Source organism: Geodermatophilus sp. URMC 64 (genome assembly GCF_053502555.1).
Genome location: NZ_CP199955.1, coordinates 3,657,063 through 3,768,044 on the forward strand (window position 1 = coordinate 3,657,063; position 110,982 = coordinate 3,768,044).

Below are 110,982 nucleotides of genomic sequence, written 5' to 3' on the forward strand. Positions count from 1 at the left end.
CGCGCCGCGGCGGCCGTGCTGCGAGGGCTCGGCGCCGAGGTGGTCGGCGCGGCGATGGTCCCGTTCGGCCCCACCGACCCCGGCCCGCTGCTGGACCTGGTGACGCGCACCCGGGCGGACGCCGTCCTGCTCAGCCTGGTCGGGCGGGACCTGGTCGCGTTCAACCGCGAGTTCGCCCGGGCCGGCCTGGACCGCCGCGTGGTGCGGCTCTCCGGCGCGCTCGAGGAGAACGGCCTGTACGCGCTCGGGGGCGACCGCACCGGCGAGCTGTTCGCCTGCATGCCGTCGTTCGCCATGCCCCTGGCCAGTGAGGCCGACGCCACCGCCGACGAGGGGCAGCTGGCGCTGCAGGAGCGGCTGGCCGGCCGGTCCGGCCCGAGCGCGCCGGTCGTCTGCGCGTACGCCCGGGGGCTGTACGAGGGGGTCCGCGAGGCGGTGGCGCTGGCCGCCGGCCGCCGGCGGGTGCGGGCCGTCGCCGCCGTCCCCCGGCTGGCGCACGCCGACGGCCTGCGCTTCCGCGAGGTCACGCTGCCGCGCAGCGCCTGATCAACTCCTTCCACGTGGAAGCAGTCCGGCCTACTCTCTCCCCGCCCGGCCTACCGCCGGGGATGTCCGAGGAGGGATCGCCGTGCCCGAACCACCCACCACCCGTGCGCTCGCGGACGCCGGCGAGGAAGGCGCCGGCGTCGAGGCCTTCGGCTACAAGCAGGAGCTCAAGCGGTCGCTGACCTTCACCGACCTGCTCGTCTACGGCCTGATCTTCATGGTGCCGATCGCGCCGTTCGGCATCTTCGGCAGCGTCTTCCAGGCCTCGGGCGGCATGATCGCGCTGGCCTACGCGATCGGCGGCGTGGCAATGATGTTCACGGCCGTGTCGTACTCGCAGATGGCGCGCGCCTTCCCGATGGCCGGCTCGGTCTACACCTACGCCGGCCGCGGGATCGCCCAGCCGGTCGGCTTCGTCGCCGGTTGGATGATCCTGCTCGACTACGTGCTGGTGCCGGCGCTGCTCTACCTGATCGCGTCGGTGGCGATGAACTCGATCGTGCCCTCGATCCCGGTCTGGGTCTGGCTGGTCGGCTTCATCGTCCTCAACACGGTGGTCAACTACCTGGGCATCGAGATGACCGCCCGGGTCAACAAGATCATGCTGGTGGCGGAGCTGATCGTGCTGGCGATCTTCATCGTCATCGGCATCGTCGCGCTGGCGAGCGGGGAGGGCCGCGGCTTCGACTTCTCGCCGGTCTACGACGGCGACACGTTCACGCTCAGCCTGGTCTTCGGCGCGGTCTCCATCGCGGTGCTGAGCTTCCTCGGCTTCGACGGGATCTCGACGCTGGCCGAGGAGAACCGGGAGTCGGCCCGCATGATCGGCCGGTCCATGATCGCCGCGCTCATCCTGGCGGCCGCGCTGTTCATCGTGCAGACCTGGGTCGCGGCGCTGCTCGTGCCCGATCCGGCGGGCCTGATCGCCAACGGTGACGCCGAGGGCACCGCCTTCTACGACGCCGCCGACGTGGCCGGCGGCGCGTGGCTGGCCACGCTGACCGCGGTGGCGACGGCGATCGCATGGGGCTTCGCCAACTCCCTGGTCGCCCAGGCCGCGACCTCGCGGCTGCTGTTCGCCATGGCCCGGGACCGGCAGCTGCCGCACCTGCTGGCCAAGGTGCACCCGACGCGGCGGGTGCCGGTGAACGCCACGCTCGTCGTCGCCGCCATCTCGCTGGCCCTCGGCCTGTACATGAACTCGAGGGACGACGGGATCTCCCTGCTGGTCAGCCTCGTCAACTTCGGCGCGATGACCGCCTTCCTCCTCCTGCACGTCGCCGTCGTCGTCCACTACGTGGTCAGGCACAAGAGCCGGGACTGGTGGAAGCACCTCGCCGTCCCGGTGATCGGGTTCGGCATCCTGCTGTTCGTCGTCATCAATGCCGACGTGGCCGCGCAGACGCTCGGCTTCGTCTGGCTCGGCATCGGCGTGGTGCTGGTCGGCGTCCTGGTGGCCATGGGCCGCCGGCCCGAGCTGCGCACGGAGGAGAGCCTGTGATGGTCGCCCACCGGTAGGAGCGCTGACCTCGGGCCCTTGACCGCGGCGGTCCGTCGCTGGAGGGTCGGGCATCTCCCCCGCCGGGGAAGGAGGTGCCCGCATGCACCGACGGACCACCGGCCGCCGCCTCGCCGCCCTGCTCGCGCTGGCGGCGGCGGTCTGGACCCTCACCGTGCTGGTCACCGCCGCGTTCGACGACTTCCCGCGCGGGCTGGTGTTCCTGGGGTTCGGGCTGCTCGCCCTCGCGGGAGCCTGGGAGGGGGTGCTGCGCCGCGGCTGGGCCCGGCTGGCCTCGCTGTCCCTCGCCGCCGCCTCGCTGGCGGCCGCGCTGTACGTCCTGATCGACGACGGGTTCGTGCGGTTCCTGCTGTTCCTCACGCTCGGTGCGCTCGTCTGGCACGTCGGCGCCCGGATCGCGTTCGACCCGCACGTCGACCTGCCGCCGGCCGAGCGCCCCCGGCGGCCGGTCCTGTTCGTCAACCCGCGCTCCGGCGACGGCAAGGCGGCCCGGTTCCGGCTGGCCGACGAGGCGCGGGCGCGAGGCATCCAGCCGGTCGAGCTGCGGCCCGGCGAGGACCTGGAACGGCTGGTCCGCGACGCCGTCGCCGACGGCGCCGACGGCCTCGCGATGGCCGGCGGCGACGGCTCCCAGGCGGTGGTCGCGGCGGTCGCCGCCGAGACCGGCCTGCCCTACGCCTGCATCCCGTCGGGCACGCGCAATCACTTCGCGCTGGATCTCGGCGTCGACCGGGAGGACGTCGTCGGCGCCCTCGACGCCTTCGTCGACGGCGGCGAACGGGTGGTGGACCTGGCCGAGGTCAACGGCCGGGTGTTCGTGAACAACGTGTCGCTGGGCGTCTACGCCGAGGCGGTGCAGAACGCCGGATACCGCGCGGCGAAGATCCGCACGCTGCTCGCCACGGTGCCCACGGTGGTCGGCGTCGGGCAGGGCGGCCCCGAGCTGCGCTGGACCACGCCGGGCGGCCGGGTCAAGCGGGGGCCCGCCGTCGTGCTGGTGAGCAACGGGCAGTACCGCCTCGGCGGCGCGGCCGGCGCCGGGACCCGGCCGGCCGTCGACGAGGGGCTGCTCGGCATCACCGTGGTCGACCCCCGCAGCTCGGTCTCCCCGGGCCCGGGCGGCCAGCTGCCGTGGCGGCAGTTCTCCGCGGCCGAGTTCCGGGTCGAGTCCGACGGGCCGGTGCCGGCCGGGATCGACGGCGAGGCCGCGCTGCTCGAGCCGCCCGTCGTCTTCCGCTGCCGGCCGGGGGTGCTGCGGGTGCGGATCGCCGTCCGGCACCCCGGCGCGTCGCCCTCGGCGATCGAGCCGGTCGGCGCGTTCCGGGCGATGGGCGCGCTCGCCGCCATCGCCCGCGGGCGGGATCCGCGGTCCCGCCGGGCCGCCGACCGCCCGCGGGTCCCCGCGGGGTGAGTCAGGCCCGGCGGACCCGCACCGGGATGCTCTCCCAGGCGCGCAGCGTGTTGTTGTGGTGCCGCACCGTCGGGCCGGCGAGCTCGATGGTCTCCACCCGCCGGGCCAGCGCGGTGAGCAGCGCCTCGGCCTCCAACCGGGCCACGTGCTGGCCGACGCACTGGTGGATGCCCATGCCGAACCCGACGTGCCCGGACGGGTCGCGGGAGAGGTCGAAGCGGTCCGGGTCGGCCCACCGCCGCGGATCGCGGTTGGCCGCGGCGAGGAACATCAGGATCTTGCGCCCGTCCGGCACGACGACGTCGCCGAGGCGCACGTCGCGCGTCGCCGTCCGGAAGAACGTCTGCACCGGCGACTCCCAGCGCACCGCCTCGTCGAACGCCACCCGCGCCAGGCCGGGGTCCTCCCGCAGCCGTCGCCACTGGCCGGGGTTGGTCGCGAAGGCGTAGAGGACGGCGGACAGGCCGTGCACCGTCGTGTCGACCCCGGCCGTGAGCAGCGAGCGCACCACCAGCGGCGCCTGCTCGGGGGTGATGTCGCCGCGGTCGGACGCCGCCCAGATCGCCGCGCCGAAGCCGTCGTCGGTGAGCACGTCGCGGGCGCACTGGGCGTTGACCCACGCCGACAGCTCGGCCACCCGGGGTGCGCCCTTCGCGACCAGGTCGTTGGACGGGCCGAAGGCGTTGAACGCGTGGTCGCCGTAGGGCAGCAGGTTCTCCCGGCCCTCCTGCGGCAGGCCGACCGCGTCGGGGAACACCCGGAGCGGGAACGCCTCGGCCAGCGCCGGGACGGCGTCGAACTCCCCGGCGACGAGCACGTCGTCGACCAGCGCCTCGGCGTCGGCGAACCAGGCCTCCCGCAGCGCGCGCAGCGCCCGCGGCCCGAGCACCTTCTTGAGCACCCGGCGCGGGGCGTCGTGCCGGGGCGGGTCGGCCTCGAGCAGCAGGCTGGGCGGGCGCCACGGCTTCTCGTAGCGGAAGTTCGACAGCCCGACCCCGGCCGCGGAGGACAGCTCCTGCCAGTCCACGAGCGCGGCGCGCACCTGCTCGTAGCGGGCGCAGGCGTACACGTCGTACTCGGTCAGGTAGACGACCGGCCCCGCGTCGCGGAGCGCGGCGTGCATCGGCAGCGGGTCCTCGAGCACCTCGTGGCCGAACGGGTCGACGTCGCTGACCGGCATGTCGACCGGCCGTTCCTGGATGACGGTCACGGCAGTTCCCTTCCGGGCTTCCGGTACGGAAAGCCCGACGTCAGAGGTCGAGGACGAGGCGGTCGGAGCGGGCGCGGGAGACGCAGATGTACATGCAGTCGTTGGCCGCGCGCTCGTCGTCGTCGAGCAGGGTGTCGCGGTGGTCGGGCAGCCCGGCGAGGACGTCGGTCTCGCAGGTGCCGCAGATCCCCTGGCGGCAGGAGGAGAGCACCTCCACACCGGCGCGGGCGACCGCCTCGAGCACGGTCTCGTCGGGGGTCACGGTCACCGAGGTGCCGGTGCGGGCCAGCTCCACCTCGAACGGGGCGGTCCGCGCGGGGGCCGCGGCCTCCTCGGCCACGAACCGCTCGGTGCGCAGCGTGTGCGGCGGCCAGCCGGCGCAGGCGGCCTCCATCGCGGCCAGCAGCGGGGCGGGTCCGCAGCAGTAGAGCCGCACGCCGTCCCGCGGCTCGCCGAGGAAGCCGGCCAGGTCCAGCAGCCCGTACTCGTCCTGCGGGCGGACCAGCACCCGGTCGCCGTACTCCGCCAGCTGGTCGAGGAAGGCCATCGAGCCGCGCCGGCGGCCGCCGTAGAGCAGCTGCCAGTCGGCGCCGAGCAGGTCGGCCTGCCGCACCATCGGCAGCAGCGGCGTGATGCCGATGCCGCCGGCCACGAACAGGTAGCGCTCCGACGGCACCAGGTGGAAGTTGTTGCGCGGCCCGCCGACGCCGACCAGGTCGCCGGGCTGCAGCACCTCGTGCACGTACGTGGAGCCGCCCCGGCTCTCGGGCTCCAGCAGCACACCCACCCGGTACGAGTAGGCGTCCCACCGGTCGCCGCACAGGGAGTACTGCCGGGTCAGCCCGTTGGGCAGGACGACGTCGATGTGCGAGCCCGGCGTCCAGTCGGGCAGCCGCGTGCCGTCCGGGTGGGCCAGGGTCAACGTCAGGACGCCGTCGGCAACGACCTGCTTGCCGGTGACGGCGAGCGTCACGGTCGTGGCGGTCGGTCCCTGCGCCGGTGCGGTGGTCGCGGCGGTCATGGCTGAAGACGATGCGACGCGCGTCACTCCCGCGGGAACGGCTCTCTCATCCAATGAGAGACCACGGTGGCGGCGGCGAGCTCAGCGCCCGCTGGATGCCGCGCGCGCCGGCCAGCAGCACCGGGATGCGGGTGTGGCCCTGCCCGTCGTTGGGGACGATCGCCGACAGCGCGGCGACGACGTCCCCCCGCGGGTCCCGGACCGGCACGGCGATGCCGGTGGCCTCCTCGTGCACGTGCCCGTTGAGCTGCACGAACCCCTGCCGGCGGACGTCGGCCAGCAGCGAGCGCAGCCGGTCCGGCGACGTGATCGTCGCGCCGGTGTACCGCGGCAGCGGGGCGGCGAGGATGCGCTCCTGCAGCGCCCGGTCGGCGTGCGCGAGCAGCACCACGCCGGACGACGAGACGTGCAGGGGCAGTCGGCCGGCGATCCGGGTGTAGTTGATGACGGCGTTCGGCGCGGAGAGCCGCTCGAGGAAGAGCACCTGCTCGCCGTCGAGGACACCGAGCTGCACGTGGTGCCCGACGATCGCGTGCAGGTCCTCGAGGTACGGCATCGCCGCCTCGCGCAGGCTCAGCGCCGGGGAGGCGCGGAAGGCCAGCTCCCACAGCCGGACGCCGATCCGCACCCGGCCGTCGGGCTCACGGGCCAGCAGACCGTGCCCGGTCAGCTCGGCGACCAGCCGGGACGCCGTCGCGACGTGCAGCGAGGCCCGGCGGGCGATCTCGGTGACCGGCAGCGCCGGCTCCTCCGGCGTGAAGACCTCGAGGATGCGCACGGCTCGGGTGAGCACCGACTCCCCGCCGCTGCCCTGGGCCACGCCGCGGAGTGTGGCACGGCGAGACTGAACCGTTCGCGGGCGTGCGGCCGTGACCCGGATGGGTGACTGCATGCCTGGACGGCACCGGTCAGGGCAGTCCCGAGAGGACAGTGCGCACCACCGGAGCTCGAGAGAGAGGCGAACATGATCATCCTGGGACTGATCCTGCTCCTGCTTGGTTTCTTCCTGAAGATCTCCATCCTGTGGACGATCGGCATCATCGTGATCGTCGTCGGTCTGGTCCTGCTGCTGCTGGGCACCACCGGCCGCGCCGTCGGCGGCAGACGCCACTGGTTCTGACGCACGTCTGACGAGGCCCCCGGCTCGACGAGCCGGGGGCCTCGTCACGTGTGGACCCGGTGCGCCAGGCTGGCCGCGACCGAACGGAGCGGCGCATGGCGGAGCGGCAGATCCCGGGTCGGCGGACGGCGCTGCTGGTGCTCCAGGCGATCGGGCTGATCGCCGTCTACTACCTGGTCCCCATCGGGGAGGGGTCGACCGGCCGGACGTGGGCGCGGGCGGGGGGCGCGGCCCTGCTCCTCGCCGTGGTGCTCTGGTACGTGGTGCGGACGGTCGCGCGCGAGGTGCGCGCGGAGAGCGCGGCGGTGCACGTCGACCGCCTCGCGCTGGCGGTGATCGCCGGCGTCGTCTGCTTCGCCCTGGTCGACTACGTCGTCGCCCGGCTCGACGCCGACCAGTTCGCCGGACTGGCGACGAAGACCGACGCGCTGTACTTCGCGCTCACGACGCTGACCACCGTCGGGTACGGCGACGTGCACCCGGTCGGCCAGCTGGCCCGCCAGATCGTGATCGCCCAGCTGCTGTTCAACCTCGTCGTCGTGGCCGCCGCCGCGCGGACGCTGACCCGCGAGCTCGCCCGGCGACGTGCCCGCCCGGGGGACGACGTCGCCGGGAACTGGCCGTGAGGCTCAGTCCCGCCGGTCGCTCGGGACGCGCAGCGGGCGCAGGGCGGTGGCGAGCACCGTCGCGAGCGCCAGCAGCGCGGCGACGACGGCGAGCGCGCGCAGCACGGTCACCTGCTCGCCGAGGAACCCGATCAGCGGCGGCCCGCCGAGGAACGCGCAGTAGCCCAGCGAGGCGACGACGGAGACCCGGGCGGCGGCCCGCGCGGGGTCGTCGGCCGCGGCGCTCATGCCGACCGGGAAGCCGAGCGAGGTGCCCAGGCCCCACAGCACGGCGCCGGCCAGGGCCAGCGGGATGCCGGGCGCGAACACGAACAGCAGCAGGCCCACAGCGCTGAGCCCGGCGCACAGGCGCACGACCGGCACCCGCCCGTAGCGGTCGAGCAGCGGCGGGCCGAACCAGCGCGCGGCGGTCATCGCCGCGAGGAACACCGCGAAGCCCAGCGCGCCGACGGCCGGGGAGGCGTCGTAGCCGTCGATGAGCGCGACGCTGACCCAGTCGTTCGCCGTCCCCTCGGCGAAGGCGAAGGCCAGGACGAAGATCCCGACGGCCAGGGTGCGGGGTTCGGTCCAGGCGTGCAGCGCCGATCGTGCGCCGCCGGAACCCGGCTCCCCGGGATCCTCCGCCGCCCGTCCGTCGGGCAGGAAGCGCTGCACCGCCACCGGGACGACGACGCCGACCACCACCGCGACGACCGTCAGGTGCACCGCCACCGGCACCTCGGCAGCGACCACGGCCGCGCCGACGAGCGCCCCGACGACGGTGCCCAGGCTCCAGCCGGCGTGGAAGCGGGACATGATCGAGCGGCCCAGCCCCTGCTCGACCAGCGCACCCTGCACGTTCATCGCGACGTCCCAGGCGCCGTTGGCGAAGCCCAGCACGAACAGGCCCACGACCAGCGGGGCGATCCCGGCCAGGTGGCCCAGCGCCGCGACCGCCAGGGAGGCGCCGAACAGCACGGCCATGGCGGCGACGGTCCGGCGCGAGCCGAACCGGGTCACGACCGGCCCGGCCAGCGGCAGCGCCACCACCGAGCCCGCGGCGATGGCCAGCAGCACCAGCCCGAGCTCGGACGGGCCGAGGTCCAGGCGGTCGCGCACCTGGGGGATCCGGGCGGCCCAGTTCGCGAACGCGAACCCCGAGCCGATGAAGGCCGCGTAGGTGGCGCGGGTCGCCGACCGCACCCGGACGGCGTCCGACAGCACCTCGCTCAGCTTTCCCGTCCTCTCCTCGTGCGCTGCCGCGGACCCTACGCGGCAGCGGCGGCGGGTCGACGCCCCGCCCGGACAGGGCGTCGACCGTTCGCTCAGGCGCCGCCGGTGTCGTCCGGGGCGCCCCCGTGACCACCCGGACCGCCGGAGTCGGTGCCGGTCACGGCGAAGTCCTCGCCGACGAGGACGATCAGGTGCTCGCCGTCGGCGGTGACGATGTGCGACTCGTACACGCCGCCGGAGTCGGTCTCGGTGCGCTCGATCGTCGCGCCGGGGTACTCGGCGAGCACCGCCTCCTCCACCTGCGTCCTGGTGTCCCCGGTCAGCAACTGCTCGTCGCTGCGCTGCGGTTGCGACGGGTCGACGGCCGACTGGCTCGTCGAGCCCTGGGTCGTCGTGGTGCCCTCGTCCGCGCTCGCGCTCAGCGTGCCGGCCAGGATCCCGCCCGCGACGACGCCGCCGGCCACGAGACCGGCCGCACCGCCCCAGCGACGCCACTTCTTCGTGTTCCCCATGTCCGCCCTTCCACTCGGTGGGGCCCGGCCTTCCCGGGCCCCGCGAGCGACGGTCCGGCCCGTTCCTGTGCCTCCGCCCTGCCGGCGCTGACGGGTCCGTGTGCAGACGCGGCCGCAGCGGTTGACGTGCCGCGCTCCCCGCAGCAGCGTGTCCCGTGGGAGGACCTCCGCGGTTCCCCCGACCCGTGCGCCCGAGGAGGAGACCCCGTGGACGTCCCTGCCGGCATCGAGATCACCGCGCCCGTCCTCGACCGCTTCGACGAGGTGCTCACCCCGACGGCGCTGGAGCTGATCGGGTTGCTGAACCGCGAGCTGGGCGAGCGACGGCACGAGCTGCTGCGCGCGCGGGCCGACCGCATGGCGGAGCTGGCGGCCGGCGGCACGCTCGACTTCCGCGCCGACACGGCACACGTCCGCGACGACGACTCCTGGCGGGTGGCCGACCCCGCCCCCGGCCTGGTGGACCGGCGGGTGGAGATGACCGGCCCCACCGACCGGAAGATGACCATCAACGCGCTCAACAGCGGCGCCAAGGTGTGGCTGGCCGACCACGAGGACGCCAACACGCCGCTGTGGGAGAACGTCGTCGGCGGGCAGCTCAACCTGCTCGACGCGATCAACCGGACGATCGACTTCACCAGCGCCGAGGGCAAGCAGTACACGCTCAAGCCGGACGAGGAGCTGGCGACCATCGTCGTCCGCCCCCGCGGCTGGCACCTGCCGGAGAAGCACATCCTGGTGGACGGGAAGCAGACCTCCGGCAGCCTCGTCGACTTCGCGCTGTACCTGGCCACGGCGGGACGGCGGCAGCTGGAGAAGGGCCTGGGCCCGTACTTCTACCTGCCGAAGATGGAGTCGCACCTCGAGGCGCGGCTGTGGAACGACGCGTTCAACCTGGCGCAGGACTTCCTCGGCATCCCGCGCGGCACGATCCGGGCCACGGTGCTCATCGAGACCTACCCGGCCGCCTTCGAGATGGAGGAGATCCTCTACGAGCTGCGCGAGCACTCCGCCGGGCTCAACGCCGGCCGCTGGGACTACATGTTCAGCGTCATCAAGTGCTTCCGGACCCGCGGCAAGGAGTTCCTCCTCCCCGACCGCAACTCGGTGACCATGACCGTGCCGTTCATGCGCGCCTACACCGAGCTGCTCGTGCGCACCTGCCACAAGCGCGGCGCGCACGCCATCGGCGGCATGGCCGCCTTCATCCCGTCCAAGGACCCGGAGGTCAACGAGCAGGCCAACGCGCGCGTCAGGGCCGACAAGGAGCGGGAGGCCGGCGACGGCTTCGACGGCAGCTGGGTCGCCCACCCCGGCATGGTCGAGCTGTGCAAGGAGGTGTTCACCGCCGTCCTCGGCGACCGGCCCAACCAGATCGACAAGAAGCGCGAGGACGTGCACGTCACCGCCGAGCAGCTGCTCGACGTCGCCTCCACCCCGGGGCAGGTCACCGAGGCCGGGTTGCGCAACAACGTCAGCGTCGGCATCCAGTACCTGCACACCTGGCTCAAGGGGTCCGGCGCCGTCGGGATCAACAACCTGATGGAGGACGCCGCCACCGCGGAGATCTCCCGCTCGCAGGTCTGGCAGTGGCTGCACAACGACGTCACGCTCGACACCGGCGAGCAGGTGACCCGCGAGCTGGTCGACCGGATCGTCGCCGAGGAGCTGGCGAAGCTGCCCGGTGACCCGGAGGACTACGCGGCCGCCCGGGACACGTTCCTCGAGGTCGCCGTCGCCGACCACTACGAGGACTTCCTCACCCTGCCCGCCTACGAGCGGATGCCCTGAGAGGCGAACGGCCATGGTGTCGCTCAAGCTGAAGAAGCCGGCGAGGACGACCGACGCGGACGGGCCGGCACCCGACACCCCGCTGGGCCGGGTCGCGGAGCGGCTGCGCGCGGCACTGCCGGACGCCGCGGAGCAGCTGATCACCGACCGGCAGCGGCTGCGCACCTACGAGTGCGACGGGCTGGCCCACTACAAGGTGGTGCCCGGCGTCGTCGTGCTCGCCCGCTCGGTCGACGACGTCGTCGCCGCCACGCGGGCCTGCGCCGCCGAGGGCGTGCCGTTCGTCGCCCGCGGCTCGGGCACCGGCCTGTCCGGCGGGGCGCTGCCGCACGCGGACGGCGTCCTCGTCGTCCTCGCGCAGATGCGCGCGGTGCTGGAGATCGACGTCGAGGCCCAGCGCGCCGTCGTCCAGCCGGGCGTGGTGAACCTGCAGCTCACCCGGCTGACCACCCCCGATGGCTACTACTTCGCGCCGGACCCGAGCAGCCAGCAGGTCTGCTCGATCGGCGGCAACGTGGCGGAGAACTCCGGCGGCGCGCACTGCCTGAAGTACGGGTTCACCACCAACCACGTCACCGGGCTGGAGCTGGTCACCGCCGACGGCGACGTCGTCGAGCTCGGCGGCAAGGCCCCCGACCCGCCGGGCTACGACCTGCTGGGCGCGCTGGTCGGCTCGGAGGGCACGCTCGCCGTGGCCACCAAGGTGACCGTGCGGCTGACCCGGCTGCCCCAGGAGGTGAAGACGCTGCTGGCGGCGTTCCGGTCCACCGACGAGGCGGGCGCGGCCACCAGCGCGATCATCGGCGCCGGCATCGTGCCCGCCGCGATCGAGATGATGGACGCCCTCGCCATCGAGGCCGCCGAGGAGGCCGTGCACTGCGGCTACCCCCGCGACGCCGGCGCCGTCCTCGTCGTCGAGCTCGACGGCCCGGCCGCCGACGTCGAGCACGAGTTCGACGCGGTGCTGCGCCTGTGCCGCGAGAACGGCGCGACCGACGTCCGGGTCGCGGCCGACGACGCCGAGCGGGCGCTGATCTGGAAGGGCCGCAAGTCGGCGTTCGCCGCGGTGGGGCGGATCAGCCCCGACTACATCGTCCAGGACGGCGTGATCCCGCGGACGGCGCTGCCGCGGGTGCTGCGCGCGATCGGCGAGGTCGCCGCCGACAAGGGCGTCCGGGTGGCCAACGTCTTCCACGCCGGTGACGGCAACCTGCACCCGCTGGTGCTCTTCGACGACGCCGTCGAGGGCGAGGCCGAGCGGGCCGAGGAGGTCAGCGGCGCGATCCTCGACCTCTGCATCACCTCGGGCGGGTCGATCACCGGCGAGCACGGCGTCGGCTCGGACAAGGCGAAGTACATGCCGAAGATGTTCAGCGAGGCCGACCTCGACACGATGCAGCTGCTGCGCTGCGCGTTCGACCCGGCGGGCCTGGCCAACCCGGGCAAGGTCTTCCCCACCCCGCGGCTGTGCGGCGAGCGGCCGGGGCGGCGCACCGGTCCGCACCCGCTGCAGGAGGCGGGCCTGGCGGAGGTCTTCTGATGACCGCCGCCACGGTCGACCTGTCCCTCCTGCAGCGGGCGCTGGCCGGGGACGGCGAGCTGCGCGAGGCCGGCCCCGACGACCTGGTCGACGGCGTGGCGCCCGTCGCCGTCGCCCGGCCGACGTCGGTCGACGCGGTGAGCGCGCTGCTGCGCGAGGCGTCCCGGGCGGGACTGGTGACCGTGGCCCGCGGCGGCGGCACCGCGCTGGACTGGGGCGCGCCGCCGGAGCGGGTCGACGTCGTCCTCGACACCACGGGCCTGGACCGCGTCGTCGAGCACGGGGCCGGCGACCTGGTCGTGGTGGCCCAGGCGGGGCTGCCGCTCGCCCGGCTCGCCGAGGAGCTCGCCGGCGCGGGGCAGGAGCTGGTGGCCGACGTGCCGCGGGAGCGGCTCGAGGGCGGGTCGACGGTCGGCGGCGCGCTGGCCACGGCCCCGTCCGGTCCGCGGCGGCTCTCCCGCGGCGCGCTGCGCGACCTCGTGCTGGGCACCACCGTCGTCCGGGCCGAGGGCGTGGTCGCGAGCTCCGGCGGCAAGGTCGTGAAGAACGTGGCCGGCTACGACCTCGGCAAGCTGATGACCGGGTCCTACGGGACCCTTGCCGTCGTCGTGCAGGCGGCCTTCCGGCTGCACCCGCTCCCGGCAGCGCGCGCCTTCGTGGTCGGGCGGACCGGGCTGCGGGAGGCCGCGGAGGCCGCGCGCGCGGTCGTCCGCTCGCAGCTCGCCCCGGCGGCGGTGGAGCTCGACCGGCCGGCCGGGTCGGACACGGCGAGCGTCGCAATCCTGCTGGAGGGCGTGCCCGCCGCGGTGCTGGCCCGCGAGGAGGCGGCGGCCGCCCTGCTCGGCGGCGCCCCGGCGGAGGAGCCGGCCTGGTGGGGCCGGCTGCCGGCCGGTCCGGACGACGTCCTGCTCAAGGTCACCGCGACGCTGCCCGGCGTCGCCGCCGTCCTCGAGGCCGCCCGCGCCGCCGAGCAGGCGCACGGCGTGCCGATCGCCGTCCGCGGCTCGGCCGGCGGGGTGCTGTGGGCCGCCGTGTCGGGGTCCCCGGAGGCGGTGGCCGCCGTGGTGGCCGACCTGCGCCGCGCCGCGCCCTCGCCCGCCGACGGCACGGTCACCGTGCTGCGCGCCCCGCGCGAGGTCCGGGCGGCCGTCGACGTGTGGGGCCCCGTGCCGGGCCTGGAGCTCATGCGCCGGGTCAAGGACCAGTTCGACCCGGGACGGCTGCTGGCCCCCGGCCGGTTCGTGGGAGGGATCTGATGACGGTCGAGGCCACCCGCGGCGCCTCCGGCGAGCGGGGACCGACCCCCGGGCGCAGCGCGCTGCCCGACCTGCTCGCCGAGAGCGCCTTCGACGCCGACCACCCGCCGTCGCGGGAGCTGGTCAACGACTGCGTGCACTGCGGCTTCTGCCTGCCGTCGTGCCCCACGTACACGCTGTGGGGCGACGAGATGGACTCTCCCCGCGGCCGGATCTACCTGATGAAGGAGGGCCTGGACGGCGAGCCGATGACGCAGTCGATCGTGCAGCACATCGACCAGTGCCTCGGCTGCATGGCCTGCGTCAGCGCCTGCCCCTCGGGCGTGCAGTACGACAAGCTCGTCGAGGCCACCCGCGCCCAGGTCGAGCGGCGCGGACGGCAGTTCCGCAGCGTGTGGCAGCGGCTGCTGCGCACGCTGATCTTCGCGCTGTTCCCGCACCCCGGCCGGCTGCGGCTGCTGCGCCTGCCGCTCGCCCTCTACCAGCGGTCCGGGCTCTCCCGGCTGGTCCGGCGCACCGGCGTGCTGGACCGCCTCTCCCCCACGCTGGCCACCATGGAGGCGGTCGCGCCGCCGATCGGCCGCCGCGAGCCGATCCCCGAGCGGACGCCGGCCACCGGCCCCACGCGGATGGTCGTCGGCATGCTCACCGGCTGCGTGCAGCGCGAGTTCTTCCCCGGGGTGAACGCGGCGACCGTGCGGGTCCTCGCCGCGGAGGGCTGCGAGGTCGTCGTCCCCCCGGCGCAGGGCTGCTGCGGCGCGCTGTCGGTGCACAACGGGCGGGCCGAGGAGGGCCGCCGGTTCGCCCGCGCCCTGGTCGACGCGTTCACCGACGCCGGCGTGGAGCGGATCGTCGTCAACGCCGCCGGCTGCGGCTCGACGATGAAGGAGTACGCCGAGCTGCTGGAGGACGACCCGCACTACGCCGAGCGGGCGCGGGAGTTCGCCGGCAAGGTCCGCGACGTCACCGAGCTGCTGGTCGAGCTCGGCCCGGTCGCCGAGCGGCACCCGCTGCCGGTCACCATCGCCTACCACGACGCCTGCCACCTCGCGCACGCCCAGCGGGTGCGGTCGCAGCCGCGGGAGCTGCTGCGCGCCGTCCCGGGGCTGCAGCTGCGGGAGATCGCCGAGGGCGACCTGTGCTGCGGCTCCGCGGGCGTGTGGAACCTGCTGCACCCCGAGCCGGCCCGCGCGCTCGGCGACCGCAAGGCCGCCAACGTGGCGGCCACCGGCGCGCCGCTGCTGGTCACGGCCAACCCCGGCTGCCTGATGCAGGTCACCGACGCCCTGCGCCGCGCCGGCACCGGCATCGCGACCGCGCACACCGTCGAGGTGCTCGACGCCTCGATCCGGGGCGCCGGCCCCGACACGCTGCTGTCCTGAACCGCGCGCCGTCACCCCCTTTTCACGACGCGCGGTCCGTGGTCGACTGCGCATCGTCGCCGATGACGGCGACGCCGGGAGCGGCCTGGGGGCAGCGATGTCACTGGAGCAGGAGCAAGACGACGGCAACCGCGACGGGGTCGCGACGACCCGCACGCCGTCGTGACCACCACCGCGCCCCGGGGCACGAAGCCCGACCGCTCCCCCAGCCGCCGATGGCCGATCGTCGCCGCCGCGTCGGTCGTCGCCTTCGTCGGGCTGCTCGGACGACGACGGCGCACCGGCCAGGAGCTGCCGCAGGCGCCGCTGCGCGTCCCCCGGCGGGGCGCTGCCCGGCGGCCCATCTGGTCGGCGGCCACGGCCCGGGCGAGCATCGCGGCCCGCACGCTGCGCACCGACCGCTGGTGGGTGCAGCCGGCGATCACCGTCGCCGTCCTGCTGGCCTTCGTGGTCTACGCGACGTTCCGGGCGTTCCAGAACGCGTACTACTTCTCCGAGCCCTACATCTCGCCGTTCTACTCGCCGTGCCTGTCCAGCCGGTGCGAGGGCGACACCTTCCCGGAGCTGTTCACCGGGCCGACGTGGATCTCGCCGGCGATCTACATCCTGATCTTCCCGCTGGGCATCCGGCTGACCTGCTACTACTACCGCAAGGCGTACTACCGGTCGTTCTGGCTCTCGCCGCCGGCGTGCGCCGTGGCCGAGCCGCACAAGAAGTACACCGGTGAGACGCGCTTCCCGCTGATCTTCCAGAACGTGCACCGGTACTTCCTGTACGCGGCCCTGATCATCAACGTGATCCTGTTCTACGACGCCGTCCTCGCCTTCCGCGACGAGACCGGCGAGTGGGGGCACATGGGTCTGGGCACGCTGGTCCTGCTCGCGAATGCGGTGCTGCTGGCCCTGTACTCGCTGTCCTGCCACTCCTGCCGGCACATCGTCGGCGGCCGGCTCAACTCCTTCTCCCGGCACCCGATGCGCTACCGGTTCTGGACGTTCGTGTCGAAGCTCAACGCCCGGCACATGCAGTACGCCTGGATCTCGATGTTCGGCGTCGCGCTCGCCGACCTGTACGTCTTCCTACTGGCCGCCGACGTGATCTCGGACGTGAGGTTCTTCTGATGGAGCTCGAGGAGCACGCCTACGACGTCGTCGTCGTCGGTGCCGGCGGCGCGGGCCTGCGGGCGGCGATCGCCGCGCACGAGGCCGGCGCCCGCACGGCGGTGGTCTGCAAGTCCCTGCTCGGCAAGGCGCACACGGTCATGGCCGAGGGCGGCATCGCCGCGGCGATGGGCAACCTCTACCCCGAGGACAACTGGCGGGTCCATTTCCGCGACACCATGCGCGGCGGGAAGATGCTCAACCACTGGCGCATGGCGCAGCTGCACGCGCAGGAGGCGCCGGACCGGGTCCGCGAGCTGGAGGACTGGGGCGCGCTGTTCGACCGCACCGGCGACGGCCTGATCAGCCAGCGCGACTTCGGTGGGCACCGCTACGCCCGGCTGGCGCACGTCGGCGACCGCACCGGCCTGGAGCTGATCCGCACGCTGCAGCAGCGCACGGTCGCGCTCGGCATCGACGTGTTCATGGAGTGCACGGTCACCCGGCTGCTCACCGACGGGGACGGCATCGCCGGGGCGTTCGGCTACTGGCGGGAGTCGGGGCGGTTCGTCGCGTGGCAGGCGCCGTCGGTGGTGCTGGCCACCGGCGGGATCGGCAAGGCCTACAAGGTCACCTCGAACTCGTGGGAGTACACCGGCGACGGGCACTCCCTGGCGCTGCAGGCCGGGGCGTCGCTGGTGAACATGGAGTTCGTCCAGTTCCACCCGACCGGCATGGTCTGGCCGCCGTCGGTGCGCGGGATCCTCGTGACCGAGAGCGTCCGCGGGGACGGCGGGGTGCTGAAGAACTCGGCCGGCAACCGGTTCATGTTCGACTACATCCCCGACTTCTTCCGCAAGGAGACCGCGGAGACCGAGGAGGAGGCCGACCGCTGGTACACGGACAAGAAGAACAACCGGCGGCCGCCCGAGCTGCTGCCGCGTGACGAGGTCGCCCGGGCGATCAACAGCGAGGTCAAGGCCGGCCGCGGCTCGCCGCACGGCGGCGTCTTCCTCGACATCGCCTCGCGCCGGGACGCCGAGTACATCCGCAAGCGGCTGCCGTCGATGTACCACCAGTTCAAGGAGCTGGCCGACGTCGACATCACCCGTGAGGCGATGGAGGTCGGGCCGACCTGCCACTACGTGATGGGCGGGGTCGAGGTGGACCCCGACACCGAGGCCGCGCGGGTGCCCGGGCTCTACGCGGCGGGCGAGGTGGCCGGCGGCATGCACGGGTCCAACCGGCTCGGCGGCAACTCGCTGTCGGACCTGCTGGTGTTCGGCAAGCGGGCCGGCGTCGCCGCGGCCGGGCACGCCCGCGCGCGGGCCGGCCGGACCGCCGTCTCCGACGACGCGCTCGCCGACGCCGCCCGCGCCGCGCTGGCGCCGTTCGAGCGGGAGGGCGGCGAGAACCCCTACGCCGTCCAGCACGACCTGCAGCAGACGATGCACGACCTGGTCGGCATCATCCGCACCGAGACGGAGATGAAGAGCGCGCTGGACCGCATCGCCGAGCTCAAGCAGCGGGTGGCCAACCTCTCCGTCGAGGGCCACCGGCAGTACAACCCCGGCTGGCACCTGGCGCTGGACCTGCCGCACATGCTCGCCGTCAGCGAGTGCATCGCCCGCGCCGCGCTGGAGCGGCAGGAGAGCCGCGGCGGGCACACCCGCGACGACTTCCCCGCCGCCGACGCGGAGTGGGCGAGGACCAACCTGATCTGCACCCGCGGTCCCCACGGCGCGGTCGAGGTGCGGCGACAACCGCTGCCGCAGATGCCGTCCGACCTCGCCGAGATCTTCGAGGAGCAGGCATGAGTTACGACGCCCGGTTCCGGGTGTGGCGGGGGGACGCCGCCGGCGGCGACCTGCAGGACTTCACCGTGCAGGTCAACGAGGGCGAGGTGGTCCTCGACATCATCCACCGGCTGCAGGCCACGCAGGCCGGCGATCTCGCCGTCCGCTGGAACTGCAAGGCCGGCAAGTGCGGCTCCTGCAGCGCCGAGATCAACGGCCGGCCGCGGCTGATGTGCCTGACCCGGATGAGCACGTTCGCCGAGGACGAGGTCGTGACGGTGACGCCGCTGCGGACGTTCCCGATCATCCGCGACCTGGTCACCGACGTCTCCTACAACTACGCCAAGGCCGCGCAGATCCCGGCGTTCAGCCCCCAGCCGCGCGACGCCGACGGCAACCACCGGATGGCGCAGGTCGACGTCGAGCGCTCGCAGGAGTTCCGCAAGTGCATCGAGTGCTTCCTCTGCCAGGACACCTGCCACGTCATCCGCGACCACGAGGACAACAAGAAGGTCTTCTCCGGGCCGCGGTTCCTCATCCGGCTGGCCGAGCTCGACATGCACCCGCTGGACACGACCGACCGCCGGCAGGCGGCGCAGGAGGACTTCGGCCTCGGCTACTGCAACATCACCAAGTGCTGCACCGAGGTCTGCCCCGAGGGCATCCACCTCACCGACAACGGGATCATCCCGCTCAAGGAGCGCGTGGTGGACCGCAAGTTCGACCCGCTGACCTGGCTGGGCTCCAAGATCGGTCGTCGTCCCCGCGACTGAGGTCGTGCCCATGCTGCGGGCGGCGGGGATCAGGCGCCCTCGGAGCGGCGGTCGGTCGCGAGGCGGAGCAGATCGGCGGCGTCAGCGGCGGCCGCCCGGGCGCCCGCCGCGAAGAAGGACTGCTGGAGCACCTCGTCGAGGCGGTGCCGGGACATCATGTCGTTGCCGATGGCCTCCTGCTCCGCCGCGCCGGGGGTGAAGACCAGCGTCCGCACGCCTGCCTCCTCGAGGGCGCGTACCTCCCGCCGGAGCAGTCGCGCGGAGTGCCGCCGGGTGACCGCGTAGAGGTCCGGGCGCAGTCCCGCCGGGCCGCTCATGGGCGAGACGATGATCGCGAGGTCCAGCCCGCTACCGCGGAGCACCGCCGCGTTCGTCGGGGAGTGGATGCCGCCGTCGACGTAGCTGTGCCCGGCGATCGAGACCGGCGCGAAGTAGCCGGGCACCGCGCACGACGCCGCGACGGCGAGGTGCAGCGGCGCCGGCGGCGCGCCCGGACGGCCGAAGACGACCCGGCGGGAGTCGCGCCGCCGCACCGCGGTGATCCACAGCTGATCGGGCCACGCGGCGGTCTCCAGCTCACGCAGCGCGGCCAGCTGCTCGACGATGTCGTGGCGCCCCGGGGCCAGCAGCGCCAGCCCGGCAGCCAGCGGGCGGAACCGCCACGGGCGGGTCACCGCGCGGTGGATCATGTGCCATCCCGGCAGCCGCGCCGGCCGGCGCAGCAGCTCCAGCGGGCGGAACGGGGCCAGCTCGGGGAGGTCCGCGGCGGCCACCTGGTGCAGGACGGCGTCCTCGCTGGACAACGGCGCCTTCACCGTCCAGGCGGCGAGGTCCTCCGGTGAGACGCCGAGCCGCAGCAGGGTGCCGGTGATCGAGCCGGCCGAGGTGCCGACGATCAGGTCGGCGCTGCGGGCGTCGAAGCCGAAGTCGTGCTGCAGGACCGCCAGGACCCCCGAGTGGTACGCCTGACCGACCACGCCGCCGCCACCGAGGACGAGGCCGACGCGCGCCCCGCGGCCCACGGCGTTCACCCGCCCCGCTGCCCGGCGGCCCGCCGCTCGGCGCCGGTCTCCCCCGCGTGGCCGACGTCCTGCCCGGCGGCACGGCCGACGAACTCCTCGGACTCGCCGGCGCCGGTGGTGCTCGCGGCGTCCGGCTGGTCGCTCCGGCCGCCACCGGTCGCGCGCGACAGCGCCTGAGCGTCGTCGCGGTCGACGTCGTCCTCACCCGGTCGCGGATCAGGCTCCATGCCGGGGCAGTACCCGGGTCCGCGACCGCTCGCACGCCGCTACGGTGGCGCGATGCCGCCCACCGAGCTCAGCGTGCCCTCCGCCGACGGGATCTCGATCACGGCCTACCGCTGGGACCCGCGGGGAGCGCCGCGCGGGATCGTGCAGCTCACCCACGGCATGGGGGAGCACCTGCTGCGCTACGAGCCGCTGGCCGAGGAGCTGACCGGAGCCGGGTTCGTGGTCGTCGGCCAGGACCACCGCGGCCACGGCGCCACCGCCCGGGACGGCGCCTGGGGCGTGCTGGGCGAGGGCGGCTGGGACGAGCTGGTGCGCGACATCGGCCGGCTGAGCGACCAGGTCCGCGGTGAGCTGCCGGGCCTGCCCCTGGTCCTGCTCGGCCACAGCATGGGCTCCTTCGCCGCCCAGCAGCACGTCCTCGACCACAGCGACGAGTACGCCGGGCTGGTGCTCACCGGGACGGCGCTGCTCGACCTGCTCGAGCCCGCACTCGACCTCGACCGGCCGCTGGACCTGTCGGCGTTCAACGCGCCGTTCGAGCACCGCACCGGCTACGAGTGGCTCTCCCGCGACGCGGCGCAGGTCGACGCGTACGTCGCCGACCCGCGGTGCGGCTTCGGCCTGGCCGACGTCGACGGCAAGCAGATGTTCGCCTCCGCGCGGCAGCTGGCCGACCCCGCGCGGCTGGCCGGGGTGCGCAAGGACCTGCCGGTCTACATCGCCGTGGGCGACCAGGACCCGGTGAACGGGCAGCTGGCCCTCGTCCGGCCGCTGGTGCAGCGGCTCGAGGAGGCCGGCCTCACCGACGTCTCGCTGGTCGTCTACCCCGGCGCCCGGCACGAGGTGTTCAACGAGACCAACCGCGACGAGGTCGTCGCCGACCTGCTCCGCTGGCTCGACCGGGTCGTTCCCCGGGGCTAGTGCCGTGGCTGCGAACCTTCGCCCTGGTGCCGCGGATCAGTCCCGCGGCTGTCGCGGGTCTCGGCGGGCAAACGATGTGCGGACACGGCGCATCCTGCAACGAGAAGGCGCCGGAACCGCGCACTGCTACCGGTCACCGAGCCGGCGTGGACGGAGTGCCGCTGCTTTTCGGATGTGCCGCGAGGTCGGCTCGCCGTCGCTCCCGTAGGCGGAGTGGGCCGGATACCCACCAAGAGGCGGATCGCGGTGGTCCACTGAACCCGGGATACCGCCGTAAGGCGACACTCGGCGGTATCGCGGCCGGCCCGTCCCCCCGCCAGGGCAGAGGTTGCCTTCCACGGGGCTAGCTCGCGGCGCTCTCCTCGGTGGTCGTCAGCACCCGCGCGAGCAGGTCCCGCAGCGTCTCCTGCTCGCCGACGGCCAGCCCGCGCAACTGGTGCTGCACACCGGCCGCGGCGCGCTCGTCCGCCCGCCGCCGCAGCCGGACGCCCTGCGCCGTTGCGGCGACCAGCTTCGCCCGGCGGTCCGTGGGCGACGGCCGCCGCTCGACCAGCCCCGCCGCGGCCAGCTCGTCGACCAGCGCGACGACCTGGCTGGGGTCGAGGCCGAGCACCTCGGCGAGGCGGCGCTGCGAGATGCCCTCGGCGGTGTCGTCGGCCAGCACGAGCACCGAGTACTGCCGGACCCGCAGGCCGAGATCGGCCAGGGCGGCGTTCGTGGCCCGGACGACGAGCCCGCTCGCCCGCGTCAGCAGGAAGCCGACGTCGTCGCTCAGCGCCGTCATGTAGGTGAACTCCTCAATCGTTGACAATCTCCACGATATCGGCCTAGCGTCCGGCACGGCAACGATGCCGGTGAACGGCATCCCCGTCGTCCTCCCGAGGAGTGCTCGTGGACCTGACCGGCAAGGTCGCCATCGTCACCGGCAGCGGGCGGGGCCTCGGCCTCGCCTACGCCACCGAACTCGCCCGCGGGGGCGCCGCCGTCGTCATCAACGACGTCGACGAGACCGTCGCCGAGGCGGCGGTGAAGTCGATCGCCGACGCCGGCGGCACCGCCGTCGCCGAGGTGGTGCCCGTCGGCACCAGCGAGGCCGCGCAGGCCCTCGTCGACCGCGCGGTCACCGAGTTCGGCCGGCTCGACGTCCTGGTCAACAACGCCGGCATCCTGCGCGACACGACGCTGTGGAAGATGACCGACGAGCAGTTCGACGCGGTGATCACCACGCACCTGCGCGGCACGTTCACCTGCACCCGCGCCGCCGCGATCCGCATGCGCGAGCAGGGCGAGGGGGGCCGGATCATCTGCGTCGGCTCCCCCACCGGCCAGGTCGGCAACTTCGGGCAGACCAACTACGCGGCGGCCAAGGCCGGGATCGTCGGCATGGTCCGCACCTGGGCGATGGAGCTGGCGCGCGCCGGCATCACGGTCAACGCGATCGTGCCGGTCGCGGCCACCGCGATGACCGAGACGGTGCCCTTCCTCAAGCCCTACATCGACGCGCTCGAGGCCGGCGAGCCGCTGCCGCCGTTCGCCCGCCAGCAGCTGGGCTTCGGCTCGCCCGAGGACGCCGCCGGGCTGGTCGCCTTCCTCGCCTCGGACTCCGCCGCGGAGATCACCGGCCAGGCGGTCGGCATCGGCGGCGACCGGCTGGCGCTGTGGAGCCACCCGAGCGAGATCGTCGTCGAGTTCGCCGACGGCACCGGCTGGTCCGCCGACGCGATCGCCGGGGTCTGGGCCGACAAGTTCGCCCCCGCGCAGCAGACGGTGGGCCAGCAGCTGCCGGAGCCCCCGAAGTGACGATCGACCTGGACGCGGTCGTCGCCATCGACGTGCACGTGCACGTCGAGCAGGACCTGCACGGGCACCTGTCGATGGACGACGAGCTGCTCGACGCGGCGTCGAAGTACTTCAAGGGCGACCCGTACCACCCCACGGTGCCGCAGATCGCCGCCGACTACCGCGAGAAGAACATGGCCGCGGTGATCTTCACCGTCGACAGCGAGCTGGCCACCGGTCATCCCACGCTGTCGAACGAGGAGATCGCGCAGGCCGCCGCCGAGCACCCCGACGTGCTCATCCCGTTCGGCTCGATCGACCCGGCCCGCGGGGCCTCCGGGATCCGCGCGGCACGCCGGCTGGTGGAGGACCACGGCGTCCGCGGGTTCAAGTTCCACCCGTCGATCCAGGCCTTCGAGCCCAACGACCGCCGGGTGTACCCGCTGTACGAGGAGCTGCAGTCGCTCGGCGTCCCGGCGCTGTTCCACACCGGCCAGACCGGCATCGGCTCGGGCCTGCCGGGCGGGCGCGGGATCAAGCTGCGCTACTCCGACCCGATGCTGCTCGACGACGTCGCCGCCGACTTCCCCGGCCTGACGATCATCATGGCTCACCCCTCGGTGCCCTGGCAGGACTCGGCGATCGCGGTGGCCCAGCACAAGGCGAACGTCTACATCGACCTGTCCGGCTGGTCGCCGAAGTACTTCCCGCCGCAGCTGGTCCGCGCCGCCAACACCCTGCTCAAGAACAAGGTGCTGTTCGGCTCGGACTACCCGCTGCTGCGCCCCGAGCGGTGGCTCAAGGACTTCGCCGCCCTCGAGATCCGCGACGAGGTCAAGCCGCTGATCATGAAGGAGAACGCGATCCGCGCCCTGGGGCTGCGCCGTGCGTAACGCCGGCCTCGGCTCCTGGCCGGAGCGCCGGCTGCGCATCTCCCCCGGGCGCGACGCGATCTGGTTCGAGGGGACGACGACGTCGCACGCGCAGTTCGCCGAGCGGGTGCGCCGCACCGCTGGCGCCCTGGCCGGCCTCGGTGTCGGCCGGGGCGACCGCGTGGCCTGGGTCAGCGGCAACCACCCGTCGGGGCTGGAGACGCTCTATGCCTGCGGCCAGCTCGGCGCGATCTGGGTGCCGGTCAACGCCCGGCTGACCGCGCCCGAGGCCCGCTTCGTGCTCGAGCACTCCGGCGCCTCGGTGGTCGTGCACGGCCGCGAGCACGGGTGGCTGGCCGACGGGCTGCGCGACGTCGTCCCCACCTGGATCGCCGCGGAACCGCCGGTCGAGGGCGGGACGGCGTCCCTCCCCTACGAGGAGCTGCTCGCGGCGGCCGCCCCCGAGCTCCGCGACGAGCCCGTCACGCTCGACGACCCGTGCCTGGTCATGTACACGTCCGGCACGACCGGCAAGCCCAAGGGCGCGGTGCTCACCCACGGCAACATGACGTGGAACGCGGTCAACCAGTTCATGGGCATGGACTTCAGCCAGGACGAGCGCACCCTGGCGCTGGCGCCGCTGTTCCACATCGGCGGGCTCAACGGCACGGTCAACCCGGCGCTGCTGCGCGGCGGCTGCGCGGTGCTCGTCCGCCGGTTCGACCCGGCCGAGACGCTCGCGGTCATCGAGGAGCAGCGGGTCAACTCGTTCTTCGCCGTCCCGACGATGCTCGACGCGATGTCCCGGCTGCCGGAGTTCCGAACCCGCGACCTCTCCGCGCTGCGCACGATCGGCGCCGCCGGCGCCCCGCTGCCCCTGCCGACGCTGCGCACCTGGCTGGACCGCGGGGTGACCATGCAGCAGTGCTACGGCATGACCGAGGCGGCGCCCGGGTGCACCGTCCTGGACTCGGCCGACGCCGAGCGCAAGGTGGGCTCGGCCGGCAAGCCGGTGTTCTTCACCGACCTGCGCGTGGTGCGCCCCGACGGCACGGACGTCGACGCCGACGAGGTCGGCGAGGTGATCGTCTCCGGTCCCAACATCATGGCCGGTTACTGGGACGAGCCGGAGCGCACCGCCGAGGTGCTGGTCGACGGCTGGTACCACACCGGCGACGCGGGCTCGTTCGACGACGAGGGCTTCCTCTACATCCGCGACCGGTACAAGGACATGATCATCTCCGGCGGGGAGAACATCTACCCGGCCGAGATCGAGTCCGCGCTGCTCGAGCTGCCCGGCGTGGTCGAGGCCGCGGTCATCGGTGTTCCCGACGAGAAGTGGGGCGAGGTCGGCCTGGCGGTCGTCGTCGTCACCCCGGAGACCGAGCGGGACCCCGATGCGATCCGCGCCGCGCTGCGCGAGCGGCTCGCCGGCTTCAAGGTGCCCCGGCTGGTCGAGTTCGCCGACGAGCTGCCCAAGACCGCCACCGGCAAGATCCGCAAGCCGAGCCTGCGGGAGCGCTACGCGGTGACGCCGCCCGGCCTCACCCGTGCCTGAGCCGCCCGAGCTCGTCCATGCGCTCCACCTCGAGGTCGAGGTGGGCGCGCCGCTCGAGGTGGGGACGACGCCGGCCGGGCTCCGGCGCGTCGTGCCGATGACCGGGGGCACGGTCTCGGGCCTCGTCACCGGCCGGGTGCTCCCCGGCGGCGCGGACTTCCAGCTCATCCGCACCGAGACGGAGACCGAGGTGGAGGCGCGCTACCTGCTGGAGAGCGACGAGGGCGCGCTGGTCACCGTGCACAACGTCGGTCTGCGGACCGGCTCGGCCGAGGACATCGCCCGGCTGCGCCGCGACGAGCCGGTCGACCCGGCGCGGATCTACTTCCGCAGCACCCCCCGCTTCGAGACGGCGTCGCCGCGGCTGGCCCGGCTGACGACCCGGGTGTTCGTCGGCGCCGGCACCCGGCAGCCGCGCGCGGTGACCTTCGACTTCTTCGAGGTCAGATAGCCGGCCCGATCGGTCGCTTCACCCACGCCGCGGACTCAGGTCGTCGAGATCCATTGCTTGACGGTCTTGGCGACGTAGACGACCGACAGCGCGAAGAAGAGAACTCCGATCGCCGCCTTCGCCTGATCCTCGGAGAAGGCCGTGCGTTGCGCCACGAACGGTCCGGCGACGTCGGCCACCTTCGCCCGCCAACCCTGCAGTCCAGCCCTGCCCAGTTCCACAGCGGTCACGGCTCCGCCGTACCCGTGAGGCGCCCCGTGAAGCAGGCCGGCGCGGGCTCCGTGCGTGGCGCCGGGGCGCGACCCGTGTCTCTGAACCGCCCACCCAGTGCGACTCGGTTGCCCCCCTCCGAGATGCGCGGATGGGCTGTCCCAAAGGCCGCCTTCTCGAGGCAGGTGCCTGCGCATTCCCGATGCAGGCGCCCGGCGGGGCGGGTCAGCACACCGGCACGGCGCTGGCCGGTGGGGCGACGGCCGGCGGCCGCCCTACCCGGCTCGGACCGCACCGGCCTCCCAGGCCCGCCGCCGCTCGGCCGACGGATCGAACCGCACCCGGGTCACCGCGTCGAACAGGGCGGTCGCCCGCTCGTCGGCGTCGTAGGGGGGCCAGTCGGCGAGCACCCCGGTCGCCGGGTTGCCGTCGGTGACCATCGCGAGCACCGACGCCTGCAGCGCCTCCGTCACCGCGAGGTCCGCCGCGGTCATGGGGCCGCCGGGCCGCAGCAGCAGCGGCCGCTCCAGGAACCGCGGCGGGTGCGCCCACAGGCAGGCGTTGTCCGCGCCGTGCGACGGGCCGAGGACGTCGAACGGCGGCAGCGACGGCGTGTGGTCGAAGCGGGACAGCCACGCGCGGCCGCCGGCAGTGGCCTGGGCCTCGGCCAGCTCCACGACCGGCCGCACCCACATCTCGTCGGTGAGCAGCGCCGGCAGGGGGTCCTCCCCCGGCCGGGCGGTCGCCGTGTAGACCTCGAGCAGCCGGTGGAACCGGCCGTCCCCGACGCGGCCCCGGGCCACGGCGGTGGCCGCCGCCGCGCCGCCGCGCACGAACCCGGCCATCTCGTCGCGGCACGAGCCGAACCACAGCGCGGTGTCCCGCAGCGCGCCGGAGGCGACGACGTCGGCCGGCTGGGCGGGCAGCACGCTCCCGTCGAGCACCGGGGCGAAGATCGCGCCGCCGACCTTGCCCGACGAACGGGACACCCGGCGGGCGGCGTCCATCACCGCGACCGCCGGGACGTCGCGCAGTGCCGCGCGGGGAACGCTCAGCTCCGCCAGCACCCGGCCGGCGACGTCGACCGCCTCCGCCGGCTCCACCGGCGGCCCGCCGACGGACAGCGCTACCGCGGCGCGCGCCCGGCGCCCGGCCGCGGTGGCCAGCAGCGCGCAGACCAGGCTCGCGCCGGCCGACTGCCCCGCCAGCGTCAGCCGGCCGGGGTCCCCGCCGAAGGCGCCGATCTCGCGGACCACCCAGTCCAGCGCGGCGACCAGGTCGGTCATCGCCGGCGACGGCTCCGGGTCCCCGGCGGTGCCCAGCTGCAGGAAGCCGAACGGGCCCAGCCGGTAGGAGACCGCGACGACGACCGCCGGGCCCCGGGCGGCGAGGTGCGAGCCGTCGTAGTCGGCCGCGGCGCCGGTGAGGAAGGCCCCGCCGTGCACCCAGAACAGCACCGGCAGCGGGCCGTCGGCGTCGGCGTCGGCGTCGGCCGGGGCGTACACGTCCAGGGTCAGGCAGCGCTCGGTCCCGGTGAGGGTGCCGTCGGGCAGGTCCTGGACGCCGACCGGCCCCGGTCGCGTGGCGTCGAGGTCCGCCGTCCACGGGGCGACCGGGCGCGCGGGGCCGAACCGCTCGGCGGTGGCGTACGGGACGCCGCGCCAGCTGCGGACGCCGTCGGCGACCCGGCCGGCGACGGGACCCGTGGACAGAAGGACCCGGGACATGCGACCTCCTCGGAACAGGCGCGGGCCCCGGCCGGACGGCCGGGGCCCGCGACGGGACGGATCAGGCGGTGGCGAGCTCACGGTCGCTCCGGACGCGGGCGTCCTTGCGGCCCAGCTCCTCCAGCGGCACGTGCGCGGTCTCCCGCGTCGTCAGGGCGCACAGCCCGGCGATCGCGGCGGCGCCGCCGGTGAGCAGCGCGACCGGCACCCACCCGCCGGAGCCCTCGCCGACGATGGCCGTGGCGATCGCCGGGGAGAAGCCGCCGAGGGCGAAGCCGATCTGGGTGCCGATCGCCGTGCCCGAGTAGCGGACGCGGGTGTCGAACATCTCGCCGTACAGCGCGGGCCAGATGCCGTTGGCCGCCGAGTAGATGACGCCGGAGAGCAGGATGCCGAACAGGAAGACCAGCGCGACGTTGCCCTGCTGCAGCGCCCACAGGAACGGGAAGGCGGCGGCGGCCGAGCCGAGGGCGCCGAAGGCGAACACGGGACGACGGCCGATCTTGTCCGACAGCCTCGCCCACAGCGGGAGGGCCACCAGCGCGACCGCGTTGGACAGGATGACCATCCAGAGCAGCGTCGTCCGCTCCATGCCGATCGCATCGCTCGTGCCCTGCGCCAGCGACCAGGTGCCGACGATCGTGCTCACCACGGAGACCAGGGCGCACAGCACGACCCGGAGCACCGAGGCCCAGTGGTCGCGGAAGAGGACGGCGACCGGCAGCTTCGGGACGGCGTGCTCCTGCTTCTCACGCTCGAACTCGGGCGTCTCCGGCAGCGACCGGCGCACCCAGTAGCCGACGGCGACGACGAGGGCGGAGAGGAAGAACGGGATCCGCCAGCCCCAGCTGAGCAGCTGGTCCTCCGGCAGCAGCGCGACGAGGAGGAAGACGAGGTTGGCCAGGATGAGGCCGGCCTGCGTGCCCTCGAGGGTGAAGCTGGTGAAGAAGCCGCGCCGGCCCTCCGGGGCGTGTTCCAGGGTCATCGAGTTGGCGCCGCTCTGCTCACCGGCGGCCGAGAGCCCCTGCAGGATGCGCAGGGCGACGAGCAGCACCGGGGCGAGCACGCCGACGGCGGCGTACGAGGGCAGCGCGCCGATGAGGAAGGTCGAGACGCCCATCATCAGCAGGGTCAGCACCAGCATCTTCTTGCGGCCGACCCGGTCGCCGAAGTGGCCGATGATGACCGCACCGATCGGCCGGGCCACGTAGGCCACCCCGAACGTGGCGAGCGAGAGCAGCACGCCCGTGGAGGGGTCGGACTCGGGGAAGAACACGTCGGGGAACACCAGCCCGGCGGCGGCCCCGTAGATGAAGAAGTCGTAGTACTCGAGGGCGCTGCCGACGAAGCTGGCCAGTGCGGCCTTGCGCGGCATCCGCTCGGCGGTGGGCCCACCGGGCGCGGTGGTCGAGCTCATGTCGGTCTCCTGGGAGGCGCGGCGGCAGCGATCTCGTCCTGCCGGAGGGGGCGGTCCGGGACGGACCCGGGTGCGGTCAGCGGTGCGTCGATGCAGTCCTGCGGAAAGCGGCCGGGATCACCGGCCCCCGTGGCCGCCCGCGCCCCGGTCGAGGCTCGGACGGCGTCCCCAGCGGCTTATGTACCAACTGGTTACGTACCAGATGGTGAGGTGACCGCGGTCACCTTGTCAAGTCCGGTGCAGACGGCCAGGTCAGCCCCGTAGGGATCCCTCGGCGACCGGGACCGGGGCTACGGTGCCCTGCATGCGGTTCGGCCCGCCGGTCTCCTTCGCGCGCACGCCGAGGGGGGCGAACCTCGCCTACCAGGTGCTCGGGGAGGGCGAGCTGGACCTGGTGTTCCTGTTCGGCTATCCGACCCACCTCGCCCTGATGTGGGAGCACCCGGCCTTCGCCGAGTTCCTGGAGCGGCTGGGCTCGTTCGCCCGGCTGATCCTCTTCGACCGGGTCGGCAACGGGCTGTCGGACCGCGGGCCGACGGGGCACGCCTTCGAGGACTGGATGGACGACATCTCCACGGTGCTGGCTGCCGTGGGCTCCCGGCGGGCCGCCTTCTTCGGCTGCCACCTGGGTGGCCGGCTCGCCCTCCTGTTCGCCGCCACGCATCCCGAGCGGACGGCGGCGGTCGTGACGTTCGCGGCGCACCCGGCCAGCCTGCGCACCGAGGACTACCCGTGGGGCAGCACGCCCGAGCAGCGCGCGGGCCTCCTCGCGCGGCTCCGCGACGGGGCGATGGACTTCGGCGAGCTCCTCACGTACTTCTCCCGGGAGGACGCCGCCGATGCGGCCACCCGCCGCTGGTTCGCGACGTTCTGGCTCTCGGCGTCGAGCGCGGTGGAGAGCATCGACGAGGTCACCGCGCTGGGCCCGGTCGACATCCGGGGCCTGCTCGGCGCCGTCCACGCGCCGACCCTCGTGCTGCACCGGACCGAGGACCGGATGGCCGCGATCGGGGCCAGCCGGTACCTGGCCGAACATCTTCCACGCGCGACGCTGCGCGAACTGCCGGGCGAGGAGCACCTGCCCTTCCTCGGCGACCAGGACACCGTCCTGGCTCTCACGGAGGAGTTCCTCACCGGCCGGCTGCCGGCCGCGGACGCCGACCGGGTGGTGCTGACGGTGATGTTCACCGACATCGTCGACTCCACGGCCCGTGCGGCCGAGCTGGGCGACCGGCGGTGGCGCCGGCTGCTCGAGCAGCACGACGAGGTGGTCCGCACGAACCTCGTCCGGTTCCGGGGGCGGGAGGTGGAGACGACCGGCGACGGCTTCCTGGCCACCTTCAACGGCCCCGCGCGGGCGATCCGCGCCGCGGTCGCCGCGCGCCGTCAGCTCGCCGAGCTGGGGGTGCGCCTCCGGGTCGGGCTGCACACCGGGGAGTGCGAGCTGGTCGACGGGCACGTGCGCGGCATCGCGGTGCACATCGCCGCCCGGGTCCTGGCCCTCGCCGGCCCGGACCAGGTGCTGTGCACGCGCACCGTCAAGGACCTGGTCGCCGGCGCGGGCTTCGCGTTCGCCGACCGCGGCACGCACCGGCTCAAGGGCGTCCCGGACGAGTGGCCGGTCTACGCCGCGGAGCTGACCGCCTGACCTACCGGGCGGTCAGGTAGTCGACCACGAGGTCGCCGAGCAGCCGCCGCTGGTGCTCCCGCCGCGCGGGGTCGAGCATGTCGCGGCCGAAGATCGCGCCGAAGGTGTGCCGGTTCGCCGTCCGGAAGACGCAGTACGCGCTGATCACCTGGTGCACGTCGAGCGCGTCGACGTCCTCGCGGAACAGGCCGGCGTCCCAGCCCCGCTCGAGGATCGCGCGGAGGACGTCGAGGGCGGGATTCGCCAGTCCGGAGAGCACCGCCGAGTGCGCGAGATGCTCGGCGTGGTGGATGTTCTCGATGCTGACCAGCCGGATGAACTCCGGGTGCGCCTCGTGGTGGTCGAAGGTCAGCCCGCACAGCTCGCGGACGGCGTCCACCGGGTCGAGGTGCTCGACGTCGAGCTGCTGCTCGAGCCCGCGGATGCGGCTGTACGCCTGCTCCAGGACCGCGATGTAGAGCTGCTCCTTGCCGCCGAAGTAGTAGTAGATCATCCGCTTGGTGGTGCTCGTCTTGGCGGCGATCTCGTTGATGCGGGCGCCGGCGTAGCCGCGGTCGGCGAACTCCGCCGTCGCCACGGCCAGGATGTCGGCCCGGGTCCGCTCCGCGTCGCGGATCCGCTCCGGGGGGACGCCGAGCTCGGCGGCGTCGGCGCCGGACGGCAGTGCGCTCACGGTTCCTCCACGGATCGACGGTCCCGGACCGGAGCCTACGGCGGACGACGGCGATCCGAATCACACCGAGGGCTGGCGGTCGGCGCGCGGATGTGGTCCCCTCAGTACTAACTCACCAGTTGGTACACAGGCCGGAGGCGCTCGTGACCCCCAGCTCCCGCGGTTTCCTGGTCGGCCTCGTCGGCACCGGCATCGGGCCGTCCCTGACCCCGCCCCTGCACGAGCGCGAGGCCGACGAGCTCGGCATCCGCTACCTGTACCGGCGCTTCGACCTCGACCGGCTCCGCCTCCCGGCCGAGGCGATCGGCGACCTGCTCGCCGCGGCCCGGCTGGCCGGCTACGACGGCCTGAACGTCACGCACCCCTGCAAGCAGCTGGTCCTCCCCCACCTCGACGAGCTCTCCCCCGACGCCGCGGCGCTGGGCGCGGTGAACACCGTGGTGTTCCGCGACGGCCGGGCGATCGGGCACAACACCGACTGGTCCGGCTTCGCCCGGTCCTTCGACCGCGGCCTGCCCGACGCCGCGCTCGACCGCGTCGTCCTCCTCGGCGCCGGGGGCGCCGGGGCGGCCGTCGCGCACGCCCTGCTGACCCTCGGCGTCCGCCGGCTGACCGTGCTCGACGTCGACGCCAAGCGGGCGCGCGGCCTGGCCGCGTCGCTGCGGGAGCGCTTCGGCGCGGCCCGGGTGGACGGCGACGACCTCGCCGCCCTCCCCGGCGCGGTGCGGGCGGCCGACGGCCTCGTGCACGCGACCCCCACCGGCATGGCCGCGCACCCCGGCCTGCCGCTGCCGGCCGAGCTGCTGCGGCCCGAGCTGTGGGTGGCCGACATCGTCTACCGGCCGCTGGAGACCGAGCTGGTGCGCACCGCCCGCGCCCGCGGCGGCCGGGTCCTCGACGGTGGCGGCATGGCGGTCTTCCAGGCGGTCGACGCGTTCAAGCTCTTCACCGGCGTGGAGCCGGATGCCGACCGGATGCTGGCCCACTTCACCGAGCTGGTCGGGGACGGCGCCCGTGTCGGTTGAGCAGCACCGGTCGATCGCGACGGTCTGCCTGTCCGGCACGCTGGAGGACAAGCTGACCGCGGCCGCGGGCGCCGGCTTCCGCGGCATCGAGCTCTTCGAGCCCGACCTGATCTCCTCGCCCTGGAGCCCGAAGGAGCTCGCCGGCCGCTGCGCCGACCTCGGCCTGTCCATCGACCTCTACCAGCCGTTCCGCGACCTGGACTCCACCGACGACGCGCGGTTCGCCCGCAACCTGCGCCGCTCCGACCGCAAGTTCGACGTCATGGAGCAGCTCGGCGTGGACACCGTGCTGGTCTGCTCGTCGGTGGCGCCGGACGCGGTGGCCGACCCCGACCGGCTCGCCGAGCAGCTGGCCACCGCCGCCGCCCGCGCCGGCGAGCGCGGCCTGCGGATCGCCTACGAGGCCCTCGCGTGGGGCAGGCACGTCTCCACCTGGGACGCCTCGTGGGACGCCGTCCGCCGTGCCGACCACCCCGCGCTCGGGCTCTGCCTGGACAGCTTCCACGTCCTCTCCCGCGGCGGGGACCCGGCCGGCTTCGCCGCCGTCCCCGCGGAGAACCTGTTCTTCCTGCAGCTGGCCGACGCCCCGCAGCTGTCCATGGACGTGCTCTCGTGGAGCCGGCACCACCGGCTCTTCCCCGGGCAGGGCGCCTTCGACCTCACCGGGTTCGTCGACGCCGTCCTCGCGGCCGGATACACCGGCCCGCTGTCGCTCGAGGTGTTCAACGACGTCTTCCGGCAGTCCGACCCGGCGCGGACGGCGGTGGACGCGATGCGCTCGCTGCTCTGGCTCGAGGAGTCCCTCGGGCGCACCGCTCCCCCGGCCGGGCCGGCGCTGACCGGCTGGTCGTTCGTCGAGGTCGGCGTCGACGGGATCTCCGGCCCCCGGCTGGCCGACGTCCTCGGCCGGCTGGGCTTCACGCACACCGGCCAGCACCGCTCCAAGCCGGTGCAGCTGTGGGAGCAGGGCGGTGCGCGGGTGCTGCTCAACGCCGCCGTCGTCCGGCCGGGGGCCGCGGGCGTGGCCGCCGTGGCCGCGCTCGGGCTGGAGAGCGAGGACCCGGGGCGCTCGGCGGCCCGGGCCGAGTTCGTCAAGGCACCGGTGCTGCCCCGCAGCCGCGGCCGCGCCGAGGCCGAGCTCTCGGCGGTCGCCGCGCCCGACGGCACGCAGCTGTTCTTCACCCGCACCGTCCCCGACGGCTGGCCGCACGACTTCCTCGACACCGGCGAGGAGGCCGGCCCCGGCGTGGGCGTCACCGGGGTCGACCACATCGGCCTGACCCAGCCGTTCGACTCCTTCGACGAAGCGGGGCTGTTCTACCGGGCGGTGCTGGGACTGGAGCCGCAGGCGCTGGCCGAGGTGGCCGCCCCGTTCGGGCTGGTCCGCATCCGCGCCGTCACCGACCCGGGGCGTGCGGTGCGCCTGGCGCTGTCGGCCGCGGCGCTGCGCCGCGGGGGCTGGGCGCCCGGCGTCCCGGAGCCCCAGTACGTCGCGTTCGCGACCGACGACCTCGTCGCGACGGCGACGGCGCTGCGCGCGGCCGGCGCCCCGCTGCTGGCGCTGCCGGCCAACTACGCCGACGACCTCGACGCCCGCTTCGACCTCGACGAGGCCCTGCTGGCCGCGATCCGTGAGCACGGGCTGATGTACGAGGAGGACGAGCGCGGCGGCTACCTGCACCTGTCGACCGAGGTGCTCGGCGACCGGCTGTTCGTCGAGTTCGTCCAGCGGCTCGACGGCTACGACGGCTACGGCACCGCCGACGCGCCGGTGCGCATGGCCGCCCACCGCCGCGCCCGCACCCGCCTTCCGGTCCCGCAGGGGTAGCCGCCCCCTGGTGCCCGCCGGTCCCGAGGTCCAGGCTCCGTGGTCATGGCGAGCCCCCCGAGGACGCCGACGCGAGTGCCGGCGGCCACGCCCGAGGCCATCGTCGGACGCCGGCGGGAGCTCGCGGCCTGGGGCGACTGGATCCGCGCCGCCCACCGGGGGGCCGGTCGGCTCGTGCTCTGCGCCGGTGAGCCGGGCATCGGCAAGTCGCGGCTGGCCCAGGAGTTCGCGGGCGTGGCCCTCGCCGCCGGGTGCTCGGTGGCCTGGGGACGCTGCCCGCAGGCGGAGGGAGCACCCCCGTTCTGGCCGTGGCGGGAGGTGCTGCGCTCCCTGGGCGCCGACGCCGACCGCCTCCTCTCGACGGAGGTGGCCTCCCCCGCGGACCGGTTCCGCGTCTTCGACGACGTGAGCCGGGCAGTGCGCGCGGCGGCGGACAGCGGTCCTCTCGTCGTCGTCCTCGAGGACATCCACTGGGCCGACGAGTCGTCCCTGCTCACGCTCCGGCACCTGGCGTCCGGACTCGGCGACCGTCCGCTGCTCGTCGTCGCCACCTTCCGCGACGTCGGCCCCGCGGGCGTCCTGCCGGGCGTCCTCCCCGACCTCTACCGGTCGCCGGCGGTCGAGCGGATCGAGCTGGCCGGATTCGACCTCGCCGAGGTGGGTGAGCAGCTGTCTCGAGCGGGGCTCGGCGGGGACGACGCCCGGACCGTGCTGGGCCTCACGGGCGGCAACCCGCTGTTCGTCCGGGAGGTGGCCCGGGCGATGGCCGACGGGACGTGGCAGCAGGACCGGCCGCCCCGCGGTGTGGTGGACGTGGTCCGGGCCCGTCTCGACCGCGTCTCCGCCGAGTGCCGCCGGTTCGTCCAGGCGGCCGCGATCGTGGGGCGGGAGTTCTCGCCGGCCCTGGTGGCGCGGGTCCTCGGCGACGACGTATCGGCGTGCCTGCCCCTCATCGACGAGGCCGTCGGCCACGGGCTGGTCGATCCGGTGGGCTCCGGCGGCGGTCACCGCTTCGTCCACGCGCTCACCCGGGAGGCGGTCGAGAACTCCCTCGCGACCGCCGCCCGCATCGCCCTGCACCGCGCCGTCGCGGAGGCGATCGAGACCGAGTACGCCGGCAACCTCCGCGACCACCTCGGCGCGATCGCCGCGCACTGGACCGCACTGGTTCCGTACGGCGGGGCCGGCGCCGCGCGGGACTGGACCCTCCGAGCCGCGGGCGAGGCGGCTCGGCGCCTGGCGTTCGCGGACGCGATCCGCCTGTACCGAGCGGCCCTCGCCATGCCGGCGACCCCCCTCCCCGACGTCGACCGTTGCCGGGTGCTGACCGCACTGGCCCGGGCCGCCCACCTGGCCGGAGATCTCGCCGGGTGCGCGGACGCGGCGACCGACGCGGCCGAGGCCGCGCGTGCGGCACACAGCCCCGAATTGCTCGCCGAGGCCGCGCTGGTCGTGCAGGCCGCGGCCGACGCCGGCCTCAACACCGTCGCCGGGCAGTTGTGCGAGCAGGCACTGGCCGCCCTCGGGGACACCGGTTCCCGCGCACTGCGGGCACGGCTGCTCGCCCAGCGCAGTCACCTCGCGCTCTACGACGGCGACCAGCACCGGGTACGGGCGTCGAGCGCGGCCGCCCTCGCCCTCGCCCGGGCGTCGGGCGACGACGCGGCGCTCATGGACGCGCTGCACGCCCGCAAGGAGGCCCTCCCGGGTCCGCCGGGCCGGGCCGAGCGCGAGCGGGTCGCCTCCGAGATGCTCCTGCTGGCCCACCGCAGGAACGACCTGCGCGCCGCCATGTGGGGCCGGCTGTGGCGGATCGACGCCCTGGTCGAAGCCGGGCGGCTCGCCGCCGCCCTCGACGAGCTCGCCGTCCTGCGGATGACCGTCGAGCGAGCCGGCGGGCCGATCGACCACTGGCATCTGGAGCGGACGACGGCCTTTCTCGCCCAGGCCACCGGGCGGTATGCCGAGGCGACCGCCGCCGGCCGGCGCGCGTACGACCGGATGCGGGTCATCGAGCCCCGCCCGGCGCGCGGGGCGTACATCGTGCTCCAGTACATCCTCGCCGAGCACTTCGGGATGACCGACGAGACAGCCGGTCTCGCGCGGCGGGGGTTCGATCCGCTGCCGCTGTTCCGGACGCTCGGCCCCGTCCACCGGTCGCTCCTGCTGCTGGCGACCGGCCTGGCGGAGGAGGCGGCGGCCTCGTACCTGGAGGCCGGTCCCGTCGCGGAGTGGCGTCCCCCGCCCTTCCACGTCCTGTACACGTACGCCTCCGGCGTCCTCGCCGCCGCCGGCCTGGGCCGCCCCGACGACGTCGCCGCCCTGCTGGACCGGCTCGAGCCGTTCCGCGGCGAGCACGTGGTCGCCGAGAACGTCGCCTATCGGGGCCCCGTCGAGCTGGTGCTGGGCCGCGGTGCCCTGGCGCTCGGCCGGCTCGACCGGGCGATCGACGACCTGGCGACCGCGGCCGAGTCGGCGCAACGGGCCGGTGCCCCCGGCTTCGCCGCGGAGGCCCGTTACTGGCTGGCCACGGCCCTGGTCGCGCGGGACCACCCCGGCGACGCGGCGCGCGCGTCGTCCGCCGCCGGCCACGCCGACCGCCTCGTCCGGGGTCTGGGCATGACGGCGTACCGGGACCGGGCCGCGGCGCTGGTCGCCCACCTCGGCGCCGGCTCGAGCGGGCGGCTGAGCGCCCGCGAGCGGGAGGTGGCCGGGCTGGTCGCCGAAGGCCTCACCAACCGGCAGATCGGCGCGCGGCTGGTGATCTCCGAACGCACCGCCCAGAACCACGTGCAGCACATCCTCACCAAGCTGGGCTTCACGACGCGCAGCCAGATCGCGGCCTGGGTCGCCGGCGTGCGCGGATGAGCAGAGGAATGAGTCATCCGGCGGATCCCGCGCCCCGGCCCGGTTCCTAGCGTTCCTCCCGTGGCCGCTCCGGCCACCCGGATGAGGAGGAAGTCATGCAGTGCATCACCGTCGGTACCCCGCCGCAGTCGCTGGAGCAGGTGGACGCCGTCCTCGCCGCGCTGGGCAGCCCGCCCGAGGGCATGGAGGCACGCTTCGTCGGCCGCTCGGACGACGGCGAGCTCCGGATCGTGACCCTGTGGGAGTCGAAGGAGCACGCCGAGAGGTTCTTCGCCGACCAGCTCGCGCCGGTGCTGGCGCGGACCCTCGGCCCGGAACCGGCAGGGACCTCGCGGGTCATCGAGCTCGACGTCGTCCGCCGCTACGAACGCCAGCCGGTCGGCTAAGGGGTGTGTGGCCCCCTGCAGGGTCCCGCCGCGAGCGTGCGAGCGGTGGGGGGCAGGGGGTCCTTCCCGTAGCGGGCGACGAAGTTCTTCAGCAGCCGGCCGGGCTCGGTGACCACGCCGAGGGAGAGCCGGGCGATGAGCGACTCGAGCTCGTCGGGCGGGAAGTAGCCGTAGTGCTGGTAGACCCGGGCCCGCGCGCAGATGCCCGGTGCGTCCAGCTCGGGGTGGAACTGGGTGGCGTAGACGTTCTGCTTCACCCGGAACATCTGCACGGGGCAGGCCGCCGACGTCGCGAGCAGCACCGCCGACGGCGGCAGCACCCGGCAGGCCTCCTTGTGGCCGACGAAGGCGTCGAACGTCTCGGGCACCCCGGCCAGCAGCGGGTCCGCCGTCCCCTCGGGGGTCAGCTGGATCGGCACGCAGGCCAGCGCCTCGCCGTAGGTCCGGTCGACCACCCCGCCCTGGTGCGTGCCGAGCGTCCCGACGCCGTAGCAGGCGCCGAAGAACGGGAAGTCGCGCGCGACGACCTCGTCGAGGAGACGGGCAAGCTCCTCCTCGACCCGGCGCTGCACCGGTGACTTGGTCTCGTGCGGATCGCTGGAGTTGAACGGGCTGCCGCCCAGCATGATCCCGGCGTAGTCGTCGAGGTCCAGGTCGGGCAGCGGCCCCGCCTCCAGCCGGACGCGGTGCAGCTGCTCGGGTGGCAGACCCGAGAACCTCACGAAAGCGGCGTACTCGCCGTCGGCGGCAGCGTCCTCGGCGCGCGACGCCAGCAACAGGAACGGCCGCACGCGCCGGATCCTATGTCGGCACCGCCCCGACCAGGCATCACTCGATCGTGACGACCAGCTTCCCGGCGGCCCGGCCGTCGAGCATCCGGCGGATCGCCGCCGCGGTCTCGCCGAGCGGATAGGTCCGGTCGATCAGCGGCGTGACCGCGCCGGCCTCGATCAGCTCGCGGAGCGCGGTCAGGTCCGCGGCGTTCTCCTTGTTGACGAAGAAGCCGAGCCGCTGGCCGATGAACGGCGACAGCAGCACCGCGCGCAGCTGACGGTCCAGGCCGTCCAGCCACCGGCCGCCGGTCTCCCCGCCGACGATGACCAGCCGTCCCTTGGGGGTGAGGGCGCGCCGGAGCTGCCGCAGCGGGCGGTTGCCGCCGATGTCGAGGACGACGTCGTACCGGCGCCGGCCGTCGACGACGTCCCCCGCGGTGTAGTCGAGGACGTCGTCGGCCCCGAGGGCGCGCACCTGGTCGAGCTTCCCCGTGCTGGCCACGCCGGTCACGTGCGCACCCAGCGCCTTGGCGATCTGGACGGCGAAGCTGCCGACCCCGCCCGAGGCCCCGATGACCAGGACCTTCTCCCCCGCCTGCACGCGGCCGTGGTCGCGCACCGCCTGCAGCGCCGTGCTGCCGGAGACGGGGACGGCCGCCGCCTGCTCGAAGGAGAGGTTCGCCGGCTTCGCCGCCAGCCGGTCGGACCCCACGGCCACGTACTCGGCGAAGGTGCCGTTGCCGGCCGCGACGCCGTACACCTCGTCGCCCGGCCGGAAACCGGTGACGCCACGGCCGACGGCCTCGACGGTGCCGGCGAGGTTGCGGCCGGGGTTGGCGAACCTCGGCCGACGCAGGCCGAACACCAGCCGGATCGGATAGGCCAGGCCGGCCATCAGGTGCCAGGTGCCGCGGTCGACGCTGGCCGCACGCACCCGCACGAGCACCTCACCGTCCCCGATCGAGGGCCGCGGCGCCGTCCCGAGCCGCAGCACCGTCTCGGGCTCGGACCCGTACCGGTCCTGGAGAACGGCCGTCATCGTCGTGCTGCGCTGCTCGAACCCGGTGTGGGCCATCACGGTCTCCTGCCTCGGGGTGACTTACGGCGTAAGTCTCTCCCTTACGACGTAAGGTTGTCAATGTGCCGAGGAACGCGAAGGGGATCACCAGGGATCAGGTGCTGCGCGCAGCCGTCGCGCTCGCCGACGAGTCCGGCCTCGACTCGCTGAGCATGCGGAAGCTGGGCCAGGCGCTCGGGGTGGAGGCGATGTCGCTGTACCACCACGTGGGCGGCAAGGAGGACCTGCTCGACGGCATGATCGACGTCGTCTTCGCCGAGATAGAGCTACCCGCCGACGCGCCCTGGAAGGTGGCGCTGCGGCAGCGGGCGATCTCGGCCCGCGCGGCGCTGTCCCGCCACCGCTGGGCGATCGGCCTGATGGAGTCCCGCACCCATCCCGGTGCGGCCACACTGCGCGCGCACGACGCCGTCCTCGGCTGCCTCCGGAAGGCCGGCTTCTCGCTGGAGCTGGCAGCGCACGCGTTCTCGGCGATCGACAGCTACGTCTACGGGTTCGCTCTCCAGGAGCGCGGCCTGCCGTTCGACACCCCGGAGGAGACGGCGGAGCTGGCCCGGACGATGCTCGCGCAGTTCCCGGTCGCGGAGTTCCCGCACCTGTACGAGTTCACGACCTTCCACGTGATGCAGCCGGGTTACGACTACGCGGAGGAGTTCGAGTTCGGCCTCGACCTGATCCTCGACGGCCTGGAGCGGCGAGCCGGCTGAGCCGGTCGCTGGGGCCAGCCGGCGAGGCTCAGCCGGCGAGCTCCTCGTCGTGCTCGTCGTCGTGCCCGTGCAGGTGCTCGCTCTCCTCGTGCTCCCACGGCTTGTAGAAGGTGTCGCCGCCGTCGGGTGGGGCCTGCGACGACAGCCACACCGCGTCGACGGCGGCCAGCGCGCCCAGCTCGTTGGCCACCGTCCAGATCTCCCGGACCCGCCCTCCGGCGAGGGTCAGCACCTCGATGGTGCGCAGCTCCACGACGCGGCCGGTGGCGGGCACCGGCCCGATCGCCGTGGTCAGCGGGCCGATCTGGCGGCCCTGGATCCGGTAGACGACGGTGACCTTCGAGCCCCCGTCGACCACCGACAGCACCCGGATGTTCGGCCACTCGATCGCCGCCTGGAGGGCCCGCGCCCGGGCCACGAGCTCCGTCGTCCCCACGGGTTCGCCGTTGACCGACACCGGGTCGTTGTAGAGCTCGCGGAACGCGGCCTCGGCGGCGTCGTCCGGAAGGGGTTCGAACCGCAGGCGTAGCAGCCGGTCGACGTCGAAGGGCATCGCCCCATCGTGGCCTGGGCCCCGGGCCGGCACCAGGCCATGCCGTGCCGTTCCCCACCCGAGGACCTAGGGTCGGAACGGACAGTGATGCACCTCACAGCCCGGGAGGGCGGCATGACCACCACCGAGCGGCCATCGCGGAAGACCGAACCGGCCGACCGGCCGGGCGCGCCCGAGCAGCCCGTCCCGAGCACCGAGACCGAGGCGCTGGCGTCGGTCGAGGGTGGGGAACCGGTAGGCCTCCCCTCCCCCCGCGGTATCGCCCGGACGCTCCTCTCGGTCCTGGCCCAGCCGCGGCCGCTCGCCCGCGAGGCGGCGCGGCTCGGGAAGGACACCGTGCGCATCCTGCGCGGCACCGACGAGATCGCACCGGCGCCGAAGGACCGCCGGTTCGCCGACCCGGCGTGGACGGCCAACCCCGTGTACCGGCGGCTCGCGCAGGAATACCTGGCGGTCAGCGGGTCGCTGACCCGCCTGGTCGACGCGCACGAGGCCGGCGGCGCCGACTGGCGCGAGGTGGAGACGGCCCGGTTCGTCGTCAACGCGCTCACCAGCGCGCTGGCCCCCACCAACACGCTGCCCGGCAACCCGGCCGCGCTCAAGCGCGCCTTCGACACCGCCGGCCGCAGCGTGGTCCGCGGGGCGCGCCACGCGCTCTCCGACCTGCGGCACAACGGCGGGCTGCCCGCCCAGACCGACCGCACCGCCTTCACCGTCGGCGAGGACCTCGGCGTCACCCCGGGCGCCGTCGTCCACCGCAGCGAGGTGCTGGAGCTGATCCAGTACACGCCGTCGACGCCGACCGTGCGGACCCGCCCGCTGGTCATCGTGCCGCCGCCGATCGGCCGCTACTACTTCCTGGACCTGCGGCCCGGGCGCAGCTTCGTCGAGTACGCCGTGAGCCAGGGCCTGCAGGTCTTCATGATCAGCTGGCGCAACCCGTCCAAGGAGCAGGCCGACTGGGACCTGGACACCTATGCCGGCGGCGTCCTCGACGCCATCGACGTCGCCCGGGAGATCACCGGCTCCCCCGACGTCAACACCCTGGGCTTCTGCGCCGGGGGCATCGTCATGACGACGGTGCTCAACCACCTCGCGGCGACCGGCGACGACCGGGTGAGCAACGCCGGCTACGCGGTGACGCTGCTGGACTTCCACAGCCGGGCGCCGATCGGCGCGTTCTCCGGCCCGCGGATGCTCGACATCGCCCGGCGCAACTCGCGCAAGAAGGGCATCATCTCCGCGCGTGAGATGGGCGCCGTCTTCACCTGGATGCGCCCGGACGACCTGGTCTTCAACTACCTGGTCAACCAGTGGCTGATGGGCGAGGACCCGCCGGTGTTCGACATCCTCGCCTGGAACGCCGACGGGACGAACCTGCCCGCCCGGCTGCACGAGCAGTTCCTGGACATCTTCGGCGGCAACTCGCTGGTCAAGGCCGGGGCGCTCAAGGTGCTCGGCACGCCGGTGCACCTGAGCCGGATCACCGTGCCCACGTTCGTCACCGGCGCGATCACCGACCACCTCACCCCGTGGGACGGCTGCTACCGGACGACGCAGCTGCTGTCGGGGCCGAGCACCTTCGTGCTCAGCAACGCCGGGCACATCCAGAGCCTGGTCAACCCGCCCGGCAACCCGAAGGCCAGCTACTGGACCGGGGGCAAGCCCGGAGCCGACCCGCACGCCTGGCAGGCCACCGCCGAGCGCCGGTCCGGCAGCTGGTGGGAGGCGTGGTCGGAGTGGATGCTCGAGCGCTCGGGCGACGAGGTGCCGGCGCCGACGACGGCCGGGTCCGCCGAGCACCCCGCCCGCGAGCCCGCGCCCGGCTCCTACGTGCTGGACCGCGTGCCGAGCTGATCAGACGATGTTCACCTCGTCGAGGACGCGCGCGGCGTAGTGCTCGTCGCCGTCGACGCGGACGGAGTTCCGCCAGGGCGTCCGCGTCGTCCCCCAGAGGACGAAGTCGGTCGCGGTGGAGGTGGCGGTCGCGACCGGCTCCTGGAGACCGGACACGATGCCGAGCAGGGGCTCGCCGGGCACGAGGGTCCACTCCCCGCCGCCCGGCCCGGTCAGCCGCAGGCCGAGTGGCCGGTCGAGCACCTTCGACACCGACGGGCACATCTGCGGCAGTCCGGCCAGCATCCAGCCGATGCCCGGCCCGAGGACGTCGTCCGTGGCCTCCGGGCGGGGCCGCTCGACCGGCCCGGTGGGCGCGAGCAGGTCGACGGTGAGGTGGCACCACAGGTCGAAGGCGAAGGCGTCGGCCAGGGCGTGCATCGGGTAGGTGCCCAGGTCGGTGAGGGTGAGCGGGGCCGAGGCCAGCGGCTCGTCCTGCACCGCGGCCAGCGCCGCCATCGCCGGGTCGAGGAAGTCCCGGAACTCGGCGGCGACCTGCTCGCTGGACCACCCGCGCCGCTGCTCGACCAGCAGGTCCTGGAGCTGCTCGGCGGTGTCCACCGGGGGCGCCGGGGCCGACGGGTCGGGCGGCTCGGCCAGCACGCGGAAGTTCGACCCGGTGTGGGCCACCAGGTCCTGCACCGACCAGCCGGCGCACCGGCTGGGCCGCGCCCAGTCGTCAGGGGTGAGGCTCGCGACGACTTCCGCGTAGCGCTCCGCCAGGCCGCGTGCGGCCCGCAGTCCTTCCGCCGTCATGGCGCCCTCCGTCGTCGTCCTGACTTACTTGGTTCCGCGACCATAAAGTGGGCGCTCGGACGGGGCAAGGGGCCGATCAGGGCTTTCTTGACGACGTCTCCGCTAACTGTGACTATGGCGGCTGTCACATCCGTCGGCCGCCGACCGTTGACACCGCGGCCCGCCTCTCGACGACAGGAAGTCCCGGCATGACCGACGCCTCCGCAGGTTCCCTCGACGAATCGACACGAGAGGCGCTGGTCGCGCTGGTGGTCCAGGGGATGCACCGCGGCGCCCTCTCCCCTGCCCAGCAGGGGCTGGTCGACGCCGGGCTGGCGATGGCCAAGGGTCCGCTGATCATGCCGACGCCCGAGGGCACCGCCGCGGCCCAGCAGCTGCTCCGCCTGCCCCCGGGCGGCGACGAGGAGAAGGCGCTGCGGCCGCTGTTCGAGAAGTTCCTGCCGGTCAACCACGAGCTGCGCGAGGTGTGCTCGGCCTGGCAGTTGCGCCCGGACGGCTCGCCGAACGACCACGCCGACGCCAGCTACGACGCCAGCGTGCGCGACCGGCTGGACGACGTCGACGACGCGATCGGCCGGATCCTGCGGCGCATGGCGGAGGCCCAGCCGCGGCTCGGGCACTACCGCGCCGACCTCACCGCGGCCCTGGAGAAGCTCGACGACGGCGACCCGTCGGCGCTGACCTCGCCGCTGTCGCACTCGTACCACACGGTCTGGATGCACCTGCACCAGGAGCTCCTGCTGCTGCTCGGCATCAGCCGCGCCGAGGACGAGCGGCTGGAGGCGGAGCTGGTCCGCGGCCAGACGGTCTGATGGCCTACCCGCCCGGGCCGCCGGCCCCCACCGCACGACTCGTCCCGTTCGGGCAGGGCCGGGTGCGCGGCCTGGGCCCGGAGGAGCTCGGGGTCCACGGCGACCAGATGGACCGCCTGGTCGCGCTCGGCCTGCCCACGGTCTCGGGCCTCACCGCGCCGGTCAGCCGGGCGCGGGAGCTCACCGACGTCGCCGCCGCCCGCGAGGCCGTCGACCTCGTGGAGGAGATGACCGGCCGGCGGGTCGGCTCGGCCGACCGTCCGCTGCTGCTGCGCCTGGTCCCCAGCGCGCCCGTGCCGGCCGCCGGGCTGCCGCCGGACCTGCCGGCGCTCGGCGTGACCCCGGCCAACGCCGCAGGGATCGTGGAGGTCATCGGCCGCGACGCGCACCTGCACGAGGTCTGGACGACGACGCTGCGGCTGATCGCCGTGGAGGCGCTCGACGTCGACCCGGACGACCTCGACGACGTGCTGGCCGGCGTCACCAGCCCCGATCAGCTCCCCCCGGTGATGGAGCTGATCGCGCAGAAGGGCAGCGCGCCGTTCCCCGACGACCCCGCCGAGCAACTGGCGCTGGCCGCGCGGGCCCTGCTGCGTCGCTGGGACTCCCCCCGCGGCCGCCGCGCCCGGCGGGCGCAGAAGCTGCCCGACGACCTCGGCCTGGCGCTGCACGTACAGGCGCTGTACATCGGCCCGTGGGAACGGTCGGGTCACGGCACCGCGAGCAGCCGCGACCCCGAGACCGGCGCGCTCGAGCCGCACGGCACGTTCCACCGGGGCGTGGGTCGCAGCTCGCCGCAGCCGGCGGGCACCGGCGAGCCGCTGTCGGCGCTCCCCGAGGGCACCGACCTGCTCCGGCACACGCTGGCCACGCTCGAGCACCACTTCCGCTCCGTCGCCCAGGTCACCTTCGAGCTGCGGGACGGCAAGCTCGCCCTGCTGTCGGCCACGCGGGTGGAGCACGCGAGCCCGCGGGCCGGCCTGCGGCTGGTCGTCGACCTCGCCAACGCGGGGACGATCGAGCGCTCGGCGGCGGTGCGGGCGGTGCGCGCGCAGACCGTGCAGGAGCTGCTGCACCCCCAGCTGCGGCTCACCGGCGCGGAGACACAGCTCGCCGAGGGGCTCGCGGCGTCGCCGGGGGCGGCCTCCGGCCTGGTCGCGCTGACCGCGCAGCGGGCGCTGGAGCTCACGGCGGGCGGCGTCCCCACCGTGCTGGTCTCCACCGAGACGACGCCCGGCGACGTGCCGGCGCTGGTGGCCTCCCAGGCGGTCGTGACGACGGGCGGAGGGCTGGCCTCGCACGCCGCCGTCGTGGCTCGGGGCGCGGGCAAGCCGGCGGTCTGCGGGGTCAGCGCGCTGAAGATCGACCGGGACGAGGGCACGGTCACCGCCGGCGGGCACACCATCCGCGAGGGCGACGAGGTCACCGTCGACGGCCGTTCCGGGCGGATCTACCTCGGCCGGGTCGACATCCGCGCGGCCGAGCCGCCGGCCGAGCTGGACTGCCTGCTGGCCTGGGCCGACCTGGAGCGGCAGCTCGGCGTGCGGACCAACGCCGACACTGCCCGCGAGACCGAGATCGCGATGCGGCTGGGGGCCGAGGGCATCGGGCTGTGCCGCACCGAGCACCAGTTCCTCGGCGAGCGGCTGCCGGTGGTGCGCAGCTTCCTGCTCGCCGAGGACGACCAGGCCCATCGCGCGGCGCTGCAGGCGCTGACCGACGCGCAGCGCGAGGACTTCGAGGCCCTCCTGCGCGCGGTCGGCGACCGGCCGGTGACCGTGCGCCTGCTCGACGCGCCGCTGCACGAGTTCCTGCCGCACGACGCCACGTACGCCGACCCCGAGCACGCCCGGCGGGCGACCGAGCTGCGCGAGGTCAACCCCATGCTGGGTCTGCGCGGGGTGCGGCTGGCGCTGCTCAACGAGGAGCTCTACCCGGCTCAGGCCGAGGCGCTGTTCTCCGCGTGGGTGACCGTCTCCGGGGAGGGCATCACCCCGCAGCTCGAGGTGATGATCCCGCTGGTGTCGATCCCCCAGGAGCTGGAGATCGCGATCGGCCAGGTGCACCGGGCGGCCGACCGGGTCGAGCGGGTGACCGGCGTGCGGGTCCCGTACCTGGTCGGCAGCATGGTCGAGACTCCTCGGGCCGCGCTGATGGCCGACAAGCTGGCCGAGCACGCGGACTTCCTGTCCTTCGGCACCAACGACCTCACCCAGATGACCTTCGGCTTCTCCCGGGACGACGTGGAGAGCCGGCTGCTCACCCACTACATCGGCGAGGGTCTGCTGTCGGCGAGCCCGTTCGCGGAGTTCGACCCGGACGGCGTCGGCGCCCTGGTCGGCATCGCCGCCGAGAAGGCCCGGTCGGTGAAACCCGGCATCAAGCTCGGCATCTGCGGCGAGCACGGCGGGGACGCGGCCTCGATCCTGCGGATCGCGCCGCTCGGGCTCGACTACGTCTCCTGCTCGCCGCAGCGGGTGCCGATCGCCCGGCTGGCCGCCGCGCACGCCGCCGACAAGGACGCCGGGGCATGACGCTCCTGGACGCCGAGCGCGCCGCGGAGCTGCAGGACCTGCGCGCCGCCGTCCGCGAGGTGTGCCAGGACGCCGGCGGTCCCGAGGCCGTGCGCCGGCTCGACCCGGCGGGCCCCGGCTTCGACGCGGAGCTGTGGGACGTCCTCGCGACCCAGATCGGCCTCGGCGGGCTGGGGCTGCCCGAACGGGCCGACGGCCTGGGCGGGCTGGCCGAGGTGGCCGCGGTGTGCGAGGAGCTCGGCCGGGCGCTGCTGCCCGTGCCGTTCCTGACCTCGACCGTGCTCGCCGGCCAACTGCTCGCCGCGGCGGGGCCGGCTGCCGATGCGGCGCTGGCCCGGGTCGCGGCCGGCGAGGTCGCCGCGGCCGGCGTCACGGGGCCGGACGGCGTGTGGGACCCGGCGGCGGTGGAGCTGCGGGCCGACGGGGACACCGTGGACGGCGTCCTCTCGGTCGTGCCCGGCGCCGCGGGGGCGGCACTGTTCGTCGTCGCCGCGCAGACGGACGCGGGCCCCGACCTGTTCGCCGTGGACGCCGGGCCGGCCGTGACCGCGGTCGGCCTCGACAGCCTCGACCTGTCCCGGCCGGCGGCGTCCGTCACGTTCACCGACGCCCCGGCCACCCGGCTGACCAGCGGGGGCTCGGCCGGCGCCGTCGTCCCCCCGGCGCTGGACGTCGCGGCCATCGCGCTGGCCGCCGAGCAGTTGGGCGGCGCGGAGGCGTGCCTCGAGCTGACCGTGGGCTACGTCAAGGAGCGGCGGCAGTTCGGCCGGGCGATCGGCAGCTTCCAGGCGGTGAAGCACGCCTGCGCCGACCTGCTGGTGCAGGTGGAGACCTCCCGCTCCGCGGTCGTCCGGGCGGTCGAGGCCGAGGGCTCCCCCGACGCGCTGGCCGAGGCGGCCTCGGTGGCCCAGGCGTGGTGCTCCGAGGCCTATCGCACGGTCACCGCGGAGACGGTGCAACTGCACGGCGGGATCGGCTTCACCTGGGAGCACGACGCGCACCTGTACTTCCGCCGCGCCCGCGCCGACGCGCTGCTCCTCGGCGGCGCCGCCCACCACCGCGAGCGCCTGGCCCGCCTGCTCGACTGGTAGTCAGGGCTTTCGGTACAGAAAGCCTGGCTCTCGGCGCCGACGGTCCGCTCAGCGGCGGCCGAGCTGGGACCAGGGCACGTCCTTGTCCACCCGCGGCTCCGCGGGCAACCCGAGGACCCGCTCGGCGATGATGTTGCGCTGGATCTGGTCGGTGCCGCCCGCCAGCCGGTAGCCGGGCGCGCCCAGGACGTGCTCGGTCCACCCGAACGTCCCCGGCTGGCCGGTGTCGGCAGTGATCCGCGAGCCGAGCAGGTCGGCGGCGGTCTCCCCGGTGCGCACGAGCAGGTCCGAGGCCAGCAGCTTGCCGATCGAGGCGCCCGGTCCCGGTGAGACGCCGGCCGCCGCGGCCCGGGCCACCCGCTCGGCGGTCGCCGCCCGCAGCACGGTGCGCACGTACAGGTCGGCCAGCGCCTGGCGGACCACGGGATCGCCCGCGCGGCCCACCGACCGCGCCACCCCGAGCACGTCGGCGAAGGTGCCGCCCTTGCGCCGCGTACCCGAGCCGGACGCCGTCCGCTCGAACGAGAGGGTCGCGGTCGCGACCCGCCAGCCCTCGCCGACCCCGCCGATCCGCAGGTCGTCGGGCACGCGGACGCCGGAGAGGAACACCTCGTTGAACGAGGCGCCCCCGCTCATCTGGCGGATCGGCCGGATCTCCACGCCGGGGGTGTCCATCGGCAGCAGGAACGCGGTGATGCCCTTGTGCTTGGGCACGTCGGGGTCGGTGCGCGCGAGCAGCAGGCCGTAGTCGGCCTGCCGCGCCCCCGACGTCCACACCTTCTGCCCGTCGACCACCCAGCTGTCGCCGTCCCTCACCGCCCGGCAGCCCAGCGCGGCCAGGTCGGAGCCGGCGCCCGGCTCGCTGAACAGCTGGCAGGCGAGCAGGTCGGTGCGCAGGAACGGCTGGGCGTAGGCGGCCCGCTGCTCCGGCGTGCCGAACATCGCGACCGCCGGCCCGACCAGCCCGGTGGTCACGCTGATCAGCTCCGTGGACGGCGGCACCGCGAACGCCGCCTCCTCCTGCGCCATCACCATCGCGAAGGACGCCGGCAGCCCGGCCCCGCCCTGCTCGACGGGCAGCGTGAGCGCGCCGTAGCCGGCGTCGTACCGGGCCCGGCGGTAGCCGCGCACCGCGTCGAGCAGCCGCTCCTCCTCCTCGTCGGAGAGGTTGCGGAAGACCGCGAGGTCCGGCGGACCGTCGTCCTCGGCCTCGGCGCTCTTCGGCGGGACGGTCGCGGTCAGCCAGGCGCGCACCCCGGCGCGCCAGGTCTCCAGGTCCGGGGTGCTCATGCCGCCCCCTCGTCGACGGTGAGGACGGCGCAGGCCGAGATGCCCGGCGCGCCGTAGACGTGGGTGAACCCGACCCGCGGCCCCCCGGGCACCTGGTAGCCCGCCGCCCGGCCCTGCAGCTGGCGCACCACCTCGTGCACCTGGCGCAGCCCCGAGGCGCCGACCGGCTCGCCGTTGGCCAGGCAGCCGCCGTCGGTGTTGACCGGCAGCCGCCCGTCGAAATCGGTGTCGCCGTCGGCCAGGAGCTGCTCCTGCTCGCCGGGCGCGCACAGGCCGGTCTCGGCGAGGTGGATCATCTCCGACCCGCTGTCGGTGTCCTGCAGCTGCGCCACCTGGACGTCGGACGGCGAGACCCCGGCCTCGGCGAACGCGGCCGCGGCGGCGTCGATGCTGGGGCTGTGCCAGGGCTCGGGCGCCAGCCAGGGCGAGAAGACCTCGAACGAGCCGAACCGGCGGGTGCGCTGGGTGACCGCGGCCAGTCGCACCGGGCGGTCGCAGAGGTCGGCGGCCCGGTCACCGCGTGCCAGGACGAGGGCCGCGGCACCCTCGTTCGGCTGGCAGAACATGAACTGGGTGAGCGGCTCGTTGACCGGTGCGGCGGTGAGCACCTCGTCCTCGGTGAGCGGCTTGCGCCGCCAGGCCATCGGGTGCGCGGCGCCGTTGCGGAAGGCGCGCGCGGAAATCCGGGCGAGCGTGCGGTCGGAGAGGCCGTGCTCGTGCTGGTACCGCCGGGTCTTCATCGCGAAGTACTGGGTGGTGACCATCATCCCGGTCTGCGCGTACCAGACGCCCAGGCCGTAGGCCGCGGGATCGGCGCCGAACGCGCCGCGCTCGTGCTTGTCGAACCCGACGACGGCGACCAGGTTCGCCCGCCGGGACTGCAGCGCGCTCACCGCGGTCGCCATCGCCACCCCGCCGGTGGCGCAGCCGTTGCGCACCGTGGTGAACGGCAGGCCGGTGAGGCCCAGCCGGGCGACCAGCGAGTCCGGCTTGCCCGACACGTTGCTGCCGCCGACGGCGAAGTCGATGTCGGTCCACGCGACACCGGCGTCGGCGAGCGCCGCGCGGAGGGCGTGCTCGGCCATGTCCAGGCCGCTGACCCCCTCGTGCCGGCCGAACGGGTGCATGCCACCGCCGACCACGTAGACGTCGTCCGGTCTCATGCGTCCTCCTCGGGCGCGAAGGCGTAGGTGACCACGGGCGCGCCGTCGGTCTCCCAGGCGGGTTCGAGCACCAGCCGCACGGGCAGGCCGATCCGCAGCCCCTGGGGGTCGGCCAGCAGGTGGGACTCGACGAGCACCTCGCCCAGGTCGACGTAGCCGACCGGGAACGGCCGGAAGCCGGCGGCCGGCGGCACGTACGGCGCCTTGGGCGCGAAGCCCTGCACCGTCCACGTCCACACCGTGCCGCGGTCGGGCAGGGCGTACGGCGCCATCGCCGGGTTCGGGCACTTCGGGCAGGACCCGGACGCCGGGAAGGTGACGGTGCCGCACGCGTCGCACCGGCTGCCCGCGAGCCGGGGCGGGTCCAGCGAGGCGAACAGGGTCGCGTCGACCGGAGCGGGATCGGGCACGCGGGACCTCCAGTCCCCGCCGGCGGTCAGCCGGCGAGCAGCAGGTGCGGACGGGCCAGCAGGCCGCTGACCGTGCGCAGGAACTCGGCCGCGGGGGCGCCGTCGACCGCGCGGTGGTCGAAGGACAGGCTGAGGGTGAGCACCGAGGTGCGGTGCGGCACGTCGCCCTCCCACCGGACGCCGTCCCGGACCCGGCCGACGCCGAGGATGCCGGTGTTGCCCGGGTTGACCACGGGCGTGAAGAAGTCGACGCCGTAGGAGCCCAGCGAGGTGACGACGAACGTCGCCCCCTCCAGCTGGGCCAGCGTGAGCCGGCCCGCGCGGGCGGTCTCGGCGAGCTCGCGGGTCTGCTCGGCGATGTCGACCAGCCCGCGCTTGTCGGCGTCCCGGACGACGGGCACGAGCAGCCCGTCCGGCACGGCCACCGCGACGCCGACGTGGATCTCCTCGAGCAGGTGGATCGCGTCGTCGCGCACGGTCGCGTTGAGGATCGGGTGCTCGATCAGCGCGTGCGCCGCCGCCCGGACGACGAAGTCGTTGATGGTCGGCACCCGCAGACCGGTGCCCGCCCACTCCCGCTTGAGGTTCTCCCGCAGCGCCAGCAGCGCGCCGACCTCGGCCTCGTAGCCGTGGGTCAGCTGCGCCATCTCCTGCAGGCTCGCGTGCATGTTGCGGGCGATCGCGCCGCGCATGCCGGTCAGCGGGATCACCTGCCCGGCGCGTGGTCCGGCCGGCGCCGGCACCGCCGCGGGGGCCGGCACCGCCGCCTCGGTGGCCGCGGCGGTCACGTCGGCGCGGCGGATCCGGCCGCCCAGGCCCGTGCCCCGGACCTGGCTGAGGTCGACGCCGGAGGCCGCGGCGTGCCGGCGCACCAGCGGGGAGACGACGGTGCCCGCCGGCTGCGCCTCGGCGGCGGGGGCGGGCGCGGCCGCCGGCTGGGCGGCGCCGCGGGCCAGGGCCTCCTCGACGTCCTCGGAGACGATCCGCCCACCGGGTCCGGTGCCGCGCAGGGTCTCCAGATCGACGCCGTGCTCGGCCGCGACCCGACGGGCGTTGGGCGAGGCGAGCAGCCGGCCCTCCCGGTGCACGGGCCCGGAGCGCTCCGGCGCGGTCAGCTGCAGCTCGCCGACGTCGTCGGCGGCCGGCGACTGCAGGGCGGCGACCGCCGCGTCCGGGGCGTGGTCGGGGGCCTGCTCGTCCCCCTCCAGCAGCCAGGCGATGAGCGCGCCCGGGGGCAGGGTGGCCCCCTCGTCGGCCACCGGCTGGAACCGCCCGCTGCCCTCGGCCTCGACCTCGGCGTCGACCTTGTCGGTCGAGATCCGCAGCAGCACGTCGCCGTGGCTGACGACGTCCCCGGCCTTGGCGACCCACTCGACGATGGTGCCTTCCTCCATCGTCAGCCCCAGCTTGGGCAGCAGGACCTCCTGGGCCACGGCTCAGCCCCGTGCCAGCAGCCGGCGGCAGCCGTCGGCGATGTTCGTGCGATCGGGGACGTAGGTGTTCTCCAGCACCGGGCTGAAGGGCACCGGGGAGAACGGGGCGCCGACGCGCAGCACCGGGGCGTCGAGGTAGTCGAACGCCGCCTCCTGGATCTGCGCGGAGATCTCCGCACCCAGCCCGCCGAAGGTGACCGCCTCGTGCACCACGAGGATCCGGTTGGTCTTCCGCGCCGAGGCGACGATGGTGGCGGTGTCCAGCGGCTGCACCGTGCGCGGGTCGATGACCTCGGCGGAGACGCCCTCGGCGGTCAGCTGGTCGGCGGCGGCGACCGCCTCCACCGCCATGCGGCCCAGCGCGACGATCGTGACGTCGGTGCCCTCGCGCAGCGTGGCGGCCTCGCCGAACGGGATCCCGTAGATCTCCTCGGGCACCTCGCACTTGGCGCCGAGCAGCTTCTTGTTCAGCATCATGATCACCGGGTTGTCGTCCCGGACTGCGGTGACCATCAGGCCCTTCGCGTCGTAGGCCGACGACGGCATGGCCACCTTCAGCCCCGGGGTGTGCGCCAGCCAGGCCTCCAGGCTCTGGCTGTGCTGGGCCCCGGCGGACAGCCCCGCGCCGGCGGCGACGGTGACCACCATCGGCACGCGGACGTCGCCGCCGAACATGAACTTCATCTTCGCCGCCTGGTTGACCACCTGGTCCAGGCAGACGGCGAGGAAGTCCATGAACATGATGTCGACGACCGGCCGCAGCCCCCGCGAGGCCGCGCCCACGCCCAGACCGACGATCGCCATCTCCGAGATCGGGGTGTCGATCATCCGCCGGTCGCCGAATTCCTCCAGCAGCCCGTCGTACATGCGGAACACCCCGCCGTACCCGGCGACGTCCTCGCCGACGACGAAGACGTCCTCGTCCTCGCGCATGACCTGGTGCAGGGCCTCGTTGTAGGCCTTGACGTAGGTCAGCTCGCGCACGGGCATGCGGGTCTCCTCCTGCGGGGGTGCGGGCCGGGTCCCGGGTTCAGTCGCTGTAGACATTGCGGGTCACGGTCGACGGGTCGGGCTCGGGGCTGTTCTGGGCGAAGGCGATGGCGTCCGCGGCGTCGGCCCGGGTCTCGTCCCAGATCTTCTGGAAGGCCGCGGCGTCGGCGACGCCGTCGGCCGCGGCGCGGGCCTCGAGCAGCTCGATGGCGTCGCGCTTCTTCCAGGCCTCGACCTCCTCCTCGGTCCGGTACGGCCGCCGCAGCCCCTTGACGCCCTGGTGGTCGTAGTAGCGGTAGGTCTTGGCCTCGACCAGGCTCGGACCCTCGCCGGCGCGGGCCCGGTCGACCGCCCGCTGGACGGCCTGCCGGACGGAGACGACGTCCATGCCGTCGCAGATCTCCTTGGGCATCCCGTAGGCGTCGGCGCGGTCGGCGACGTCGGTGAGCAGCATGTGCCGCTCCTGCGCGGTGAACTCGGCGTAGCCGTTGTTCTCGCACATGAAGACGACCGGCAGCTTGAGCACCGCGGCCATGTTGGCCGACTCGTGGAAGGCGCCGATGTTGCTGGCGCCGTCCCCGAAGAAGGTCATCGCGATGCCGCCGTCGTTCTTGTACCGGCTGGCGAACGCGGCCCCGACGGCGATCGGCAGCCCCGCGCCCACGATCCCGTTGGCGCCGAGCATGCCGATGGACAGGTCGTTGATGTGCATGCTGCCGCCGCGGCCGTGGCAGTAGCCGTCCACCCGGCCGAACAGCTCGGCGAACATGGGCCGGAACTGCGCCCCCTTGGCGACCGCGTGCCCGTGGCCGCGGTGGGTGGAGGTGATCTGGTCGATGTCGGTGAGGGTCGCCATGGCTCCGGCGGCGACCGCCTCCTGGCCGACGTAGAGGTGCAGGAAGCCGGGCAGCAGGCCGCCCTCCATCAGCCGGCCGGCCTCGGTCTCGAAGACGCGGATCCGCACCATGCGCCGGTGCATGTCGAGCACCTCGTCCGCGCCGAAGCCCTCGATCGTCGGGGAGCCCCCCGTCAAGGTCGCCGTTCCCCCGGCCTCCGTCATGTGCCCGCCTCGGTCATCCGGTCCGGCGCGCGCCGCGCGCGGAGCTGGTCGAGGACGCCCCGGTGTGCGCCAGGTCACGCCCGTTACTGGTGAGAAGCTACAGTAAGCCGGGAGGCGGGAACAGACCACCGCGGAGGAGCAGCGATGGCCGGGCGCACGACCCGCGTTCTCGTGGTGACCGGGGGCCACCGCGTCGACCTCGATGCGCTGCTGGGCATGGTCGCCACGCTGGCCGACGAGCGCGGGTGGCTGTGGACGCACGCCGTCCAGCCCTCCGCGCAGCGGTGGCTGGCTCCCGAGCACGCCGGCGCGTGGGACGTCCTGCTGCTGCACGACCTGCCGGGGCTGCACCTGCGCCGCGGCGAGCCGCCCCGGCCGGTCGGCCCCTCCGAGGAGGTGGCCGCCGCGCTCACCGGCCTGCTCGAGCGCGGCGTCGGCGTCGTCGCCACCCACCACGCCCTGGCCGGCTGGCCGGCCTGGGACGGCTGGGCCGACGCCCTCGGCGGGCGGTTCCTCTACGCGCCGGGCCCGCTGCACGGGCGGCCGTGGCCGTCCTCCGGCACCCGGATCACCGGGTACACCGCGCGCGTGGCGGCGCCCGACCACCCGGTGTGCGAAGGCCTCGCCGACTTCTCCCTCACCGACGAGCTCTACTGCTGCCCCGTCTTCGAGGACCGCGTCGTCCCGCTGCTGCGGCACGACGCCGACGTCTCCCCCACCCGGTTCATAAGGACGTACGAGCACGTGCTGGTCGGCGAGGAGGCCGCGCCCGACTGCACCGGGCACCCGCCGGCCAGCGACCTCGTCGCCTGGGCCACGCGCGCGGCGGCCAGCCCGGTGGTCTACGTCCAGCCCGGTGACAGCGGGACGACGTTCGGCCTGCCCGGGTACCGGCGGCTGATCGGCAACGCCGTCGACTGGGTCGCGTCCGACGAGGCGCGCGCCTGGGCCCGCGCCGAGCGCTGATCAGGCGCGGGCGTCGGCCTTCGGTGGGTCGCCGAGGTTGGGCAGCGCGGTGATGTCGAAGTCGGGCCGGACGTCGAGGACCGGCGAGGGCGGCGGCAGCACGGTGGGGTGGCCGAGCCAGAGCCCGACGTTGTCGCCGGAGCGGCCCTCGGGTCCCTCGGCCAGCAGCTCGAGCATCACCTCGGCGACCCGGTCGGGGTCCATCCACCACGCGAGCAGCTCCGCCGGCGGCTCGGTGCCGGGCTCGTAGCCGTAGCCGAAGAACCCGCGGTTCATCGCCGAGTCGGTCGCCCCGATGCAGAGGTTGTTCACCCGGATCCCGTGCGGCCGCAGCATCTTCGCCCAGGACTGGGTCAGCCCGTTGAGCGCCCACTTCGACGCGTCGTAGAGGTCGAGGTAGACCCAGCCGGTCGTGCGCCGCTCGTGCCGCCAGGGGCAGGTGGGGGCGTCGGCGTGGTCGACCGGGTCGGGCCATCCGCAGGTGTGCACGTGGTCGGTGGAGACGTTCACGATCTCGCCGCCGCCCCGTTCCACCATGAGCGGGGCGACCGCACGGCCGAAGAGGAACGCCCCCTTGAGGTTCGTCCCGACGACGGTGTCGAAGTCGGCCAGCGACTTGTCCCAGTCGTCGGTCGGGGTGGTGACGGCGACGACGCCGGCGTTGTTGACCAGGACGTCGACCCCGCCGGTGCGCGCCGCCGCCTGCCGCACCACCCGCTGCACGTCGTCCGGCCGGGACACGTCGGCGACGACGCCGGTAACCCGCCCGCCGCCGGCACTCAGCTGCTCCGCCGTCCGCTCCACGTCGGGCCGGACGTCGCAGATGGTGACGACGGCGCCGGCCCGGGCGAGGGCGGCGGCGAGGGACCGGCCCACGCCGACCGCGCCGCCGGTGACGATCGCCGTCCTGTCGTCGAGCGAGAACACGTGCCCTCCCGATGTGTCGACCCGGTCAGCGGCCGGTCAGCCGCTCCACCACGGGGGCGAAGGCGTCGATCGCCCGGTCGCCGACCGTGACGTACGAGAAGCCGTAGACCTCCCGGCGGCGCTCCAGCTCCTCGCAGATGTCGTCCACCGAGCCGACCAGTGCGTGCGGGAACGTCCGGAGCTCCTCGCCCGCCATGCCGGTCTGCGCGCTGAGCTGCTCCTCGGTCGTCGCGCCGCCCTCGACGGCGAGGAAGTAGGCCGCGAACTCCAGCTCCAGGTCCCCGAAGCGCTCCCCCGCGCCCTCCCGGACCCAGCCCAGCTTGCGCACCGTCTCCTCGTGCCCGGAGCTCGCGACGCTGTCGGCCCCGATGACCCCGGAGCGGTTGTTGAAGTTGATGCTGACGACGTCGGCCTCGGCGCCGGCCAGCCGCAGGATCCGCGGGGCGCCGCCGCCGACGGTGATCGGCGGCGCGGCGTCGAGCAGCGGCAGCGGCGACATGTCGGAGACCCGCACGTGCTCGCCCCGGATGTTCGCCGGGCGGCCGGCGAAGAACTCCTTGAGCAGTGCGATGAACTCGGCGAGGTGCCGGATCCGCTCCCCCGCCGACGGGAACGGCAGCCCCATCGCGTCGTACTCGGCCTGCAGCCAGCCGGCCCCCAGCCCGACCTCGGTGCGGCCGTCGGAGAGCTCGGCGAGCGTGGCGATCTCCTTGGCCAGGACGTAGGCCGCGTGGTAGCCGACGCAGAACATCCGGCAGCCGATGCGCAGCGTGCTGGTCACCTCCGCCGCGACCGCCATCGCCGGGATCGGCGCCAGCGTCACCGGCCGGTGCCCGGTGGAGTCCGAGACCGGCCCCGGCCCGAGGTAGTGGTCGGAGGTGTGCAGCGCCGAGTAGCCGAGCGCCTCCACCCGGCGGGCCAGTTCCCGCCACGCCTTCCCGGACTCGGGCCGGTAGGCCTGGACGGCGAACCGGAAGGGGTGCTGCGGTGTGGTCATGGCGGCGGCTCCGCTCGCCGGCACCGGGGCGCCGACAGGGTTTCTTGACGCTGACTCCAGTTGGCGGGAACCATAACGCACCGGTGGAGGGAGCGGCCGTGCAGCGACTGGCAGGCATCGGGGCCCGGGCCCTCGAGGACCCGGACGGCGTCGCGCTCGTCGACGACACGAGCACGCGGACGTGGCGCGAGGTGGCCCGCGAGGTCGACGCGGTCGGCGGCGAGCTGCTCGCGGTGGCGCCCCGGCCCGAGGACCGCGTGGCGGTGGTGGGCGAGAACGTCGCGCCCACCCTGATGGCCCACGCGGCCGGGATCCTGGCCGGCGTCGGGACGGTCGCGGTGTCCCGCCAGCTCACCGCCGCGGAGATGGCCGACCAGTTCCGCGACGCCGGCGTCGTCGCCGTCGTGACCGGGCCGGCCGGCCTGGCCGCCGCCGTCGGCGCGGCCCGCGAGGCCGGGGTCGCCACGGTGGTCGTGCACGGCACGGACGACGTCCCCGAGGGCGCCACCGCCTGGCGCGCCTGGACCGACGGCGGCCGCACGCTGCCCGAGTCCACCGACCGCCCGGCCAGCCCGCCGCTGGTCTACACCTCCGGCACGACCGGCAAGGCCCGCGGCACCCCGGTGCGCTGGGCGCCGACCACGGTCGCCTCGGGCGCCGAGTACGCCGCGGTGCTCGCCGGCCGCTCCGGCTTCCCCGAGGGCCCGCACCTCGTCGTCGGCCCGCTGCAGCACAACGGCCCGCTGACCTCGGTGCGCCACCTGCTCTCCGGCCGGCCGGTGGTGGTCCTCGGCCGGTTCGACGCCGAGCGGGTGCTGCAGCTGATCGAGCGGCACGGCGTGACCTCGTCGGTCATGGTGCCCACCCACTTCTCCCGGCTGCTCGCCCTTGACCCCGAGGTGCGCGGCCGCTACGACGTCTCGAGCCTGAGCTCGGTGGCGCACACCGGGTCGGCCTGCCCGCCGGACGTGAAGCGGGCGATGATCGACTGGTTCGGCCCGGTGCTGGTGGAGAGCTACGGCGGCAGCGAGATCGGCACCGTCTGCCGGATCACCAGCGAGGAGTGGCTGGCCCACCCCGGCTCGGTCGGGCGGGTCGTCGAGCCGTTCGAGGTCGTCGTCCTCGACGAGGACGGCAAGGAGCAGGGGCCGGGCGAGGTCGGCGTCCTCGGCTTCCGGACGCCGCCGGGCCGGGAGGTCAGTTACCACGCCGACCCCGAGAAGACCCGGTCGGCCTACCTCGCGCCGGGGGTCGCCACGCTCGGCGACGTCGGCTACGTGACCGAGGACGGCTTCGTGTACATCACCGACCGGGTGGCCGACATGGTCGTCTCCGGCGGGGTGAACCTCTACCCGGCCGAGAGCGAGAAGGTGCTGCTGCAGCACCCGCAGGTGGCCGACGTCGCGGTGATCGGGGTGCCCGACCGTGACCTCGGTGAGGCGCTGCGCGCGCTCGTCGTCCCCGGGGATCCGGCCCCGACCCCGGACGAGCTGGCCGCCTGGTGCCGGGAGCGGCTGGCCTCCTACAAGTGCCCGAAGGGCTACGAGCTGGTCGAGTCCCTGCCGCGCAACGTCATGGGCAAGCTCGACAAGCGTGCGCTGCGCAAGCCGTACTGGGCGGGCGACCGCACGATCGCCGGCTGACCGCGCGCCATCCCCGCACCGAGAGGCACCATGACCGACCTGCTGCTCATCCGCCACGGCCTGCCCGTCTCCGGGGTCGTCCAGCCCCCGCTCTCGCCCGAGGGGATCGAGCAGGCCCGTCGGCTCGGCACCTGGCTCAAGGGTGAGGACGTCGACGTGCTGGTCACCAGCCCCATGCGCCGGGCCCGGGAGACCGCCGACCTGATCGCCGGCGAGATGGGCCGGCAGGTGGACGCCGTCGTCGACGACCTGCGCGAGTGGGACACCGACCTGCCGCCGACCGCCTACACCGCGATCGAGGAGATGGGGCCGACCAACCCCCGCGCCGTCGCCATCGCCGAGGGCCGCTACGACGACTTCGTGCCCGAGCTGGACCGGGAGGCGTTCCGGCGTCGGGTCGCCGGCGCCCTCGGCGAACTGCTCGACCGGTGGCCGGACACCCGGATCGCCGCCGTCTGCCACGGCGGCACGATCAACGCGATGGTCGGCGGGGTGCTCCAGATCCCGGCGCTGTTCTGGGTCAACCCCGGCTACACGTCGGTGACCCGGCTGCGCCGGATGCCCGGCGAACGCGTGGTCGTGGTGTCGGTCAACGAGACGGCGCACCTCGTCGCGACCCGGGATTGACCCAACCGCTCCCAACTGTCATGGTGAAGTTATCTATATGACTTCGTCCCGGGAGCTGCCATGACCTCCGTCGTCCCCGACTACGTCCCCGGCCTCGAGCTCGACCTCGCCGACCGCGAGGACGCGCTGTCCCTCGTCGACCGGGTGCGCGCGCTGGTCGACGGGAAGACGACCGACCAGGCCGGCAGCACGTGGGTGGAGCCGGTCGCCAACTACCTCGACCCGGCGCTGTTCGAGGCCGAGAAGGCGCTGCTGTTCCGCCGGGTGCCGCTGCCCCTCGCCCTGTCCTGCGAGCTGGTCGGGCCCAACAGCTGGAAAGCGATCGACGTCGCCGGGACGCCGGTGGTCATCACCCGGGACGCCCAGGGCGCGGTGCACGCGATGCTCAACGTGTGCCGGCACCGCGGCGCGGAGGTCTGCCCCGCCGGGCTCGGCCGCAGCCGGACGCTGACCTGCTCGTACCACGCGTGGTCCTACCGGATGGACGGCGAGCTTGCCGGCGTCTACGGGGCCTCGACCTTCGGCGACTTCGACAAGGGCGCCCGCGGGCTGGTCCGCCTGCCGGTCGAGGAGCGGCTCGGCCTGATCTTCGTGTGCCTCACCCCGGGCGCCGAGATGGACCTGGACACGTGGCTCGGCGACGTCGCGCCCGTGCTCGCCTCGCTGCGCCTGGAGGAGACCCACCACTTCTCCACCCGGATGATGCCCGGCCCGAACTGGAAGGTGGCCGTCGAGGGCTACCTGGAGGGCTACCACTTCGCCTCGCTGCACACGAACACCGTGTTCAAGACCAACCTGGGCAACACCGCGGCCTGGGACTCCTTCGGCTGGCACCAGCGCAACGCCTTCGCGCTGCGGCCGATCGCCGAGCTGGGGGACACCCCGCGCGAGGAGTGGGACCCGGCCACCCTCATCGGCCCGATCGTCTGGCTGTTCCCGGGCTTCGCGATCGCCGGCGGCCTGCGCGACCGGATCGCCGTCGCGTTCCCGCTGCCCGGGGCGACGCCGACCGAGTCGATGACCGAGCAGCGCATCCTCACCCGCACGCCGCCGTCGGACGACCGGGACCGCGAGGAGGCCGAGTTCGCCCGCGACTGGTTCTACGACGTCACCTACGGCGAGGACTACCTCACCGGCTACGGCGTGCAGCGCGGGATGCCGGCCATGGCGGAGCAGACCATGATCTTCGGCCGGAACGAGCCGGGCGTGCAGCACCTGCACCGCGCGATCAACGCGGTGATGGCGCAGCACCACCAGCCGCCGCACCCCCTCCCCCGCACCGCCCAGGAGTGAGCCGCCAGGGGGCCGAAATGGCCACTTCGGCCCCCCTGGCGGTCAGGTACGGGCGGGTTCCTCGGCGGACGACGGGACCTCGCCGTAGAGGCCCCAGGCCAGGCACCGCTCCAGCACGGTCTCGAACTCCGGGAGCACCCAGCTGCCGCGGTCGGTGCGGCCGAGGTCGTCGACCCCGAGGTCCTGGACGTCGAACCGGCCGCGGGCGTGCCCGAGCGTGAAGTAGCAGACCGTCCCGGCCCCGGACCGCTTGAGGTACAGGACGGGCCGCGGCTCGTCGTCGGTGGTCTCGCCCTCCTCGAAGCCGCGGCACGGCCCGGTCCACCTGGTGTGCAGCAGCACCTCCAGCGGCGGGTGCAGCTCGCTGATGTAGAGCTCGTCGGTGACCTCGAACGGCTGGATCCCGCGCACCAGCGGATGGTCGGCGCTGGTCAGCTCCACCCGGTAGGGCGCGATCGGCGGGTGGCCGAGGAACTGGCTGCCGAGCACCTCGGCCACCGGACCGAGCGCGCGGGGCGTGCGGAAGATGCGCTCACCGTCCAGCGGCGGGGCGTCGATGGCGGAGTTGGTGCCGTGCAGCGCCAGCCAGCGGCCGCCGGCCTCGACCCAGTCCACGAGCCGGCGCTGCTGGTCCGGGTCGGGCCGCCGGTCGCAGGTGTAGGTGATCAGCAGGTCGGCGCCGGCCAGCGCGTCCCCGGCCGACGCGCTGCCCGTCGCGTAGTCCTCGAACACGCGGGTGCGCGCCCGCTCGTGCCGCCCGAGCAGCTCGAGCAGGCGCAGCCGCGCGTAGTCGAAGTCGTGCCAGCGGCCCCCGCACACGAGGACCACGTCCAGCCGCCCCGCGGGCCCGGCCATGGCCGGCTAGAACTGCACGCGGGTGACGATGCCGCCGTCCACCACGAGGTTGACCCCGTTGGTGAAGCCGGAACGTGGGCTGGCCAGGAACGCGACCGCGGCGGCGACGTCCTCGGCCCGGCCGTAGCGGCCGACCGGGATCTTGGCCAGCACCTCGTCGTAGACCTCGCGCCGGCCCTCGCGGATCTTCTCCCAGTCGCCGCCGGGGAACTCGATCGGACCGGGCGAGACGGTGTTCACCCGGATGCCCTTCGGCGCCAGCGCCCGCGCCTGCGCGGCCGCGTGGTGGATGACCGCGGCCTTGATCGCCGAGTAGGCGTTGGGCGAGGCCGGGCGCACGGTGTCGAAGGCGTTGGTGGTGCCGATCGAGATGATCGCCCCGCCGCCCTGCCGCTCCAGGTGCGGGACGGCGGCCTCGATCAGCCGCACCAGCGGGATCAGGTCGCCGTCGAGGCTCTTCTGCCACTGGTCGGGCGCCTTCGACGCCCCGGCCGAGACGTTGGAGACGACGATGTCGAGCCCGCCGAGCTCCTGCGCGGAACGGTCGACGAAGGCGGTCAGCGCGTCGGGGTCGGTGACGTCGACCGGCTCGGCGTGCACCGTCGCGCCGCGCTCGCGCAGTCCGGCGGCGACCTTGTCCAGCGTCTCCGGTGTCCGGGCGCACAGCGCGACGGCGCAGCCCTCCTCGGCGAGGGTCTCCGCGATGGCCCGGCCGATGCCGCGGCTGCCGCCGGTCACCAGCGCCCGCTTGCCGGTCAGCTGAAGGTCCATGTCGTCCTCTCTCGGTTGGGTTCAGGCGTCCACGGACGGGTCGAGGCGGACGAGCATCTTCCCGACGTTCTCGCCGCGGAGCATGCCGAGGAACGCCTCGACGGCGTGGGCGAGGTCGTCGACGACGGTCTGCTTGGCCACCAGCTCGCCGCTGCGCAGCCAGCCGGCCACCCGGTCCTGGAACTCCGGGCGCAGGTCCTCGTGGTCGCGGACGATGAAGCCGCGCAGCGTGATGCGCTTGAGCACCGCCTGGATCAGGTGGTCGATGCTCGGCCGCGGCTCGTCGGTGTCGAACTGCGAGATCATCCCGCAGAGCGCGACCCGGCCGCCCAGCCGCATCGAGTCCAGCGCCGCGACGAGGTGGTCGCCGCCGACGTTGTCGAAGTAGAGGTCGATCCCCTCGGGCGCCACCCGGGCCAGGCCGTCGCGCACCCGCTCGGCGCGGTAGTCGATCGCGCCGTCGAGGCCGAGCTCGTCGAGCAGGAGCGCGGCCTTGCGCGCTCCCCCGGCACTGCCGACGACGGCGGACGCCCCGAGCAGCCGGGCGAACTGGACGGCCGCGGAGCCCACGGCGCCGGCCGCGGCGGAGACGAAGACGGCGTCGCCCTGGCGGAACTCAGCGGCGCGGACCAGGCCGGCGTACGCGGTGAAGCCGGTCTGCCCCAGGACGCCGAGCCAGTGCGGCAGCGGCGCCAGCTCCGGATCGACGACCGTGGCGGTGGCCGCGTCGACGACGGCGACGTCACGCCAGCCGAGCCGGTGCCGCACCCACGCGCCGACCGGCACGCCGTCGGCCCGGCTCTCGACCACCCGGCCGAGCGCGGACCCGTCGAGCGGCTCGCCCACCCGGAAGTTGGTCGTGTAGTGCTTCTCGGTCTCCTCGAGCCGGCCGCGCATCGAGGGGTCGACGCTCATGTAGGCGTTGCGCACCAGCAGCTGGCCGCTCGACAGCTCGGGAACCGGCCGCTCCTCGAGGCCGAAGTCCTCTGCCCGAGGCGCTCCCGTCGGGCGCCTGGCCAGCGTGACCACCCGGGTCGGGGACGCGTGCGCCGTCGTCACCAGCCGGACTCCGCGCTGCTCGACATGGACCCTCCCCGGCGCGCCGACGCGCCCGGTGACCGGCGCCCGAAGCGCCTGAGGTTTGTTGACTCAGCGCAGAGTAACTGCTCCGCGCGCCCGCGCCTACCCCTGATCCGGAACTGGTCCGTTGGCTGCGCGAAGGGGCTGTTTCGTGAGAATGTGGCGTGCTTCACTGTAGTCCACCCCAAGAAAGTGCAACCGCGCCGCGGGCGCTGGAGGAGGAGACATGGCTCTGCTGCAGGACAAGGTCGCCGTCATCACGGGCGGGACGGCGGGGCTGGGCCTCGGCATCGGCGAGGCGTTCCTGCGCGAGGGCGGCAAGGTGGTGCTCAACGGCCGCCGGGCGGACAAGGGCGAGAAGATCGTCGCCGAGCTCGGCGCCGGTGACCGGGCCGTCTTCCGCCAGGGCGACGTCCTGAAGAAGGAGGACATCGAGTCGGTCGTCGACTTCGCCGTCGACCACTTCGGCCGGATCGACATCATGGTCAACAACGCCGGTGGCACCGCCGCCACCGCCCCCGTCGTGGACGTCACCGACGAGGACTGGGACCTGAACATGAAGTGGAACCTGTACTCCACCTTCTACGGGACGCGCCGGGCCCTGAAGTACATGATCCCGCAGCAGTGGGGCCGGATCATCAACATGTCGTCGGTCGAGGGGAAGCACGGCAAGCCGGTCCTCTCCGGTTACGTCACGGCCAAGCACGCCATCAACGGGCTCACCAAGGTCGCCGCCAAGGAGGTCGGCACCATGGGCATCACGGTGAACTCGCTGTGCCCCGGGCTGGTGATCACGGAGATCGTCCGGGAGAACGGGCCCCGGACGGCGGAGAGCATGGGCCTGACGTTCGAGGGCATGGTCGACCTGTTCGCGCAGGAGTCGGCGATCAAGCGACCGAACACCGTCGAGGAGGTCGCCGCGATGGCCGTCCTGCTCGCCTCCGACGCGGGCGCCGGCATCACCGGCGCGATGCTCTCCGTCGACGGCGGAACGGCCGCCTACTGATGACGGTCGAGGAGCTGCTCGCCGTCGAGTCCATCAAGAACCTGCGCGTCCTGGGCTCGCGGTACCTCGACTCGGGCCGGCTCGACGACCTCGTCGCCCTGTACACCGAGGACGCCGTCTGCGAGTTCGGCCCCTACGGCACCTGGCGTGGCCGCGACACGTTCCGCGACAACTTCGCCGCGGCCGAGGCGCCGTTCTACGCCAGCGGGTACTTCTCCAACCTGCACGTGGTCACGAACCACGCCGTCGAGCTCACCGGCCCGGACACCGCGACGGGCCTGGTCTACCTGCTCGACTTCGTCACCGGCGACCAGATGCGCGAGGGCGGCAACCCGCTCTACTGGCTCGGCGTGTACGAGGAGGAGTACCGGCGCTCCGGCGACGACTGGCGCATCTCACGGCAGAGTCTGCAGTTCGTCTGGCCGCAGCGGATGGTGGACGACGGCTTCCTGGGGCGGCAGACCACGTCCGCCCCGGTCGCCGGGTAGGCGGGGTCCTTCCTCAGTCGAGCGCCATGATCCGCAGCGAGACCTCCTCGAGGGCGGCCCGCAGGGCCCGCGGCGAACGCCGGCTCAGCGGGCCGCCGTCGAGGCGCATGGGATGGATCGCGATGAGCAGGCTGATCAGGGTGCGCACGGAGAGCCGGGTGGCGGCATGTGCCGCCTCCGCGCTGCGCAGCCGCCGTCGTCCGGCCTCCTGCCGCGCGTAGACGAACGCCCGCTCGATGTGCTGCTCCTCGAACTGCACGCGCAGCAACTGCGCCTGCCGGGTGGCCCCGGGCAGGTGGCTGTAGAGGATGCGGGCGTGGTCGGGGCGGGTCTCGATCCAGTCCCACACGGCCGTGATGATCAGCGGCAGCGCGCCGCCCTGGTCGCCGTCGGGCCGGGCGTTCTCCACGACCTCGTCCAGTTCGCCGATGACCGACTGGAGCGCGACGTCGAACAGCTCGTCCTTGCCGGCGAAGTGGTAGTAGACCGCGGTGGGGACGACGCCGGCCTCCTCGGCGACGTCCTGCACGCTGGTCTCGGCGAACCCCGTGCGGGCGAAGACCTTGATGGCGGCGTCGATGATCTCCTGCCGCCGGGACGGCCGGTGGGCGGGCAGCTTCGCCGGCAGCCCCCCGGTCATCTCCACTGCCTCCGCACGATTGAGCACCAGATCCCCCGTCCTGACCCCGTGAACGCTCGGGGACCATCTAGTGTCGCACTGTGATCGCTCGTGACAAGCGTCCGGCGCATCGGCCATCCCGTCGGGCGACGGTGGTGCACTCCGCGATGGAGCTGTTCGCCTCGCAGCGGTCGGACGCCATCACGGTCGCCGAGATCGCCGAGGCGGCCGGGATGACCTCCGCGGCCGTCTACTACCACTTCGCCTCGAAGGACGACATCCTCCTCGAGGGCCTGCGGTCGCTGGGCGAGGCGCTGGTGACCGAGGCACGCCGGGCGCAGCAGGACATCGCCGCGCGCGGGGCCTCGATCGGCGAGCTCCCGGTGCGCCTGATCCAGTGGATGGACGAGCGGCGCGCCGAGTCCACCGTCTGGTTCGTCAAGTCCGCGGGGGTCAGCCTGGCGGTCGAGCAGCTGCGCCGCGAGGTCCGCGGTGACCTGATCACCGTGTTCACCCGCGCCGCCAAGACGGCCCGGGACAGGATCTCGACGGCGGAGGCGGCGGTGGTGGCCACCGCGCTGCTCTCGCTGCTGGAGACCTCGGCGACCTCGTGGCTCACCGAGGACGAGTCGCTGACCGGGCTCGGGCATAGGAAGTTCCTCGAGGAGACCTCACGGCTGGCTGAGCGGATCGCCGGCGTGTGACCGCAGTTACTACTCTGCCACTACAGTAAGAAGATGAGCAGTACTTCTGTCGCGGGTCGTCGGCGGCTTGCCGTCGTCTCGGGCGGTGGAACCGGCATCGGCCGGGCGTGCGCGGCCGCTCTCGCCGACGACGGGATCGACGTGGTCCTGCTCGGCCGCCGGCCGGACGTGCTCGACGACACCGCGGCCGAGCTCGACGGCCGGGGCGGCGCCACGGTGCGGGCCCTCCCCTGCGACGTCAGTGCGCCGGCCGGGGTGCGGGCGGCCGTCGACGAGCTGCGCGGCCTCGCCGACGTGGTCGACGTCGTGGTGAACAACGCCGGAGCCGCCGCGACCCGCCTGCCGGCGGACGCGCCGCTCGAGGACGTCGCCGAGGCCTGGTCGCAGGCGTGGCAGGGCAACGTCCTGTCCGCCGTGCTGCTCACGACCGCGCTGGAACCCCTCCTCGCCCGTCCGGGCGGCCGGGTCGTGCTGGTGGGCTCCCGCGTCGCCGTCACCGGTGGCGCGACCCCGGCGTACGTGGCGGCGAAGTCCGCGCTCAACGGCTGGGTGCTCAGCCTCGCCGCCCGCCTCGGGCCGGACGGGGTCACCGCGAACGTCGTCGCACCCGGCTACACGTGGACCGATCTCGTGGCCGGCCGCATCAGCCCCGAGCGGCACGCCGCCCTGCTGACCGAGATCGCGGCGGGTCGCCCGGCGCAGCCGGAGGAGATCGCGGCGGTCGTCCGCTTCCTCGCCGGGCCGGCCGCCTCGTACGTCAACGGGCAGGTGCTCGGCGTCGACGGCGGGCCGCGGCCCCCGACCTGAGCCGGTCACCGCGTGGCCACCGCGTCCGCCGCGCGGGCCAGCATCTCTTCGTCCCCCTCCTGCCAGGTGACGGTCAGCGTCACCGCGCCGATCAGCCAGCCGCCGTCCGCGGGGACGAGCCGGTGCACGTAGTGCCCGCCGAGGGTGTAGCGCGCCCCGTCGAGGAAGTGGTCGGCGCGCATCGACGTCCGCACGCGGACGGCGTCGCCGTCCGGCTGCAGCCATGCGTTGACCAGCACGTGCTGGGTCGCGTCCAGGCCGGGGAACAGCCGGCGGGCGCGGTCGACCCAGTCGTCGGCGGGCATCCGGCCCCGCGACCCCGGCCGGTAGGAGGTGTAGTCGACGTCGATCTCGTCGGTGAACACCGAGCGGTAGAGCGGCCAGTCGCGGCCGTCGATGCCGTGCGCGAACCGGGCCAGGACGTCGAGGACGGCGGCGCGGTCCTCGGCCGACGGCCCGAGGGTCACCGCGCCGCCGCGAGCAGGGGCTCCAGGCGCTTCGGCAGCGCGGCCCACGCCTCGGGCGAGTCGACCGCACCGTCGAAGTTGGCGTCCACGATCACCTGCGCGATCCCGGCCTCCCGGGCCCGGCCCACGTCGGCGGCGAGCTCGTCGACCGACAGCGGCCGCAGCCCCCGGACCGGCACCGGCGGCACGGTGTAGACCCGCGAGTAGATCTCCAGCGGCGGGCGGTCGGCGGGCCGGCGCTCCCGCAGCTGCGCCGCCGTGGCCAGGATGTCCTCCAGCGCGCCGGAGGCGGGGTTCCAGATGTCGAACCGCTCGGCGGTGCGCCGCAGGCCGGCCTCCGAGCGCATGCCCGAGAGCAGCCGCGGGCGCGGGCGCTGCAGCGGCTTCGGGCGCACGTCGGAGGTCGGGATGTCGAAGAACTCCCCGGAGAAGCGCACGGGGTCGGGGCCCCAGCACGCCTCCAGGGCGTCGAGCATCTCGTCGAGCCGCCGGCCGCGGGTGCGGGGGTCGACGTCGGCCTGCCGGTGCTCGTCGTCGGACCAGCCCACGCTGAAGCCGACGACCAGGCGCCCGCCCGAGAGCAGGTCCAGGGTGGCCAGCCGCTGGGCCAGCTGCACCGGACGGTGGTAGCCGGCGACCAGGACGCTGGTGCCGATCTCCGCCCGGGTGGACCACGCGGCCGCCATGGACAGGGTCTCCAGCGCCGACAGCGTGGTGCGGTAGGCCTCCGGGACGGCGAGGCCCGGCCGGGCGGCGTACCCCGAGACCGGTTCGTGCGGGAAGAACATGTGCTCCTGCACCCACAGGCCGCCGTACCCCAGCTCCTCCGCGCTCTCCACGAACGAGCGCAGCGCGTCCCGGGTGACGTGCCCCCCGAGCTGGGGCAGGCACAGGCCGACGGTGGTCACGGCACCTCCGCCGGGACGGCGTCGATCCGCACCGTGCCCGCGGTGCCGTCCACGGTGAGCAGCATGCCGTCGGTAAGCAGCGACGTCGCCCCGGTGACCGACAGGACGCACGGCAGGCCGACCTCGCGGGAGACGACGACGGCGTGGCTGTTGAGCGCACCCATGTCGACGACCACCGCGCCGGCCACCAGGAACAGCGGCGTCCACGCGGCGTCGGTCAGCGGCGCCACCATGACCTCGCCGGGCTCGAGCGCCGCGGCCGCGGCCAGGTCGCGCACCACCCGGGCGCGGCCGGTGTAGGTGCCGGCGCTGCCGCCCACCCCGGTGAGCACGGTGCCCTCCTCCGCCGTGGCCTCCGGCGGGCGCGAGCGCCGCTTCCACTCCGACAGCGGCGGCAGCTCGTCGGCGATGATGAACGGCGGCTCGAGGTCGAACAGGGACTCGTACCCTGCCAGCCGCTCGCGGATCACCTCCGTGAAGGAGTCCGGGTCGGCCACGTAGGCGTCCAGCTCGTCGGCCAGCAGCATCGTGACGTCCTCGGGCTCGGACAGCCGCCCGGCGGCGACCCCGCGCCGGCCGAGCTCACGCACGGCCAGCCGCACCTCGTTGATGACGACGGCGCTGTTGGCCTTGGTCTGCTCCCGGAGCGGGATGGTGTCCTTGGCCGACCGCAGCGCCACCTCGAGCGTGCCGCGCGCCCCCTCGTCACCGGCGAGCAGGGTGCGCAGCTCGTCGGAGACGGCCTGCCGCCGCGCGGACAGCCGGGCGGCGCGGGCCTGCGGCGAGCCGTCGTCGGGCGAGGCGCGCAGCGAGTCGACGTGGGCCAGCGCCTGGATCGGGTCGGCGTCCCACGACCGGGCGCGGATGTCCCACTCGTTGGGCCCGCGCATGCCGTACTCGGCGAGGAACTCCGCGAACGCGGTCTGGAAGCCGGCCAGGTCGCCGTCCGCCCCCTCCACCAGGGCACGTGCGACGGCCTGCGGCCCCTCGTCGAACAGCGCCGACAGCTGCGCCGAGCCGCGGACCAGCCGGGACAGCTCCCACAGACCCACGCTGGGCGAGGCCGACTCGACGTCCCCGAGCCCGGAGATGAGCTCGAGCAGCAGGTCGGGCCGGCCGACCTTCGCGCACAGCTGCGCGAGCATCGCCTGCCCGACCGTCGACGCCAGCGACGAGTAGTCGTGCCGGGCGAAGGCGTTGTCGAGCTCGCCGAGGAACGAGCGGGCGTAGGCGACGAGCTCGGCCTCGGACATCGCGGCGAGGTCGGGCCGGTCCCGGCGCAGCTCGCGCACCCGCCGGCTGTCCTCGTCGATCTCCGGGAACTCGGTGCGGCCGAGGATCTCGCCGATCGTCCGCGCGGACTTGGCGCTGCACGCCTCGTTCACGTCGTCCGGGTGCGGCCGGTACGGCGGGGCGTCCGGGTGCGAGCCGAGCAGGGCGGCGTCGAACTGCTCCACCGTCTGCCCCATGCGCAGGCCCATGAGCCGCATGTGCGACAGGTTCAGGTAGAAGTAGCCGCCGAAGAGCCCGGCGACCGGCGGCGGGTCCTCGGGCAGCTCGCCCTCGGCGTAGACGCCGAAGTCGACGAAGCCCCGCAACCAGCCCTTGAGCAGGCCCTGCTCGAACACCAGCGTCCAGCCCAGCGGGCTGCACGGGTCGGGCAGCACCTCACCGGCGTTGGCCCGGGTGTAGTACGGCAGGCGCTCCCAGCGGTGCGAGTCGGTGATCCAGCGGTCCATTCCCTTGTCCACCAGCCCCCGGCTCACCAGGGTGAGGTTCCGCCGTCGACGTTGATCGTCGTCCCGGTGACCCCGCCGCCGGCCTCGCTGCACAGCCAGACGGCGCAGGCCGCGACCTCCTCCACGGTGTTGAGCCGCTTGATCATCGACTCGTTCGCGTAGCCCTGCAGGAAGTCGTCGTAGGAGATGCCGGACTGCTGGGCCACCAGCGGCCCGACCTCCTGCATGAGATCGGTCTCGATCGCACCGGGGCAGATCGCGTTGCAGGTGATGCCCTGCTGCGCGTACTCGAAGGCCGTCGCCTTGGTCAGGCCGTTCATCGCGTGCTTGTTGGTGATGTAGTGGCTGACCATGGGCTTGTTGGCCATCTTGCCCTCGACGGAGGACATGTTGATGATCCGGCCCCAGTTGTTCTCCAGCATGTAGCGCAGTGCCCGGCGGGTGCCCCAGAAGGCCGCGTTGAGGTTCCAGTTCAGCGCCTGCTGCCAGGCCTCGTCGGACAGGTCGCCGATCAGCGCCCAGCCCGACGTGCCGCCGGCGTTGTTCACGATGATGTCGAGCCGGCCGTAGCGCTCGTGGGCGAAGTCGACCAGCGCCTCCACCTGGTCCTGCCGGGTCGCGTCGCACGGGAAGAAGTCGGCGCGGTCGCCGGCGCCCATCTCGGCGAGGGCCTTGCGGCCCTTCTCCTCGGTCCGGCCGCTCACCACGACGCCCAGGGCGCCCTCGGCCAGGAACGCCTCGGCGATGCCGCGGCCGATGCTGCGGGTGCTCTGGGTGAGCACCGCCACCCGGCCCTCCAGCTTGCCCCGGCGGTCGACGGCCGCGTGCGGGGCGACGTCCTCGATCTCCTCGATGTCGGTGGTTCCGCCAGCGCTCATGACAGCTGCTCCTTGATGGCACGGTGGAAGTGCTGCACCCCGGGCTCGTTGCGCCCGAAGACGAACTCCTGGTCGGTCATGGCCGCCAGGCCCCGCTGCACGCCGAACCCGGCGCCGTAGTCCTCGTCGAGGACGACGTCGTGGAACCAGTCCCGGGTGTGGTCGGCGTTCTTGCGCTCCTCGTCGTCCAGCGGCTCGCGGCGGAGCAGGATGTGCTGCTCGGTCTTCGAGCTGTCCCAGGTCCGCCCCGGGAAGACGAACGACACCGCGACCTGCTCGCGCCAGCCGCCGGCGATGGCCAGCCCCGGGAACAGCCAGAAGATGGCGCCGACACAGCGGCGCGGGTCCCAGCTCTCCGGCGGGGTGTCGACCGCCTCGGCGATCGGCCGCAGCGCGAACGCGTTGCGCTGGTGCGGGCCCCAGGAGTCGAACGCGGCCATGTTCGACAGGTTGGTGCGGAACACGGTGGTGCGGTGCAGCGAGGCGAAGTGGTAGCCCTCCAGGTAGCCGTCGACGACGACCTTCCAGTTCGGGCCCTCGAGCATCCGCGTCGAGTGGTGGTAGCAGCCGCCGAGGTCGAGCGCCTCGAGCAGCTCCAGCAGCGCCGGCTCGATCCACGCGTCGAGGTCCAGCTCCCCGCCGGGGGTCAGGCAGACGAACACGATGCCGGCCCGCTCGGCCACCGGCAGCCGGCGCAGCCCCATGTCGCCCCGCTCGACCGGGCCGAACGTCTCCTCGCCGTAGACGCCGGTCAGGCAGCCGGCGAGGTCGTAGGACCAGGCGTGGTACGGGCAGGTGAAGCGGCGGGCGTGCCCGGTGCCCTCGGGCACGAGCTCCGCGCCGCGGTGGCGGCAGGAGTTGACCAGCGCGGTGAGCTCCCCGGTGCGGCCGCGGGTCACGATGATCGGCGTGCCGACGACGTCGAGCGCCTTGTATGAGCCGGGCGTGGGCAGCTCGCAGGACAGCGCCACCGGCAGCGGCTTGGTGCGGTGGATCGCCTGCACTTCGCGCTCCCACAGCTCCGGGTCGCGGTAGTTGCGCACCGGCTCGCGCCACTGCGACTCCACCATGTCCGTCGTGGTGGCGCGGTAGTGCTCGACCAGGCGCGCCATGACGTCGAAGGCGTCCTTGCGGACCGCCGGGTTGGTGAAGTCGATGCCGGATGCGTAGCGCGGGACGGCGGTCATGGGGCTCGTCTCTTTCGTCTCAGGTCGCCGCAGCGGGAGCGGACGCGGACCCCATCGGACGGGAGGCCGCGACAGTGTGGTGGGTCATCTCGCGGCCGGTCCTGGTCAAGCCCGAGATGGCGGAGCGCAGGTCCTGCACGTGCGGCAGCGTGAGGTGCTCGGTGAGCGCAGCGTCGCTGGTCCAGTGCTCGAAGACCCGGACCCGGCCCGGGAGATCCGGGTCGGGGGTGAACGCGTAGTCGATGCAGCCGGGCTCCTCCCGGCTCTTCGCCACCACGACGGCGAAGGCGCGCAGCGCGGCCTCCCGGTCCGCCGGGTCGAAGTCGATCCAGCCGGCGACGATGACCGCGGGGCCGTCCTGGGATGCCACGCCGACCGCCCTTCCCGTCAGGCGTCCAGCATCTGCTGCACGACCTGGTGGAAGTGCGTGATCTTGCATTCGTGGTCGTTGAAGCGGTTCTTCTCGTACGCGGAGGACTGCTTGGTCGCGCCGACCTCCTGGTAGATCTCCACGTCCTCGGCCACGACGTCCTTGAGCCGGTTCCAGTGCTTGTTGACCCCGGCGAGGTACTCCTCGTCGCCCTGCGGGTCGTACTGCAGCTCCCACGTCTCGAACCGGGTGCGGTCCACCGCGAGCGGCACCGCGCGGAAGAGCTGGATGTGGTTCGGGTTGTTGTTGAACACCGCGGTCGGGAAGACCGTGTAGTGGCAGATGGCCAGGCTCTGGTGGTCGCGGGTCTCCTTGAGCCGGGGCAGCACGCCCTTGTACGGGACGATCATCATCCCGTGCGGGCCCCAGTGGAAGAAGGTGCTCTCGCGGCCGTCCTTGGCGTCCTGCGCGGGGACCTTGTGCAGCGCCGGGGCGTGGTAGTTCTCGTTGAAGCCGTCGATGACGACCTTCCAGTTGACCGGCAGCTCCCAGACCAGCTTCTCGACGAGGATCATGTCCTCCATCCGGTAGGCGCCGAGGTCGCCCACCAGATCCTCGCCCAGGTACTCCACCAGCGGCGGAGCGACCCCGGGGCCGGCGAGGACCACCCACACCCAGCCGCCCCACTCGTCGCACTCGACCGCCGGGGCGGCGAGCCCCTCGAGCTGGGAGGGCGCGAAGTCCTCCCGGTCGGGGACGCCGAGCACGTTGCCCTCGAAGTCGTAGGTCCAGTTGTGCCAGCGGCAGGTGAACCGGCGGGCGCCGCAGCCGGACTCCTTCACGATGCGGGCACCGCGGTGCATGCAGACGTTGTGGAACCCGGCGACGCCGCCGTCGCGCCGGCGGGTGACGACGATCGTCTCGCCGTGGCCCTCCCAGACGACGTGGTCGCCGGCGTTCGGGATCTCCGAGGAGCGGCAGACGATCTGCCAGGTGCGGTTGAGGACCTTCTTGCGCTCCTGCTCGTAGCGCTCCGGGTCCAGGTACACCGACGCCGGCAGCTCCGACGGTTCGGCGTCCGGAGGCAGCAGCGGCACGCCGGGGCCGTGCCGGTACGGCAGGTCACCTCGGGTGGGGACGAAGACCACGGAACCCTCCGGAAGACGGGGTGACAGGGCGACTGCGGCCGCTGTGACCTGGGGCACGATCCGCGGCCGACGATTCCCGAAAGCGTAGTCGGTGTCAAGTAAGTCGGCGGGGCCGCTCCTCGTCGACGAGCCGCCGCACGAGCTGCTCCGCGCGCACCGCGGCGGCGTCGGCCGCGGCGTGCACGCGGCGTCCCGGACCGTCCCGGTCCACGGTCTGCTGGATCGCCTCCAGGAGCGGCTCGTCCTCCTCCATCGTGCGTTCGTGGATCCGGCGCAGGGTGTCGTCGACCTCGCGGTCGCCCAGGGCGTAGTCGCGCGCCGCCCACCAGTGCACCCGGGTGGCGCCGGGGTCGATCGGCGTGAACGCGCGCACGAACACCGAGCGCAGCACCACGCCGTCCGCCTCGATGCGCATGTGGTCGACGTGCATGGCCGGCGAGACGAAGACGCCGGACTCGTGCTGCACGGCCCGGGTGTCCGGGGGCAGCCCGGTGGCCGCGCTCTGCCAGGTGGCGATCGGCGCGGCCGGGAAGGTGCGGGCGTAGGACACCGACGTCTCGGTGACCTCGATCTCCAGCGGGGGCGGGCCCTCGAGGTAGCCGCGGGGCGAGGTGTCGGGGTGCACGTACGCGAAGTGGGTGCGGTCCAGCGCGTTCTCGTGCAGCAGCTGGTAGCCGGCGGCCACCGTGCGGCTGCCGCCGAGGACCGACCAGGCGGCGTCCTCCAGCCACGGCACCCGCGGGGGTGCGGCGGTGCCGGCGCGGCGGGGGTCGCCCAGCCAGATCCACACCAGCCGGCCCTCCTCGCGCACGGGGTGGCTGGCCACCGCCGCCCCGTAGGGCACGTGCTCCTGCGACGGCACGAGCACGCAGGCGCCGGTGCGGTCGTAGGTGAAGCCGTGGTAGCGGCAGACCACCTTGTCGTCGACCAGCCGGCCCATGGACAGCGGCAGCGCCCGGTGGGCGCAGCGGTCGTCGAGCGCGACCACGCCGCCGTCGCTCGTCCGGTAGAGGACCACCTGGCGGCCCAGCAGCCGCCGGCTGATCAGCTCGGCTCCCACCTCGTCGGCGGTGGCGGCCAGGTACCAGCAGTCGAACGGGTAGTCGGCCGCGGGCTCCCTGCCGCTGCCCGGGCCGGTCACAGGTCCAGCACCAGACGCGGGGAGTTCGAGCGCGAGACGCAGATCATCATGAAGTCGCCCGCCTCCTTCTCCTCCTCGCTGAGCAGCGAGTCGCGGTGATCCGGGGAGCCTTCCACGACGGCGGTCTCGCAGGTGCCGCAGACGCCCTCGAGGCACGACGACAGCGCGTTCACCCCCGCCTCCTGCACGACCTCGAGGATCGAGCGGTCCGGCGGCACGGTGACCGTGATCCCCGAGCGCTGGCAGACCACCTCGAAGCCGGTCGCCGCGGCGCCCTCGGCCACCGGCTTGGCGGCGAAGCGCTCGACGTGCAGGCTGCCCGGCGGCCAGGCCGCGCAGCGCTGCTCGACCGCCTGCAGCAGCCCCTCGGGCCCGCAGGCGTACACCAGCGTGTCCGGCCGGGGCTCGAGGATCGTGGCCAGGTCGAGCAGGCCGTGCTCGTCCTCGGGCCGCAGCACCACCCGGTCGCCGTAGGCCGCGAGCTCGTCGCGGAACGCCATCGAGCCCGACCGGCGCCCGCCGTAGAACAGCGTCCAGTCCGCCCCCGTGGCCTCCGCCTGCGCCACCATCGGCAGGATCGGGGTGATCCCGATGCCCCCGGCGATGAACAGGTAGCGATCCGAGGCCACGAGCGGGAAGTGGTTGCGCGGGCCCCGCACCGGCAGCCGGGCGCCGGCCTCCAGCCGTTCGTGGACGAAGCGGGAGCCGCCGCGGCCGCCCTCGTCGAGCAGCACGCCCAGCCGCCAGCGGCCGCGGTCGGCGGGCGAGCCGCACAGCGAGTACTGACGGGTCAGCTCGGGCGAGAGCACGAGGTCGACGTGCGCGCCCGGCGTCCACCCCGGGAGGTCCTGACCGTCGGGGTGCTCGAGCACGAGGCTCACGACGCCGTCCGCGACCGGCGTCCGCTCGGCGACCACGAGCTCGTCGACGTGCTCGGAGTAGATCGTGGCCATGGCCGTGGTCGGCTCGGCCGCGGTCATGGGCCGTCCCCCTCGTTACTCGACTGCGAGCACAGTAAGTGTCGCCCGAGTGTGGTCGTGGGCACGACCGGCGTCAACCGGACCACCTGGCACGTCCGGCGTCCGACCGCCAGAATGAGCGCCGACGACGGCGCCGGCGGAAGGTGCGACGTGGACGAACGGATCGCGCTCGTCGAGGCCCTGTTCGCCGCGTGGTCCAGCGGCGACGCGGACGCACCCCGGCCCTATCTCACCGAGGACGCCGTCCTGGACGACGTCATCGGGGGCGTGTACCGCGGGTGGCCGGCGATCCGCGCCTACTTCGCGCGAGGCCTGGCCAGCTGGCCGGATCTGCGCCTGGAGCCGACCGGCGAGTGGTGGAGCCGGGACGACGGACTCGCCTTCACCTGGGTCATGTCGGCGACGGTGTCCGACGACCGCTTCGGCCCGGGGACGGCGGGGCGCCGGTGGCAGGCGCCCGGCATGAGCTACGTCGTCCTCGACGGCGACCGGGTCCGGCTGGAGGTCGACTACCACGACGGCGGCTCCCGGGCCCGCTCCCTGCAGACGCCCGGTTCCTGAGGAGCCCGGACGGGTACCGGACCCCAGCCGGGCACGGCGTCAGGTCACCGAGGCGAGGTGGGATGGGATGGCCACCAGGGTCGAGCGGTCCGTCCAGGTCGGGGTACCGGTCCGGACCGCGTACAACCAGTGGACGCAGTTCGAGGACTTCCCGCACTTCATGGGCGGGGTGAAGGAAGTCCGTCAGCTCGACGACCGGCGGCTGCACTGGGTGGCCGAGATCGCCGGCGTGCGCCGGCAGTGGGACGCCGAGATCCTCGAGCAGGTGCCCGACCGGAAGGTCGCCTGGGCAGCGATCGGTGGGGCGACGAATGCCGGTGCGGTCCGGTTCGAGCCGGCCGGACCGGACTCGACGATCGTCCATCTCTCCCTGGAGTACGAGCCGGAGGGTCTGGTCGAGCAGGTCGGCGACAAGCTCGGCGTCGTCGAGCGCCAGGTGACCTCCGACCTGGAGAGGTTCAAGCAGCTGGTCGAGGACCAGGGGTACGCGACCGGCGCCTGGCGTGGCTCGATCGGCGAAGGCGTCGGCGCCGGGACGCCGGGCGTCGAGGCGGCCGCCGCCTCACAGGGGGACAGCGGCAAGGCCGGGGTGTCCGGGAAGGCCGTCGCCGCGGGGGTCGCGGCGGCCGCCGCGGGAGTCGCCGCCGGCGCCGCCGTGGCCGCGTCCTCGGGCCGGTCCCCCACGGACGACCAGCTCCCGGCCGAGGCCCGCGTGGCACCGACCACCCAGCCCACGGTCGAGGTGTCCCACGTGCCCCCGGAGGCGGGGGTGGTGCCCCTGATGAACGACGAGGTGCCGCGGCCGAGCGGCACGGCCGGCCCGTCGTACGAGGCGCTCGCGGCCGCGGAGGCCGCCGCCGAGCAGGCCCACCAGCCGCCGGCCGAGATCCGGGTGGCGCCGGTGGTCGAGCCCACGGTCGAGGTCGACCCGGGCGCCCACCTCCCGCCGGAGGCGGCGATCATCCCGGTGACGCACACCGAGGGCGAGGACACCGCCCGCTGACCGCCCGGGTCAGCCGCCGATGACCGCCGGGTTGCCGTCGGTCCACCACGTCTCCAGCCGCCGGCGGGTGAACCGCCAGCCGTCGGGGGTGCGCGCGACCTGGTCGGTGTACCGGCCGGCGATGACGTGCAGGTCGCCGCCGGGGGTGCCGGCCTTCACGTGCTGGGCGTGCAGGTAGCACTGCGCGGTCGCGCTGTCGCCGTCCACCTCGACCTGGACGTTGCCGATCAGGTGGTGGCTCCGGTCCAGTGAACCGAGCGCGCCCCGGCAGACCTGCTCGATCGCCGGATACCCCTCGAACGAGCCCAGCCCCTCGTACTCGGTCACCGCGTCGTCGGTGAAGCACGTGCGCAGCAGGGGCCAGTCGCGGGTGTCGAGCGCGGTGCCGTAGCGGTAGCAGAGCTGGGTGATGTCGCGCTCGTCGAGCAGCCGTTGCAGGACCGCGTCCATGGACCTCTCCTCCTCCTGGCGGCCGGGCGGCCGCCGTCGTCAACCGGGGGACGGCGCGACCAGGTCGGCCAGCCGCCGCAGGAACCGGGCGTGGACCGCGGTGCCGATCGCGAGCAGGTTCGGCGTCGAGGCGACGCCGTCGCGGAACAGCCGCAGCGCGGTCAGGTTGGCGCAGGCGCCCTTGAACTGGTTGAACGCCTCCCACGCGGACCAGTCGGCCGGCTCGAGCCGGATGCCGGTGATGCGCTCGATCCGGTCGAACCAGGCCTCGGGCGGTCCGAGCTTGCGGCCGCGGATGATCGCCAGGTACGCCCAGTCCTCGGCCGCGTCGCCGTGGTGCACGAACTCCCAGTCGGTCAGCGCGACGATGCGGCCGTCCTGCGACAGGAAGTTGCCCGGACCGGGGTCGCCGTGCACGACCACGGTGCGGCCGGTCGGGCGCAGGTGCGCCCGCAGCCAGGCGGCGGCCTCGTCGAGCAGCGGCACCGGCTCGGGGACCGACGACCGGTAGACGCCCTCCCACCGGTCGATCTGCGCGGCGACGGCGGCCTGCGGCTCCGGCACGGGCCCGAGCGCGGCCGAGACGACCGAGGGGTCGCTCTCGTGGATGGCGTGCAGGGCGGCGACGAACGCGTCGAGCACCTCGTCGTCGACCGCGTTGCGGCCCGGCACGAGCTCCATGACGAAGAAGGGCCGGCCGAGCACGTCGGGACCCTCGATCCACCGGACCGGCGGAACCGGGAGACCGGCCTCGGCGAGCGCCCGCATGGCGCCGGCCTCCAGGGTGCCGTCGGTGCCGAACGTGCCCCCCTGCTCGATCCGCACCATGTAGCCCGCCGGGCCCTGCGGGGTGGTCAGCTCGATCCGCAGCATCCGCCGGCTGTGACCGCCGGAGACGACGATGGCGCGCCGGACCTCCACCGGCCCCCCGTGGACCTCGGCGAGCCAGCGGGTCAGCCGGTCCAGCTCGTCGGCCGGCACGCCGCGCTCCACCGGCTCGACGTCGGTGGCCGGGTGGCCGCTGAAGGTCTCCAGCAGCGGGGCGGCGACCCGGATGTCCTCGTCGAGCTGGTCGAGCAGCACCGCCCGCACCGCGGCCGCCGTCCCGTCGGGCTCCGGTGCGCCGACCGCCCGGACGAGCACCTCCGACACCTGCCGCAATGCCGCGCCGAGGTCCGGCGCGGAGGCGGGGGTCCCGAGCGCCTCCAGCAGCCGCCGGGCCCGCCCCTCCGGATCGGCGGCGGGACGCTCGGCGGCGTAGCGCGCCAGGCCGGTCAGTTGCACGGCGGTGTCGAGGGCGTGCCCGGGCGGCAGCGCCGGGGCGAGGACGTCGCCGATCGTGGCGGCCACCGCCCGCCACAGGACGGCGTCGTCCACCGGCCGGCCGCTCACCGGCGCAGGCCCTCCGCGACCTCGGCCTCGTAGGCCAGGTCGAAGCCGGAGCCCCAGAGGGGATCGGCGATGGCGCCGTCGGTCTCGGCGAGCGGGGAGTCGCAGAACCAGGCGTAGGTCTCGGCCATGCCGGTGCGGAAGTCCCGCTCGGGCGGCAGACCGACCAGCCGCTGCGCCTTCTCGGTGCTCACGATCCCGTGGTGGCGCGCGGCGAACAGGTGGCTGAACGGCGGCGGCTTCCTCAGGCCGGCCAGGGCGTCGTCGGGCACGGGGACGACGTCCGGCTCGGCGCCCACGACCTCGGCGGCCGTCGCCACATACTGCGCGGCCGTGACCCCCTGCCCGCTGAGGTTGAAGACCTCCCCCACCGCGGCCGGGTGCCGGCCGAGCGCGAGCAGGCCGGTGCACAGCTCGTCGACGTGCCCGTAGGAGGTGGCCACGAGGCCCTGGTGCGGCAGCAGGACCGGCAGGCCGCGGCGGAGGCGGGTGAACATCGCCGCCTCCATGTCGTAGATGTTGTTGGTCGGGCCGTAGATGGCCGCCGGCCGCCCGACCGTGGCGGGGAAGCCCCGCTCATGGGCGGCGTCGAGCAGCACCCGCTCGGCGTAGACCTTGAACCCGCCGTAGGTGGTCGGCGGCTCGTCGCGCACCGGCTGGTCCTCGGTCCAGGGGAAGAAGCCGCTGGGCCGGTAGGCCATGATCGAGGAGACGAACACGTACCGCCCGGTGCGGCCGTCGAGCAGCCGCACCAGGTCCTCGAACGAGGAGCCACCGGCCGCCATGACGAACCCGGACACGTCGTAGACGGCGTCCCACTCCGTCCCCTCGAGGACGGCGCGCATCGCGTCGGGGTCCTTGCGGTCGGCGACCAGCTGGCCGACCCCGGGCGGCGGGGGCGTCCGGCCGCGGTTGAGCAGGGTGACCTCCGCGCCGTCGCGCCGCAGGTGCTCGACCAGCCGCCCGCCGACGAAGCTCGAACCACCCAGGACCAGCGTGTCCACGTTCCCTCCTCCTGCCTCAACCCGCCCGATCACGCGGCGGGAAGGCCTCCGGGCCGAGGGCCGCGCCCGTCCCCCGGTCCTCGAGGCCCTGCCGGAACTGGTCGGTATCGCTGCGCATCGGCTCGCCCAGCGGCTGCTGGCGGGTCCACTCGTGCACGACGACGCGGTGGCGGATGCCCCAGCGGCCGTCCCGCCTGCCGTACCGGTCGGCGTAGCGGCCCCACCAGGCGTCGAGCACCCGGACCCCGGCGTCGTCCCGCCGCAGCACGTGCGCCATGACGTACGCCTCGCCTCGCGCGTCGTCGGGACCATCGAGCTCCACGAGGTGGTTGAGGACGCAGTGCATCGTGGCCTCGTAGCGGCGGTGGGAGGCGATCACCCGGTCGCAGAACTCCACGGCGTCCCCGACGAAGACTCCGTGGTCGTCGACGGCACCCGGCAGGTAGGCGCTGCGCAGCAGGTCGACGTCGAGCCGGTCGATGCCGCGGCAGGCCCGGAGCACGACCTCCCGGATCTCCTCGATCGCGACGAGCCGCTGGACCGGGTCCACGGCGACCGGATCGGTGGAGGTCACCGCTCGTTCGGGACGATGACGGCCCGGCCCTGCAGGGTGCCGTCGGCCATCTGCCGGTAGGCGTCCATGGCGTCCTCGAGGCCGAACGTGGTGATCTCCGGGGTGAGGTGGCCGGCCGCGGCCAGTTCCAGGACCTCCGCCAGCTCCGGCCGGGAGCCCCAGACCGTCGACTGGACGCTGGCCTCGTACGGCATCGTGTAGAAGCCGACCGGCAGGACGCCGCCCGCGGCGCCGATGATGGTCAGGTCCCCGACGTTGCGCACCACCTTGCTGCCCAGTGCCATGGTGGCGTCGGCCCCCACGAAGTCGAGCACCACGTCGGCGCCCTTGCCCCTGGTGACCTCCCGGACCTCGGCCGCGGTGTTCTCGTCGGAGACGAACGTGGCATCGGCCCCGCACTTCTCGGCCAGGCGCAGGGCGTCCTCCTTCACGTCGACGGCCAGCACGCGGGTGGCCGACAGCGCCGTGAGGATCTGCACGCCGAGGTGGCCGAGTCCGCCGACGCCGATGACCACCGCGGTGCTGCCGGGCAGCAGCTTGGCCAGCGAGCGCCGGACCGCGTGGTACGGGGTGAGAGCGGCGTCGGTGAGCGGCGCCGCCTGCACCGGGTCCAGCCCGTCGGGCAGGGGGAACAGGAACCGCGCCTCGGGCACGAGCATGTACGGGGCCATGCCGCCGTCCGCGCCGAGCCCGCCGCCGCCCCCGGGCACCAGCGCGCGGCCGGGGTCCTCGCAGTAGATCTCCGCCCCCGCGCTGCAGCGGGCGCAGGAGCCGCACCCCCAGGGCCCGTAGACCGCCACCGGTTGCCCGACCTCGAACCCGTGCACACCCGGCCCGATCTGGTGCACCCAGCCGGCGTTCTCGTGACCGAGGGTGAACGGCAGCGTGAACGGCACGGCCCCTTCCGGGTAGTCGTGCATGACGTGCAGGTCGGAGTGACAGGCCCCGGCGCCGCCGACCCGGATCACCACCTGTCCCGGCCCGGCCTCCGGCTCGGGGACCTCGACCAGTTCGGGGTCCGACTGCCACCGGGTCTGGCGAAGTGCGCGCATCTGCCGTGCCTCCTGCGGGCGGGGACCGGGCCGCCGACCCACTTACTCGAATCGAGACCCAGAAACTCGGAGCGGTGGGAGGGAGTGTGGTGCGGACCACTCCCGCGCGTCAACCGCGCCCGCGGGGGCCGGCGTCACCGCCCGGAGGGCGCCGCCGACGGCGCTGCCGCCCACATCTTCGCGCTGTCGAAGCCGATCCGGCGCTCGGGGACGATCTCGAGGACGACCCGCCCCGGCGAGTCCAGGTGGGCCGCGAAGGACGCCGCCTTGGCCTCGTCGCCGGGGCGCAGCCGGGCGGCGAACGCTGGGTAGAACCACGCCTTGGTGTCCTCGTCCTCGTGGACGACGCAGGTGCCCTTGTAGGTGAGCGACTTGCTCACCGTGATGCCCGACCCCTTCGAGGTGATCGCGATGCTCACCCGAGGGTCGCGGCGCACCGCGGCGATCCGCGGCCGCCCGGACGTGGCGGTGAGCCAGAAGCGGCCGTCGCGGGCGAGGTAGTTCATCACCACGCCCATCGGGTGGCCGTCCTTGCCCAGCCAGATGAACGTGCACTCCGTCTGCCGCTCCAGCAGCTCGGCCTCCTGCTGCTCCTCCAGGGTGTACGAGCGGACGTCCTCCCAGTCGCGGGCCTTGTCGCCCTGCATGGGGTCACCGGACATCGGGGCCTCCCTCCGGACGCGTGGACGGAGTCTTGCGCTAACTGGAGACGGTGTCTAGTTTCTGGCCCTCACCCGGTCGCTGTCGAAGGGACGCCCGATGCCCGACGCCCTGCAGGAGCTGCTCGACAAGGTCGCGATCTCGGAGCTGCTGGCGCGCTACTGCACCGCGCTCGACACCCGGAACTGGGACGGCCTGGCGGAGGTCTTCGCCCCCGACGCGGTCTGCGACTACGGCACGCTCGGCAACCCGCACGGCGTCGACGACATCACCGACCTGATCCGCGGCACGATCGCCGACCTCGACGCGACGCAGCACCTGGTGGGCAACGTCGTCGTCGAGGTGCGCGGCGACGAGGCGACCGCCGACTGCTACCTGATCTCGCAGCACATACGGAAGGGCGCGCCCGGCGGCGAGCACTACTTCCTGGGCGGCCGGTACAGCGACCGCGTCGTCCGGACGCCGTCGGGCTGGCGGATCGCGCACCGCACGCTGCACCGGATGTGGACCTCGGGCAACCGGGAGGTCGTCCGCCGGCCGACCGGAGGGGAAACGCCCGACTGACGCGGGCGGTCCCCTCCGGCCCGACGGATCAGGTGAGCGCCGCCTCGCGCTCCGGCACGCTGATCACCGTCACCCGCCCGGTCGACCCGTCGACCTCGACCTCGGCGCCGGTGGGGATCCGCCGGGTCGCGTTCGTGACGCCGGCGGCGCACGGGATGCCGAGCTCGCGGCTGACGATCATCGCGTGGCTGCCCATCGCGCCCACGTCGACGACCACGGCGCTGGACACCATGAACAGCGGCGTCCACGACGGGTCGGTCTGCGGTGCGATCAGCACCTCCCCCGGCTGGAAGTCGGAGATGGCGGCCGTGTCGTGGATGACGCGGGCGATGCCCCGGGCCACCCCGGCGGACGCCGGGCCGCCCTGCAGGACGTCGCCGGGCTTGGCCACCTCGACCTCGACCTCGGTCTTGCGCGGGATGTCGGCCAGCGCGGGGACCCCCTGCCGGGAGTCGAGGAAGGTCGGGATGTCGAGGCCGGCGAGGTCATGCCAGTTCCGCTCCCGGTCGGCCAGGCGCTCCTTGAGCGCCTCCGGCTGGGCGATGAGGATGTCGAGTTCGTCGTCGGTGGCCATGAACAGCTGCTGCGGGCTCTCCAGGTGCCCGTCGGCGTGCAGCCGCCGGGCCAGCTCGGTGAGCGCCATCCGCGCCTCGTGCAGCACCTTGATGCAGTTGGTCTTGGCCCGCTCGCGCCAGGCGCCGAAGCGGCGCGCCGAGCCGACGGCGAGCTCGAACGTCGCCAGCGCCTCGGCGTTGTCGCCGAGGATCTCCAGCGCCTTCGCGGTCGCCTCCGTCCGCTCCCGCTCCTGGTCGCCCTGCCGGCTGGCCGGCGAGGCCTCGTCCCCGAGGTGGCGCAGCCGGTCGACCAGGCCGAGGGCGAGCTCGGGCCGGGTCTCCCAGGAGTCGGCGCCGATGTCCCACTCGCTCGGGCCGCGGTAGCCGAAGTCGCGCAGGAAGCGGTGGAACTGGGCGAGGAACTCGGCGTGCCCGCCGTCCAGCCGGTCGAGCAGGCCCGGCACGCCCTCGTCGAACACCTTCATCAGCCCGGCGTCGGCGCGCACCGTCCGGGACAGGTCCCACAGCGCGAACGACGGCGCCGCGGAGTCGACGTCCCCGGCCTGCCCGATCACCTTCACGATCAGCGAGGGGTCGGCCTGGCCGAGCAGCTGGCCGAGCACGGCCGGGCCGGTCGCGGCCTGGTTGCTGCCGATGGTCTCGCTGCGCCAGCAGAGCCGCTCGAACGGCATGAGCGAGCGCGCGTACATCACCAGGGCGGCCGGGCTGAGCGCGGCGAGGTCCGGCCGGGACGCGCGGATCCGCTCCGCGATCTCGCGCTCCTCCTCCAGCTCGGGGAACGTCGTCGTGGTCAGCGCCCACTGGGTACGCGCCCCCATCTTGGCGCTGAGCTCCTCGTTGACGTCCTCGGGCCGCTCCTCGTGCGGCGGGGAGTCGGTGCTGAAGAAGGCGGCGTCGATCGCCTGCCAGCCGATGCCGGCGCGGATGCCGACCACCCGGACGTTCGACTGGTTGATGTACAGGTAGCCGTAGAAGAACCCGGCGACGGGTGCCATGTCCTCCTGGGCCAGCTCCGTCGGCGTGAAGGCGTCGAGCGCGACGTAGCCGGCCGCCCAGCCCGGGATGATGTGCGGGATCCAGCAGAAACTGGCACCCAGGGGCGTGATCGGATCGGGCAGCACGTCGTTGGCGTTGAGCCGCGTGTACACCGGGAACCGCTCGCTCGGAACGGTGTCGATCAGCCAGCCGTGCTGCTCTGACATCGACGGCGGTCCTTCCTGTTCGGCGGGCGGGGCCCGCGGCTGTGACCCGGCTCACGGGACCGGGCGTCGGGGAACTGTAAGGGCACTAACTTGGCAGTGTCACTAGTTTGGAAGCCCCCAATCCGGTCGGAAGGCGGTCGCATGGAGACCTCGGACCCGCGAACCGGGCCAGCGGTCCGGACCCTGGTGGTGGAGGGGTTGCTCAACGTCCGCGACCTCGGCGGGCTCACCACGCCCGACGGCAAGCGGGTGCGGCGCGGCCGGGTGGTGCGGTCGGACAACCTTCGCGGGCTCACCGACGACGGCGCGGTCACCCTGGTCCGGGACGTCGCGCCCCGGCTCGTGGTCGACCTCCGGACGGAGGAGGAGTGCGCGCGGGAGGGCCGCGGCCTGTCGCACGTCGAGCACGTCCGCTACGTCAACCTGCCCCTGCAGCCCAAGGGTGCGCTGACCCCCGAGCAGGCGGCGGCCGGGCTGGCCACGAACCTCTTCGACGACTACGTCCTGCAGCTCCGGGACAACGGCCCGCAACTCCTGGCCGCCCTCGACCTGCTGGCGCAGCAGGACTCCCTGCCCGCGGTCGTCCACTGCACCGCCGGCAAGGACCGGACCGGCCTCCTGGTCGCCCTCCTGCTCGAGCTGCTCGGGGTGGAGCGGGAGCAGGTGGTCGCCGACTACGCCGCGACGACCGACAACATGCCGGGCATCCTCGCCCGCATCCGGTCCTCACCGTTCTTCCAGGGCAACGGCCTGGCGGCGGCGCCGTCCTGGATTTTCGAGTCCGACCCGGCCACCATGCGCGACTTCCTGGCCTGGCTGGACGACGAGCACGGCGGGGCGCGGCGATGGGCCGAGGCGGGCGGGCTGCTCCCCGAGGCGATCGGCCGGCTGCGCGCGGCGCTGCTCGAGCCGGCTGCGTGACGCCGGGGGCTCGTCGCGTGCTGCCGTCGACGATCGCGACCACGGACTACCACACGGGCGGGGAGCCGTTCCGGATCGTCGCCAACCCCCCGGTGCCGATCCCCGGGGCCACGGTGGCCGAGCGCCGCGCCCGGGCGATCGAGGACCCCGACGTCCAGGGGCTGCGGGCGGTGCTGTGCTCGGAGCCGCGCGGGCACGCGGACATGTACGGCGGGTTCCTCGTGCCGCCGGACGACGACGGCGCCCACATCGGCGTGCTGTTCTGGCACAAGGACGGCTTCTCGACCGCGTGCGGGCACGGCACGATCGCGCTCGGCGTCTGGGCGGTGGAGACCGGCCGGGTGGCCGCCCCGGAGACCGGCAGCGTGGACGTGGTCATCGACGTGCCGTCCGGGCGGGTGACCGCGCGGGTGCACCGCGAGGGCGCCCGGGTGGTCGCCGTCGACTTCGTCAATGTGCCGAGCTGGGTGGTCGCCACCGATGTTCCGGTGACCACCTCCCGCGGGCAGGTCACGGTGACCGTCGCCTACGGCGGGGCGATCTACGCGACGCTGCCGGCCGCCGCGCTGGGACTGTCGGTCACCCCGGAGCACCTGGGTGCGCTCATCGCGCTCGGCCGCGAGATCAAGTGGGCGCTGAACGAGAGCGAGCACGCCGTGCACCCCGGCGACCCGCGGCAGAGCGGCGTCTACGGCACGATCTGGGTCGACGACCTCGGCGACACGGCCGGGCAGGTGCACCAGCGCAACGTGACCGTCTTCGCCGACGGCGAGGTCGACCGCTCCCCCTGCGGCTCGGGCACCTGCGCCCGGCTCGCGGTGCTGGCCGCCGACGGCCGGCTGCCCGCCGGCACCGTGCTGCGGCACGACTCGATCGTCGGCAGCACGTTCACCGGCGCGGTGCTGGACACCGTCGACGCCGGCGGACGTCCCGCCGTCGTCCCCCGAGTCACCGGCATGGCGTACCGCACCGGCGAGCACGTGTTCTCGATCGACCCCCACGACCCGCTGGTCCCCGGGTTCGTCCTGCGCTGAGGTCGCGCGCTCAGCCCGGCGGGAGCGGGACGACGGTTCCGGGGTCGAGCGGGCCGCGGTAGACCATGCGGAACCGCCGGGAGGCGAACTGCCAGCCCTCCTCCGTGTGCCGGTACTCGTCGTCGTAGTGCCCGAGGTGCAGCGCCCCGCTGCCGTCCGGCAGGTGGTTGAGCTCCAGCACCCACCAGGCGCCGCGCGCGGTGTCCCCGTCCACCGTCACGGTGCCGGTCGGCGCCAGCTGCGCCACCCACGGGTAGCGGGCGATCGCCGACGTCCACAGCTCGAGCGCGGCCTCACGCCCGCTGACCACCCGGCCGCCGCCCAGGTCCCAGGTGCAGTCGACGGCCCACGTGGCCGCCCAGGCCCGCGGGTCGCGCCGGCAGACCGCGTCGCAGTACCGGGCGACCAGGTTCCGGACGGCGAGCTCGTCGTCCGCGGTGCTCACGGCTTCTCCTCACCGGCCGCCAGCCGCGCCTCCAGGTGGGAACGGAAGGCGGTGCTCACCAGCTCCCACCACAGCCCGGCTCCTCCGTCGTGGTAGCTGAACAGGGTGGGCTTCCCCTCGGGGGGCAGGTGGCGCACCCGCCCCGGCAGGCCGGCGGCGTCGAAGCGGGTGATCGCACCCTCGAGGTCGTCGACCCAGAATCCGACGTGCTGGAGCCCGAGCGCCTGCGCCGCCCAGACCCCGCCGGAGACCTCCTCCACCAGCTCGAGGTACGGGGGCCCCTCCATGGAATAGGTGGCCGCGATGCGGGCCTCCCGTTGGCGGCCGTCGACCAGCACGTCGAGCGTGGTGTCGCCGACCCGGCTCCAGGTGAAGCCGAGGGCCTCCGAGTACCGGGTCATCGCGGCCCGCACGTCGGGCACCACGACGCCGACGTGGTACATGTCCAGCCCCGCCGGCGGCGTTCCGAACCAGCTCATCGCGGCGCCTCCTAGCTTGAGAGCTCCTGCAGAAAGTAGCCGACCCCGGCGGGGTGCGCCCCCTGCCGTCCGGCTACGGTCGGCGCCGTGACCACCGCCCATCCGGTGCCCGCGTCACCGGCGACCCCCTCCCCGCCGCGCCGGCCTCCGGCCCCGGCGCCGCCGCCGTTCTCCATGCACCACACGTTCCTGCTCGCCCAGCCGGACGTCACCGAGCTGTGCCTGGTGCGGCACGGCCAGCAGCAGCTGCCGACGTCGCCGGTGTTCACGCCGGCCGAGTGGGTGGACCCGCCCCTCTCCGAGGTCGGCCGCCGGCAGGCGGAGCGGGTCGGCAAGGCCTTCGCCGAGCGGCCGGTCGACCTCGTGGTCAGCAGCCACCTGAGCCGGGCGCTGGAGACGGCGCGGGCCATCGCGGCGCACCACGACCTGGAACCGGTCGTGCTGGAGGATCTCCGCGAGGTCGAGACCTACCGCGACCTGGAGGACGGCGCGACGCCGGCCGACGCCCTGGCCGAGCCGTTCTGGCGCGGCGTGCAGGAGCGCTTCCCGAGGGAGCGGCGCTGGGACCTCGTCCCGTTCGGGGAGAGCAGCGCGGAGCTGCGCCACCGGGTCGTGTCGACCGTCGAGGGCCTGCTGGCCATGCACCCCGGCGCGAACCTGGTCGTCGTGTGCCACGGCGGCGTCATCAACGCGTACCTGGCCCACATCCTCGGGATCACCGAGGACATGTTCTTCCTCCCCGCGCACACCTCGGTCAGCCGGGTACGGCTGCTGGGCCCGCGCCGGGCGCTGCACAGCCTCAACGACCGCGACCACGTCGAGAACGCCGACCCGGGGCTGCTGACCTTCTGAGGTCGGCAACCCCGGGGGCGACGCCGCGACCTCAGACCTTGCGCGCCGACCGGGCCGCCAGGGCGACCGCGATGATCAGCGCCGCGCCGTTGAACAGGTCGTCGGTGTAGTTCGGGGCCCCGGCGAGCTGCAGGCCCTTCACGCCCGTCGCGAGGAGGTAGATCGCGATCAGGGTGCCGACGACGTTGACCCGGCCGGGCTTGATCTGGGTCGACCCCAGGAAGACGGCGGAGAAGGCGGGCAGCAGGTACGACGGGCCGATGTCGGGCGATGCCGTCCCGATCCGGGCAGCGAGGACGACGCCGGCGATCCCCGCGATGAGGGACGAGGCGACGAGCGATCCGAAGACGATGCGGTCGACGCGCACGCCGGCCAGCCGGGCCGCCACCGGGTTGCCGCCGGAGGCGTAGAGGTAGCGCCCGACCGGCAGGTACTCGATCAGGATGTAGATGACCGCGGCCAGGATGAGCATGGCGTAGAACGGCAGCGGGATGCCGAGGACCCGCGTGTTGCCCAGGTCGAGGAAGCCCTCGCTGAAGCCCGAGACGATCTGCTTCCCGTCGGTGACCCAGAACGTGGCGGCGAGGAGCAGGCTGCTCATGCCCAGCGTCGCGATGAACGAGCTGACCTTCAGACCGACGACCACGAAGCCGTTCACCGCGCCAATGAGCGTGGCCACCACGATGGCCAGGAGGGCGGCGACGAGCGGGTTGAACCCTTCCACCTGCGCCCAGGCGGTCACCGCGACCGAGAGGCCGGCGACCCCGGCGAACGACAGGTCGAAGACACCTGCCGCCAACGGGATGACGATGCCGAGCGCCAGCATCGCCGTGATCGCCTCGTTGCCGAGGATGATCGTGGCGTTGTTGACCGTCAGGAACGTGTCCGGCACCCAGATGGCGAAGACGATGATGAGGGCGGCCCACACGTAGAGACCGCTGAAGCGGTCCAGTCCCAGCGAGAACCCCTTGCGACGCGCACCGGGCTCCTCCACCTCGGGCTGGGTCGACAGGTCGGCCTCGACGACGGGGTTCCCGGCCTCGGCCGGGTTCAGGTGGACACCCGTCTCGGGCGGGGTCACCACCGAATCGACGGCCGGAGCCGTGCCCTCGGGGCCGGCCTCTCCCGCGGAGCGGGTACCGCCGGTGGTGCCGGTGTGCTTCATGCCGCCACTCCCTTGCTCTGGCCGATCGTGGCGGCCGTGATCCTGTCGGGGTCGATGTTGGGTCTGCGCAGGACGTCCGCCACCCGTCCGTTGCGCAGGACGACGACCCGCTCGGCGAGCCGGGTCAGTTCGCTGTGGTCGGTCGAGACGACGACGACGGCGGCGCCCTGCGCCGCTGCCTCCTCGACCAGGACGTGGATGTCGGCCTTGGCCCCCACGTCCACGCCCTGCGTGGGTTCGTCGAGCACCAGCACCGTCGGCTTCTGGCGCATCCAGCGGGCCAGCATCACCTTCTGCTGGTTGCCGCCGGAGAGCGTGGCGAGCGCACGTTCGGGGTGCGGCGGCCGGACCTTGAGCTTCTGCAGCCAGGTGGTCACCTCGGAGACCTCGCGCCGCCGGCTCAGCAGACCCCGGCTCAGGAAGGCGCCCGGGTTCACGATCGAGACGTTCTCGCGCAGCGTCGATTCGAGGAACGCCGCGTTGGCGTGCCGCTCCGACGGCACCAGCGCCAGCCCGGCCTCGACCGCCTTGTCCGGGCGGTGCTCCACGATCTCCTTCCCCCCGACCGAGACGGTGCCGGTGCGGGGCACGCCGCCGAACAGCGCCAGCGCGATCTCCTCGCGCCCGGACCCGGTGATCCCCGCGACGCCGACGATCTCGCCCGGGCGCACGTCGAGGTCCACGCCGGCGAGCACGCCGGAGTGCAGGTCCCGGACCCGCAGGACCGGTTCGCCGGCCTCGCCGGCGGCCTCGGGCGGAGTCGGGAACTGCTCCAGGGTCCGGCCGATCATGAGCGCGATGAGGGCGTCCTCGTCGAGCCCTTCGACCGGCCGGGTGACGATGTGCCGGCCGTCGCGCAGCACCGTCACGGTGTCGCACAGGCCGAAGACCTCGTCGAGGTGGTGGGAGACGAACAGCACGGCCACGCCGCGGTCCCGCACGGAGCGGACGACCTCGAACAGCCGCTTGATCTCGGTGGCCGGCAGGTTCGCCGTCGGCTCGTCGAGCACGAGGACGCGGGGCGGTGTCGCGCGCGGAGACAGGGCGCGGGCCAGGGCGATCGCGGTGCGCTGGCTGACGACCAGGTGGCTGGTGGGCTGACGGACGTCGAAGTCGTAGCCCAGGTCCCGCAGGGTGTCCCGCGCGAGGCGCTGCTCCTTCCGCCAGGAGATCAGCTTGAGCTTGTTGCGCTCGTAGCCGTGCCCCATGGCGAGGTTGTCGCAGGCGTCCAGCGTCGGGACGAGGCCGAGGTCCTGGTGGACGAACCGCAGCCCGGCGTGGTCACCCGCGCCGGCCGTGCCCAGCGCGAGCGGCTGGCCGTCGACGAACACCTCCGCCCCCGGATCGGGGTCGTGGTAGCCGGCGAGGACCTTGATCATCGTCGACTTGCCGCAGCCGTTCTGGCCGACGAGCGCGCGGATCTCGCCCGGCTGCAGTTCGAGGTGGACGTCGACGAGGGCGCGCTGACCGGGGAACGTCTTCGACAGCCCGCGGATCTCGAGCGCTGGTGTTGGCGACATCCGACTCCTCGAACGGGGGGAGGGGGAACGGGCCGTACGGGCCATCTAGTTAGCAGACACCGACCACAGAAACTCGGGGAACTGTAGCCCGCGTCACACCCTTGAGCCAAGAGGTTCTCGGCACCCCTCGCGGGGTCTTCCCCGAGGGCTGCGGCGGATTCCGGACCCAGGTCTCGGGCAGGTCACAACTTTCATGCGACTACAGAAAGCCTCTTGGCTGAGACCCAGGTCACTGTTAGCTTGCCGCCTGCAGATCCCTGCTGACGCAGCGCCGCGCGACCGCCTCGGCGAGGCGCTCCCGAGACGAGGTCGTCGGCAATCCTCGGACCCGGGGGCGCCCTGCCCCTCGACAAGGAGTCGCACCATGCGAACCCGTAGAGCAACGATCAGTGCCGTCCTCGGCGTCGTCGCGCTGACGGCTGCCGCGTGCAGCCAGGGTGACGACGGAAGCGGCGGCGGCGGCAGCGGCGGCGAGGGCGGCGGCAACTCCGCGGCCGAGCAGGAGGTCGAGCAGTACCTCAGCCCGCCCGAGGGCATCCCGATCGACACGCCGGTGGCTACCTGCCCGGAAGAGGGCAAGACCATCATCGTGACCGAGAACCCGCAGGCGGTCACGCGCAAGACCAACGACGGTCTGGAGGCCGGCGCCGAGATCCTGGGCTGGACCGTCATCCGCCAGCCGGTGGGGACCGGCGCCGAGGACCCGCAGCGGGCGTTCGACGCCGCACTCGACCAGAGCCCGGACGCCGTGCTGGTGTCCGGCAACCCCTCCGAGGTGTTCCGCGCCCAGCTCGACCGGGCCACCCAGCTCGGCATCCCCGTGCTGCTCTCCGACAACGGGGAGCCGGTCGGCACCGACGGGACGGCCGTCACCATCTCGCTCGACGACCTGGAGCAGACCGGTCTGTGGGGCAAGATGAACGCGGACTACGCCGCCGCGCAGGGTGCGCAGCACGTCCTGATCGTCGACCTGTCCTTCTACCCGATCCTGCACGCCTGGGCCGAGGGCGCCGCCGACGAGCTGGCGAACATCTCCCCGGACACCAAGGTCACGACGATCGACCCGCAGGTCACCGACCTGGTCGCGGGCGAGATCCCGAACCTCATCGTCAGCGAGATCCAGCGCAACCCCGACATCGACTGGATCCTGCTCTCGCTCGGTGACATGACCACGGGCCTCGACGCGGCCCTGCGCGCCGCCGGGCTCAACGAGCAGGTGAGCATCGGCGGGGAGAGCGCGAGCACGGCCAACGTCGCGGCGCTGCAGGAGGGCACCGAGGACGCCTGGACCGGGTTCGCCGCGGAGATCCACGGCATGTACCGCATCGATGCGCTGGCGCGCCTCTTCGGCGGTGAGGACCCCACTCAGGTCGACTACTCCCAGCTCCCGACGCAGCTGCTGACCCCGGACAACATCGACGACGCGCCGCTGGACGACGAGGGCTACTACGTCGGCATCGAGGACTACACCTCCCACTTCGAGGACATCTGGAAGGCGAACTGCTGACCGCCTGCTGAACGAGGGGTCCCCGGCGCTCGAGCCGGGGACCCCTCGCCTCCCCCTACCGCCGGGGCCGGCGCCGACGTCGTCGGTGGCCGACCGGAGAACCCTCCTGTCGATCCGGTCCCGATCGGAGCATCCTTCGCAAAGGAGTCGCATCCAGTGATGAGCAGGGCACCTCTCAGGGCGGGCGTGGCCCTCACCCTCACGATCGCGGTGGCCACCGGTTGCAGCAACGACCGTGACAGCGGGACGGGCGGCAACGGCGGCGGGTCGGGGAACGCCTCCGCCGAGGTCCAGCAGGCCGTGGACGACTTCCTCCAGCCGCCCACCAGCATCGACATCACCGAGCCGCTGTCCCGCAAGCCGGACGAAGGCAAGCGGATCGTGGTCGTCGAGAGCACCGAGCCCACGTCGCTGAAGACCGACGAAGGCCTGGCCGAGGCGATCCAGGAACTCGGCTGGACGCTGGAGGTCGTCCAGGAAGGCACCGGCCCCGAGGATCCGGCCAAGGCCTTCGACGCGGCCATCGACATGGCCCCGGACGCCATCCTGATCTCCGGCAATCCCCTGGCGACGATGCGCACGCAGGTCGAGCGCGCGAAGGCGGCGAACATCGTCGTCCTCCAGTCCGACAGCGGGGAACCGGTCGGCCAGGACGGCAGCGTCTACACGCTGAGCCTGGACAGCTTCGACCAGACCCAGCTCTGGGGTCAGATGATCGCCGACTACGTGGCGGTCGACGGCAGCAAGCGGGCGCTCATCGTCGACCTGTCCCTCTACCCCATCCTGCACGCCTTCTCCGAGGGGGCCCAGCAGGAGCTGGAGAAGGTCGCGCCGGACACCGAGGCCAGCGTGATGGACGTCCAGATCCAGGACTTCATCGCCGGCAGCGTTCCCGGGCAGATCGTGAGCGAGATCCAGCGCAATCCGGACACCGACTTCATCATCCTGTCGCTCGGCGACATGGCGACCGGGCTCGACGCCGCGCTGCGCGCCGCGGGGCTGGACCAGCAGGTCCGCGTCGGCGGTGAGAGCGCCGGCCTGGCCAACATCGAGGCGCTGCGCGACGGGACGCAGCACGTGTTCACCGGCTTCGCGGCGCTGATCCACGGCTGGCAGCGGGCCGATGCGCTCGCCCGCATCTTCAACGGTGACCCGCTCGACCCGAACCTCGAGTCCACGCTGCCGACGCAGCTGATCACCCAGGACAACGTCGACGAGGCGCCGCTCGACGACGAGGGCTACTACGTCGGGGTCGAGGATTTCCGCGACCAGTTCAAGGAGCTCTGGCAGCTGACCGGCTAGGCCGCGCGACCGCGCGAGCCCGGCTCCCGGCCACCCGTCGGGGCCGGGCTCGCACGCCTCCCGACGATTCGCGGGTCCCGGCCCGTCCCCCGCCCTCTCCGGAAGTGAGGCCATGAGGCTGGACGCACAGCACGGACCCGTCGATGGATGACCTCCGCGGCCGCGTCGCGGTGGTCACGGGCGCCGCGAGCGGTCTCGGCCGCGCGATGGCCGATCGGTTCGCCGCCGAGGGGATGCGCATCGTGGTGGCCGACATCGACCCGGACGGCGCGCAGGAAACCGCCGCGCGCCTGGCCGGGACCGGGCACGAGGCGCATCCGGTCGTCACCGACGTCTCGCGGTACGACGACGTCGAGCGCCTGGCCGAGGAGGCCTACGCCCGGTTCGGCGAGGTGCACGTGCTGTGCAACAACGCCGGCGTCGTGAAGAACGCCCGGGCCTGGGCGCTCACCCTCGACGACTGGAGATGGGTCCTCGGCGTCGATCTGTGGAGCGTCATCCACGGGGTCCGCGCGTTCGTGCCGAGGATGCTCGAACAGGGTGGGGACTGCCACGTCGTCAACACCGCGTCCATGGCCGGGCTGCTGCCGATGCCGAAGCTGGCCGCCTACGCGACGGCGAAGTCCGGCGTCGTGGCGCTGTCCGAGTCGTTGCAGCACGACCTCGACGCCGAGGGCGCGCCCATCGGCGTCTCGGTCTTCTGCCCGGGCTTCATCGCCACCCGGATCACCGACAGCGCGCGGAACCGACCGGCGTCGCTGAGCGAGACCGCCCAGTCCTCCGGACCGCGCACCGTCGCCGGCGTGCAGCCGACGATGACCGCCGAGGACGCTGCGGAGCAGGTGGTGGACGCGGTCCGCACCCGTCGGTTCTGGATCCTGACCCACGCCGAGTACCGGGCCGTGATCCAACAGCGCGCAGCGGGCATCGGCACGGATGCGCGGCCGGTCCCGCCGCCCGTGTGGTGAGACGCCCCGGGCCGGGCCTCTGGACGTGGACCGTCGCGGCAGGTCAGATGATCGTCTCCCCGCCGTCGACGACCAGCGTGGTGCCGGTGACGAAGCTGGCGTCGTCGGAGAGCAGGAAGCACACGGCCGCGGCGAGCTCCTCGGGCTCGGCGGTCCGCTTCTGGATGTTGCCCTGACCGAAGACGGCGGCGCCCTTCTCGACGTCACCCTCGCCGCGGGCCAGCAGGATCGGCTCGGTCATGCCGGAGCGGGTCCGACCCGGCGCGACGACGTTGACCCGGATCTCCGGGCCGACCTCCAGCGCCAGCTGCCGGGTGAACCCGGCGACGGCGGCCTTCGCGGCGCCGTACGGGGCATTCTGCTTCTGGGCGAGGAGCGCGGCGACCGACGCCACGTTGACGATCGAGCCGCCACCGCGGCGGCGCAGCAGCGGCAGCGCGTACTTGCACACCAGGAAGGTGCCGCCGGCGTGGACCAGCATCATCCGGTTCCAGCGCTCCAGCGACCACTCCTCGATCGGCCCGAACTCGGCGTGCCCGCCGGCGTTGAAGACCGCGTCGACGCCACCGAGCTGCTGCTCGGCCGCGGCGAGCGCGGCACGCACCGACTCCTCGTCGGACACGTCGCAGGCGAGGCCGATCGCGCCCTCCAGCTCCCCCGCGACCGCCTTGGCCCGCCCCTCGTCGAGATCGGCGACGGCGACCCGGCCGCCCTCGGCGGTGAACCGTCGCGCCACCGCCGCCGCGATGCCGGAGCCACCGCCGGTCGCGAACAGCACCTTGTCCGTGAAGCGCATGACGCCCTCCCAGGCTTTATTGAGGGTGCCTACAGAAACACCACGCGCGCGGGCTGTCAACGGGCTCGACCGAAGTCGGCAGCGTTACTAGGCTGAGACTCCAGAAAGTCGTCCCGAGGAGGCCCCGTGGCGCCCCTGATCCGGTACCCGGTGCAGCAGCACGCGTTCGTCGTGGCCGACCTCGACGAGGCGATCCCGCGCTGGATCGAGACGACCGGGGCCGGGCCGTTCTGGGTCAGCCGCAACCACCGCGGCCGCGACCACACCTACCGCGGCGAGCCGTCGGACCACCCGCTGCACTACGCCTTCGCCGGCACCGGCCCCACCCACGTGCAGCTGATCGCGCAGGACGACGACACGCCCTCGATCTACCGCGAGATGTTCGGCCCCGGCGAGGAGGGGTTCCACCACATCGCCGTCCTCGTCCCCGAGGCCGAGATGCCCGCCGAGGTGGCCCGGTTCGAGAAGGCCGGCTTCGAGGTCGCCGACACCCTGTGGTCCTACGTCCCGGTCGCCTACATCGACTGCCGCGAGGCGATCGGCTGCTTCGTCGAGCTGCACGGGGAGAACCAGGAGATCCGCGACCTGTTCGCGCTGTTCCGGGACTCGCACGCCGAGTGGGACGGCGTCACCGACCCCGTGCGCGTCCGCAGCCGCACCTCCTCCGCCTGAGCGGAGTGCCCGCGCCCGCCGCGATGAGTTCCGGCGCGGTCGCGAGTCCGTTCTGGCGACCGTCGCAGGACGTCGTTCGACCAGACACCACGGAGGACACCATGGCGACCACGCCGGACGCCCCGACCAGCGCGCTGCCCGGCCGCCCGCCCGTCGTCGACCTGGCCACCTGGCAGGCCGCCCGGGACGAGCTCCTGGTGCGCGAGAAGGCCCACACCCGGGAGGGCGACGCCCTCGCCGCGGCCCGCCGCCGGCTGCCGATGGTGGAGTTCGACGGCACGGTCGAGGTCGTCGGACCGAACGGCCCGGTCCCGTTCCTGGACCTGTTCCAGGGCCGCGACGAGCTCGTGGTCTACAAGCACATGTGGTACGACGGCGCACCGCACCAGGGGCAGTGCGAGGGCTGCACCATGACGACCTGGCAGCTGAGGGACACCGTGTACCTCAACGCCCGCGGCGTCTCGTTCGCCGTCCTCACCACGGGCCGGTGGGACGAGGTGGCCGCCTACGTCGACTTCATGGGCTACACCCAGCCCTGGTACTCGGTGCGCGACGTGGCGGAGCCGGTCGGCGGGGAGATGGGCTACCTCACCTGCTTCCTGCGCGACGGCGACCGCGCGTTCCTCACCTACTCCACGACGGGCCGCGGCAACGAGCCGGTCGCCGCGTCCTTCGGCCTGCTCGACAGGACGCCGTACGGCCGCGGCGAGGCGTGGGAGGACAAGCCCGAGGGCTGGCCCGAGGGGCGTCACGCGTGCTGGTACTGGCGCTCGGACGCGGACGGCAACTTCACCTGGGGCCCGACCAGCCGCCCCGTGCCGCAGTGGACCCGCCCCGGCGCGACCCCCGTGGAGACGCTCGGCCGGCATGGCCCCCACCACTGACCCGTGACGGCGCCGGCGAACGCTCAGGGCGCGAGCAGCGCGCGGGTGGCCTCGGCGAGGCGGCGCACCCAGCCGGCGGGGTCCGAGCGAGCGGCGGGGTTGGGGGCCTCCACGCTGACCGGGGCCGACGGATCGACCCGGCGCAGGAGGTCGGCCAGCGGCAGGACCCCCTCCCCCGGTGGCAGCCGCTGCCCCACCGCCTCCTGCACGGCGCGGCGCAGCCCGGCCGGATCGGTGTCGGCCGGCGCGGCCGACGCCGCGTCGCAGAACTGCAGGTAGGGCAGCCGGGCCGGCCCGAGGAGGTCGAGGTCGGCCGGCGTCCCCCCGCCGCGGGCCAGGTGGAGGGCGTCGACCAGCACGCCGGCGTCGTCCGCACCGGCCGCCTCGAGGAGGGCCAGGGCGTCGGCCGGCGTGCGCAGCGCGGAGAACACCATCGGCTCGACGGCGCACCGCAGCCCGTGCCCGCGGGCGAGGCCGGTCAGCTCGCCGAACACCTCGGCCCGCCGCACCGGCTCGGGGTCCTCCACCGCCGTGAGCAGGAACCGGGCGCCGAGCTCGGCGCCGATCGCCAGCAGCGGCTCGGCCTCGGCGGCCGCCGTCCCGGGGCGGAGCCGGAACACCTCGACGTCGAGCACGCCCAGGCCGGTCGCGGTCAGGGCGGCCGCGGTGGCGCGGCGCAGCGGAGCGTCTCCGACGAGGTCGAACCCCGTCCCGTCGCTCGCCGGCAGCAGCCGCAGGGCACCGACCAGGTCGAACCCGGCGGCTGCTGCGTGCCGCACGAACTCCGGCGGCGGCACGTGCAGCGCGCTCAGGGAGGCCAGCGACAGGGGGCGGCTCACCCCGGCGCGGCCACGGCACGTGCCCCCGACCTCGCCCTGGCAGAGGCGTCGCGCCCGGCGCGGTAGCCGAAGACCAGCGCGGGGCCGAGCGTTCCGCCGTGCCCGCCGTAGGTCATGCCCATCACCGAGGCCATCGCGTTGCCGGCGGCGTAGAGGCCGGGCAGCGGCTCGCCGTCGACGTCGAGCACCCGGGCGTCGCCGTCGGTCTGCGGGCCGCCCTTGGTGCCGAGGGCGCCGACGCGGACCTGCACGGCGTAGTACGGCGGGGTGTCCAGCGGGCCGAGCGTGGCCTGCCGCGTCTCGCCGAACCGGACCCGGTCGCCCCAGGCCCGGTCGTGGTGGCTCTCGCCGCGGCCGTGGTCGGGGTCGGAGCCGGCCGCGACGTTCGTGTTCCACCGCTCGACCGTCGCGTCGAGAGCGGCCGCCGGGACGCCGATCCGCTCGGCCAGACCGGCCAGGGTGGGCGCGGTGGCGATCCAGTCGGGCACGGGCTCCGCGGCCGTGCGCCCGGCCAGACCGTAGGTGGCGAAGTAGTGGTGGTCGAAGAGCAGCCAGGCCGGCGAGTTGACGTACTCGAAGCGGGCGACGTCGACCACGTGGAAGGCGTTGCCGAGGGCGTTGTAGTTGGCTGCCTCGTCGGTGAACCGGTGCCCGTCCCGGTTGACCATGATGCAGTGCGGCCGGGTGCGCTCGGAGTTGATCTGCCAGGGCTCGACGCCGCGGCCCTCGATCGGCACGTCGATGGCGGCCACCCACCAGGCCTCGCGCATGGTGCCCAGCGCGGCGCCGACCCGCATCGCCATCCGCAGCCCGTCACCCGTGTTGGTCGGCACGCTGACCGGGCGCTCCAGCGGGCCGCGGAGGAAGGCCCGCACGAGGTCGGGGTCGCGCTCGAAGCCGCCGGTGGCAAGGACGACGCCGCCGCGGGCGCGGGCCTGGAACGGGCCGTCCGGCCCGAGGAGGCGCACGCCCACCACCGCGCCGTCCTCGACGAGCAGCCGCTCCCCGCGGCAGCCGGTCCGCGGGACGACGCCGCGGTCGAGCAGCCCGCGCAGCAGCCGGCCGATCAGCGCCTGACCGCAGGCGCGCTCGTCGCGCACCCGCCGGCGGGCCAGTTCCTCGGCGGGCACGCCGTCGGGGGCGCGGCGGCCGAGCCCGGTCTCGCTCATCGCGATCTCGCCGGTGAGCTGGTAGCCGCGGGTGACCCGTCCGGCCCACTCCCCCAGCTCCTCGAACGGGAACAGCGGGCACTCGACGGACCGGCCCTCGCGGCGCCCGCCCGGGTGCTCGGGGTGGTAGTCGGAGAGGCCGAGCACGGTCTCGAAGACCACCGGGCTGTTGTCCTCGAGCCAGTCGACGACCTCCGGCGCGGTGTCGACGAAGACACCGGCCAGGGCGGGGTCGATCAGGCCGTGGGACAGCGAGTCCAGGTAGGTGAGGACGGTCTCCCGGTCGTCGGGGATCCCGAGCTCCCGCTCGTGCCGGTTCAGCGGCAGCCAGGAGACGCCGCCCGACCACGCGGTGGTGCCGCCGACGGTGTCGGCCTTCTCGAACAGGCCCACCGACGCGCCATCGGCTGCCGCCCGCAGCGCCGCGGTCAGGCCGGCCGCGCCGGTGCCGAGGACGACGACGTCGTACTCCTCGGCGCTCATCGCGCCAGGTAGCCGCCGTCCACGGCCAGCGCGTGGCCGGTCGTGAACGAGGAGTCGTCGGAGGACAGCCACAGCACGCCGGCCGCGATCTCGTCCGGCGTGCCGAACCGGCCGAACAGGCTCAGCCGACCGGCGACCTCCTGCGGATCGCGGCCGCGCGCGGCGATCGCGCCGAGCAGCATCGGCGTCTCGATGGCGCCGGGGCAGACGGCGTTGATCCGGATGCCGTCGGCGGCGTGGTCGACCGCGCCGGCCCTGGTCAGCCCGAGGACGCCGTGCTTGCTGGCGGTGTAGGCGGCCTGGTGCGGCTGCGGGCGGAAGGAGTTGGTCGAGGCGATGTTGACCACCGTGCCGCCCCGCCCCTGCGCGCGCATGGCCCGGATCTCGTACTTCATGCACAGGAACACCGACCGGAGGTTGACCGCGAGCATCCGGTCGTAGGTGTCCTCCTCGCAGTCGGCCAGCGGCTGCGTCTCGTTCTCGATGGCCGCGGCGTTGACGCCGTGGTCCAGGCCGCCGAACTCGCGCACCGCAGTCTCGACCATGGCCTGCACGTCGCCGCTGTCGGACACGTCGGTGCGGCGGAACACCGCCCGGCCGCCCTTGTCGGCGATCTGCGCGGCGGTCTGCTCGCCGCCCTCGACGGCGACGTCGGCGACGACGACCGCCGCCCCCTCCCCGGCGAACGCCAGTGCGATCGCCCGGCCCATGCCGCTCGCCGCTCCGGTGACGACGGCGACCCGGCCGTCGAAGCGGGCCATCAGCCCGCGGTGCCGGCCGACGCGGCCGGTTCGGCGGCGACCCGTGCGGCCGCGTGCCGTCCGGCCAGGAAACCGAAGACCATGGCCGGCCCGAGTGTGCCGCCGGCGCCGCCGTAGGTCATCCCGAGCACCGACGCCATGACGTTGCCGGCGGCGTAGAGCCCCTCGATCGGCTTCCCGTCGACGTCGAGCACCTGCGCGTTCGTGTCGGTGCGCGGGCCGCCCTTGGTGCCGAGGCAGCCGCTGTACACCCGCACGGCGTAGTACGGCGGCGTGTCCAGCGGGCCGATGGTGGTCTCCGGCCCGTCGCCGAGGGCGCTGTCGCCCCACCACCGGTCGTGCAGGCTCTCGCCCCGCCGGAAGTCGGGGTCGCGCCCCTCGGCGGCGTGGGTGTTCCACCGGGCGACGGTCTTCTCCAGCTCGGCGGCCGGGACGTCGATCTTCTCGGCCAGGGTCGCGAGGTCCGGCGCCTCGACCATCCAGTCGGGTGTGGCGCGCCCCTGGCCCGACTTGAACCCGGCCAGCCCGTAGCGCTGCAGGTAGTGGTCGTCGAAGAGCAGCCAGGCCGGGTGGTTGACGTAGTCGAACTCGGTCACGTCGAGCACGTGGAAGGCGGCGCCGAGGGCGTTGTAGTTGGCCGCCTCGTCGGCGAACCGGCGGCCCTTCTTGTTGACCATGATGCTGTGCGGCCGGCTGCGCTCGCCGTTGACCTGCCAGCCGGCGAGGGTCCCGTCGGGCATCGGGACGTCGATGATCGGCACCCACCAGGCCTCGCGCATGTTTCCGAGGCCGGCGCCCAGGCGCATCGCCATGCGCAGCCCGTCGCCGGTGTTCGTCTGGATGGCGGCCGTGCGCTCCAGGGGACCGCGGATGAAGGTCTGCACCAGGTCCCGGTCCCACTCGAAGCCGCCGGTGGCCAGCACCACCCCGCCGCGCACCCCGACCTGACGACGGCCGGTCGCGGTCTCCAGCACGACGCCGGTCACCCGGCCGTCCTCGCGCACCAGCTCGACGGCGCGGGCGCCGGTCTCCGGTTCGATGCCGCGGTCGAGGCAGCCCTTGAGCAGCGCCCCCACGAGGCCCTGCCCGGCGCCGCGCTCGTCCCGGACCTGCCGGCGGGCCATCTCGTCGGCCGGCACGCCACCGGGCGCGCCACGGCCGAGCGAGGTCTCGCTCATCAGGATGTTGCCCGACAGCTGCGGGCCGACGGTGACCCGGTGCTGCCACGGCCCGAGGTCGGCGAACGGGAAGAGCGGGCACTCCAGGGACCGCCCGCCGCGCCGGGCGGCGCCCGGGTGCTCCGGGTGGTAGTCCGGGAAGTCCTTGATGACCTGGAAGCGGGCGGGGGTGTGCTCCTCCAGGTAGAGGAGCACCTCGGGCCCGGCATCCACGTAGGCGGCGGCCAGCCGCTCGTCGATCAGGCCGTGCGACATCGACATGAGGTAGGTCAGCACGTCCTCGCGGCTGTCCTCGAGCCCGAGCTCGGCCATGTGGTGGTTGTGCGGGATCCAGACCATCCCGCCCGACCACGCGCTGGTGCCGCCGACCTTGTCCGCCTTCTCGAAGACGGCGACCCGCGCGCCGCCGTCGTGCGCCGCGATCGCGGCGGTCAGCCCCGCGGCCCCGGTGCCGAGCACCACGACGTCGTAGGTGTCCATGTCGACCTCCCCCACCGGCGGGTGCCGGACGGCGTCACGAAAGCAGCTAACTGGTGTCGTCGTCAAGTTACTCCGATTGCCAGCGGTCCTCCACCGTGCGGCCGCCCTCACGACCGCCGCCGACCAGCACGTTCTGCCCGGTGACCCACGACGAGGCAGGGCTGGCGAGGTAGAGCACCGCGGCCGCCATGTCCTCCGGCGTGCCGAGCCGCCCGAGCGGCACGGTCGCGGTCAGCCGCGGCAGGTCGGCCTCGCTCAGCTTCAGAGCCGAGAAGAAGGTCTCGGTGGGCACCATGCCCGGCGACACCGCGTTGACGCGGATCCCCGAGGGCGCCAGCTCCGCGGCGAGGGTGGCGGTCAGGTTGAGGACGGCGGCCTTGGCCGCGCCGTAGGCGCCGGTCCCGGGCGCGGCCCGCATGCCGGCGCCGGAGGCGATGTTCACGACCGCGCCGCCGCGGGGCAGCCGGGCGACCGCGGCGCGCACGCACGCCAGCAGCGCGACCAGGTTCAGCTCGAGCATGTCGCGCAGCTGCTCGTCGGAGGTCCGCACCAGCGGCCGGACCGACGGGTCGTCGGTGCCGCCGGCGTTGTTGACCCAGATGTCGAGCCGGCCGAGCTCGGCCACGGCGGCCGCGGCCAGCCGCTCCGGCGTGTCCCCGCGCAGGTCGGCCGCGATCCCCACCGCCCGCCGGCCGCGGGCGCGCACCTCGTCGGCCACCGCGGCGACCTCGTGCTCCCGGCGGGCGGTCACCACGACGTCGGCCCCGGCGTCGGCGAGGGCCAGCGCGATCGCCCGGCCGATGCCCCGGCCGGAGCCGGTGACCACCCCCACCCGGCCGTCGAGCCGGAACAGGTCCAGGATCGACACGGCTCAGGCCCCGTCGGCCACCCACTTGTCGTACAGCGAGTGGAAGTGGCGGATCTTGCTCTCCTGGTAGACCGCGAACGAGACGCCCGGCTTGCGGGTCGCCTTCAGGCCCTTCTGCACCGCCTCGAGGTTGAACTCGTCCTGGTCGAAGACTCGCGCCAGGGAGCCGAGCTCCTCGACCGCGCTGCGCCACGGCTCGTCGGGGCCCAGCCGCTTCTCGGGGGCCGGCGGGGGCCGCTCCCCGTTGAACGGCGAGAGCAGGAAGACGTCCATGATGCAGCTCTCGTGGTCGTCGCCGTTGGGCCGCCAGCGGTAGGTGATCTGGTTGTAGCCGCCCCACGGGTGCATGTTCGGGAACACCGTGAGGAAGTGGCTGTCGACCAGCTCGGCGTCGCAGAGCTCCTCGGCCCGGTCGCCGATCACCGGCCGCAGCGAGCGGCGGGCCGACTCGGCCAGCGTCTGGCGGGCCGTCCAGCCGTCGGGCACCTCGAGCATCGGCGGGTCGTCGATGCGCTGGTCGATCTGCGAGTTGAGCCGCTCCTGCTCCGTCGGGTCCCAGGGCAGGTAGGGGCTGGGCACCCCGCGCGGGGAGATCGCCCGGGAGACGTTGCCGAAGACGTCGTACTGGGAGTTGGCGTCGCCGAAGCCGGGCAGCAGCTGCGGGTGCGTGGTGATCACGTGGAAGGACTCCATGAAGGCCTCCTGCGCGACCTTCCAGTTGGTCCGCAGCACCTTGGAGATGTGCACCCGCGTGTAGCGCTCGTCCAGCGGCCAGCGCTCGAAGAGCGGGTCGATGTTGCCGAGGTAGTCCTCCAGCGGCTCGCAGTCCGGATCCGGGTTGATGAACACGAACCCGGCCCAGGTGCCGACCTCGACCTCGGGCAGGATCCAGCTGTCCGGCCTGACCTGCGGGAAGTCCCAGGCGCTCGGTACCCGCTTGAGCTTGCCGTTGAGCGACCAGCAGAAGCCGTGGAAGGCGCACTCGAACTCGCCGACCCGCCCCGGCCCGTCGCGCAGGGCGCGGCCGCGGTGCAGGCAGGCGTTGACGAACGCCTTGATGCCGCCGGCCCCCGGTGCGGCGCGGACCAGCAGGTAGGACTTGTCGGCGATGTCGTAGACCTCGGTGTCGCCGACCTCGGCGAGCGCCTCCTCGCGGCAGGCGAACTGCCACACCCGCGACCAGAGGTGCTCCTTCTCCTTCTCGTGCCAGGCCCGGTCGAGGTAGCGGTCGACCGGGATGTCGTCCTCGCCGAAGTAGCCGGGCTCGTCGATGCGCAGCAGGGGCGGCACCGGCTTGCTGTCGCGGTCGAGCAGGTCCTGGTAGGTCGGGCCCTTGCCGCGGAAGCCGGTGCGCGAGCGGATGTCGGGTTCGGCCGTCATGAGAACGTCTCCTCGGTCTCGAAGCGGCGGCTGCGGCTGCCGGGACCACCGGCGTGCTTGCCGCCGCTGACGATCCAGCGGCACAGCTCGGGGTCGGCCCGGAACACCTCGCCGGCCACCCAGTTGCCGTCCCGGTCGAAGCGACCCTGCTTGCCGTCGCGCTCGGTGACCAGCACCGGGCCGTGGTCGTCGGGGGCCCACTCGTACACCGCGCGGCTGAGCGCGTGCTGGATCTTGCGCATCGACCCTCCATCGGGGCGGGCAGCGGCCGCGCGGCGTCTCGCGCGGCGGTAGTAACTGCTGTCCGTGCACAGTAAGGGCGGACCAGGTCCCGGTCCAGGGTGCCGGTCGACAACCCCGGGGCTACTTTGTACGGTGAGCCTCCAGTAAGTACAGGCACCGCTCACTACGGACACCGCGCCCCTCGTCGGGGCGGAGGGGAGCCGGGACCGCCGTGACGATCTCCGAACGGCCCGCGAAGCAGCGGACGCCGGGACTGAGCTGGTACGACCTGGTGCTCGAGGACGACCAGCCGGTGCCGGAGCACCTGCGGGAGCGGTTCCCCTACAGCGCGCGCACCCAGCACGTCCCGGTGGAGCGCTACACCAGCCGCGCCTGGCACGAGCTCGAGCGCACGCACCTGTGGCGCCGGGTCTGGCAGATGGCCTGCCGCGAGGAGCACCTGCCCGAGGTCGGCAGCTACGTGGTCTACGAGATCGCCGGCGACTCCTACCTCGTCGTCCGCACCCGCGAGGGCGGCATCAAGGCCTACGTGAACGCGTGCCTGCACCGCGGCCGGGCGCTCAAGGACTTCGACGGCCGGTGCAGCGAGTTCCGCTGCTCGTTCCACGGCTTCACCTGGAAGCTCGACGGCACCCTCCGCTACATGCCGGGCTCACGGGAGTTCCCCGAGATCGAGGCCGACCGGGACGCCTGGCGGCTGCCCGAGGCCAAGGTCGGCACCTGGGGCGGGTTCGTGTTCATCAACCCCGACCCCGACTGCGAGCCACTGGAGGACTTCCTCGGCACGCTGCCCGAGCACTTCGCGCTCTGGGACTTCGAGCACCGCTACCTGCAGGCGCACGTCGCGAAGAAGATCCGCTGCAACTGGAAGGTCGCCCAGGAGGCCTTCGACGAGGGGCTGCACCTCGGCGCCACGCACCCGCAGTCCGCGCCCTACGTCGGCGACGCCAACAGCGCCGTGGACGTGTACGGGAACTACGCCCGCCAGATCAGCCCGTCGGGCACCCCGATCGAGGACATGCCGGTCGAGCCGACCGAGCGCGACATCCTCGCCCGCATGCTCGACGTCCGGGAGGGCGAGGAGCTGCCGATCCCGTTCTCCCAGCGGACGACCGCCCGCGACAGCATGGCCCGGGCCGCCCGCGAGCGCTGGCGGGACGTGCTCGGCGACGAGGCCGAGTCCATCTCCGACGGCGAGCTGCTCGACCACTGGAACTACGCGGTGTTCCCCAACCTGCACCCGTGGGGCGGCTACAACCGCATCGTCTACCGGTACCGGCCCAACGGCGACCGGCACGACGAGTGCATCTTCGAGGTCATGTTCCTGACGCCGTTCCGGGGCGAGCGGCCGCCGCCGGCGTCGATCACCTGGCTCGACTTCGAGGACTCGTGGACCAAGGCCACCGAGCTGCAGACGCTCGCGCTGGTCATGGAGCAGGACACGTTCAACATGGAGGCCGTGCAGCGCGGGCTCCAGACCACCCGCATGCCGTACGCGATCATCTCCGACTTCCAGGAGGACGTGATCACCTGGCGGCACGACCTGCTCACCGAGTGGGTCGAGAAGCGGGCCGAGGAGGACGCCGGGTGATGGAGCCGCAGGGCGGGATCCGCCACCCCCTCAACCCGCGGGCGCTCTACACCCCGGACGAGGGCGGCACGGTCCGCGTGACCATGGGCGAGCGCTGGGGCCGGTTCCGCAAGGACGGGCTCTGGCTGGAGGGCCCGCTCTTCGAGGCCGATCCCGAGCTGTGCCTGTGGGTGTCCTCGCCGCGGCCGACGGGGCACCACCGGATCAGCCGCCTCATGGACATGCCGGCCGAGCGCTGAGGCCGATGCCCGCCCGGGCCGCGGAGGTGGTGGTCGCCGGCGGCGACCAGCTCGGCGAGTGCCCGGTGTGGGACGAGCGCGCCGGCGTCCTGCACCGCGTCGACGCGCTGGCCGGCGCCGTCCTCTCCCACGACGTGGCAGCGGGCACCGAGCGGCGCACCGACGTGGGCCGGCACCTGGGCAGCCTGGTCCTGCGCGAGGACGGCGACGGCCTGCTCCTCGCCACGCACGGCGGCTTCCGCGCCCTGGACCTCGCGTCCGGCCGCAGCGACCTGCTCGCGCCGGTGGACCCGGCCGTGCTGATGAACGACGGCGGCTGCGACCCGGCCGGGCGCTTCCTCGCCGGGACCATGACCCGCGACGTCGTCCCCGGCCGCGGGGCGCTCTACCGCTACGAGCCGCCGGACACCGCCGTGCCGGTGCTCGACGGCCTCACCGTCAGCAACGGGCTGGCGTGGGACGAGGCCGGTACCACGCTGTTCCACATCGACACGCCGCTGCGCCGCGTCAACCGGCTCGCCTACGACCCGGGCACCGGCACGGTGACCGGCCGCCGCCCGGCGTTCGACCTCTCCGCCTACCCGGGGCTGCCGGACGGGATGGCGATCGACGCCGAGGGCTGTCTGTGGGTGGCGTTCTGGCGCGGCGGCGCGGTCCGCCGGTTCACCCCGGACGGCGTCCTGCTGGAGGAGCTGGAGGTGCCGGTGCTGCGCACCACCAGCTGCTGCCTCGGCGGCCCCGACCTGCGCGACCTGTACGTCACCACCGCCCGCCGCAGCATCCGGGAGGTGCCGGCCGAGGTGGAGGAGCTCGCGGGCGCGGTGTTCCGGTTCCGGGTCGACGTCCCCGGCGTGCCCGCGCACCGGTGGAGCCCGAACGGACACGAGGAGGCCACATGAGCACGGTTCCCGCGGCGGACGACACGGACCGCCCGCTCGACGCGTACGACCTGATGATGATCCACCAGCTGCTGGGGTACTACGGCCACGTCGTGGACGACAAGGACTGGGAGCGTTTCGACGAGCTGTTCACGCCCGACGCCACGCTGGACTACACCGCCGCCGGGGCGCCGGCCGTCTACCACGGGGTCGAGGAGATCCGGGCGTTCTTCCGCAGCGTCGACCATCCCTCGGCGCACCACGTCGTCAACATCGTCGTGACCGAGCGCGACGGTCAGGTCCGGGTACGCAGCAAGTTCTTCGCGCCGTACACGCGCGAGACCCACACGCCCAAGCGGTGGAAGGGCGGCACGTACGACGACGTCGTCGTGTCGACCGACGCCGGCTGGCGGTTCGCCTTCCGCGCGTGCACCGCCGCCTGGCAGTTCACCACCGACGACGAGCCGGTCGAGCCGCACCGGCGTACCTGGTAGCGAGGAGAGAACCGTGAGCACGAGCCTGGCCACGAGCGTCGGGTTGGCGGCGCCGCTGCGCGCCCTGCGCCCGGAGGCGACCGACCTGCTGGACGTCGCCGTCGCGCGGGCCTGGGACGCCGTCGACCACGACCTGCTGGCCGCGCTGCGCGCCCGGGCGGCCGTGCTGCTCGGCCATCCGGACGGGCGGCGGACCTCCTCCCCCGACCCGCTCGTCCGCGACTGCGGGGAGTTCGCCGAGCAGTTCGTCCTCGACGTGTCCGGCGTCGGCGAGGCCGAGCGGGACCTGTTGCGCCGGCACCTCGACGAGCCGGCGGTGACCGATGTCGTCCGGGCGTTCTTCCTCGTCGAGTACGCGCTGCGGCTGGAGCTGGTGTCCACCCGGCTGTTCGACGGCCCCGTCGCCGGCCCGGCGCGCCGGCCGGGCGCCCGTGCGGCCGATCCCTCCGCGGCCCTGCGTGCCGCGCTGGCCGACTACCAGGACGCCGTCGTCCGCGGGACCGCGCTGGACCCGGTGCTGACCGAGCTCGTCCGGCTCCGTTGCGCCCGCACGCACAACTGCCGGATATGCTGGACGCTGCGGCTGGCCGACGCCCGGGAGGCCGGCGCCGACGACGCCGTCACCGCTGCCGTCGACCGCTACGAGACCAGCGACCTCGACGAGCGCACCAAGGCCGCGCTGCGCGTCACCGACGCGCTGATCACCCTGCCCACCGGCCTGTCCCCCGACGCCGCCGCTGCGGCCCGGGCCCTCCTCACCCCGAAGGAGCTCGCCGAGCTGTGCCTGGACGTCGCCAAGTGGAGCACCCAGAAGGTGCACGTCGCCCTGGGGACCGACTCGGCCGACCGCCTCCCGCTCGACGCGCAAGGCGTGAGCTTCTTCCGGTTCGGCGCGGACGGGCGGGTGGCCGGGTTCTCGGCCCGGCCCGACGGCGGTTGACGGCGGTCAGCCGGCCGAACGCGACGCCGCCGCGAGCTCCTCGAGGAACACCGGGGCACGATCGGGCTCCGGGCACCAGCCCATCAGCGACACGAACACGTCGGTGCCGCCGGCCTCGACCAGCTCCACCGCCCCGGCGAGCGAGGCGCTGAGGTCGACCGCACCCTGCTCGTCGCGCACCGCCTTGGGTGTGACCCGCACGCGCACCGACGCGGGATCGCGGCCGGCGTCACGCAGGGACGTCCGCAGCCGCCGCACGCCGTCGGCGATCGCGACCGGCCCGTCGGTCGGCGCGGGGATCCAGCCGCTCCCCCAGCGGACGATCCGGGCCAGGTTCCGGTCGGTGAGCTTCCCGCCGATCCAGATCGGCACGCCCGGCTCGCGCACCGGCCGGGGCCGGCAGTGGATGCCCTCCCAGCTGACCGTGGGCGACGCGAAGTCGACCGGCCCGCCCGACCACAGCGCGTGGCAGGCGGCCAGCTGGTCGTCGAAGACCCGGTGGCGAGCGGCCCAGTCCACGCCCAGCGCCCGGTACTCCTCCTCCTGCCAGCCGGTGCCGATGCCGAGGACGACGCGCCCGCCGCTGAGCTGGTCGAGGGTGGCCGCGGTCTTGGCGAGCAGCGCGGCCGGGCGCAACGGCGAGATCAGCACCGCGGTGCCCAGCTCGACGCGCTCGGTGACGCCGCTCATCGCGGCCAGGACCGTCAGCGGCTCGAGCCAGGGAGCCTCCGGGCCGCCGGGGAAGCGACCGTAGGGGTACCGGTCGACCTGCGAGCCCATGACGACGTGGTCGACCACGGAGACGCCGTCCACCCCGGCACGCTCCGCGGCGACGGCGAGGTCGAGCAGCGACCGCCACGGCCGCTCGCCCAGGTAGGACCCGTAGTTGGGCAGGCCCACCGTCAGTGCAGGCATGCTCGCTCCGCTCCTCTCGCGGCTCAGCGCCCGACGGAGTTCCAGCCGCCCACGATCTCGCTCTCGTGCGCCAGCCGCTCCTGCAGCAGCGACTCCCCCGCGGTGACGAGGTCGGCCCGGCCCGCCGCGAGCGCCGTCTCCAGCGCCGCCGACAGGAGGTCGCCGGCGCGGCAGTAGACGTCGACGACGTCGGTGAGGTGCAGGCTCTCCGGGGCGCTGCCCGCCGGCTCGTCGAGAGCGGCCCGCAGCCCGCCGTCCCCGGTGGCGGCCGCGGTGGCCTCGGCGTAGGAGCGGATCGCCGTGACCTCCTCGCGCATCCAGGCGATCTCGTGCGCGGCACGCACCGCCGCGTTGCGCAGCACCTTGTCGAGCATCACGAGCCGGACCTGCGTGGTCTCGTCCGCAACGGCCGGCAGGACGTCGTCCAGGAGCACGCGGCAGCAGTCGAGCAGGACCTGCTCGGTGGTGGGCCGTCCGATCATCGCGCCGTCCCTGCCGGCCGGCCGGTCACGGCAGCAGCCGCCGGCACACGTCGAGGTAGAGGTTGTACTGGTGCGTGACGGCGTTGATCAGGTAGGTCGCCATGACGCCGCGCGACTCGCCGCGGGAGACGGCGTCGAGCGCCTCCAGGATCTGCACGAGCAGCCGCGCCATCCCGATGACGAGGAAGTACTCCACCGTCGCGGGGTTGACCTGTTCCTCGGTGAGGCCGGTGCGTTCGCGGTAGCGCGCCAGGAAGGCCTTGGGGTCGTCGTGGTAGACGTTCGGCGGCATCGGGATCTGCGTGTAGTAGCCGAGGTCCTCACGCGGGTCGCCGATCCGCGCGAACTCCCAGTCGATCACCACGTGTTCTCCCGCGTCGGTGACCAGCACGTTGGACGGCTGGCAGTCGCCGTGCACGAGGGTGAACGGCACCGGCGGCGGCCGGTGGTGCCACAGGCGGGCGCCGACGTAGCGCAGCACCGGGCTGCTGTCGGTGATCTCCCGGTCGATCCGGCGGTACATCTCGAGGACGCCGTCGATGTAGTCGTCCCAGCTCGGCGGGCGCTGCACCGGCAGGCCGTCGAGCGGCGTCGAGTGGATCCCGGCGACGGTGTCGACGAACGACCGGGCGGACCCCGCGGTGTCCTCGGCCGTCCGCAGGACGTCCTGCAGCGACCGCCCCCGGACGTGCTCGACGAGGATGCACTTGGTCCCGAAGTGCTCGCCCGTCGCGTCGTACCACCGCGGGGCCGGGATCGGCGGGGTGCCCGACCGCGCGAGGGCCCCGAGCAGCTCCCACTCGGCGTCGCGGTCGCTGACGAAGACGCCGTCGCCGGGGAGCGGGTCGCCGCGCAGCACGAGCCGTTCCGTGGCGCCGTCGTCCCAC

General features: G+C 73.8%; 108 protein-coding genes and 2 pseudogenes (2 of these 110 running past the window's edge). 51 read left to right on the forward strand and 59 right to left on the reverse strand.

Going from position 1 to position 110,982, the window contains the following annotated elements:
* The 3 genes from ACWIYF_RS17815 to ACWIYF_RS17825 all read left to right on the forward strand — a co-directional run.
* Positions 1–546, forward strand: partial view of an ABC transporter substrate-binding protein gene (locus ACWIYF_RS17815; RefSeq protein WP_448624161.1) — the 3' portion only. The gene continues 516 nt to the left of window position 1, outside the view; 546 of the gene's 1,062 nt are visible here — the last part of the coding sequence; the start codon falls outside the window, past its left edge; the stop codon is at positions 544–546.
* A gap of 82 nt (positions 547–628) precedes the next feature.
* A complete protein-coding gene (locus tag ACWIYF_RS17820) occupies positions 629–2,047 on the forward strand; it encodes an APC family permease (protein WP_448624162.1) in 1,419 nt (472 codons plus the stop codon).
* A gap of 100 nt (positions 2,048–2,147) precedes the next feature.
* On the forward strand, positions 2,148–3,476 hold the full coding sequence (locus ACWIYF_RS17825) for a diacylglycerol/lipid kinase family protein (protein WP_448624163.1): 1,329 nt from the start codon (positions 2,148–2,150) through the stop codon (positions 3,474–3,476).
* Position 3,477: 1 nt separating this feature from the next.
* Here the strand turns inward: ACWIYF_RS17825 and ACWIYF_RS17830 are convergent, their stop codons facing one another.
* The 3 genes and pseudogenes from ACWIYF_RS17830 to ACWIYF_RS17840 form a co-directional block, all read right to left on the reverse strand.
* A complete protein-coding gene (locus tag ACWIYF_RS17830) occupies positions 3,478–4,686 on the reverse strand; it encodes a cytochrome P450 (protein WP_448624164.1) in 1,209 nt (402 codons plus the stop codon).
* Positions 4,687–4,726: 40 nt separating this feature from the next.
* Positions 4,727–5,665 (reverse strand): annotated as a pseudogene (locus ACWIYF_RS17835) (PDR/VanB family oxidoreductase); the annotation flags it as partial.
* Between the two features lie 88 nt (positions 5,666–5,753).
* Entirely contained in the window at positions 5,754–6,527 is a 774-nt protein-coding gene (locus ACWIYF_RS17840; RefSeq protein WP_448624165.1) for an IclR family transcriptional regulator, read from the reverse strand.
* A gap of 144 nt (positions 6,528–6,671) precedes the next feature.
* Between ACWIYF_RS17840 and ACWIYF_RS17845 the strand changes: the two genes are divergently transcribed.
* Entirely contained in the window at positions 6,672–6,827 is a 156-nt protein-coding gene (locus ACWIYF_RS17845) for a DUF6131 family protein (protein ID WP_448624166.1), read from the forward strand.
* 95 nt (positions 6,828–6,922) lie between these two features.
* Complete coding sequence (locus ACWIYF_RS17850; RefSeq protein ID WP_448624167.1) at positions 6,923–7,453, forward strand: potassium channel family protein; 531 nt, start codon at positions 6,923–6,925, stop codon at positions 7,451–7,453.
* A gap of 3 nt (positions 7,454–7,456) precedes the next feature.
* On the opposite strand, the gene ACWIYF_RS17855 is transcribed toward ACWIYF_RS17850, so the two are convergent.
* A complete protein-coding gene (locus ACWIYF_RS17855; RefSeq protein WP_448624168.1) occupies positions 7,457–8,656 on the reverse strand; it encodes an MFS transporter in 1,200 nt (399 codons plus the stop codon).
* 101 nt (positions 8,657–8,757) lie between these two features.
* Complete coding sequence (locus tag ACWIYF_RS17860; protein ID WP_448624169.1) at positions 8,758–9,177, reverse strand: hypothetical protein; 420 nt, start codon at positions 9,175–9,177, stop codon at positions 8,758–8,760.
* Positions 9,178–9,384: 207 nt separating this feature from the next.
* On the opposite strand from ACWIYF_RS17860, the gene aceB reads away from it, so the two are divergent.
* The 7 genes from aceB to ACWIYF_RS17895 all read left to right on the forward strand — a co-directional run bounded on the left by aceB (position 9,385) and on the right by ACWIYF_RS17895 (position 18,816).
* The gene (gene aceB / locus ACWIYF_RS17865; protein WP_448624170.1) at positions 9,385–10,968 is read left to right on the forward strand and encodes a malate synthase A; all 1,584 of its coding nucleotides are present in this window, start codon (positions 9,385–9,387) and stop codon (positions 10,966–10,968) included.
* Between the two features lie 13 nt (positions 10,969–10,981).
* Positions 10,982–12,508 (forward strand): FAD-linked oxidase C-terminal domain-containing protein, encoded by a 1,527-nt coding sequence (locus ACWIYF_RS17870; RefSeq protein ID WP_448624171.1) that lies wholly within the window; start codon positions 10,982–10,984, stop codon positions 12,506–12,508.
* The gene (locus ACWIYF_RS17875) at positions 12,508–13,764 is read left to right on the forward strand and encodes an FAD-binding oxidoreductase (protein WP_448624172.1); all 1,257 of its coding nucleotides are present in this window, start codon (positions 12,508–12,510) and stop codon (positions 13,762–13,764) included. Before ACWIYF_RS17870 ends, ACWIYF_RS17875 begins: the two co-directional genes overlap by 1 nt.
* Positions 13,764–15,146 carry a (Fe-S)-binding protein gene (locus tag ACWIYF_RS17880; protein ID WP_448624173.1) on the forward strand — a complete coding sequence of 461 codons (1,383 nt, stop codon included), beginning with the start codon at positions 13,764–13,766 and terminating at the stop codon, positions 15,144–15,146. The genes ACWIYF_RS17875 and ACWIYF_RS17880 overlap by 1 nt, the downstream gene beginning before the upstream one ends.
* A 162-nt stretch (positions 15,147–15,308) precedes the next feature.
* Positions 15,309–16,268, forward strand: a complete 960-nt coding sequence (locus tag ACWIYF_RS17885; protein WP_448624174.1) for a hypothetical protein — start codon at positions 15,309–15,311, stop codon at positions 16,266–16,268.
* Positions 16,268–18,064: a fumarate reductase/succinate dehydrogenase flavoprotein subunit gene (locus ACWIYF_RS17890; RefSeq protein ID WP_448624175.1), complete on the forward strand. Its 1,797-nt coding sequence runs from the start codon at positions 16,268–16,270 to the stop codon at positions 18,062–18,064. The genes ACWIYF_RS17885 and ACWIYF_RS17890 overlap by 1 nt, the downstream gene beginning before the upstream one ends.
* Positions 18,061–18,816, forward strand: coding sequence for a succinate dehydrogenase/fumarate reductase iron-sulfur subunit (locus ACWIYF_RS17895; RefSeq protein ID WP_448624176.1), 756 nt, complete (start codon positions 18,061–18,063; stop codon positions 18,814–18,816). Before ACWIYF_RS17890 ends, ACWIYF_RS17895 begins: the two co-directional genes overlap by 4 nt.
* A 29-nt stretch (positions 18,817–18,845) precedes the next feature.
* Here ACWIYF_RS17895 and ACWIYF_RS17900 read toward each other — a convergent pair whose 3' ends face one another.
* Together ACWIYF_RS17900 and ACWIYF_RS17905 are read right to left on the reverse strand one after the other, a co-directional pair.
* Entirely contained in the window at positions 18,846–19,847 is a 1,002-nt protein-coding gene (locus ACWIYF_RS17900) for a patatin-like phospholipase family protein (RefSeq protein WP_448624177.1), read from the reverse strand.
* On the reverse strand, positions 19,844–20,065 hold the full coding sequence (locus tag ACWIYF_RS17905; RefSeq protein WP_448624178.1) for a hypothetical protein: 222 nt from the start codon (positions 20,063–20,065) through the stop codon (positions 19,844–19,846). Before ACWIYF_RS17905 ends, ACWIYF_RS17900 begins: the two co-directional genes overlap by 4 nt.
* Positions 20,066–20,117: 52 nt before the next feature.
* Here ACWIYF_RS17905 and ACWIYF_RS17910 point away from each other — a divergent pair, with 52 nt between their 5' ends.
* Entirely contained in the window at positions 20,118–20,987 is an 870-nt protein-coding gene (locus ACWIYF_RS17910; protein WP_448624179.1) for an alpha/beta fold hydrolase, read from the forward strand.
* 343 nt (positions 20,988–21,330) lie between these two features.
* Here ACWIYF_RS17910 and ACWIYF_RS17915 read toward each other — a convergent pair whose 3' ends face one another.
* Positions 21,331–21,771, reverse strand: a complete 441-nt coding sequence (locus ACWIYF_RS17915; protein WP_448624180.1) for a MarR family winged helix-turn-helix transcriptional regulator — start codon at positions 21,769–21,771, stop codon at positions 21,331–21,333.
* A gap of 107 nt (positions 21,772–21,878) precedes the next feature.
* On the opposite strand from ACWIYF_RS17915, the gene ACWIYF_RS17920 reads away from it, so the two are divergent.
* The 4 genes from ACWIYF_RS17920 to ACWIYF_RS17935 are packed head-to-tail and all read left to right on the forward strand — an operon-like array spanning position 21,879 to position 25,647.
* The gene (locus ACWIYF_RS17920) at positions 21,879–22,787 is read left to right on the forward strand and encodes an SDR family oxidoreductase (RefSeq protein ID WP_448624181.1); all 909 of its coding nucleotides are present in this window, start codon (positions 21,879–21,881) and stop codon (positions 22,785–22,787) included.
* 2 nt (positions 22,788–22,789) lie between these two features.
* Entirely contained in the window at positions 22,790–23,659 is an 870-nt protein-coding gene (locus ACWIYF_RS17925; RefSeq protein WP_448628767.1) for an amidohydrolase family protein, read from the forward strand.
* Complete coding sequence (locus ACWIYF_RS17930; RefSeq protein WP_448624182.1) at positions 23,652–25,196, forward strand: acyl-CoA synthetase; 1,545 nt, start codon at positions 23,652–23,654, stop codon at positions 25,194–25,196. Before ACWIYF_RS17925 ends, ACWIYF_RS17930 begins: the two co-directional genes overlap by 8 nt.
* Positions 25,189–25,647, forward strand: coding sequence for a DUF3237 domain-containing protein (locus tag ACWIYF_RS17935; protein WP_448624183.1), 459 nt, complete (start codon positions 25,189–25,191; stop codon positions 25,645–25,647). Before ACWIYF_RS17930 ends, ACWIYF_RS17935 begins: the two co-directional genes overlap by 8 nt.
* A gap of 35 nt (positions 25,648–25,682) precedes the next feature.
* Here ACWIYF_RS17935 and ACWIYF_RS17940 read toward each other — a convergent pair whose 3' ends face one another.
* From ACWIYF_RS17940 to ACWIYF_RS17950, 3 genes are all read right to left on the reverse strand, one after another.
* Entirely contained in the window at positions 25,683–25,877 is a 195-nt protein-coding gene (locus ACWIYF_RS17940; protein WP_448624184.1) for a hypothetical protein, read from the reverse strand.
* A 255-nt stretch (positions 25,878–26,132) separates the two neighbouring features.
* A complete protein-coding gene (locus ACWIYF_RS17945) occupies positions 26,133–27,584 on the reverse strand; it encodes a carboxylesterase family protein (RefSeq protein ID WP_448624185.1) in 1,452 nt (483 codons plus the stop codon).
* A 61-nt stretch (positions 27,585–27,645) separates the two neighbouring features.
* On the reverse strand, positions 27,646–29,001 hold the full coding sequence (locus ACWIYF_RS17950; RefSeq protein WP_448624186.1) for an MFS transporter: 1,356 nt from the start codon (positions 28,999–29,001) through the stop codon (positions 27,646–27,648).
* 304 nt (positions 29,002–29,305) lie between these two features.
* Here ACWIYF_RS17950 and ACWIYF_RS17955 point away from each other — a divergent pair, with 304 nt between their 5' ends.
* Positions 29,306–30,649 carry an adenylate/guanylate cyclase domain-containing protein gene (locus ACWIYF_RS17955; RefSeq protein WP_448624187.1) on the forward strand — a complete coding sequence of 448 codons (1,344 nt, stop codon included), beginning with the start codon at positions 29,306–29,308 and terminating at the stop codon, positions 30,647–30,649.
* A 1-nt stretch (position 30,650) separates the two neighbouring features.
* On the opposite strand, the gene ACWIYF_RS17960 is transcribed toward ACWIYF_RS17955, so the two are convergent.
* Positions 30,651–31,322, reverse strand: coding sequence for a TetR/AcrR family transcriptional regulator (locus ACWIYF_RS17960; RefSeq protein WP_448624188.1), 672 nt, complete (start codon positions 31,320–31,322; stop codon positions 30,651–30,653).
* A 143-nt stretch (positions 31,323–31,465) separates the two neighbouring features.
* On the opposite strand from ACWIYF_RS17960, the gene ACWIYF_RS17965 reads away from it, so the two are divergent.
* The 4 genes from ACWIYF_RS17965 to ACWIYF_RS17980 all read left to right on the forward strand — a co-directional run bounded on the left by ACWIYF_RS17965 (position 31,466) and on the right by ACWIYF_RS17980 (position 37,429).
* Entirely contained in the window at positions 31,466–32,347 is an 882-nt protein-coding gene (locus ACWIYF_RS17965) for a shikimate dehydrogenase (RefSeq protein WP_448624189.1), read from the forward strand.
* Positions 32,337–34,175, forward strand: coding sequence for a TIM barrel protein (locus tag ACWIYF_RS17970; RefSeq protein WP_448624190.1), 1,839 nt, complete (start codon positions 32,337–32,339; stop codon positions 34,173–34,175). The genes ACWIYF_RS17965 and ACWIYF_RS17970 overlap by 11 nt, the downstream gene beginning before the upstream one ends.
* Before the next feature lie 45 nt (positions 34,176–34,220).
* On the forward strand, positions 34,221–37,043 hold the full coding sequence (locus tag ACWIYF_RS17975; protein WP_448624191.1) for an ATP-binding protein: 2,823 nt from the start codon (positions 34,221–34,223) through the stop codon (positions 37,041–37,043).
* A 95-nt stretch (positions 37,044–37,138) separates the two neighbouring features.
* The gene (locus tag ACWIYF_RS17980) at positions 37,139–37,429 is read left to right on the forward strand and encodes a hypothetical protein (RefSeq protein WP_448624192.1); all 291 of its coding nucleotides are present in this window, start codon (positions 37,139–37,141) and stop codon (positions 37,427–37,429) included.
* Here the strand turns inward: ACWIYF_RS17980 and ACWIYF_RS17985 are convergent.
* Entirely contained in the window at positions 37,426–38,220 is a 795-nt protein-coding gene (locus ACWIYF_RS17985) for a glutamine amidotransferase (RefSeq protein WP_448624193.1), read from the reverse strand. The two genes, ACWIYF_RS17980 and ACWIYF_RS17985, sit on opposite strands and share 4 nt — an antisense overlap.
* 37 nt (positions 38,221–38,257) lie before the next feature.
* Positions 38,258–39,277 (reverse strand): NAD(P)-dependent alcohol dehydrogenase, encoded by a 1,020-nt coding sequence (locus tag ACWIYF_RS17990; RefSeq protein ID WP_448624194.1) that lies wholly within the window; start codon positions 39,275–39,277, stop codon positions 38,258–38,260.
* A gap of 65 nt (positions 39,278–39,342) precedes the next feature.
* Between ACWIYF_RS17990 and ACWIYF_RS17995 the strand changes: the two genes are divergently transcribed.
* Positions 39,343–39,987 (forward strand): TetR/AcrR family transcriptional regulator, encoded by a 645-nt coding sequence (locus ACWIYF_RS17995; protein WP_448624195.1) that lies wholly within the window; start codon positions 39,343–39,345, stop codon positions 39,985–39,987.
* A gap of 28 nt (positions 39,988–40,015) precedes the next feature.
* Here ACWIYF_RS17995 and ACWIYF_RS18000 read toward each other — a convergent pair whose 3' ends face one another.
* Entirely contained in the window at positions 40,016–40,540 is a 525-nt protein-coding gene (locus ACWIYF_RS18000; protein WP_448624196.1) for an ester cyclase, read from the reverse strand.
* A gap of 114 nt (positions 40,541–40,654) precedes the next feature.
* Between ACWIYF_RS18000 and ACWIYF_RS18005 the strand changes: the two genes are divergently transcribed.
* The gene (locus ACWIYF_RS18005) at positions 40,655–42,397 is read left to right on the forward strand and encodes a PHA/PHB synthase family protein (protein WP_448624197.1); all 1,743 of its coding nucleotides are present in this window, start codon (positions 40,655–40,657) and stop codon (positions 42,395–42,397) included.
* On the opposite strand, the gene ACWIYF_RS18010 is transcribed toward ACWIYF_RS18005, so the two are convergent.
* Entirely contained in the window at positions 42,398–43,192 is a 795-nt protein-coding gene (locus ACWIYF_RS18010) for a maleylpyruvate isomerase family mycothiol-dependent enzyme (protein WP_448624198.1), read from the reverse strand.
* Positions 43,193–43,380: 188 nt separating this feature from the next.
* On the opposite strand from ACWIYF_RS18010, the gene ACWIYF_RS18015 reads away from it, so the two are divergent.
* The 3 genes from ACWIYF_RS18015 to ACWIYF_RS18025 are packed head-to-tail and all read left to right on the forward strand — an operon-like array spanning position 43,381 to position 47,629.
* Complete coding sequence (locus tag ACWIYF_RS18015; RefSeq protein ID WP_448624199.1) at positions 43,381–44,004, forward strand: hypothetical protein; 624 nt, start codon at positions 43,381–43,383, stop codon at positions 44,002–44,004.
* Positions 44,004–46,538: a putative PEP-binding protein gene (locus tag ACWIYF_RS18020; protein WP_448624200.1), complete on the forward strand. Its 2,535-nt coding sequence runs from the start codon at positions 44,004–44,006 to the stop codon at positions 46,536–46,538. Before ACWIYF_RS18015 ends, ACWIYF_RS18020 begins: the two co-directional genes overlap by 1 nt.
* On the forward strand, positions 46,535–47,629 hold the full coding sequence (locus ACWIYF_RS18025; RefSeq protein ID WP_448624201.1) for an acyl-CoA dehydrogenase family protein: 1,095 nt from the start codon (positions 46,535–46,537) through the stop codon (positions 47,627–47,629). The genes ACWIYF_RS18020 and ACWIYF_RS18025 overlap by 4 nt, the downstream gene beginning before the upstream one ends.
* Positions 47,630–47,677: 48 nt before the next feature.
* Here ACWIYF_RS18025 and ACWIYF_RS18030 read toward each other — a convergent pair whose 3' ends face one another.
* From ACWIYF_RS18030 to ACWIYF_RS18055, 6 genes are read right to left on the reverse strand one after another with little or no spacing between them, the layout of a single operon-like run.
* A complete protein-coding gene (locus ACWIYF_RS18030; protein ID WP_448624202.1) occupies positions 47,678–48,919 on the reverse strand; it encodes an acyl-CoA dehydrogenase family protein in 1,242 nt (413 codons plus the stop codon).
* Positions 48,916–50,082 carry a thiolase family protein gene (locus ACWIYF_RS18035; protein ID WP_448624203.1) on the reverse strand — a complete coding sequence of 389 codons (1,167 nt, stop codon included), beginning with the start codon at positions 50,080–50,082 and terminating at the stop codon, positions 48,916–48,918. Before ACWIYF_RS18035 ends, ACWIYF_RS18030 begins: the two co-directional genes overlap by 4 nt.
* A complete protein-coding gene (locus tag ACWIYF_RS18040) occupies positions 50,079–50,492 on the reverse strand; it encodes a Zn-ribbon domain-containing OB-fold protein (protein ID WP_448624204.1) in 414 nt (137 codons plus the stop codon). The genes ACWIYF_RS18035 and ACWIYF_RS18040 overlap by 4 nt, the downstream gene beginning before the upstream one ends.
* 26 nt (positions 50,493–50,518) lie before the next feature.
* Positions 50,519–51,925, reverse strand: a complete 1,407-nt coding sequence (locus tag ACWIYF_RS18045; protein ID WP_448624205.1) for a dihydrolipoamide acetyltransferase family protein — start codon at positions 51,923–51,925, stop codon at positions 50,519–50,521.
* 3 nt (positions 51,926–51,928) lie between these two features.
* Positions 51,929–52,915 (reverse strand): alpha-ketoacid dehydrogenase subunit beta, encoded by a 987-nt coding sequence (locus ACWIYF_RS18050; RefSeq protein ID WP_448624206.1) that lies wholly within the window; start codon positions 52,913–52,915, stop codon positions 51,929–51,931.
* 40 nt (positions 52,916–52,955) lie between these two features.
* Positions 52,956–53,948, reverse strand: a complete 993-nt coding sequence (locus tag ACWIYF_RS18055) for a thiamine pyrophosphate-dependent dehydrogenase E1 component subunit alpha (protein WP_448624207.1) — start codon at positions 53,946–53,948, stop codon at positions 52,956–52,958.
* Between the two features lie 171 nt (positions 53,949–54,119).
* On the opposite strand from ACWIYF_RS18055, the gene ACWIYF_RS18060 reads away from it, so the two are divergent.
* A complete protein-coding gene (locus ACWIYF_RS18060; protein ID WP_448624208.1) occupies positions 54,120–54,941 on the forward strand; it encodes a ThuA domain-containing protein in 822 nt (273 codons plus the stop codon).
* On the opposite strand, the gene ACWIYF_RS18065 is transcribed toward ACWIYF_RS18060, so the two are convergent.
* Together ACWIYF_RS18065 and ACWIYF_RS18070 are read right to left on the reverse strand one after the other, a co-directional pair.
* The gene (locus tag ACWIYF_RS18065) at positions 54,942–55,868 is read right to left on the reverse strand and encodes an SDR family NAD(P)-dependent oxidoreductase (protein ID WP_448624209.1); all 927 of its coding nucleotides are present in this window, start codon (positions 55,866–55,868) and stop codon (positions 54,942–54,944) included.
* A 25-nt stretch (positions 55,869–55,893) separates the two neighbouring features.
* Positions 55,894–56,865: a TIGR03621 family F420-dependent LLM class oxidoreductase gene (locus ACWIYF_RS18070; RefSeq protein ID WP_448624210.1), complete on the reverse strand. Its 972-nt coding sequence runs from the start codon at positions 56,863–56,865 to the stop codon at positions 55,894–55,896.
* Positions 56,866–56,963: 98 nt separating this feature from the next.
* Between ACWIYF_RS18070 and ACWIYF_RS18075 the strand changes: the two genes are divergently transcribed.
* The 3 genes from ACWIYF_RS18075 to ACWIYF_RS18085 are packed head-to-tail and all read left to right on the forward strand — an operon-like array spanning position 56,964 to position 60,428.
* Complete coding sequence (locus ACWIYF_RS18075) at positions 56,964–58,508, forward strand: AMP-binding protein (protein ID WP_448624211.1); 1,545 nt, start codon at positions 56,964–56,966, stop codon at positions 58,506–58,508.
* Positions 58,509–58,538: 30 nt separating this feature from the next.
* A complete protein-coding gene (locus tag ACWIYF_RS18080; protein ID WP_448624212.1) occupies positions 58,539–59,135 on the forward strand; it encodes a histidine phosphatase family protein in 597 nt (198 codons plus the stop codon).
* 60 nt (positions 59,136–59,195) lie between these two features.
* Entirely contained in the window at positions 59,196–60,428 is a 1,233-nt protein-coding gene (locus ACWIYF_RS18085) for an aromatic ring-hydroxylating oxygenase subunit alpha (protein WP_448624213.1), read from the forward strand.
* 42 nt (positions 60,429–60,470) lie between these two features.
* Here ACWIYF_RS18085 and ACWIYF_RS18090 read toward each other — a convergent pair whose 3' ends face one another.
* Genes ACWIYF_RS18090 through ACWIYF_RS18100 form a run of 3 tightly spaced genes read right to left on the reverse strand, consistent with a single transcriptional unit; the run spans position 60,471 to position 63,113 of the window.
* Positions 60,471–61,283, reverse strand: a complete 813-nt coding sequence (locus ACWIYF_RS18090) for a ThuA domain-containing protein (RefSeq protein WP_448624214.1) — start codon at positions 61,281–61,283, stop codon at positions 60,471–60,473.
* Between the two features lie 6 nt (positions 61,284–61,289).
* Complete coding sequence (locus tag ACWIYF_RS18095) at positions 61,290–62,054, reverse strand: SDR family NAD(P)-dependent oxidoreductase (protein WP_448624215.1); 765 nt, start codon at positions 62,052–62,054, stop codon at positions 61,290–61,292.
* Positions 62,055–62,075: 21 nt separating this feature from the next.
* Complete coding sequence (locus ACWIYF_RS18100; protein ID WP_448624216.1) at positions 62,076–63,113, reverse strand: NADP-dependent oxidoreductase; 1,038 nt, start codon at positions 63,111–63,113, stop codon at positions 62,076–62,078.
* A 247-nt stretch (positions 63,114–63,360) separates the two neighbouring features.
* Here ACWIYF_RS18100 and ACWIYF_RS18105 point away from each other — a divergent pair, with 247 nt between their 5' ends.
* On the forward strand, positions 63,361–64,140 hold the full coding sequence (locus ACWIYF_RS18105; protein ID WP_448624217.1) for an SDR family NAD(P)-dependent oxidoreductase: 780 nt from the start codon (positions 63,361–63,363) through the stop codon (positions 64,138–64,140).
* Entirely contained in the window at positions 64,140–64,628 is a 489-nt protein-coding gene (locus tag ACWIYF_RS18110) for a nuclear transport factor 2 family protein (protein WP_448624218.1), read from the forward strand. Before ACWIYF_RS18105 ends, ACWIYF_RS18110 begins: the two co-directional genes overlap by 1 nt.
* 13 nt (positions 64,629–64,641) lie before the next feature.
* Here the strand turns inward: ACWIYF_RS18110 and ACWIYF_RS18115 are convergent, their stop codons facing one another.
* Positions 64,642–65,268, reverse strand: a complete 627-nt coding sequence (locus ACWIYF_RS18115) for a TetR/AcrR family transcriptional regulator (protein ID WP_448624219.1) — start codon at positions 65,266–65,268, stop codon at positions 64,642–64,644.
* Between the two features lie 131 nt (positions 65,269–65,399).
* Here ACWIYF_RS18115 and ACWIYF_RS18120 point away from each other — a divergent pair, with 131 nt between their 5' ends.
* Together ACWIYF_RS18120 and ACWIYF_RS18125 are read left to right on the forward strand one after the other, a co-directional pair.
* On the forward strand, positions 65,400–65,951 hold the full coding sequence (locus tag ACWIYF_RS18120) for a TetR/AcrR family transcriptional regulator (protein ID WP_448624220.1): 552 nt from the start codon (positions 65,400–65,402) through the stop codon (positions 65,949–65,951).
* A gap of 33 nt (positions 65,952–65,984) precedes the next feature.
* Entirely contained in the window at positions 65,985–66,758 is a 774-nt protein-coding gene (locus ACWIYF_RS18125; protein WP_448624221.1) for an SDR family NAD(P)-dependent oxidoreductase, read from the forward strand.
* Between the two features lie 5 nt (positions 66,759–66,763).
* On the opposite strand, the gene ACWIYF_RS18130 is transcribed toward ACWIYF_RS18125, so the two are convergent.
* The 9 genes and pseudogenes from ACWIYF_RS18130 to ACWIYF_RS18170 all read right to left on the reverse strand — a co-directional run.
* Complete coding sequence (locus tag ACWIYF_RS18130) at positions 66,764–67,225, reverse strand: nuclear transport factor 2 family protein (RefSeq protein ID WP_448624222.1); 462 nt, start codon at positions 67,223–67,225, stop codon at positions 66,764–66,766.
* Positions 67,222–68,133 carry a TIGR03619 family F420-dependent LLM class oxidoreductase gene (locus ACWIYF_RS18135; protein ID WP_448624223.1) on the reverse strand — a complete coding sequence of 304 codons (912 nt, stop codon included), beginning with the start codon at positions 68,131–68,133 and terminating at the stop codon, positions 67,222–67,224. The genes ACWIYF_RS18130 and ACWIYF_RS18135 overlap by 4 nt, the downstream gene beginning before the upstream one ends.
* Positions 68,130–69,899, reverse strand: coding sequence for a PEP-utilizing enzyme (locus ACWIYF_RS18140; protein WP_448624224.1), 1,770 nt, complete (start codon positions 69,897–69,899; stop codon positions 68,130–68,132). Before ACWIYF_RS18140 ends, ACWIYF_RS18135 begins: the two co-directional genes overlap by 4 nt.
* Positions 69,896–70,750 (reverse strand): SDR family NAD(P)-dependent oxidoreductase, encoded by an 855-nt coding sequence (locus ACWIYF_RS18145; protein WP_448624225.1) that lies wholly within the window; start codon positions 70,748–70,750, stop codon positions 69,896–69,898. Before ACWIYF_RS18145 ends, ACWIYF_RS18140 begins: the two co-directional genes overlap by 4 nt.
* Positions 70,747–71,937, reverse strand: coding sequence for an aromatic ring-hydroxylating oxygenase subunit alpha (locus ACWIYF_RS18150; RefSeq protein WP_448624226.1), 1,191 nt, complete (start codon positions 71,935–71,937; stop codon positions 70,747–70,749). The genes ACWIYF_RS18145 and ACWIYF_RS18150 overlap by 4 nt, the downstream gene beginning before the upstream one ends.
* Positions 71,938–71,956: 19 nt before the next feature.
* Positions 71,957–72,307 carry a putative quinol monooxygenase gene (locus ACWIYF_RS18155; RefSeq protein WP_448624227.1) on the reverse strand — a complete coding sequence of 117 codons (351 nt, stop codon included), beginning with the start codon at positions 72,305–72,307 and terminating at the stop codon, positions 71,957–71,959.
* Positions 72,308–72,324: 17 nt separating this feature from the next.
* Positions 72,325–73,455, reverse strand: a complete 1,131-nt coding sequence (locus ACWIYF_RS18160) for an aromatic ring-hydroxylating oxygenase subunit alpha (RefSeq protein ID WP_448624228.1) — start codon at positions 73,453–73,455, stop codon at positions 72,325–72,327.
* Positions 73,456–73,549: 94 nt separating this feature from the next.
* Positions 73,550–74,596 carry a Rieske 2Fe-2S domain-containing protein gene (locus tag ACWIYF_RS18165; protein WP_448624229.1) on the reverse strand — a complete coding sequence of 349 codons (1,047 nt, stop codon included), beginning with the start codon at positions 74,594–74,596 and terminating at the stop codon, positions 73,550–73,552.
* Positions 74,593–75,588, reverse strand: a pseudogene (locus tag ACWIYF_RS18170) (PDR/VanB family oxidoreductase); the annotation flags it as partial. The pseudogene ACWIYF_RS18170 and the gene ACWIYF_RS18165, both read right to left, overlap by 4 nt.
* A gap of 138 nt (positions 75,589–75,726) precedes the next feature.
* Between ACWIYF_RS18170 and ACWIYF_RS18175 the strand changes: the two are divergent.
* Positions 75,727–76,137 (forward strand): nuclear transport factor 2 family protein, encoded by a 411-nt coding sequence (locus tag ACWIYF_RS18175; protein ID WP_448624230.1) that lies wholly within the window; start codon positions 75,727–75,729, stop codon positions 76,135–76,137.
* 67 nt (positions 76,138–76,204) lie between these two features.
* The gene (locus ACWIYF_RS18180; RefSeq protein ID WP_448624231.1) at positions 76,205–77,140 is read left to right on the forward strand and encodes an SRPBCC family protein; all 936 of its coding nucleotides are present in this window, start codon (positions 76,205–76,207) and stop codon (positions 77,138–77,140) included.
* A 9-nt stretch (positions 77,141–77,149) separates the two neighbouring features.
* On the opposite strand, the gene ACWIYF_RS18185 is transcribed toward ACWIYF_RS18180, so the two are convergent.
* The 6 genes from ACWIYF_RS18185 to ACWIYF_RS18210 form a co-directional block, all read right to left on the reverse strand.
* On the reverse strand, positions 77,150–77,590 hold the full coding sequence (locus tag ACWIYF_RS18185) for a nuclear transport factor 2 family protein (protein ID WP_448624232.1): 441 nt from the start codon (positions 77,588–77,590) through the stop codon (positions 77,150–77,152).
* A gap of 39 nt (positions 77,591–77,629) precedes the next feature.
* Positions 77,630–78,982 (reverse strand): phosphotransferase, encoded by a 1,353-nt coding sequence (locus ACWIYF_RS18190; RefSeq protein ID WP_448624233.1) that lies wholly within the window; start codon positions 78,980–78,982, stop codon positions 77,630–77,632.
* Positions 78,979–79,983 carry an NAD-dependent epimerase/dehydratase family protein gene (locus ACWIYF_RS18195; RefSeq protein WP_448624234.1) on the reverse strand — a complete coding sequence of 335 codons (1,005 nt, stop codon included), beginning with the start codon at positions 79,981–79,983 and terminating at the stop codon, positions 78,979–78,981. The genes ACWIYF_RS18190 and ACWIYF_RS18195 overlap by 4 nt, the downstream gene beginning before the upstream one ends.
* Before the next feature lie 16 nt (positions 79,984–79,999).
* Positions 80,000–80,557: a nuclear transport factor 2 family protein gene (locus ACWIYF_RS18200; RefSeq protein WP_448624235.1), complete on the reverse strand. Its 558-nt coding sequence runs from the start codon at positions 80,555–80,557 to the stop codon at positions 80,000–80,002.
* Positions 80,554–81,609 carry an NAD(P)-dependent alcohol dehydrogenase gene (locus ACWIYF_RS18205; protein ID WP_448624236.1) on the reverse strand — a complete coding sequence of 352 codons (1,056 nt, stop codon included), beginning with the start codon at positions 81,607–81,609 and terminating at the stop codon, positions 80,554–80,556. The genes ACWIYF_RS18200 and ACWIYF_RS18205 overlap by 4 nt, the downstream gene beginning before the upstream one ends.
* A 134-nt stretch (positions 81,610–81,743) precedes the next feature.
* Positions 81,744–82,271: a pyridoxamine 5'-phosphate oxidase family protein gene (locus tag ACWIYF_RS18210; protein WP_448624237.1), complete on the reverse strand. Its 528-nt coding sequence runs from the start codon at positions 82,269–82,271 to the stop codon at positions 81,744–81,746.
* Between the two features lie 97 nt (positions 82,272–82,368).
* Here ACWIYF_RS18210 and ACWIYF_RS18215 point away from each other — a divergent pair, with 97 nt between their 5' ends.
* Positions 82,369–82,833, forward strand: a complete 465-nt coding sequence (locus tag ACWIYF_RS18215; protein ID WP_448624238.1) for a nuclear transport factor 2 family protein — start codon at positions 82,369–82,371, stop codon at positions 82,831–82,833.
* Between the two features lie 28 nt (positions 82,834–82,861).
* Here ACWIYF_RS18215 and ACWIYF_RS18220 read toward each other — a convergent pair whose 3' ends face one another.
* Positions 82,862–84,610: a PEP-utilizing enzyme gene (locus ACWIYF_RS18220; protein WP_448624239.1), complete on the reverse strand. Its 1,749-nt coding sequence runs from the start codon at positions 84,608–84,610 to the stop codon at positions 82,862–82,864.
* Between the two features lie 141 nt (positions 84,611–84,751).
* Here ACWIYF_RS18220 and ACWIYF_RS18225 point away from each other — a divergent pair, with 141 nt between their 5' ends.
* Positions 84,752–85,531, forward strand: coding sequence for a tyrosine-protein phosphatase (locus ACWIYF_RS18225; RefSeq protein WP_448624240.1), 780 nt, complete (start codon positions 84,752–84,754; stop codon positions 85,529–85,531).
* 17 nt (positions 85,532–85,548) lie between these two features.
* Positions 85,549–86,565: a proline racemase family protein gene (locus ACWIYF_RS18230; RefSeq protein ID WP_448624241.1), complete on the forward strand. Its 1,017-nt coding sequence runs from the start codon at positions 85,549–85,551 to the stop codon at positions 86,563–86,565.
* A gap of 10 nt (positions 86,566–86,575) precedes the next feature.
* Here ACWIYF_RS18230 and ACWIYF_RS18235 read toward each other — a convergent pair whose 3' ends face one another.
* Both ACWIYF_RS18235 and ACWIYF_RS18240 read right to left on the reverse strand, forming a co-directional pair.
* Entirely contained in the window at positions 86,576–87,010 is a 435-nt protein-coding gene (locus ACWIYF_RS18235; protein WP_448624242.1) for a nuclear transport factor 2 family protein, read from the reverse strand.
* Entirely contained in the window at positions 87,007–87,489 is a 483-nt protein-coding gene (locus ACWIYF_RS18240) for a VOC family protein (RefSeq protein WP_448624243.1), read from the reverse strand. Before ACWIYF_RS18240 ends, ACWIYF_RS18235 begins: the two co-directional genes overlap by 4 nt.
* Positions 87,490–87,576: 87 nt before the next feature.
* On the opposite strand from ACWIYF_RS18240, the gene ACWIYF_RS18245 reads away from it, so the two are divergent.
* Positions 87,577–88,341: a histidine phosphatase family protein gene (locus ACWIYF_RS18245; RefSeq protein ID WP_448624244.1), complete on the forward strand. Its 765-nt coding sequence runs from the start codon at positions 87,577–87,579 to the stop codon at positions 88,339–88,341.
* Positions 88,342–88,372: 31 nt separating this feature from the next.
* Here the strand turns inward: ACWIYF_RS18245 and ACWIYF_RS18250 are convergent, their stop codons facing one another.
* Positions 88,373–89,506, reverse strand: coding sequence for an ABC transporter permease (locus tag ACWIYF_RS18250; RefSeq protein WP_448624245.1), 1,134 nt, complete (start codon positions 89,504–89,506; stop codon positions 88,373–88,375).
* Positions 89,503–91,026: a sugar ABC transporter ATP-binding protein gene (locus ACWIYF_RS18255; RefSeq protein ID WP_448624246.1), complete on the reverse strand. Its 1,524-nt coding sequence runs from the start codon at positions 91,024–91,026 to the stop codon at positions 89,503–89,505. Before ACWIYF_RS18255 ends, ACWIYF_RS18250 begins: the two co-directional genes overlap by 4 nt.
* 364 nt (positions 91,027–91,390) lie before the next feature.
* Between ACWIYF_RS18255 and ACWIYF_RS18260 the strand changes: the two genes are divergently transcribed.
* The 3 genes from ACWIYF_RS18260 (at position 91,391) to ACWIYF_RS18270 (ending at position 94,803) form a co-directional block, all read left to right on the forward strand.
* Positions 91,391–92,533: a sugar ABC transporter substrate-binding protein gene (locus tag ACWIYF_RS18260; protein ID WP_448624247.1), complete on the forward strand. Its 1,143-nt coding sequence runs from the start codon at positions 91,391–91,393 to the stop codon at positions 92,531–92,533.
* Between the two features lie 159 nt (positions 92,534–92,692).
* Positions 92,693–93,835, forward strand: coding sequence for a sugar ABC transporter substrate-binding protein (locus tag ACWIYF_RS18265; RefSeq protein WP_448624248.1), 1,143 nt, complete (start codon positions 92,693–92,695; stop codon positions 93,833–93,835).
* Positions 93,836–93,978: 143 nt separating this feature from the next.
* On the forward strand, positions 93,979–94,803 hold the full coding sequence (locus tag ACWIYF_RS18270; protein WP_448624249.1) for an SDR family NAD(P)-dependent oxidoreductase: 825 nt from the start codon (positions 93,979–93,981) through the stop codon (positions 94,801–94,803).
* Positions 94,804–94,846: 43 nt separating this feature from the next.
* On the opposite strand, the gene ACWIYF_RS18275 is transcribed toward ACWIYF_RS18270, so the two are convergent.
* Positions 94,847–95,599, reverse strand: coding sequence for an SDR family NAD(P)-dependent oxidoreductase (locus tag ACWIYF_RS18275; RefSeq protein WP_448624250.1), 753 nt, complete (start codon positions 95,597–95,599; stop codon positions 94,847–94,849).
* A gap of 126 nt (positions 95,600–95,725) precedes the next feature.
* Between ACWIYF_RS18275 and ACWIYF_RS18280 the strand changes: the two genes are divergently transcribed.
* A complete protein-coding gene (locus ACWIYF_RS18280; RefSeq protein WP_448624251.1) occupies positions 95,726–96,271 on the forward strand; it encodes a VOC family protein in 546 nt (181 codons plus the stop codon).
* Between the two features lie 101 nt (positions 96,272–96,372).
* Positions 96,373–97,155: a DUF899 family protein gene (locus ACWIYF_RS18285; protein ID WP_448624252.1), complete on the forward strand. Its 783-nt coding sequence runs from the start codon at positions 96,373–96,375 to the stop codon at positions 97,153–97,155.
* Between the two features lie 23 nt (positions 97,156–97,178).
* Here ACWIYF_RS18285 and ACWIYF_RS18290 read toward each other — a convergent pair whose 3' ends face one another.
* From ACWIYF_RS18290 to ACWIYF_RS18320, 7 genes are all read right to left on the reverse strand, one after another.
* On the reverse strand, positions 97,179–97,994 hold the full coding sequence (locus tag ACWIYF_RS18290) for a sugar phosphate isomerase/epimerase family protein (RefSeq protein WP_448624253.1): 816 nt from the start codon (positions 97,992–97,994) through the stop codon (positions 97,179–97,181).
* A complete protein-coding gene (locus ACWIYF_RS18295; RefSeq protein WP_448624254.1) occupies positions 97,991–99,646 on the reverse strand; it encodes an FAD-dependent oxidoreductase in 1,656 nt (551 codons plus the stop codon). The genes ACWIYF_RS18290 and ACWIYF_RS18295 overlap by 4 nt, the downstream gene beginning before the upstream one ends.
* Positions 99,643–100,407: an SDR family NAD(P)-dependent oxidoreductase gene (locus tag ACWIYF_RS18300; RefSeq protein WP_448624255.1), complete on the reverse strand. Its 765-nt coding sequence runs from the start codon at positions 100,405–100,407 to the stop codon at positions 99,643–99,645. Before ACWIYF_RS18300 ends, ACWIYF_RS18295 begins: the two co-directional genes overlap by 4 nt.
* Positions 100,407–102,065, reverse strand: a complete 1,659-nt coding sequence (locus ACWIYF_RS18305; RefSeq protein ID WP_448624256.1) for an FAD-dependent oxidoreductase — start codon at positions 102,063–102,065, stop codon at positions 100,407–100,409. The genes ACWIYF_RS18300 and ACWIYF_RS18305 overlap by 1 nt, the downstream gene beginning before the upstream one ends.
* Positions 102,066–102,132: 67 nt before the next feature.
* Positions 102,133–102,933 (reverse strand): SDR family NAD(P)-dependent oxidoreductase, encoded by an 801-nt coding sequence (locus ACWIYF_RS18310; RefSeq protein ID WP_448624257.1) that lies wholly within the window; start codon positions 102,931–102,933, stop codon positions 102,133–102,135.
* Between the two features lie 3 nt (positions 102,934–102,936).
* A complete protein-coding gene (locus tag ACWIYF_RS18315; RefSeq protein ID WP_448624258.1) occupies positions 102,937–104,313 on the reverse strand; it encodes an aromatic ring-hydroxylating oxygenase subunit alpha in 1,377 nt (458 codons plus the stop codon).
* Complete coding sequence (locus tag ACWIYF_RS18320; RefSeq protein ID WP_448624259.1) at positions 104,310–104,555, reverse strand: hypothetical protein; 246 nt, start codon at positions 104,553–104,555, stop codon at positions 104,310–104,312. Before ACWIYF_RS18320 ends, ACWIYF_RS18315 begins: the two co-directional genes overlap by 4 nt.
* Before the next feature lie 212 nt (positions 104,556–104,767).
* Between ACWIYF_RS18320 and ACWIYF_RS18325 the strand changes: the two genes are divergently transcribed.
* From ACWIYF_RS18325 to ACWIYF_RS18345, 5 genes are read left to right on the forward strand one after another with little or no spacing between them, the layout of a single operon-like run.
* Positions 104,768–106,147 carry an aromatic ring-hydroxylating oxygenase subunit alpha gene (locus ACWIYF_RS18325; protein ID WP_448624260.1) on the forward strand — a complete coding sequence of 460 codons (1,380 nt, stop codon included), beginning with the start codon at positions 104,768–104,770 and terminating at the stop codon, positions 106,145–106,147.
* Positions 106,147–106,386 (forward strand): hypothetical protein, encoded by a 240-nt coding sequence (locus tag ACWIYF_RS18330; RefSeq protein ID WP_448624261.1) that lies wholly within the window; start codon positions 106,147–106,149, stop codon positions 106,384–106,386. Before ACWIYF_RS18325 ends, ACWIYF_RS18330 begins: the two co-directional genes overlap by 1 nt.
* A gap of 5 nt (positions 106,387–106,391) precedes the next feature.
* Positions 106,392–107,285, forward strand: a complete 894-nt coding sequence (locus ACWIYF_RS18335; RefSeq protein WP_448624262.1) for an SMP-30/gluconolactonase/LRE family protein — start codon at positions 106,392–106,394, stop codon at positions 107,283–107,285.
* On the forward strand, positions 107,282–107,758 hold the full coding sequence (locus tag ACWIYF_RS18340) for a nuclear transport factor 2 family protein (RefSeq protein WP_448624263.1): 477 nt from the start codon (positions 107,282–107,284) through the stop codon (positions 107,756–107,758). The genes ACWIYF_RS18335 and ACWIYF_RS18340 overlap by 4 nt, the downstream gene beginning before the upstream one ends.
* 13 nt (positions 107,759–107,771) lie before the next feature.
* Entirely contained in the window at positions 107,772–108,698 is a 927-nt protein-coding gene (locus ACWIYF_RS18345) for a carboxymuconolactone decarboxylase family protein (RefSeq protein ID WP_448624264.1), read from the forward strand.
* A 6-nt stretch (positions 108,699–108,704) separates the two neighbouring features.
* Here ACWIYF_RS18345 and ACWIYF_RS18350 read toward each other — a convergent pair whose 3' ends face one another.
* The 3 genes in view from ACWIYF_RS18350 to ACWIYF_RS18360 are tightly spaced (at most 25 nt apart) and all read right to left on the reverse strand, a layout consistent with a single transcriptional unit that may run on beyond the window.
* Entirely contained in the window at positions 108,705–109,613 is a 909-nt protein-coding gene (locus ACWIYF_RS18350; RefSeq protein ID WP_448624265.1) for a TIGR03619 family F420-dependent LLM class oxidoreductase, read from the reverse strand.
* Positions 109,614–109,636: 23 nt separating this feature from the next.
* A complete protein-coding gene (locus ACWIYF_RS18355) occupies positions 109,637–110,095 on the reverse strand; it encodes a hypothetical protein (protein ID WP_448624266.1) in 459 nt (152 codons plus the stop codon).
* A 25-nt stretch (positions 110,096–110,120) separates the two neighbouring features.
* Positions 110,121–110,982, reverse strand: partial view of a phosphotransferase family protein gene (locus ACWIYF_RS18360; RefSeq protein WP_448624267.1) — the 3' portion only. Its footprint extends 137 nt past the window's final position; the window shows 862 of its 999 coding nt (coding positions 138–999); its start codon lies off the right edge, out of view; it ends in the stop codon at positions 110,121–110,123.

What these genes read in the sequence shown, in the direction of transcription:
- ACWIYF_RS18020 (WP_448624200.1), top strand. Translation starts at nt 44,004, where the DNA reads ATGGCCTACCCGCCCGGGCCGCCGGCCCCCACCGCACGACTCGTCCCG.
- ACWIYF_RS18265 (WP_448624248.1), top strand. Translation starts at nt 92,693, where the DNA reads ATGAGCAGGGCACCTCTCAGGGCGGGCGTGGCCCTCACCCTCACGATC.
- ACWIYF_RS17910 (WP_448624179.1), top strand. Translation starts at nt 20,118, where the DNA reads ATGCCGCCCACCGAGCTCAGCGTGCCCTCCGCCGACGGGATCTCGATC.
- ACWIYF_RS18355 (WP_448624266.1), bottom strand. Translation starts at nt 110,095, where the DNA reads ATGATCGGACGGCCCACCACCGAGCAGGTCCTGCTCGACTGCTGCCGC.
- ACWIYF_RS18295 (WP_448624254.1), bottom strand. Translation starts at nt 99,646, where the DNA reads ATGAGCGCCGAGGAGTACGACGTCGTCGTCCTCGGCACCGGCGCGGCC.
- ACWIYF_RS18115 (WP_448624219.1), bottom strand. Translation starts at nt 65,268, where the DNA reads ATGACCGGGGGGCTGCCGGCGAAGCTGCCCGCCCACCGGCCGTCCCGG.
- ACWIYF_RS17860 (WP_448624169.1), bottom strand. Translation starts at nt 9,177, where the DNA reads ATGGGGAACACGAAGAAGTGGCGTCGCTGGGGCGGTGCGGCCGGTCTC.
- ACWIYF_RS18185 (WP_448624232.1), bottom strand. Translation starts at nt 77,590, where the DNA reads ATGGACGCGGTCCTGCAACGGCTGCTCGACGAGCGCGACATCACCCAG.
- ACWIYF_RS17990 (WP_448624194.1), bottom strand. Translation starts at nt 39,277, where the DNA reads ATGGCCCACACCGGGTTCGAGCAGCGCAGCACGACGATGACGGCCGTT.
- ACWIYF_RS18205 (WP_448624236.1), bottom strand. Translation starts at nt 81,609, where the DNA reads ATGCGCGCACTTCGCCAGACCCGGTGGCAGTCGGACCCCGAACTGGTC.
- ACWIYF_RS18005 (WP_448624197.1), top strand. Translation starts at nt 40,655, where the DNA reads ATGACCACCACCGAGCGGCCATCGCGGAAGACCGAACCGGCCGACCGG.
- ACWIYF_RS17945 (WP_448624185.1), bottom strand. Translation starts at nt 27,584, where the DNA reads ATGTCCCGGGTCCTTCTGTCCACGGGTCCCGTCGCCGGCCGGGTCGCC.
- ACWIYF_RS18180 (WP_448624231.1), top strand. Translation starts at nt 76,205, where the DNA reads ATGGCCACCAGGGTCGAGCGGTCCGTCCAGGTCGGGGTACCGGTCCGG.
- ACWIYF_RS18240 (WP_448624243.1), bottom strand. Translation starts at nt 87,489, where the DNA reads ATGAGCTGGTTCGGAACGCCGCCGGCGGGGCTGGACATGTACCACGTC.
- ACWIYF_RS18315 (WP_448624258.1), bottom strand. Translation starts at nt 104,313, where the DNA reads ATGACGGCCGAACCCGACATCCGCTCGCGCACCGGCTTCCGCGGCAAG.
- ACWIYF_RS18150 (WP_448624226.1), bottom strand. Translation starts at nt 71,937, where the DNA reads ATGACCGCCGTCCCGCGCTACGCATCCGGCATCGACTTCACCAACCCG.
- ACWIYF_RS17845 (WP_448624166.1), top strand. Translation starts at nt 6,672, where the DNA reads ATGATCATCCTGGGACTGATCCTGCTCCTGCTTGGTTTCTTCCTGAAG.
- ACWIYF_RS18260 (WP_448624247.1), top strand. Translation starts at nt 91,391, where the DNA reads ATGCGAACCCGTAGAGCAACGATCAGTGCCGTCCTCGGCGTCGTCGCG.
- ACWIYF_RS18105 (WP_448624217.1), top strand. Translation starts at nt 63,361, where the DNA reads ATGGCTCTGCTGCAGGACAAGGTCGCCGTCATCACGGGCGGGACGGCG.
- ACWIYF_RS17870 (WP_448624171.1), top strand. Translation starts at nt 10,982, where the DNA reads ATGGTGTCGCTCAAGCTGAAGAAGCCGGCGAGGACGACCGACGCGGAC.
- ACWIYF_RS18050 (WP_448624206.1), bottom strand. Translation starts at nt 52,915, where the DNA reads ATGCCCGTGCGCGAGCTGACCTACGTCAAGGCCTACAACGAGGCCCTG.
- ACWIYF_RS17890 (WP_448624175.1), top strand. Translation starts at nt 16,268, where the DNA reads ATGGAGCTCGAGGAGCACGCCTACGACGTCGTCGTCGTCGGTGCCGGC.
- ACWIYF_RS17955 (WP_448624187.1), top strand. Translation starts at nt 29,306, where the DNA reads ATGCGGTTCGGCCCGCCGGTCTCCTTCGCGCGCACGCCGAGGGGGGCG.
- ACWIYF_RS18145 (WP_448624225.1), bottom strand. Translation starts at nt 70,750, where the DNA reads ATGAGCGCTGGCGGAACCACCGACATCGAGGAGATCGAGGACGTCGCC.
- ACWIYF_RS18060 (WP_448624208.1), top strand. Translation starts at nt 54,120, where the DNA reads ATGGCCGGGCGCACGACCCGCGTTCTCGTGGTGACCGGGGGCCACCGC.
- ACWIYF_RS17980 (WP_448624192.1), top strand. Translation starts at nt 37,139, where the DNA reads ATGCAGTGCATCACCGTCGGTACCCCGCCGCAGTCGCTGGAGCAGGTG.
- ACWIYF_RS18110 (WP_448624218.1), top strand. Translation starts at nt 64,140, where the DNA reads ATGACGGTCGAGGAGCTGCTCGCCGTCGAGTCCATCAAGAACCTGCGC.
- ACWIYF_RS18225 (WP_448624240.1), top strand. Translation starts at nt 84,752, where the DNA reads ATGGAGACCTCGGACCCGCGAACCGGGCCAGCGGTCCGGACCCTGGTG.
- ACWIYF_RS18340 (WP_448624263.1), top strand. Translation starts at nt 107,282, where the DNA reads ATGAGCACGGTTCCCGCGGCGGACGACACGGACCGCCCGCTCGACGCG.
- ACWIYF_RS18335 (WP_448624262.1), top strand. Translation starts at nt 106,392, where the DNA reads ATGCCCGCCCGGGCCGCGGAGGTGGTGGTCGCCGGCGGCGACCAGCTC.
- ACWIYF_RS18255 (WP_448624246.1), bottom strand. Translation starts at nt 91,026, where the DNA reads ATGTCGCCAACACCAGCGCTCGAGATCCGCGGGCTGTCGAAGACGTTC.
- ACWIYF_RS18080 (WP_448624212.1), top strand. Translation starts at nt 58,539, where the DNA reads ATGACCGACCTGCTGCTCATCCGCCACGGCCTGCCCGTCTCCGGGGTC.
- ACWIYF_RS18210 (WP_448624237.1), bottom strand. Translation starts at nt 82,271, where the DNA reads ATGTCCGGTGACCCCATGCAGGGCGACAAGGCCCGCGACTGGGAGGAC.
- ACWIYF_RS17975 (WP_448624191.1), top strand. Translation starts at nt 34,221, where the DNA reads ATGGCGAGCCCCCCGAGGACGCCGACGCGAGTGCCGGCGGCCACGCCC.
- ACWIYF_RS17905 (WP_448624178.1), bottom strand. Translation starts at nt 20,065, where the DNA reads ATGGAGCCTGATCCGCGACCGGGTGAGGACGACGTCGACCGCGACGAC.
- ACWIYF_RS17825 (WP_448624163.1), top strand. Translation starts at nt 2,148, where the DNA reads ATGCACCGACGGACCACCGGCCGCCGCCTCGCCGCCCTGCTCGCGCTG.
- ACWIYF_RS18220 (WP_448624239.1), bottom strand. Translation starts at nt 84,610, where the DNA reads ATGTCAGAGCAGCACGGCTGGCTGATCGACACCGTTCCGAGCGAGCGG.
- ACWIYF_RS18025 (WP_448624201.1), top strand. Translation starts at nt 46,535, where the DNA reads ATGACGCTCCTGGACGCCGAGCGCGCCGCGGAGCTGCAGGACCTGCGC.
- ACWIYF_RS18300 (WP_448624255.1), bottom strand. Translation starts at nt 100,407, where the DNA reads ATGGCCCGCTTCGACGGCCGGGTCGCCGTCGTCACCGGAGCGGCGAGC.
- ACWIYF_RS18125 (WP_448624221.1), top strand. Translation starts at nt 65,985, where the DNA reads ATGAGCAGTACTTCTGTCGCGGGTCGTCGGCGGCTTGCCGTCGTCTCG.
- ACWIYF_RS17950 (WP_448624186.1), bottom strand. Translation starts at nt 29,001, where the DNA reads ATGAGCTCGACCACCGCGCCCGGTGGGCCCACCGCCGAGCGGATGCCG.
- ACWIYF_RS18285 (WP_448624252.1), top strand. Translation starts at nt 96,373, where the DNA reads ATGGCGACCACGCCGGACGCCCCGACCAGCGCGCTGCCCGGCCGCCCG.
- ACWIYF_RS18330 (WP_448624261.1), top strand. Translation starts at nt 106,147, where the DNA reads ATGGAGCCGCAGGGCGGGATCCGCCACCCCCTCAACCCGCGGGCGCTC.
- ACWIYF_RS18015 (WP_448624199.1), top strand. Translation starts at nt 43,381, where the DNA reads ATGACCGACGCCTCCGCAGGTTCCCTCGACGAATCGACACGAGAGGCG.
- ACWIYF_RS17875 (WP_448624172.1), top strand. Translation starts at nt 12,508, where the DNA reads ATGACCGCCGCCACGGTCGACCTGTCCCTCCTGCAGCGGGCGCTGGCC.
- ACWIYF_RS18215 (WP_448624238.1), top strand. Translation starts at nt 82,369, where the DNA reads ATGCCCGACGCCCTGCAGGAGCTGCTCGACAAGGTCGCGATCTCGGAG.
- ACWIYF_RS18320 (WP_448624259.1), bottom strand. Translation starts at nt 104,555, where the DNA reads ATGCGCAAGATCCAGCACGCGCTCAGCCGCGCGGTGTACGAGTGGGCC.
- ACWIYF_RS18095 (WP_448624215.1), bottom strand. Translation starts at nt 62,054, where the DNA reads ATGGACCTTCAGCTGACCGGCAAGCGGGCGCTGGTGACCGGCGGCAGC.
- ACWIYF_RS17850 (WP_448624167.1), top strand. Translation starts at nt 6,923, where the DNA reads ATGGCGGAGCGGCAGATCCCGGGTCGGCGGACGGCGCTGCTGGTGCTC.
- ACWIYF_RS17895 (WP_448624176.1), top strand. Translation starts at nt 18,061, where the DNA reads ATGAGTTACGACGCCCGGTTCCGGGTGTGGCGGGGGGACGCCGCCGGC.
- ACWIYF_RS18030 (WP_448624202.1), bottom strand. Translation starts at nt 48,919, where the DNA reads ATGAGCACCCCGGACCTGGAGACCTGGCGCGCCGGGGTGCGCGCCTGG.
- ACWIYF_RS18350 (WP_448624265.1), bottom strand. Translation starts at nt 109,613, where the DNA reads ATGCCTGCACTGACGGTGGGCCTGCCCAACTACGGGTCCTACCTGGGC.
- ACWIYF_RS18275 (WP_448624250.1), bottom strand. Translation starts at nt 95,599, where the DNA reads ATGCGCTTCACGGACAAGGTGCTGTTCGCGACCGGCGGTGGCTCCGGC.
- ACWIYF_RS18305 (WP_448624256.1), bottom strand. Translation starts at nt 102,065, where the DNA reads ATGGACACCTACGACGTCGTGGTGCTCGGCACCGGGGCCGCGGGGCTG.
- ACWIYF_RS18090 (WP_448624214.1), bottom strand. Translation starts at nt 61,283, where the DNA reads ATGGCCGGGCCCGCGGGGCGGCTGGACGTGGTCCTCGTGTGCGGGGGC.
- ACWIYF_RS18035 (WP_448624203.1), bottom strand. Translation starts at nt 50,082, where the DNA reads ATGAGACCGGACGACGTCTACGTGGTCGGCGGTGGCATGCACCCGTTC.
- ACWIYF_RS18000 (WP_448624196.1), bottom strand. Translation starts at nt 40,540, where the DNA reads ATGCCCTTCGACGTCGACCGGCTGCTACGCCTGCGGTTCGAACCCCTT.
- ACWIYF_RS18010 (WP_448624198.1), bottom strand. Translation starts at nt 43,192, where the DNA reads ATGACGGCGGAAGGACTGCGGGCCGCACGCGGCCTGGCGGAGCGCTAC.
- ACWIYF_RS17915 (WP_448624180.1), bottom strand. Translation starts at nt 21,771, where the DNA reads ATGACGGCGCTGAGCGACGACGTCGGCTTCCTGCTGACGCGGGCGAGC.
- ACWIYF_RS18270 (WP_448624249.1), top strand. Translation starts at nt 93,979, where the DNA reads ATGGATGACCTCCGCGGCCGCGTCGCGGTGGTCACGGGCGCCGCGAGC.
- ACWIYF_RS18085 (WP_448624213.1), top strand. Translation starts at nt 59,196, where the DNA reads ATGACCTCCGTCGTCCCCGACTACGTCCCCGGCCTCGAGCTCGACCTC.
- ACWIYF_RS17880 (WP_448624173.1), top strand. Translation starts at nt 13,764, where the DNA reads ATGACGGTCGAGGCCACCCGCGGCGCCTCCGGCGAGCGGGGACCGACC.
- ACWIYF_RS18250 (WP_448624245.1), bottom strand. Translation starts at nt 89,506, where the DNA reads ATGAAGCACACCGGCACCACCGGCGGTACCCGCTCCGCGGGAGAGGCC.
- ACWIYF_RS18070 (WP_448624210.1), bottom strand. Translation starts at nt 56,865, where the DNA reads ATGACCACACCGCAGCACCCCTTCCGGTTCGCCGTCCAGGCCTACCGG.